Annotated in this window: 88 protein-coding genes and 7 pseudogenes; 42 read left to right on the top strand and 53 right to left on the bottom strand. The window is 60.4% G+C overall.

The window, feature by feature from the left end:
• Nucleotides 1-317: 317 nt before the first annotated feature.
• The 16 genes from A3M7_RS48655 to A3M7_RS0119010 form a co-directional block, all read right to left on the bottom strand.
• Nucleotides 318-488 carry a hypothetical protein gene (locus tag A3M7_RS48655; RefSeq protein ID WP_156936929.1) on the bottom strand — a complete coding sequence of 57 codons (171 nt, stop codon included), beginning with the start codon at nt 486-488 and terminating at the stop codon, nt 318-320.
• Nucleotides 485-766: a type II toxin-antitoxin system RelE/ParE family toxin gene (locus A3M7_RS44530; RefSeq protein WP_049823539.1), complete on the bottom strand. Its 282-nt coding sequence runs from the start codon at nt 764-766 to the stop codon at nt 485-487. Before A3M7_RS44530 ends, A3M7_RS48655 begins: the two co-directional genes overlap by 4 nt.
• Before the next feature lie 2 nt (nt 767-768).
• Nucleotides 769-3,183: a class I SAM-dependent DNA methyltransferase gene (locus A3M7_RS0118940; protein WP_027545331.1), complete on the bottom strand. Its 2,415-nt coding sequence runs from the start codon at nt 3,181-3,183 to the stop codon at nt 769-771.
• 1 nt (nt 3,184) lies between these two features.
• Nucleotides 3,185-3,895, bottom strand: a complete 711-nt coding sequence (locus A3M7_RS49710; RefSeq protein ID WP_049823540.1) for a transposase — start codon at nt 3,893-3,895, stop codon at nt 3,185-3,187.
• 370 nt (nt 3,896-4,265) lie between these two features.
• Nucleotides 4,266-4,853, bottom strand: a complete 588-nt coding sequence (locus A3M7_RS0118950; protein ID WP_027545332.1) for a primase C-terminal domain-containing protein — start codon at nt 4,851-4,853, stop codon at nt 4,266-4,268.
• Nucleotides 4,819-5,415, bottom strand: a complete 597-nt coding sequence (locus A3M7_RS0118955; RefSeq protein WP_027545333.1) for a bifunctional DNA primase/polymerase — start codon at nt 5,413-5,415, stop codon at nt 4,819-4,821. Before A3M7_RS0118955 ends, A3M7_RS0118950 begins: the two co-directional genes overlap by 35 nt.
• Before the next feature lie 3 nt (nt 5,416-5,418).
• Nucleotides 5,419-5,640, bottom strand: coding sequence for a helix-turn-helix transcriptional regulator (locus A3M7_RS0118960; RefSeq protein WP_371090196.1), 222 nt, complete (start codon nt 5,638-5,640; stop codon nt 5,419-5,421).
• A 362-nt stretch (nt 5,641-6,002) separates the two neighbouring features.
• Nucleotides 6,003-6,335 (bottom strand): hypothetical protein, encoded by a 333-nt coding sequence (locus A3M7_RS48665; RefSeq protein ID WP_156936930.1) that lies wholly within the window; start codon nt 6,333-6,335, stop codon nt 6,003-6,005.
• A gap of 545 nt (nt 6,336-6,880) precedes the next feature.
• Entirely contained in the window at nt 6,881-9,229 is a 2,349-nt protein-coding gene (locus A3M7_RS50540; protein WP_371090199.1) for an SIR2 family protein, read from the bottom strand.
• Complete coding sequence (locus A3M7_RS44540; RefSeq protein ID WP_049823541.1) at nt 9,141-10,274, bottom strand: lyase family protein; 1,134 nt, start codon at nt 10,272-10,274, stop codon at nt 9,141-9,143. Before A3M7_RS44540 ends, A3M7_RS50540 begins: the two co-directional genes overlap by 89 nt.
• Nucleotides 10,275-10,367: 93 nt before the next feature.
• Entirely contained in the window at nt 10,368-11,912 is a 1,545-nt protein-coding gene (locus tag A3M7_RS0118985) for an E2 ligase fold family C protein (protein WP_027545338.1), read from the bottom strand.
• A 2-nt stretch (nt 11,913-11,914) separates the two neighbouring features.
• Entirely contained in the window at nt 11,915-12,433 is a 519-nt protein-coding gene (locus A3M7_RS44545; protein ID WP_049823542.1) for a Mov34/MPN/PAD-1 family protein, read from the bottom strand.
• The gene (locus A3M7_RS50545) at nt 12,430-13,020 is read right to left on the bottom strand and encodes a putative metal-binding protein (RefSeq protein ID WP_027545339.1); all 591 of its coding nucleotides are present in this window, start codon (nt 13,018-13,020) and stop codon (nt 12,430-12,432) included. The genes A3M7_RS44545 and A3M7_RS50545 overlap by 4 nt, the downstream gene beginning before the upstream one ends.
• Nucleotides 13,020-13,712 carry a DUF2604 domain-containing protein gene (locus tag A3M7_RS46740; protein WP_049823543.1) on the bottom strand — a complete coding sequence of 231 codons (693 nt, stop codon included), beginning with the start codon at nt 13,710-13,712 and terminating at the stop codon, nt 13,020-13,022. Before A3M7_RS46740 ends, A3M7_RS50545 begins: the two co-directional genes overlap by 1 nt.
• The gene (locus tag A3M7_RS0119005; protein WP_371090200.1) at nt 13,709-14,023 is read right to left on the bottom strand and encodes a DUF2130 domain-containing protein; all 315 of its coding nucleotides are present in this window, start codon (nt 14,021-14,023) and stop codon (nt 13,709-13,711) included. Before A3M7_RS0119005 ends, A3M7_RS46740 begins: the two co-directional genes overlap by 4 nt.
• Nucleotides 14,024-14,240: 217 nt before the next feature.
• Entirely contained in the window at nt 14,241-14,528 is a 288-nt protein-coding gene (locus tag A3M7_RS0119010; RefSeq protein ID WP_027545342.1) for a DUF3892 domain-containing protein, read from the bottom strand.
• A gap of 1,140 nt (nt 14,529-15,668) precedes the next feature.
• Between A3M7_RS0119010 and A3M7_RS0119020 the strand changes: the two genes are divergently transcribed.
• Nucleotides 15,669-16,433 (top strand): hypothetical protein, encoded by a 765-nt coding sequence (locus tag A3M7_RS0119020; RefSeq protein WP_156936931.1) that lies wholly within the window; start codon nt 15,669-15,671, stop codon nt 16,431-16,433.
• A 582-nt stretch (nt 16,434-17,015) separates the two neighbouring features.
• On the opposite strand, the gene A3M7_RS0119025 is transcribed toward A3M7_RS0119020, so the two are convergent.
• Entirely contained in the window at nt 17,016-17,756 is a 741-nt protein-coding gene (locus tag A3M7_RS0119025) for a hypothetical protein (RefSeq protein WP_027545344.1), read from the bottom strand.
• Between the two features lie 886 nt (nt 17,757-18,642).
• Here A3M7_RS0119025 and A3M7_RS0119030 point away from each other — a divergent pair.
• Nucleotides 18,643-19,464 carry a hypothetical protein gene (locus A3M7_RS0119030; RefSeq protein WP_027545345.1) on the top strand — a complete coding sequence of 274 codons (822 nt, stop codon included), beginning with the start codon at nt 18,643-18,645 and terminating at the stop codon, nt 19,462-19,464.
• 97 nt (nt 19,465-19,561) lie between these two features.
• Here A3M7_RS0119030 and A3M7_RS0119035 read toward each other — a convergent pair whose 3' ends face one another.
• From A3M7_RS0119035 to A3M7_RS46745, 3 genes are all read right to left on the bottom strand, one after another.
• Nucleotides 19,562-19,768 carry a cold-shock protein gene (locus A3M7_RS0119035; RefSeq protein ID WP_027545346.1) on the bottom strand — a complete coding sequence of 69 codons (207 nt, stop codon included), beginning with the start codon at nt 19,766-19,768 and terminating at the stop codon, nt 19,562-19,564.
• Between the two features lie 125 nt (nt 19,769-19,893).
• Complete coding sequence (locus tag A3M7_RS0119040) at nt 19,894-20,301, bottom strand: hypothetical protein (protein WP_027545347.1); 408 nt, start codon at nt 20,299-20,301, stop codon at nt 19,894-19,896.
• Between the two features lie 363 nt (nt 20,302-20,664).
• Nucleotides 20,665-21,057 carry an avidin/streptavidin family protein gene (locus A3M7_RS46745; RefSeq protein ID WP_084302293.1) on the bottom strand — a complete coding sequence of 131 codons (393 nt, stop codon included), beginning with the start codon at nt 21,055-21,057 and terminating at the stop codon, nt 20,665-20,667.
• A gap of 1,104 nt (nt 21,058-22,161) precedes the next feature.
• Between A3M7_RS46745 and A3M7_RS0119050 the strand changes: the two genes are divergently transcribed.
• From A3M7_RS0119050 to A3M7_RS0119070, 5 genes are all read left to right on the top strand, one after another.
• Nucleotides 22,162-22,614, top strand: coding sequence for a (2Fe-2S)-binding protein (locus A3M7_RS0119050; RefSeq protein ID WP_027545348.1), 453 nt, complete (start codon nt 22,162-22,164; stop codon nt 22,612-22,614).
• A complete protein-coding gene (locus tag A3M7_RS0119055) occupies nt 22,614-24,932 on the top strand; it encodes a molybdopterin cofactor-binding domain-containing protein (RefSeq protein ID WP_027545349.1) in 2,319 nt (772 codons plus the stop codon). The genes A3M7_RS0119050 and A3M7_RS0119055 overlap by 1 nt, the downstream gene beginning before the upstream one ends.
• A gap of 90 nt (nt 24,933-25,022) precedes the next feature.
• The gene (locus tag A3M7_RS0119060) at nt 25,023-26,810 is read left to right on the top strand and encodes a PQQ-dependent dehydrogenase, methanol/ethanol family (protein ID WP_027545350.1); all 1,788 of its coding nucleotides are present in this window, start codon (nt 25,023-25,025) and stop codon (nt 26,808-26,810) included.
• A 68-nt stretch (nt 26,811-26,878) separates the two neighbouring features.
• Nucleotides 26,879-27,496 (top strand): cytochrome c, encoded by a 618-nt coding sequence (locus A3M7_RS44555; protein WP_049823544.1) that lies wholly within the window; start codon nt 26,879-26,881, stop codon nt 27,494-27,496.
• Nucleotides 27,493-28,146: a hypothetical protein gene (locus A3M7_RS0119070; protein ID WP_027545351.1), complete on the top strand. Its 654-nt coding sequence runs from the start codon at nt 27,493-27,495 to the stop codon at nt 28,144-28,146. The genes A3M7_RS44555 and A3M7_RS0119070 overlap by 4 nt, the downstream gene beginning before the upstream one ends.
• 240 nt (nt 28,147-28,386) lie before the next feature.
• Here the strand turns inward: A3M7_RS0119070 and A3M7_RS0119075 are convergent, their stop codons facing one another.
• From A3M7_RS0119075 to A3M7_RS44560, 4 genes are all read right to left on the bottom strand, one after another.
• Nucleotides 28,387-29,406, bottom strand: coding sequence for a LacI family DNA-binding transcriptional regulator (locus A3M7_RS0119075; RefSeq protein WP_049823546.1), 1,020 nt, complete (start codon nt 29,404-29,406; stop codon nt 28,387-28,389).
• Between the two features lie 169 nt (nt 29,407-29,575).
• The gene (locus A3M7_RS0119080; RefSeq protein WP_084302294.1) at nt 29,576-31,024 is read right to left on the bottom strand and encodes an aldehyde dehydrogenase family protein; all 1,449 of its coding nucleotides are present in this window, start codon (nt 31,022-31,024) and stop codon (nt 29,576-29,578) included.
• 94 nt (nt 31,025-31,118) lie between these two features.
• Nucleotides 31,119-32,048, bottom strand: a complete 930-nt coding sequence (locus A3M7_RS0119085; RefSeq protein ID WP_027545354.1) for a dihydrodipicolinate synthase family protein — start codon at nt 32,046-32,048, stop codon at nt 31,119-31,121.
• 370 nt (nt 32,049-32,418) lie between these two features.
• The gene (locus A3M7_RS44560; RefSeq protein ID WP_049823547.1) at nt 32,419-33,456 is read right to left on the bottom strand and encodes a LacI family DNA-binding transcriptional regulator; all 1,038 of its coding nucleotides are present in this window, start codon (nt 33,454-33,456) and stop codon (nt 32,419-32,421) included.
• A 545-nt stretch (nt 33,457-34,001) separates the two neighbouring features.
• On the opposite strand from A3M7_RS44560, the gene A3M7_RS0119095 reads away from it, so the two are divergent.
• The 10 genes from A3M7_RS0119095 to A3M7_RS49720 all read left to right on the top strand — a co-directional run bounded on the left by A3M7_RS0119095 (nt 34,002) and on the right by A3M7_RS49720 (nt 46,098).
• Nucleotides 34,002-35,606 carry an acyl CoA:acetate/3-ketoacid CoA transferase gene (locus tag A3M7_RS0119095; protein ID WP_063629451.1) on the top strand — a complete coding sequence of 535 codons (1,605 nt, stop codon included), beginning with the start codon at nt 34,002-34,004 and terminating at the stop codon, nt 35,604-35,606.
• A gap of 13 nt (nt 35,607-35,619) precedes the next feature.
• Nucleotides 35,620-36,384: an enoyl-CoA hydratase/isomerase family protein gene (locus tag A3M7_RS0119100; RefSeq protein WP_027545356.1), complete on the top strand. Its 765-nt coding sequence runs from the start codon at nt 35,620-35,622 to the stop codon at nt 36,382-36,384.
• 52 nt (nt 36,385-36,436) lie between these two features.
• A complete protein-coding gene (locus tag A3M7_RS0119105; RefSeq protein WP_027545357.1) occupies nt 36,437-37,222 on the top strand; it encodes an enoyl-CoA hydratase-related protein in 786 nt (261 codons plus the stop codon).
• 132 nt (nt 37,223-37,354) lie between these two features.
• Complete coding sequence (locus A3M7_RS0119110; RefSeq protein WP_084302296.1) at nt 37,355-38,677, top strand: MFS transporter; 1,323 nt, start codon at nt 37,355-37,357, stop codon at nt 38,675-38,677.
• 67 nt (nt 38,678-38,744) lie between these two features.
• Nucleotides 38,745-39,896, top strand: a complete 1,152-nt coding sequence (locus A3M7_RS0119115) for a glycoside hydrolase family 88 protein (RefSeq protein WP_027545359.1) — start codon at nt 38,745-38,747, stop codon at nt 39,894-39,896.
• A gap of 1,051 nt (nt 39,897-40,947) precedes the next feature.
• Nucleotides 40,948-42,486, top strand: a complete 1,539-nt coding sequence (locus tag A3M7_RS44565) for a hypothetical protein (protein WP_245284277.1) — start codon at nt 40,948-40,950, stop codon at nt 42,484-42,486.
• The gene (locus A3M7_RS0119135; protein ID WP_027545360.1) at nt 42,464-43,144 is read left to right on the top strand and encodes an HAD family hydrolase; all 681 of its coding nucleotides are present in this window, start codon (nt 42,464-42,466) and stop codon (nt 43,142-43,144) included. Before A3M7_RS44565 ends, A3M7_RS0119135 begins: the two co-directional genes overlap by 23 nt.
• Nucleotides 43,145-43,147: 3 nt before the next feature.
• Nucleotides 43,148-44,053 (top strand): NAD(P)-dependent oxidoreductase, encoded by a 906-nt coding sequence (locus tag A3M7_RS45890; RefSeq protein WP_063629448.1) that lies wholly within the window; start codon nt 43,148-43,150, stop codon nt 44,051-44,053.
• A gap of 679 nt (nt 44,054-44,732) precedes the next feature.
• Nucleotides 44,733-45,500 (top strand): FkbM family methyltransferase, encoded by a 768-nt coding sequence (locus tag A3M7_RS0119145; RefSeq protein ID WP_027545362.1) that lies wholly within the window; start codon nt 44,733-44,735, stop codon nt 45,498-45,500.
• A 445-nt stretch (nt 45,501-45,945) separates the two neighbouring features.
• Nucleotides 45,946-46,098, top strand: a complete 153-nt coding sequence (locus A3M7_RS49720) for a hypothetical protein (RefSeq protein ID WP_198033774.1) — start codon at nt 45,946-45,948, stop codon at nt 46,096-46,098.
• Between the two features lie 235 nt (nt 46,099-46,333).
• Here the strand turns inward: A3M7_RS49720 and A3M7_RS49725 are convergent, their stop codons facing one another.
• The 4 genes from A3M7_RS49725 to A3M7_RS48675 all read right to left on the bottom strand — a co-directional run bounded on the left by A3M7_RS49725 (nt 46,334) and on the right by A3M7_RS48675 (nt 48,142).
• Nucleotides 46,334-46,531 carry a hypothetical protein gene (locus A3M7_RS49725; protein WP_198033775.1) on the bottom strand — a complete coding sequence of 66 codons (198 nt, stop codon included), beginning with the start codon at nt 46,529-46,531 and terminating at the stop codon, nt 46,334-46,336.
• Nucleotides 46,532-46,856: 325 nt separating this feature from the next.
• Nucleotides 46,857-47,006 (bottom strand): hypothetical protein, encoded by a 150-nt coding sequence (locus A3M7_RS0119165; protein ID WP_245284278.1) that lies wholly within the window; start codon nt 47,004-47,006, stop codon nt 46,857-46,859.
• 31 nt (nt 47,007-47,037) lie between these two features.
• A complete protein-coding gene (locus A3M7_RS44580; protein WP_049823551.1) occupies nt 47,038-47,853 on the bottom strand; it encodes a ferredoxin--NADP reductase in 816 nt (271 codons plus the stop codon).
• Between the two features lie 115 nt (nt 47,854-47,968).
• Nucleotides 47,969-48,142: a hypothetical protein gene (locus A3M7_RS48675; RefSeq protein WP_156936932.1), complete on the bottom strand. Its 174-nt coding sequence runs from the start codon at nt 48,140-48,142 to the stop codon at nt 47,969-47,971.
• A 415-nt stretch (nt 48,143-48,557) separates the two neighbouring features.
• On the opposite strand from A3M7_RS48675, the gene A3M7_RS0119180 reads away from it, so the two are divergent.
• A complete protein-coding gene (locus A3M7_RS0119180; protein WP_027545364.1) occupies nt 48,558-49,034 on the top strand; it encodes an Lrp/AsnC family transcriptional regulator in 477 nt (158 codons plus the stop codon).
• 731 nt (nt 49,035-49,765) lie between these two features.
• Here the strand turns inward: A3M7_RS0119180 and groEL are convergent.
• The 7 genes from groEL to A3M7_RS0119225 all read right to left on the bottom strand — a co-directional run bounded on the left by groEL (nt 49,766) and on the right by A3M7_RS0119225 (nt 58,055).
• Nucleotides 49,766-51,403, bottom strand: coding sequence for a chaperonin GroEL (gene groEL / locus A3M7_RS0119190; protein WP_027545365.1), 1,638 nt, complete (start codon nt 51,401-51,403; stop codon nt 49,766-49,768).
• Nucleotides 51,404-51,509: 106 nt separating this feature from the next.
• A complete protein-coding gene (locus tag A3M7_RS0119195; RefSeq protein WP_027545366.1) occupies nt 51,510-51,866 on the bottom strand; it encodes an MmoB/DmpM family protein in 357 nt (118 codons plus the stop codon).
• Nucleotides 51,867-51,891: 25 nt separating this feature from the next.
• On the bottom strand, nt 51,892-53,001 hold the full coding sequence (locus A3M7_RS44585) for an aromatic/alkene monooxygenase hydroxylase subunit beta (RefSeq protein ID WP_049823552.1): 1,110 nt from the start codon (nt 52,999-53,001) through the stop codon (nt 51,892-51,894).
• A gap of 33 nt (nt 53,002-53,034) precedes the next feature.
• Nucleotides 53,035-54,093, bottom strand: coding sequence for an NADH:ubiquinone reductase (Na(+)-transporting) subunit F (locus tag A3M7_RS0119205; protein ID WP_027545367.1), 1,059 nt, complete (start codon nt 54,091-54,093; stop codon nt 53,035-53,037).
• A 75-nt stretch (nt 54,094-54,168) separates the two neighbouring features.
• Entirely contained in the window at nt 54,169-55,833 is a 1,665-nt protein-coding gene (locus A3M7_RS0119210; RefSeq protein ID WP_027545368.1) for a methane monooxygenase, read from the bottom strand.
• An 897-nt stretch (nt 55,834-56,730) separates the two neighbouring features.
• Nucleotides 56,731-57,492, bottom strand: coding sequence for a hypothetical protein (locus A3M7_RS0119220; protein WP_027545369.1), 762 nt, complete (start codon nt 57,490-57,492; stop codon nt 56,731-56,733).
• A gap of 2 nt (nt 57,493-57,494) precedes the next feature.
• The gene (locus tag A3M7_RS0119225) at nt 57,495-58,055 is read right to left on the bottom strand and encodes an RNA polymerase sigma factor (protein ID WP_027545370.1); all 561 of its coding nucleotides are present in this window, start codon (nt 58,053-58,055) and stop codon (nt 57,495-57,497) included.
• Nucleotides 58,056-58,066: 11 nt separating this feature from the next.
• On the opposite strand from A3M7_RS0119225, the gene A3M7_RS48680 reads away from it, so the two are divergent.
• The 6 genes from A3M7_RS48680 (at nt 58,067) to A3M7_RS0119265 (ending at nt 64,791) form a co-directional block, all read left to right on the top strand.
• On the top strand, nt 58,067-58,558 hold the full coding sequence (locus A3M7_RS48680) for a hypothetical protein (RefSeq protein WP_156936933.1): 492 nt from the start codon (nt 58,067-58,069) through the stop codon (nt 58,556-58,558).
• Nucleotides 58,559-59,217: 659 nt separating this feature from the next.
• Entirely contained in the window at nt 59,218-59,532 is a 315-nt protein-coding gene (locus A3M7_RS0119240) for a helix-turn-helix domain-containing protein (protein WP_027545372.1), read from the top strand.
• A complete protein-coding gene (locus A3M7_RS0119245; RefSeq protein WP_027545373.1) occupies nt 59,529-60,773 on the top strand; it encodes a type II toxin-antitoxin system HipA family toxin in 1,245 nt (414 codons plus the stop codon). Before A3M7_RS0119240 ends, A3M7_RS0119245 begins: the two co-directional genes overlap by 4 nt.
• Nucleotides 60,774-60,835: 62 nt before the next feature.
• Complete coding sequence (locus A3M7_RS51280; protein WP_084302299.1) at nt 60,836-61,225, top strand: hypothetical protein; 390 nt, start codon at nt 60,836-60,838, stop codon at nt 61,223-61,225.
• A gap of 182 nt (nt 61,226-61,407) precedes the next feature.
• The gene (locus tag A3M7_RS0119260) at nt 61,408-61,860 is read left to right on the top strand and encodes an Hsp20 family protein (protein ID WP_027545374.1); all 453 of its coding nucleotides are present in this window, start codon (nt 61,408-61,410) and stop codon (nt 61,858-61,860) included.
• A 1,146-nt stretch (nt 61,861-63,006) separates the two neighbouring features.
• A complete protein-coding gene (locus tag A3M7_RS0119265) occupies nt 63,007-64,791 on the top strand; it encodes an outer membrane beta-barrel protein (RefSeq protein ID WP_245284279.1) in 1,785 nt (594 codons plus the stop codon).
• 152 nt (nt 64,792-64,943) lie between these two features.
• Here A3M7_RS0119265 and A3M7_RS44590 read toward each other — a convergent pair whose 3' ends face one another.
• Nucleotides 64,944-65,267: a pseudoazurin gene (locus tag A3M7_RS44590; protein ID WP_049823553.1), complete on the bottom strand. Its 324-nt coding sequence runs from the start codon at nt 65,265-65,267 to the stop codon at nt 64,944-64,946.
• Between the two features lie 11 nt (nt 65,268-65,278).
• Here A3M7_RS44590 and A3M7_RS44595 point away from each other — a divergent pair.
• Nucleotides 65,279-66,160 (top strand): annotated as a pseudogene (locus tag A3M7_RS44595) (4Fe-4S dicluster domain-containing protein); the annotation flags it as partial.
• Nucleotides 66,161-66,162: 2 nt separating this feature from the next.
• Here A3M7_RS44595 and A3M7_RS51050 read toward each other — a convergent pair.
• Entirely contained in the window at nt 66,163-66,294 is a 132-nt protein-coding gene (locus tag A3M7_RS51050) for a hypothetical protein (protein WP_256374875.1), read from the bottom strand.
• Here A3M7_RS51050 and A3M7_RS0119280 point away from each other — a divergent pair.
• The 3 genes and pseudogenes from A3M7_RS0119280 to ccoS form a co-directional block, all read left to right on the top strand.
• Nucleotides 66,257-66,678, top strand: a pseudogene (locus A3M7_RS0119280) (FixH family protein). The gene A3M7_RS51050 and the pseudogene A3M7_RS0119280 overlap by 38 nt on opposite strands.
• A 12-nt stretch (nt 66,679-66,690) precedes the next feature.
• Entirely contained in the window at nt 66,691-68,880 is a 2,190-nt protein-coding gene (locus tag A3M7_RS0119285) for a heavy metal translocating P-type ATPase (RefSeq protein WP_027545376.1), read from the top strand.
• Nucleotides 68,880-69,026, top strand: a pseudogene (gene ccoS, locus A3M7_RS50565) (cbb3-type cytochrome oxidase assembly protein CcoS); the annotation flags it as partial. The gene A3M7_RS0119285 and the pseudogene ccoS, both read left to right, overlap by 1 nt.
• Nucleotides 69,027-69,640: 614 nt before the next feature.
• Here ccoS and A3M7_RS0119295 read toward each other — a convergent pair.
• Nucleotides 69,641-70,243: a hypothetical protein gene (locus A3M7_RS0119295; protein WP_027545377.1), complete on the bottom strand. Its 603-nt coding sequence runs from the start codon at nt 70,241-70,243 to the stop codon at nt 69,641-69,643.
• 79 nt (nt 70,244-70,322) lie between these two features.
• Between A3M7_RS0119295 and A3M7_RS44605 the strand changes: the two genes are divergently transcribed.
• The 4 genes and pseudogenes from A3M7_RS44605 to A3M7_RS0119315 all read left to right on the top strand — a co-directional run.
• A complete protein-coding gene (locus A3M7_RS44605) occupies nt 70,323-70,958 on the top strand; it encodes a helix-turn-helix domain-containing protein (RefSeq protein ID WP_198033776.1) in 636 nt (211 codons plus the stop codon).
• 211 nt (nt 70,959-71,169) lie between these two features.
• Nucleotides 71,170-71,352, top strand: coding sequence for a hypothetical protein (locus A3M7_RS0119305; protein WP_027545378.1), 183 nt, complete (start codon nt 71,170-71,172; stop codon nt 71,350-71,352).
• Nucleotides 71,353-71,642: 290 nt separating this feature from the next.
• A complete protein-coding gene (locus A3M7_RS0119310; RefSeq protein WP_027545379.1) occupies nt 71,643-72,617 on the top strand; it encodes an ArdC family protein in 975 nt (324 codons plus the stop codon).
• A gap of 102 nt (nt 72,618-72,719) precedes the next feature.
• Nucleotides 72,720-73,097, top strand: a pseudogene (locus tag A3M7_RS0119315) (ParB/Srx family N-terminal domain-containing protein); the annotation flags it as partial.
• 138 nt (nt 73,098-73,235) lie between these two features.
• Here the strand turns inward: A3M7_RS0119315 and A3M7_RS0119320 are convergent.
• From A3M7_RS0119320 to A3M7_RS0119330, 3 genes are all read right to left on the bottom strand, one after another.
• A complete protein-coding gene (locus tag A3M7_RS0119320; protein ID WP_245284280.1) occupies nt 73,236-73,607 on the bottom strand; it encodes a hypothetical protein in 372 nt (123 codons plus the stop codon).
• A 28-nt stretch (nt 73,608-73,635) separates the two neighbouring features.
• A complete protein-coding gene (locus A3M7_RS46765) occupies nt 73,636-74,052 on the bottom strand; it encodes a VirK family protein (RefSeq protein ID WP_371090197.1) in 417 nt (138 codons plus the stop codon).
• Nucleotides 74,053-74,285: 233 nt separating this feature from the next.
• Nucleotides 74,286-74,657, bottom strand: a complete 372-nt coding sequence (locus A3M7_RS0119330) for a hypothetical protein (RefSeq protein WP_027545383.1) — start codon at nt 74,655-74,657, stop codon at nt 74,286-74,288.
• A gap of 329 nt (nt 74,658-74,986) precedes the next feature.
• Here A3M7_RS0119330 and A3M7_RS44610 point away from each other — a divergent pair, with 329 nt between their 5' ends.
• From A3M7_RS44610 to A3M7_RS0119355, 6 genes are all read left to right on the top strand, one after another.
• The gene (locus A3M7_RS44610; protein WP_245284281.1) at nt 74,987-75,730 is read left to right on the top strand and encodes a hypothetical protein; all 744 of its coding nucleotides are present in this window, start codon (nt 74,987-74,989) and stop codon (nt 75,728-75,730) included.
• A 344-nt stretch (nt 75,731-76,074) separates the two neighbouring features.
• The gene (locus A3M7_RS0119340) at nt 76,075-78,186 is read left to right on the top strand and encodes a ParB/RepB/Spo0J family partition protein (RefSeq protein WP_027545384.1); all 2,112 of its coding nucleotides are present in this window, start codon (nt 76,075-76,077) and stop codon (nt 78,184-78,186) included.
• Nucleotides 78,187-78,446: 260 nt separating this feature from the next.
• Nucleotides 78,447-82,742 carry a bifunctional class I SAM-dependent methyltransferase/DEAD/DEAH box helicase gene (locus A3M7_RS0119345; protein ID WP_027545385.1) on the top strand — a complete coding sequence of 1,432 codons (4,296 nt, stop codon included), beginning with the start codon at nt 78,447-78,449 and terminating at the stop codon, nt 82,740-82,742.
• Nucleotides 82,743-83,040: 298 nt separating this feature from the next.
• The gene (locus A3M7_RS0119350; protein ID WP_027545386.1) at nt 83,041-84,093 is read left to right on the top strand and encodes a toprim domain-containing protein; all 1,053 of its coding nucleotides are present in this window, start codon (nt 83,041-83,043) and stop codon (nt 84,091-84,093) included.
• Complete coding sequence (locus A3M7_RS48685) at nt 84,090-84,347, top strand: hypothetical protein (RefSeq protein WP_156936934.1); 258 nt, start codon at nt 84,090-84,092, stop codon at nt 84,345-84,347. Before A3M7_RS0119350 ends, A3M7_RS48685 begins: the two co-directional genes overlap by 4 nt.
• Before the next feature lie 15 nt (nt 84,348-84,362).
• Nucleotides 84,363-84,680, top strand: coding sequence for a multidrug efflux SMR transporter (locus A3M7_RS0119355; protein WP_027545387.1), 318 nt, complete (start codon nt 84,363-84,365; stop codon nt 84,678-84,680).
• 208 nt (nt 84,681-84,888) lie between these two features.
• Here A3M7_RS0119355 and A3M7_RS46770 read toward each other — a convergent pair.
• From A3M7_RS46770 to A3M7_RS44615, 12 genes and pseudogenes are all read right to left on the bottom strand, one after another.
• Nucleotides 84,889-85,147, bottom strand: a pseudogene (locus A3M7_RS46770) (transposase); the annotation flags it as partial.
• Nucleotides 85,148-85,282: 135 nt separating this feature from the next.
• The gene (locus tag A3M7_RS0119365; RefSeq protein WP_027545388.1) at nt 85,283-86,170 is read right to left on the bottom strand and encodes a hypothetical protein; all 888 of its coding nucleotides are present in this window, start codon (nt 86,168-86,170) and stop codon (nt 85,283-85,285) included.
• Entirely contained in the window at nt 86,167-87,717 is a 1,551-nt protein-coding gene (locus tag A3M7_RS0119370; RefSeq protein ID WP_027545389.1) for a hypothetical protein, read from the bottom strand. Before A3M7_RS0119370 ends, A3M7_RS0119365 begins: the two co-directional genes overlap by 4 nt.
• A 91-nt stretch (nt 87,718-87,808) precedes the next feature.
• Nucleotides 87,809-87,972, bottom strand: a pseudogene (locus A3M7_RS51285) (polyprenyl synthetase family protein); the annotation flags it as partial.
• 152 nt (nt 87,973-88,124) lie between these two features.
• Nucleotides 88,125-89,468, bottom strand: a complete 1,344-nt coding sequence (locus tag A3M7_RS0119375) for a cytochrome P450 (RefSeq protein WP_027545390.1) — start codon at nt 89,466-89,468, stop codon at nt 88,125-88,127.
• Nucleotides 89,468-90,313 (bottom strand): SDR family oxidoreductase, encoded by an 846-nt coding sequence (locus A3M7_RS0119380; protein ID WP_027545391.1) that lies wholly within the window; start codon nt 90,311-90,313, stop codon nt 89,468-89,470. Before A3M7_RS0119380 ends, A3M7_RS0119375 begins: the two co-directional genes overlap by 1 nt.
• A complete protein-coding gene (locus tag A3M7_RS0119385; protein ID WP_027545392.1) occupies nt 90,300-90,608 on the bottom strand; it encodes a ferredoxin in 309 nt (102 codons plus the stop codon). Before A3M7_RS0119385 ends, A3M7_RS0119380 begins: the two co-directional genes overlap by 14 nt.
• A 1-nt stretch (nt 90,609) precedes the next feature.
• A complete protein-coding gene (locus A3M7_RS0119390) occupies nt 90,610-91,899 on the bottom strand; it encodes a cytochrome P450 (protein WP_027545393.1) in 1,290 nt (429 codons plus the stop codon).
• Between the two features lie 92 nt (nt 91,900-91,991).
• Nucleotides 91,992-93,194, bottom strand: a complete 1,203-nt coding sequence (locus A3M7_RS0119395; RefSeq protein WP_027545394.1) for a cytochrome P450 — start codon at nt 93,192-93,194, stop codon at nt 91,992-91,994.
• A gap of 221 nt (nt 93,195-93,415) precedes the next feature.
• Entirely contained in the window at nt 93,416-93,544 is a 129-nt protein-coding gene (locus A3M7_RS51055) for a hypothetical protein (RefSeq protein ID WP_256374872.1), read from the bottom strand.
• Nucleotides 93,545-93,881: 337 nt separating this feature from the next.
• A complete protein-coding gene (locus tag A3M7_RS51060) occupies nt 93,882-94,004 on the bottom strand; it encodes a hypothetical protein (RefSeq protein WP_256374873.1) in 123 nt (40 codons plus the stop codon).
• A gap of 688 nt (nt 94,005-94,692) precedes the next feature.
• Nucleotides 94,693-95,235, bottom strand: a pseudogene (locus A3M7_RS44615) (IS6 family transposase); the annotation flags it as partial.
• A gap of 142 nt (nt 95,236-95,377) precedes the next feature.
• Here A3M7_RS44615 and A3M7_RS0119415 point away from each other — a divergent pair.
• The 4 genes from A3M7_RS0119415 (at nt 95,378) to A3M7_RS0119430 (ending at nt 99,431) form a co-directional block, all read left to right on the top strand.
• A complete protein-coding gene (locus A3M7_RS0119415; protein ID WP_027545396.1) occupies nt 95,378-96,310 on the top strand; it encodes a polyprenyl synthetase family protein in 933 nt (310 codons plus the stop codon).
• A gap of 625 nt (nt 96,311-96,935) precedes the next feature.
• Nucleotides 96,936-97,865 carry a DUF2493 domain-containing protein gene (locus A3M7_RS0119420; protein WP_084302306.1) on the top strand — a complete coding sequence of 310 codons (930 nt, stop codon included), beginning with the start codon at nt 96,936-96,938 and terminating at the stop codon, nt 97,863-97,865.
• Nucleotides 97,866-98,099: 234 nt separating this feature from the next.
• Nucleotides 98,100-98,546, top strand: coding sequence for a hypothetical protein (locus A3M7_RS0119425; protein WP_027545398.1), 447 nt, complete (start codon nt 98,100-98,102; stop codon nt 98,544-98,546).
• 564 nt (nt 98,547-99,110) lie between these two features.
• A complete protein-coding gene (locus A3M7_RS0119430; protein WP_027545399.1) occupies nt 99,111-99,431 on the top strand; it encodes a DUF736 domain-containing protein in 321 nt (106 codons plus the stop codon).
• The last annotated feature ends 1 nt before the right edge of the window (nt 99,432 follow it).

The raw sequence follows: 99,432 nt of genomic DNA on the forward strand, positions 1-99,432 counted from the left end.
AGGCTAAGGGCTCACCTTCTTTTTCGCCTAGGAGAAGGTAGATGCCGCCGTAACCTGCTTCGGTGCGGGCAAGTGCTTGAGACAACTGAGTCCGCGGGACCAAAAGGACATGCCCAGTCCAATTGAACATCTCAGCCGTCAGCATCCCGTCGGGTTGCCCGTTGATGTAGTGCAGTTCCAAGCTACGACCGTGGGCCGGCGACGTCATGCGTAGTCTCGTGTTGAAAGTTTGCTATGAGAGTTCGATTTTAGTGGCGTCTACAATGCGTCGATATATTTGTATAATTGTCGGGAAAACGGTTTCGTCGAGCGACGTTTCAGGCGACCGACTTATCCTTTCGGTTGCGCTTGCGTTTCTCGGATTTCAGTCGCTTTTCGTACGCCTTCCAGCCCCCGGCCGGTGGCCTGACCTGCACGAGGAGTGCCACGGCATCATCAAAGTTCATAGGAATGCGTAGCGGCTTTTCGTGCCTCGCCTTGGCGCTCAACGATAGATATCCTTTCGATGACCTATGTCGAGAATGACGATCTGGTGCGGATTGCCACGAACTGAGTACAAGATTCGATAGTCTCCCTGCCGGACACGATAGACTGGGTGCTCGCCGTCTGTGACCGCATGGAGCTTCTTACATCCTGGTGGCGTTGCGTTCGACGTGAGGGCCTCTACACGTTGTTTGATCTGCACACGAATCTTTGCCGGCACCGCCGTTTCAAGAAACTTAAGCGCGGCCTCACTGTATGCATATCCGTAGAGTTCCCCCGACATTCTCATGTCTCTAGACGCGCCAGCCTCTCGATAAGAGCCGTGCCGGAGATGATTTTCTCCTCAGACAGTCTCTGTCTCGCGATCCGCGTATCAAGCTCGTCTTCCGCCGCTTCCAGTGCCAAGTTTTCGATGTTGTTTGCGGCGTCGATCAGCGTGCGAACGTCCCTCAGGAGTCCTTCACCGAGCGGAAGAGGGTAGCGCGATATGCGATCTGGCGTGGCCTTCATTCCATAGTTGAAGCGCCAGCGCTCCGATCGGATCACAGCGGCAGCAATGTAAAGATGCTCGACTGTGGCTCCGACCTTCGGAACCAATATGAGGCAATCGTCGGTCACCCCACACGGCCATTCTTGCACAAGCGCATGACCGATCGTGCCGGTGCTCGGAACCGTGACGAACGGGGGCGCCAAGAGCTTTCCAAAATCATAGAAGCCGTACCACCCGTTGTTGGTGCCCTGCGAGGAGATGATTAGAGACGAGCCGGGGCGAAGATCGCGTTTGTTGTGAAGGTCTTTTTGACCATAGACGACGTCGAAATAGCCGCCGATAGTCGCGTCGCTGATCGGCACTCGCCCAAGCCGACGGCGCTCGCGGATCGATTCGACCTCCATTTTTCCGGCGTCGATATCAGCTCGCATTTCCACGAGGCGATGCGCATAAGCAACTGTGGCAGCAGATCGGCTGCGCGTCAGATAATAGACTTCCTGAACTACTTCCTCGTCGGAAAGCTTATTGGCCGGTACATAAAGACCCGGTCCCCAATCATCCCCAAGCTCGGCCCAGCCGCACAAGCCACCTATGGTCTCTTTGTTGTGGTAAGCCTTCTCAACCGCTGGAATTTGGCTGCCAGGTACAGGCGTGCGCACCTGTTTGATGACCCGAAACCCGTCGTTCTTCACCTTGGCGAAGTAAACCTGCCTGTTCGCGCGATGCGGAACGCCCTTCGTCATCAAGAGAACGGATGCGACCGAGTCCGCATAGGGGTGCCACAGTTCGCGTTCGAAGCTGATTATGCCGTTGATGGTATGTTTGCGCTTCAGGTTATCGCGCCAAGACTGCCTGTCCTTCTTAACGAGCAGGCTCGTCGGCACCAGAACGGCGAGTCGACCGCCTTGCTGAAGGCCCTCCAGGGACCGTTCAACGAATTTCTCTGAAGGAGTGTCAGTTTTCTTGTGCGGGAACGGCGGATTGAGTAGCGCAACCGTCGCCTTTCCGATCGGAAATTCTGGCCAAGTGAAGCAATCAGCGCGATGGACGCCGGTCGTGCCGTCGCCACGTAGGATCATGTTGGCGACGCAAAGGGAAGCCGTCACGGGCTCCTTATCGATCCCGATCAATTTCTTCTTAACGAGCGCACCAAGCTGCGAGCGCGACAGCTTCTTTTGTGTCAGGATGCGGTTCATGGCGGCGATCAAGAATCCGCCGGTGCCGCAGGCGCAATCCAGCACTACGTCGGTGGGGCTAACATCGGTCATGTCAGCCATCATTTCCGCGACATGGCGGGGCGTGAAATACTGACCGATTGTATTGCCGCCAGTGTATCGGAAGAAGGTCTCGTAAAGCTGACCAAGATAGTCATGTTCAGCAGTCAGCACATGGACGTTCAACCGCTCCAAGATCACCGCAATTCGACGCGCGTGCCTCGCAAGTTGATCGTTCGCCTCATCAACGCGGAGGCTCTTGGCCAGGTCTGCTTTGCCGGCCTTGATGAAGGCATCTCGACAAGCCTCGTTGATGTCGCGAAGGATGTGGCGCGCATCACGCCGAATCTCCCCCTTAGAGAACCAAAGGGCGAGCATGATCGCAGCGACCGCCGCCGGCCGAAACTCGTCCTTGATGCCGGACTCGCGTAGGAGACGGTTGATTTCGTCGGCGCGCGCCGCAAGCACCTCTGCCGGCGGTACGCTTGGGCGCAACTCAGACGGTGCCGACGGTGGTATCAACCGCTCAATGTCGGATAGATTCGGAATCCAGGTTATAGGATCGCCGTCATACGTAACCGGCGTCCAAGCCGAGCCGGTCCACTTCAGCACACGCAGTTTGAAGTTATCTTCGTCGACGCCAGCCAGGGCTATCGCGAGAGGCGTGTACCCTGCATCAATGCTTGCGCGACCGTAGACCTCGGTAACCTCACGCACCGCCTTGTTAAGACTTTCCGCGTCTGGCTTCACCTCGATGACTGCGAGCGGTTGAAGTGTCTCGCGGTTGATCAGAAATGCCTCTGGCCGTCCATCTCCCTTGCCGGACTTGCTAACGCCGCGAAGAATTTCGGCGAGTGCCGGATAGTCCTTATACTCATGCTGGCGCAGCAGTTCCCCGGCGGGCGGGCGTCGGGTGTCCCACCCTTGCGAACGAAGAAGCTCAATCAGAAGATCTTCAGCGCGGACTTCGGCCACGCGAGCAGGTTTAGCAGCCATGTTAAGCCTGCCTGGGGTGAGCGACAGTGCGATGGGACGCACGGCGCACTTCACGACCGCGATAAGACCGCGACGCCTCTGTCACACGTTGAGCGGGCCTATGTAGTGTTTCGTCGAGCATTTCCTGCAAAGCCTTACCAGTCATCTTCTTTACGGCGCGTGAATGCACGGCACCGCCCGCATCTCCCGGAGCCGTCCTTGTGCCGCCACCACGCCTCTGAGTCGGGTCGCTCGTTGCCGGCCTGCCGTTGGTTCCACCGGCCTCGCCGTCGACACTTTCGCTGAGCCGATCGCTGAAGACCGGTTCTCGAAGCGCATACCGTATACGATTCATCATGAACCAAGCCGACCGATAGGAACCGAGGTGAAGCGTGCGCTGCATTCGGAGCGCGCTCATACCCTTATTGGTAGTGCAGAGCATCCACCAAGCCGTTAGCCACTTCCGCAGCGGGATTTTGGAGTCCTCGAAAATCGTGCCGATGGTGACCGTGAACTGGCGGCGGCAAGCACCGCACTCGTACAGCCCAGCACGGACCTTCTTGGCGGGGTTTGCCGGTATCGCGTAAATGGGCCTGTGCTCTTCGTTCGGGCAGTGCGGGCACGTCGGACCGTTGGGCCAGCGTACCCCCTCGAGATACTGGCGCGCGGCGTCGTCCGTGCCGAAGCGCGTCGTGAACGGCTTAATCGTGAGGTGCTCGGAGGCGGCGAGCATGGCGAGGGTCCATCATCCTGTGATCGAACCCTATCGATCGGTCCTGCCTTTGGCAAGTGCATAAGCGCAACAGCGCGCCCCGACCTGCCGGAGGCCGGCTACTCGTGTCGCCAGACCCCCACTGCGCTGATCAGCAAGATCACTGCAAGCAGCGGCGGCAGCAGGGGGCATGGGGCACTAACCGAAGAGCCTTGCGCCTGCGGTCAGGGGAAGTTGCCCTCCCCATATAGGGCATTTTCAATTCTTACAGCCAAAAATGCGAGAACCGCTTGTGCCACAGTCGTTTCTCGTAGGAAAATAATTCGAAATAAATCCCGGAAAATTCCATTTTCGTCATCGCCGGTGAGGATTTGTCCAGGCGAGTGTCCGATTAGCGATTGACCCTTGCATGCACGGGATCAGACCGCTGAGCATGTTCTCTGGGACAGCCTTGTGCCTGGATCATCAGAGTGGCGAGGTGAGTGCCAGCATCTTTAGGGAAGTGTACCATAGAGGATAGCCTACCAAGACCGGTAGGCGTCTCCTTCTCACCTCTGTTTGCGGGCATCACCCCAACGATATTCCACTGCCTTGCCGGCTTCGGCTTCGTGAGTGGCACGATCCAGCCGGTGCGGATTGCCTTGCGACGAACGCGCCGGAACTGCTCGCGAGGCCATCCAAATTTCTCTCTCAATCCATCCGCGACCAAGAACCTGGCATTCGGCCCGTTTTGCGCCTGCAACCAAGCTATTAGCGTGGTGAAGTAGGGGTCTTGAACCATGTCGTCGAGTGACGCCGCGCTCAGCCAAGCTCCATGGCGTCCGATGCGGTTGGTGCCTTCCATCGTGTACTTCCAGGCGGACCTCGCGACGTTGACCACCTCGTCGGCATCGAGAGGAGGAATGCAGGAGTCCTCGTTGAACGACCTCGCCACATCGAGCAGGTCATCGAACGTATCGCAACTGTGTGCATCGCGCATGCAATGTCGCCATAGCAGTTTGTTCCGTTCGCCCTCGTGTGAGCCTGCGGCGCGCATGATCTCCGGGCCACCAGGCTTTCTGCATGAACGGCAGGTTGGGCAAATCGTCCAGCGTACCCTGAACAATCTCATAGGCCATGCGCTTGCCCTCTGAGGGCGGCGCAACAACATACCCGTCACCGAGTTGGTCGATCGCAAGCTCGTTTCCCCAAGGTCGGATTTGGCGCTTCTCTCCCCCATGCCGATACCACGCTTGGAAGTTTCCTGAGCCGGTGCGGACCACAAATGGCGTCGCGCCGTGGCGCGCCAAGGCATCGCCAAGAACACGTTCGTCTTTGCAATCGACGTCCAGGATCGTCAGGCCGGTGATACGGCCGCAGGCCAATCCGAACGCGCTCGCATCGGCGAATTGCTTCACAAGCTTTTCGCTCCTCAAGCTTCCGACCTTCATATATCCGCGGATCGCAGGTCGCTTATCGTTGCCGATGACCTTGACCGGGAACGTCGGAAGCCCACGGGCGGCATATTCCGGCTGCCACTTCGCAAAGACGCCCATCGCCATAACTTACGGCTCCTGGGTGAAGCCGTTGACAACAAGCGCTTGGATTTCGTCGGCCCGCCAAGCGGTGATGCGCGGTCCCAGCTTGACGGGCTTCGGGAAGCGGCCCGACTTAACGCCGGCCCACCAGGTGGACTTGCCGACAGGGATGGGACCAGCCGGGGCGAGGACCGCCGAAAGGCGCAGGAGCCGGTCATTCGAAGGCGGCGAGTTCAAGGGGCACCTCAATGCTCTGATGAGAAGGAGGTGCCTTATCGATTAGACGCCGATCGCCTTGGACGAACTCGGATAACCGCTGTCCGATTTCGGAGAACTTGCGCGGCTCGCTAAGCCGATTTCGGATTGGTGCTGTCTGAAATCGCACAACGACCGAGAGCGTTGTGAGACAGCTTGACCTCACCATTAGAGAAGGGAGTTGGACTTGACAGAGAACTTTGATTGGACGGCTAACGATGAGCTAGTCTCAGTCCGAAAACAGAATGCGATCGCGGTTTATCTCTCCACGACCGGCACGGTCGTCGTTCGACAGCAGGGAGCGCAACCGGGTTCAGATACGTGCATCCATCTAGCCGCGCACCTTGTGCCGGACCTCATCGACCGGCTGGAGGACGTTTTCTGCTCGGCCGTTTCGCCGGGCTGACGTTTGATTGGCCGTCACCATCCTCTTCCGGTGGCGGCCAATCAAGTTCCTCCATCGCCGTTCTTAGGCATTTCAAGACAGTCTCCTGGCTGACAGTCGGAAGTCCCTTGCGCTCGAGGTCATCGACTATGTCTCTGGTGGCCACGTTTCTCAGTGCCCGCGGGTTGTAGGTATAACCTGCAACCGCCATTCCCAGGACCAGCGTTAATAGGGATTGACGTTCTTTGAAGTTTGGCGGGGGATCGTCCGCCAGCTTTTGCCGGTCTGCTTCCAGCTCGGCCACGCGAGCGAGCAGGGCCTCTCGGCTTGAAGCGAGATCAGGGCGCCGGCGGACTTTTGGATAAGACCTCGTGATGCACGCTCTCAGGGGATAGTTGATCCGCAATCCCATGCGTTTCGCCCAAGGGAGAAGAGTGGGGGAGAAATCTTGTCCGGAGAGCCGGGCAGCAATTCGGTTCCGCAGTGGCGCTCGATGAGTGTGCGCGTCCGCTGAACGACCCGCTGAGCGGAAGGTATTTCGATCGGCTCGCTCGGGTCGCACTGGTGAATCAAGGCAGATGATTCGAATGCCGTCCAGAACGGCATCTTGCACCAGACCCCGTAAATATCCTCGACCAGGTCTTCCTCTTCTTCTTCGTACCACTCTTGAGACATCTGCTTCCGGAAGGTTGCTCAACTTTCGGTGGGATAGAGCACCAGCTGCGGACGATCAACTACGGAATCGAATCAACGACACCGGCTGGGGGCTCAGATGTCTTTCCCGCTTCCGACCGCAAGCCGGACTGCGGCAGGGGACCGTTAAACCGTCCAGGTTCTCCGGCACTGACACTATCGAAGTGCTTCTCCAACCAATGCGATCTGTTGCTGCATCTCTCGGTCGCCAGCCAGCTTGTCTTCAGCCTTGGTCAAGATTTCGCGCAACCGGTTGTGTTGGTGATGAGTAAGCTCGCCTCCTGCGCTAAGGTAGTTCATCACGCCACCGAAAATAACGCCATAGGGCTGAGCAGAGATGCGATTGCGGCGCTCTTCCATAGCGATGGCTTCCGACAATCTTTCGAACGCCTCATCGAAGGAATCCTTTACAGGCTCGCTCGGTGCCATCATGCGGTTAAGCAGAATCTTGCCAAGCGTGGTCAAGGGAAAGGGGTGGTGTTCGACCGCGACTGCATGCCGGGCGTGGGTCACTGCGTCCTCCAAGTACTCTGTCCCTTCGCCAGGGTTGCTCGATCTCTGATATCTGGCAAGGTTGAGTAGTGCTACCTGCTCCCAGTATCGCGAGTTCCACTCCCATGACGGCTTTACGTCATCATAGAATTTCTCGGCGTTTGATCCCAAGAACTTGCTCACCACGGCGTCATAGTCGAAAAGTCGTCCTGAGAGACGTGGCTCCGGTGCTCGAGCGATGATCGTTTCCCGGTTCACCCAAGGGCCCAGTTCTTCGGCCAAGTTGACAAAAGTCGTGAGCATCCGGTCGGGATCTTTACTGGCGAAACGCTCCAGTATCTTGTCGGACAAGGTGGAGTTTTCCGGGATCACGAAGCGCTTGCTTTCGTCATAAAAATCTAATGGCAGAGGGCTATTGAGTTCAAATTGGGCAGTTGCTCTCGCCGAGCCGAACGCTTTGATCAGGATCTCATAACGCACGCCACCGTAGAAGCAATGCTGCGCGAGCGCCGCTCCGAGATACCTGTCGAGTGCAGGCCCGCCTGCATCGGATACGATGCTGTCAACGATGCGGTCGAGCGGTCTAAAGTCGTTGAGGATGCGACAACAGGCGACGGCGATGGGGTCGTTCTCGATCTTTTTGGCGAACTCATCTCGTCTCTTCAGGACGGAATCGTCACCGATCGCACCCGCATCTGCGTACCGGTCGATCAAGCGGCGCGCCTCCACAATCGACATCGACAGTTTGCCGGTCTGGTCGTACTTGAGTCCAGCAAGCACCTGCTTCAAGTAGGTCATGCGATAAGCGCGTTCGGCGCCAATGAAAACCACATCAGACTTTTCTAGGCGGTCCAGCAGGTCAGGCAGTGCCGTCGCTTGCTCGGCGAGGTTGTCGATGACTATGGCAACCGGCTCGTCGATTAGATCGATAACATCCGAAGTCGTGTTGGCAATCCGACTTAGAGCAGAACACATCAGCGTCCGGACGCCACGCTTCGCCAGCTCAAATGCAATACGACGCAGCACGGTCGATTTCCCGGCTCCTGATATTTCGGAGAGGATCACCAGTCGAGCAAACCGCAGAGGATCTGACAACCTCTTCTCGATGTCGACAATGATCTCGGACACGATAGTGCGAGCGATGTCTCGATTGGCCTCGAGGTCCCCCCAACTTGGGAAATGCCCATACATGAAGCGCGAGCTTGACGAGGGGGAGGTGACGCCCGGAACCAATTCAAAGTCGGAGCTGAATGACATGGCAACGGATTTGCTTACCCCCGGGGGGATAAGCTGGCGCATCGCTACAGGGATTAGCTCTGCCGGCGTGGGTGGATTTGGCAGGATAGACTTGCAGTACTCAAAGAAGTCCTTTGAGTACCCAACAAAATGCAGAAGGCCGTGCTTTTCGCAAAGCATTGTCGCAATGGGATCGTCCGCTTCAACCAGGATCGAAGGTCCGCGGTCGTCTCGTGCGCTGTCACCGGTGCGGAGGGCTAGATAGTAGTCCAGATCAACTTCGTCCAATGTGCTGCCGGCGATGATCATGGGCTCCGACAGCATGCGCTGCGTCAGAACCGTCATCCAAGCATTCACCTTCGTCGTCTGGCTTACATACTGGTCTCGCGAAAACACATAACCGCGCTCTGGAGAGCCCACAAACCCATGGAGATGGATAATAAAGAGTTCTTCGAGGCTCTGGGAATCTGTGTACACGTCATTGAAGTGCCTGACTATCGCTCGCTGGAGAGCGCGTTCGTCCCTATACAGGTTCTCCAGCACGTCATCGACGTTCCAAGTAAACACCCGTCGCCACAAGAAGGACGCCATCAGCTTGGCGGTGTCGCCCGGGGTTGAATTGACAAACCGGTCTGTAATCAATTCCTTGACCTGAGCGGGCGTAAGCAACTGATAGAGGCGTTGCAGGCTACTCTTCTTCGCCTTCGTGGCTGTAGCGAGATCGCCAAGAAGTTGATCGCCGCTTGGTAAAAGCCCTTTGGCGTTTTTCGAGTCCATGCTGAAGCCGGCGCCCAGCAGAAGGTTGTACTGTCCTGCGCGCAATGACGAGACAAAAGCAGCTTCCTGCTTTCCGGTAATGTTCTTGAATGGCATCGATAACTCCCCGGTGATGAGGGTAATTGCCCAAGCGAAAGATCAGGAATCCTAGCAATATGCAGATCGACTTAACACCCGCAATCTGGTCGAGATTGGCCCCAAGGCCTTTAAGCTTAGACCGCAAGCGGAACATACGCGAGGCCCTGCGACTGACCCATACCGGCGGGCCACCATGGTCTCTCGTCGCCGATGTGACCGGATCATTGTTCAGGTCTTCTTGCGCTTCATCGTCGATGAACTCGGTGTCCAGGCCATCCACGAAGGCATGCAGGTCGGCGAGCGTGATCTTAGCGCCGCGCGACAGCGATTTGAGCGCATCGTAAGCATTCGGATAGCCTTTGCTGCGCAGAATCGTCTGGTATGCTTCGGCCAGCACCTCCGGGTGCTCAAGGAGGGCCTGGCGGATCTTGCCGGCATCCGGTGAGACCTTCTTCATGCCGGCGCGCAGATTTTCATACCCGACCACGCAGTGGCCGAAGATCGTGCCGAACATGCGCGCGACCGTCGTGTCCGACAGGTCGCGTTGCAGGCGGGATACCGGAAGCTTCCGACAGCAGCCCTCCATGAGCCAGTTGGCGGTCTGGAGATTGCCCTCCGCGTTCTCGAAATTGACCGGGTTGACCTTGTGCGGCATCGCTGACGAGCCGACTTCGCCCGAGACGGCCTTCTGCACAATCCATTCGTCGCTGATGTAGCGCCACATGTCCTGCGTGACGTCTACGAGTATGGTGTTGATGCGCATGATGACTGCAAAGAGCTCGGCATAGGTATCATGCGGCTCGATCTGCGTGGTGAGCGGATTAAACGCGAACGAGACATGCGTGCCCTTTCGCAAGTACGTGCCGTCCTCGATGAAAGCCCGAGCGAACTGCGGCCAGCCGAGCTTGTTCTGGAGATCGATCGCCGCGACCCGCGGAGCATGATGCTGGAAGGATTTACCGAGCAACTCCCCCCTATCGCGTGCAGGGGGACGCGGCGTCCTTCCGCGCGACTGGCTCAAATCCCGACGATGAGCCCAGTCATCCGACGCAGAGTTGGGTCATGAAACCGATGAACCATACTTCGTTCGGTAGACGTCGATATAGTCCCGGTCCTGGCAGATGCACCGAACCGGTCTCGGCGCTCGCTTCAACATGGGAAAACTGATGCGGCCAGGTAAAGCGCGCATCAGGTCCACCACCGAACGCGTCACGGGCTTCGCCGTCCGAACACCCGGCGTCGACGCGACGATCTCGGCCGCGAGCATCACGCCGGCCAGCGCCGATTGGAACGCCATGGGCACCTCGAGTTCGGGACCCGCACCGTCGGCAGCCCGCATGATGGCGTTGCCGCAAATCGCCTTCTGACGAAACGCACGAAGCGGCAGATCGGCAAAAGGCAGAAGGGCCTCCGCGTTCGTACCGATGTTGGCGGCAATCTCGCGCACGAACTGTTCTCCGACAGGCATGCCCAGGTGGAGCATGGAGCGCACACGCAGGATCTGTTCCTGCGTCCGGAACCCCAACTCCTCAGCCACGATTTCGTCCTCGTTACGGCGCTTGCCGGTCGGCAGATACAAGCAGGCCAGACACGCCTCCTTGTCGTCGAACCCGTGTCGCGAAATCCCGAGGTCGCCGGCCTGCGTCCATGCATTGCAGACGCGACGCGGCAACGAACTCTGGACCTGGACGCGGTCGCGCACCGTATCGAGAGCCACCGCGACGCGATCGAAACGATGATGCCCCATGCGCTCCACGTACCCGGCCCAGGACGTCGCGAAGGTCTGCGCTTCGATGCCGCAGTCCTTGAGGACCGAAGCCGCCAGCGCGACTTTGGAGACGTCCACGTCGGTCATGGCGGTGAGCAGATAGCGCTGCAAGTTGGTCAGCTCGACCGTTTCGAGGTCGATGAGATGGAGTTCGCCCTTCACGCTGCGAAGCCGCGACATCGACCAAACGAACGCGTTTCCGATCGCGCCGACCCCGACGAGCTGAACCACACCGAGATCGAGTCCGGCATGGATGTCGTCGTTGGCGGCGAAATCCCCCATCTCGAAATTGAGCAGCGAGAACGTCACGTCGGTATCGAGGCTTGGCTTGGCGATCCACCGTGCGAAGACCGCCCGGAAGACGTTCGCCATGGCGATGCAAGCCGCCGCGCCGGCCGCAAAAGGGTTACGACTGCCGCCCGAGCAGACCGGAGCGAGGGTCGAGACCCGGGCAATCCAGCGATCGGACCCCATGTAGACCGTGGCGTCGGTCTCGAGCTTCGTACCGCCGGCGACAACGGCCACGTGGAGCTCGGCCCCGACTTCCGACACGACCTCCAGGTTAGGATTTATGGTCCGCATCAGCTCGATCAGTTCGTCCGCCAGCGCGTCGGCGCCACCGAGCGTCAGCACGCGAACGCGGGGATAAAGCCGGGCGATGAGACGCGCCGCCATGTCGAGAGACGCGAGGCCTTCCGCGGAAGTGGCTGCTTGCGAATCGAAAGCAAGCGTCACCACAATCTCGCCCAACCGGCGCTCGAAGGCGTCGGCGTCGAAATCGCGCAGGACCTGCGCGGCGCTCTGGCGCGCGCGGTCGAAGAAGGGAGCCAGACCCATCGTCAACCCTCCACTATGTTGAAGATGGCGGCGGCGGCGCGCGCGTCGACCTGCTTCCATTCGGGGCGCGTGCCGGGCTTCCACCAGGGAAGCGACGTCAACCGGTAGGTCGCGCAGCGGGCGATGGAAAAAGGATCGCGCGCGAAGTCCGGCACCACCAGCGAAAATGCGCCGAGCGCCGTCGCGATCGCATATTCGTCGTCCGTCTCGCTGTGGAAGGCGTGCGTCGGATGGCTATGGATCTGCGCCAGCAGCCGCAGCTCGCTCTTGTAGAGATGCATGTTGATGCGCTGCAGCTCGGGGCCCGGCACCGTGACGGCGAGACCGTGATCGCTTCGAATGCCCTGCTGCTGCGGAACGATCGCCTCGCGGACATGAAAGAGCTGGCCTTCCTGCACGCCTGCCCAGAGCGCCATGCCCTCGAGCCCGCGCATGCCCGTTGCGGCAAGCTGCGCGTGGGTACGGGTCACCACGAAACGCGGCAGCATCACCGAAGTGACCTCCGTCAAGGAGACTTTCATGCCGGAATCTCTGACTGCCCGAGCGCGACATTGACCATGAACTGGAGTTGGTTGAAAGGCGCGGCACCATAGCGCCACACCGTTTCCAACAAGGCGAAAAGGCGCCCCTCGCCGGTATTCCGATGAAGCTCCCATGGATCGCCCGAATGGGCGGGATGCTCGTGGTAGGCCCGCGTGCCGGGCAGACAAAGGAAGCCCGGCGCCGTCGCCATATGCGGATAGTGCTGGTACAGGTTGATCCGCTGCGGAGGCATTTGCGCGGCAACATCTGTCGGGATGGCGGGGTCGACCGGCAGCAGCCGCGGAAGATGCGTCATCATCTCCGACGCAGCCAGCTCCCGATCCTCAAAAGGGTCGACAAAGGTGATCGCCAAAGGCCGGACATCGTAGTCGGTGAAGTCCGCTTTGAGCGCGAACGGGATGACCCGAGGCCTCATCCCAACCGTCGCGAAGGCGACTTTCACGTACGGAAACTCAGCCGTCATGATCCACCAGCCGCGCGAGATCAGCGTCTGCTCGATCTCGTGGAGCTGGCCGACTTCGCGCGCGAACTTGCGCCGACTGACCTCGCTGTCGACCGCCTGCATCAGCCTGCCGCTCCGGTCTTGAGGCTCGCAAGCAGTGTCGCCCCGTCCTTGATGCCGAGCTCGGCCAGCGTCTTCGACACGTCCAGCATGTTGCCGGGTTCGTCAGTCACCTGCCAGGCGTCGACAGGCTGGCCGGTGTTCTCGCTCTCCTTGAGCGCCTTCTCAAACAGCTTGATCAGCTGCTCAGCGGGCTTGCCTTCGACCAGGGTGGGTTCGCCGTTGATCACGAACGTGACGTTCAGCTTGTTGGGCATTTGACGGTCGCGGGAATGAATGCGCTCGATCTTGGGGCCTGCCAAATCGATCGTTCCGCCACGGGGCACGACGATTTCTTCCTGACCGATCACCTCGACCACGATCTCGCGGTCGTCCGCGATCTTGCCGTAGGTGCGCACGTCCGCCTCGGCGATGGTCGGGGAACCCCACTCCCAGCCGAGATCCTCCACGGTGAACTCGAAGACCCGGTCGCTCTTCATGGCGCGGAAGTTCGGCTTGGCGTCGCCGCCCAACTTCACGGACGCCTCGAGGCCGACCGAACTTGTGTAGCCATCGTTAATCTGGATGAGGCAGTAGTCGGCTGCCGGGTTATGACCCGAATGCGAGCGGACTTCGCGGCCGCTCATCTCCTTGTTTTCGCTGTGGTAATCCACGCCCTCGACTTCGAACGCATACTTTTCCTTCAAGTCACTCATCGTCGTACCTCCCGCCAAAATCTAACGTTACTGTGCCTCAGCTCCAGGCCGTCCAGCAATGGAGTGTCTAGGCTTTCGATTTCGGGCATGGCCTTGCCCGCGATGCCTTGCAAATCTCCATACATGCCGATCGTGGACTCAATGACACTGGTCAATTGACTTTCTCGCTTTGCCCAAACTCGGGTCATGAACTTGCGCTCTTTGTCCAGCTCCTCACGCATGTCGTTGAAGCGCTCAACGATAGGGCCGACGAAAGCGGTGTAGTCATCCAGATCAACCGCCATGTTATTGAAAGAGCGAAAATTCTCGATAGCAGCAGACTTTAAGAGCGGCCCCTAACCTCAAACAATCGAAAGAAGTACAATACCATTTCATAAACCACCAAGATGGCGGGCAACCGCAGGATGGAGACCGACGCCGCCAGTGACGTTGATCGCCGCGTCAATTCGAGATCGCTGCTCGCGGTCGGTGTCCGTAGGCGCGGAAGACAATCACGTTAGTCCGAAAGGAGAAGATAAACTGGTCAATTTAGGTCGAACACTCTTTGAACGTGAGCAGATTGTCGTTCCAAATCCCATCTGCATGAGTCTGAATGAACTTCCGACCCGTCGGGCTCGTTCGCACGGCGATCCAAGCCGTCGAATGACCTTCCTGGGTGTAGAACCTGTGCTGCTTCGTCTCGATAAACCGAATGACGTTCTCTACGGTATCCTGCCATCTGCGCCCGTCAGGCTTGGGCCCACCCACATTTGTGATGTGCTCATGTGGGCTCATGCGATTCGGTTTTTGAACGCAATCAATGCGGTAGTCGGCCATTGTCTTACTTTTCCTCAGACATTTTGGAGGGCGAATGACCGCGCAAAACGGGCCGCGTGCTGCCACGAAGGTCTGGAGCGTAGCTCTATCTGCTCGCCTTCGCGGAGTTCAATCGCAGCAGGGATTATCAAGCCCGCGTAGCAGTCTTCGGTATCCTTTCATCATAGAAAATAGCCTGAACCTGACGTCATGCCGACGATCTCATCGGTTTGGGCCTGTCCAGTGCGATCAAGTCGAACGAAAACAGATGGTAGAACAATGACTCAACACCGCTGCCGCCTTGGCAGTCGTGCGACACAAGCCACTGTCAATGGAGTCGATGCTCCGCGGTCCGCCTGCTCACATTTGAATCAGTACCACGCGCAGGATGCATTTTTTCGGCGTCTTCGTGCCAGTCTCCGCTGGCATTCGTATCAAGTTCAATGCAAAACATTGATCCGGAGCATGGGATGATGCCAGATGCCGAGCCGGCACTCTATGTTGGTGCGGTCGCCACGCTTATTGCCAGCAATGACGAGGTAGTTGCAGCGTTGAATTCCATGCCGCCCCTAACCGTTTCGGCTGGCATGGGCTGGGTTTGCGCCACATAGGCTGCTGCGACGCGCGCCAGCCTCTGTGCGATTTGGTTAAGCTGCGAGTGCACCGAGCTCGAACCTAAGGGCGTGGGTTATCCGTTCAATCCTTCGCTTTACTGGGGGAGAAATCGAGCAAGCGGTACAGGTTGGCTTGCGTAAACAACCATTGGTAAATGACCGCAAGCTTGCTTACACGGCGGTGAAAGCATATGGCTCGATCCTGCATCATTTCTCTTGGTGCCATAGCCCTCATAACATTGCTTCCATCTTCGGGGCCGAGAGCGCAGCAGCAAATTCGACCGGCGCAAGTTGACGGCCAGAACCAGGCCGTACCGCAATCGACATCCCCTGAGCCACGACCGGACCCTTCGACTCAAAAGTTCGCGGCGCCTTCGACGGACGCTAGCTCTCCTGCGAGCGTTCAGACCAGGCCGAGCGATCCTCAGAAGCAATGTGTGAAACCGGGTGAGTTCATCATAGAGCTGCGATCGGATCGAAATCCGGTAGGCGCGCCTATCGTGTTGGCCACAAATTTTTGCCAACGAACCAGCGCATTGACGTCGGCGTGCGTGCACCGTTCGTCGATGGCGTCCGTTATTTCGCTGGCATCGACTACGGGGACGAAACCTATCTTTTCAAGCGACAGGACGTGGTCACGCACCGTGCGACGGACTCGGATGCACTGGTAAAGAAGCATCTGCTCGATCCCGACCAGACCATCGTCACGTTGAACATGGGTGACGATCTGGCTTGGTTCTGGAGCAAGGTCGATCTTTACCTCGACACCTGCAACAGCCCGGTCGGTCAGTCTCCTTGGCGCGTATCGTCCGTAAGTGTCCGCCTCAGTCCCTATTGGTTCAGCATTGGTGCCGCCCTTGTCAGGGTGCTGGTTCTCTACCTCTGGATAGCGTTCGCGCTTCGCAAGAAGGATCACACCTTTGGATCCTTCCTGCGCGCGTTGAACCCCAGACAGGTCTCGGCGGGTTCGGACGGAAAGGGAAGCCTGTCGACGTTCCAAGCATTGGCCTTCTCCCTGGCTCTTGCCGCTCTGGTCTCGCTGCTGCTGCTTCAGACAGCAACGTTGGTCGATCTCTCCGGATCGATCCTGACGCTCCTGGACATCAGCGGCATCGGCGCCACGATCGCCAAGGGAACGGATAGCCAGCGCAACACGCTGTCGGCGGAAAACCGGGCACGACTGCTTCGACGCAACTGGCTTCCGATGGCCAAGACGATCGTCGATCCGTCAAACGCGAGCTGGCGTGACTTTTTCTCCACGGACGGCGTTTTCGACATCGCTACCAGAGCCCCATTTTCGGGCTGGTCGTGATCGGAGGCTTGATCGCGGCAGGGGTGAATCGGCCTTCCACGTTCGTTGTCCCAGACACGATCCTGGGAATCGTAGGACTTAGCCAAGTCGTCTACATCGGCGGCAAGCTGGTGACACCAACCAACATCTCCGATCTTAATGCCGCAATCGCGGGGCTGCGTTCCGATGAACAAAAACTAAAGGCCGCCGTCGTCGGCCAAGCAGGGCCAGGTGGCGAGCCCGGCGGAAGCGATCCCTCTCGTCGGACAAAAGTACCTACGACGCGTAGCGTCAGAAGGCCAGAGACGTCGCAGCAATCTTCACGGACGCGACCGGCATTGTCGTTGCCGACGCATCGCTCGAGCCTGTGGTGATGTAATAAGAGGGACCGACATGGCTAAAGATATCCGGGTTTTCGGCGATGGTGCATGCAACGAAGGCGGCCTCCTGCCGGACGAATGTCTACAAGCTCCATCGGGCAACGCGGACTGGGCCAGAATCAATCATCGGCCCGAAGAAGCAGCTGGCGCTCTACGTCCCCCGGCATTGGCACGCCGATGCCCCGACACGACAATGGCAGCCGGGTGCGAACATGCTTTCCAACTAGGGCTTTGAAACAAAGACCTCCAGTGGGCCGACCTTAAAGCCAGCCTTTCCTTCCGTAGAAACAATGATCGGCGGGAACCCCTCGCACTTTAGTTCGAATTCAGCTACTAAATCCGGGCCCTCTGACGATTTTGTTTCTTTCCCCTCGGACTTCTTCGGCTTCACGCAGATCTGTGGCTCAACTTCACAGCTTCGATGGCGCTTTGACCCCTCGGCATCGACGTTCTTTGGGGGGTCTCGCGGTGGAGGTGGTGGCGGAGGTGGGGGCGGAGCATCTGGCGATCGCGCTACTGCAGCCTGCTGGAGCAAGCGGGTGGCAAGCTCAAAAGCCGCAGCGGACGACTCTGACTGCAAGGCCAGGTAAAGAGCGACAAATTCGTCCCTGTCGGGAAGGAGCAAGAACATCTTCCCGCCGAGCAGGTCAGCTTGTTCCTTTGTGAGAGATTGAGGTGTCTCGGCTTTCCTAACGGCGTCGAGCATGCACTTTTGCAGATTGCCTCCCATGAGGTAGCACTCGCAAACATGAACGTTGATGATGCCCTTGCCTGCGAGCTTGTCTATCTGGTTGATGGGAGCAAGGAGTCGAAAGGACTTGATCGATACCTCCGATATATCCAGAGAGCATGATGTGCCCTGGGTTAGGATTGCGTACTTCGTTGGACCGGCTGCAGGAGCGTGGCTGGGCAGCAAAGTGACCACGAAGCTCAGAACAGCGAACATGAAAGCCTTGTGGCTCATGATCTCCTCCCGTCAATGAACTTGCGTCTGAATGTGCTTGTGGCTCCTGTCCCGTGGGTCGGGCCTAATATCTCGAAGGATTATAAATCAATGTTTTAGAGGTGCGCAATCTCGGGTCGACGTTAAGTTGCATTGGTCCAAGAGTTATTGGCCTCGTGGGCGCAAACGACCTCCTACGTGAATGTGCGTGGAATCCTGGCGCCAGTATCGGAAGCGGTTCGACCAAACCGTCTGGCGAACAAGCTGGTTCTCGCGCAAGCCGAGTAACTCAAAGAACAACTGGTGGAGCTCGGTGAAGAGCCGCTGGACTTACGCGGCCCGCTGACGGGCGTGAAGGGTGCGCTCCCAGACCAATGCATGGCCCTCCGATGTTCTGCCCACTGGTTCGGAGTCGCGGATGCGCCGCGGCGTCGTAGGCCTGCCACGTCTTCAGACGCGCGATGTGCCTCTGCGTTTTCGCGACTGCGAGCCCGAACCTCCTTGCGTTCTGCTGTAGGCGAATGCTGTTGAAGTCCGCGCGGCTCCCCGCGTCGAACCGTAGACACTCTATTTTGCGGCGTTGGCTCCTGCCGTCGGTCCCTTGGCGGACCGGCCCGGCGGGCTTGTCTCGGCTCACAGGCGGCTGTCGGCGCGCCGCCTTCCTCACTTTCGGGCCGACATGCAGCTCGGGATTCCAACGCGGCCCGGGCACTCTCGGCCGGGCGGATTGGGCTGCGCTTGGGACCATGGCACGGCATGTGCGGCAGTTCTCCAACTCAGGGCGCCGGTTTGGCGAAGGATATCGGGATCGGTGACGGTCACCAATCCATGCACGAGACACTGGCCGGATTGCATAGGACCCCGGAGGGCAGCCCATCTTGCGCGGGCCAAAAAGGCCGACGGAGCAATGATCAAGATGAGCCAGTACGCTCCCAGGCTTATCGATCGGCCCACGAGCGGAGACCTGACATCTCGTCTGAGCGAAGGCATCGGTACCGAAGTCGCGGCTTGCTATCCAAGCAGGACGGAAAGCCTGGTATTGCTGAAAGGCAACTTCGGTTTCGTGAGCCTAAATCCGGGCTTCTGTTTCCTTCTCGGGGCCATCTACTGGCTGGCAGGGCTTGCAACGGTGCATCTTTGGCCGGACTCGCTCGTGCTCGTGCCGCTTCTTTTCGGCCTGGGCTTCTGGGCCTATACCAAGCGCCAAGAAGGAAACAGCAGAGTTGTACAGTTGATCTCCGCGGCCAACGGCGCCGTGCATTCGATGGTCGCGATCCTTGGGGCACTATTATTCAATTATCTGAACGGTTGGCTTCCGCCGTTCGGAGGCTGGCAGTTGCCTGGCATCGTCATCTTCCTCGCCGAGATGACGCTCGTCGGCGCGCTGGTCGGCGGCTACTGCTTTGGAATCTACCTCTATCTCACGTCCGCCCACTACAAGATGAATCATAACGACGCTTTCAGCTCCATGAGGCTCGATACCCATCGCAATTTCCTGCGGATGAGGATCACGGACGACGAGGTCAAAATTTATCCAGTCGGTCTTACGCGTGTCCCCAAGCGAAGCGAATGGCGCGTCAACACCGAGAAGAAGGGCTCGCCACCGCCGGCGTATGTCCCAGTCGACCCACTATCTCCGCATTTGATTGAGGGACCTATTGTCGTCAGAGCCCTAGGGCAGGTGATCACGGCAGCTACCGCCGATCAGAGTGGACAGGCCATCTCTTAAGGACGTCCTCCTGCGTACCGGAGCGAGAATCAGGGTTTTGCTACGCCTTTTGCGCGACGGATCGTGACCGAAGGCCGGGACCTTTTGACTGCCGGGATCACCCAATACGCAGGTTTTCTGCGGACATCTTGCCCGAGCTGTCTGTCTTGAGTTCGAAGCTGATCCGGGCCCCTTCAGCAAGCCCGGTGTAGCCGGCCTTCTCGACCGCCCTGATGTGCACGAATACGTCCGATCCGCCATCATCGGGCTTGATAAAACCGTAGCCCTTCGTCGCGTTGAACCACTTTACAATACCGGTCGCCACTACAATATCTCCAAATCAAACGACCGCGATCTACCTATTCTTTCCAGAAGGATCAAGACCATGCGCGATTGCCCGCGTGCGATCTGCGGCCGCACAAATAAAGTGCCAATCGCTTGGCGGAGGGGTTAGGCCGACCGACCTTCGCGCTCCATCGGCTGCCTGCGGCGGCAATGCCTGCGACGACCATTGCGACGTTGCGGCGCCGCGGAAAGCACTGGAAGCTTACTTGCGACAAGCTTCTCACTCTCTTCTTCGCGCGCTCGCTCCTGAGTGGCCAGTATGGCCGCCTGTTCCAGCGAATCAAGAAAGGCCCGGCCCTCTTCCATAATGATCCATTGGCCGGATTCCCGCGCAACCAGCTTCTGCCTGAAAATATCGAGGTCTGGCACCCGCTCTGCCAATCGCTTCATACGAGTCGTCCATTCCGGACCACTGGTGTAGAACACCGCTAGGTAATCCTTCAGGACAACAAGACTGGCTCGGCCCTCCGGTTGGCCGGCGAGAATTTTAAGTACCGAAAGCTGAAAACTCACATTCGTCAACCAAACGCAGCAACACGAACGCCGCATATATAGTCATGGCACCTGCCGACCTGCGCCTGGCTTCAAAACATAAACCCGAAAAGTAATTCTAATCCACGGATCGTCCGGCAATTTGGACGCAAGCTTAGACTGTCCTTTCGAATCTGGGGAGATGCCTTTCAACGCTATTCCCGGGCCGTTCCGGCAGGACATGCGGGCTGTCAAACATCCAAGGTGACTGTTCCTGGACGGCCAGTGCTTTGCAGAACGGAGGCTGCACGTCTCAAAGAGACGCAGGCCAAAACTCGCGAGAGCGAGCTTCCAATCCAAGGTCGTGACGTTGCAAGGGTCGTGACGTTACAAGAAGACCAAGAATTACCATACGCGCGTGAAGATATCCGCGCCCTTCAACTTGGCAGGCTTACCGTTCTTATCAACGTAGAACAGCGTCCATGACGTTGGCATTTGAGACCCGTTAGTTTTTCCAACCCATCGGGTGAAGGAATTGCACTGGGCAAAAGTAACAACAAAATACAAGCCGGTTGGACTAACAGCTCCCGATGCAGGATAAGGGATGCCCTGGCACGCAAATCCTTGAGCATGGTTTGTGAAAGTCCCTTGTATTGCCCCGCTATTGGCGGACCAAATAAGCAGTTCTGAACCCCGTTCATTCTTCCAGTATGAGGGAGCAGGAAGCCCCTGGGCCATGGCCTCGGCGGAAAGAAAGAAGAACTGAGCGAACAGCAAAAGCCCCAGCAATCTCTTCATATTGATGCCCCCAAAACAGTCCGGTCAAAGTTCGCAACTTAGATCAGGCAGTTTGGTACATCTCCAGGCTCCGTTCGCTGCTCTTATTTCGCGTTCAGCAACGAAATGCAGCGCTTATAGGCGAAATCGCGCTGAATCGCGGCGAAGTCTGAGAGCGTCAAGCCCGCGCCGCCTGCAATCCCCGCATCGGCTCGCCCGGGCGGCCGAGCGCCGAGCCGATGCTCGGCTATTTTGATGTGAGGCCGACTGCGCGGATCGAGGGGAGTTCGCGCCTATGGGTCCAATTTCAAGACGCCGTTGCCGCCCGGCGGGCGAAGCCATTGCCGAAGCGCGTCCTGCCCATCATCGAGCGGCTACAGCGTTTGTTTCCGTGAAACCCGGACAGGCAATCGCAATACACGCCTACCTACCCGGTTCACGAAGCCCATGAACTCGCGCAGGACATCAGTTCGGCGTTTACTTCCCGTGACCCGCCTCACCCTGTCGGCAGCAAGCGATTCCTGCGACTCGTGACAAGCATCCGGGGGGCATCCGCCTGCGCTGCGCTCCGGCGGAAACGGGCTCTAGGCGCTTCGCGCCCCGAGCCGCCTCCGGCGTCTCGGCCCTTCGGGTGACGATCGCCGTGCCCGTGCCATCGCCCATTTCTCTTTGGAGGGGATCTGCTGGCACTCAAGGTGGCGTTTGCCCTCCGCGTGATCGGGTACGCGGAGATCGTACGCCGCTCCCCTTGCGACCCAATGCGGCCGCTGCGACGAACTTCTATCGCGCTTGGATCGCTAGCTGTTTGATGGATTTCGATCAACGCGGAACGGGATTGCAACCAGCGGCTTCGCTATCACTGAAGCTTGCGATTTCGATCTTCGGAAGAACTGAAGACGAGAAGGGAGGGCGAACGACAGGCACGGAACTACGTGCGGGGCCGATAAATATCCAAGCGTCCAGTCCCGCTCCTTATTGAACCCGATTGATTGCTGCCGACAGCTGCGAGACTGCCCGTCTTGGAGCTCGGGAGTGCTGTGCGCGTCTGCCCGGGCGTGCCGCTGCCCCAATCGTCTATCGCTTGGCTCGCAAACGGCAAGGCTGAAGAGCTGGAGGACGTCGGAAATGCGTATTGAGCTTACGATAAATAAGAGATCCCGCACTGTCGACGTGCCGCCCGAGACGCCACTGCTGTGGGTCCTTCGCGATGTGATTGGTCTGACGGGTACGAAATACGGGTGCGGAATTGCCCAGTGCGGGGCCTGCACGGTGCATATCGGCAGTGACGCGGTTCGGTCGTGCATTACGGCCGTAGGTGACGTTGCCAAACCAGTCACCACAATCGAAGGCCTGGATGCGGACGGCAATCATCCCGTTCAGCGCGCGTGGCGCGAGGAGCGTGTTCCGCAATGTGGCTACTGCCAGGCCGGACAAATCATGCAGGCCGCGGCGCTCCTTGCCGAGATCAAGAACCCGTCCGATCAGCAGATCAGTGATGCGATGGCAGGGAATATTTGCCGCTGCGGTTGCTACCAGCGGATCCAGTCTGCGGTTCGCAGGGCGTCAAGGGGGGTCTAATGATGAGCAATCATGTACCGTCAACTTCGTCCAACCTAGGGGTGAGACTTGAGAACGTTAGCCGGCGTCAATTCCTTCGCTCGACGGCAGCAGCATTTGCCGTAGCTGCCGAGATTTCCGGCTTGCGGCCTGGTTTGGCGTACGAAACCGGTGGCGCGCAGATGCCGCATGGGACCGTCAGCGATCCACACGTGTTCGTATCGATTGACGCGTCGGGCATGGTTTCGATTACCGCCCACCGTTCCGAGATGGGTACGGGAATTCGCACCTCTCTTCCGATGGTGGTGGCAGACGAACTGGAAGCCGATTGGTCTAAGGTTCGCATCGTCCAGGCGCTCGCCGATGAGCCACGATACGGCAATCAAGACACGGATGGCTCCCGTAGCATGCGTCACTTCTTTCAGCCGATGAGACAAGTGGGCGCGGCGATGCGCCAGATGCTGGAGCAGGCGGCGGCCAAACAGTGGGGCGTTTCCTTATCAGAAGTTCAGGCCAGCAATCATGAGGTGATGCATAGGCCGACTGGCCGCAAGCTCGGTTACGGTGAGCTCGCGAAAGCGGCAATGGACTTGCCCACCCCGCAGGTGGAATCCCTGAAGTTCAAGCCCGACAATGCTTTTCGGTATATGGGCCACGGCAATGTCCCGATCTACGACTTGTTCGATATCACGGTCGGAAAGGCGCAATACGGATACGATGTGCGATTGCCTGGCATGAAATACGCCGTGATCGCGCGTCCTCGCGTTGTCGGTGGGAGGGTAAAATCCTTCGACGCCACGGAGGCTCTTAAAGTTCCTGGCGTCGAAAGGGTGTTGGAACTCAAGGTCGACTGGACGCCACCCGCCGCGTTCTCACCGTTGGGTGGGGTCGCGGTGGTGGCGACGAATACGTGGGCGGCCATAAAGGGTCGAGAAGCCCTGCAGATCAACTGGGAAGACGGTGAGAACAGCGGCTACGACTCCGCCGCGTATCGACGGCAGATGGCTGAAGTCGCGAACATGCCGGGTCACGTCGAGCGGGCTCAGGGAGATTTCGACAAGGCGTTCGCCGGCGCATCCAAAACTGTATCGGCCGAATATTATGTGCCGCACCTTGCTCAAGCATCCATGGAGCCGCTCGTTGCGACTGCAACCATTCGCAACGGCGAATGCGAGGTGTGGGCTCCGTTGCAGTATCCGTTCGGCGCGCGCGAAGCCTTTGCCAAACTTCTTGAGTTGCCGATTGACAAGGTGAAGGTGAACATCACTCTTCTCGGCGGCGGTTTTGGTCGAAAGTGCCAATCGGACTTCGCGCAGGAAGCAGTACTGCTCTCGAAGGCGCTTGATGGTGCGCCAGTCAAACTCGCTTGGACGCGAGAGGACGACCTCCATCATGGCTTCTATCATACGGTCACCTATTCGCGTTTAGACGCGGGCGTCGACCCGTCGGGAAAAGTGATCGCATGGCGGCATCGCTCGGTCGCGCCAACCTTGTTTGCGAACTTCAAGCCTGATCCAAAGCGCGAGCAGGCCATAGAACTGGGATTGGGACTTGCAGATCTCGCACTGGACATTCCCAACGTGCGCTTTGAAACTGGCGAAGCGGCGGCCTTGACGCGGATTGGCTGGTTCCGGTCGGTCAACAACATACCTCACGCGTTCGCCGTACAGTCCTTCATTGCAGAGATCGCGCTCGAGCTGGGCAAGGATCCCAAAGACTTCCTGCTCGAAATCATTGGGCCACCGCGAAAGCTCGAGCTCGAGAAACTAGGGCTGACAGATCCGCTCTGGAATTATGGCGATCCGTATTCGACGTATCCGATCGACACCGGACGTCTCGCAGACGTCGTCAATTTGGCGGCCTCACGTGCCAGCTGGGGAAGATCGCTCCCGAAGGGGGGCGGGCTCGGAATTGCAGCACACCGCAGCTTCCTGTCGTACGTCGCAACGGTCGTCGAAGTTGGTGTGGACTCGCGTGGAAAGCTGACCATACCGCGCGTCGAGACCGCGATTGACTGCGGTTTTGCCGTCAATCCAGAGCGGATTCGTTCCCAGATTGAGGGGGCAGCCGTCATGGGGCTCAGCAATTTCATCGGCGAGATTTCCTTCAAGAATGGCAGCGCCGAGCAGAGTAATTTTGACAGCTATCCGGTGGCTCGCATCGACAATGCACCGATAAATGTGCGTGTTCACATCGTTCCGAATGGCTCCGACGTGCCGGCGGGCGGTGTCGGAGAGCCAGGAGTGCCGCCTTTTCTGCCGGCACTTTGCAACGCGATCTTTGCCGCGACCGGCAAACGAATCCGATCGCTTCCAGCAGGCGACCAGATTCGGGTCTAGGCGACCAGGCTTCAATACGCGATCGCCTCGAACCGCGATTGAGCTCGCACACAATCACCATAAAAAATCGGCTACGAGAGGAGTGAATGGATGTCCAAGGTAAGCAAGACAAAAGTTGGTTTTTGGGGGACCGTCAGCGCGATCGCCGGGGTCGGCCTCATGGCGGGCGCCCTCGGGAGTGCGGCGGTTGCCTCTGAGGAAACGACCGAAAAGCGGCTTGTCAATGCGCCGCAGGAAACGGGCAACTGGCTGCATCATCACCGCGACTACACGGCCCAGCGCTACTCACCGCTGAACCAGATCAATCGCAGCACGGTCAAGGGGCTGCATGTCGCCTGGACGATGGCGCTGGGCGGTATCGAGGGGGGCGGCATTTGGAGCCATGGCGGTCTCGAAGGTACCCCGATTGTCGAGAACGGGTTCATTTATGTCACCGACGGGTGGGGATCTGTCTACAAAATCGATCTCCACGGCGGGAACGGAAAACTGGTCTGGAAAATGGATCCCAGGACCGACCACGACTGGGCCGGTGCCGTTGCTTGTTGCGGCGTTAACAATCGAGGCGCAGCGCTATGGGAGGATCTTGTGATCTCACATACCCTCGATGGGCGCCTGGTTGCGACCAATAAGGACGATGGCAAAGTCGCCTGGGAGCGCAAGGTGGCCGATCCCGACAAGGGCGAAGTCATCACCGGCGCGCCGCTGATCGTCAAGAACATGGCTATCACTGGCGTGGCCGGGGCCGAGTACGGCATCCGCGGCTGGATTGCGGCGACCGACTTGAAGTCTCAAAAGGAAGCTTGGCGAACCTTCACGATTCCAGCCAAGGGCGAGCCAGGCAACGAGACCTGGAAGGATGAGCGCGATTCGTGGAAGACCGGTGGGGGATCTACCTGGGTGACCGGATCGTACGATCCCCAAGCCAACTTGCTCTACTGGGGTGTCGGTAATCCTGGCCCGGATTTTGATTCCGAGTACCGTCCGGGCGACAACCTTTACACAGATAGCACCCTTGCCTTGGATCCGGACACCGGGACAATCAAATGGCACTTTCAGCACACACCGAATGATCCATTCGACTATGACAGTGTTGCGGAGAGAGTGCTGGTCGACATCCCGTTCAAGGGAAGCCAGCGCAAGGTGGTACTTGAGGCTGATCGCAACGGCTTCGGTTACGCGCTCGACCGCACCGATGGCTCTTTCCTTTGGGCAACCCCTTTCGTCAAGAAGGTGACATGGACCAAGGGCATCAACCCCGAGACCGGAAAGCCGATCGAGTATGATTCCGGCAAGTCGGTGCAGACCTATGTTCCGCAGGTGACGCTGAACCGGAAGAACTCGCATGTCACCGTTTGTCCGGGACATAACGGTGGCAAGAACTGGCCGCCTACTGCGTATAATCCGGACCTGAAGACCTGGTACATCCCCGTCATCGAGAGCTGTGACGAGTTGGATAACAAGGAGACGAAACCTTCCGATTGGAAGGCGCGCGAGTTCTTCACAGGCGGCGGTCCAGTCGTGAAGCTGCCGATAACAGGAAGCGTCACCGCCATTGATGTCACCACTGGTAAGGTCACTGGCAAGCATGAGACCATCTACCCGATGCTGGGTGGGCTGCTTGCAACGCCTGAGTTGGTGTTCGCTGGCCACCCATCCGGAGAGCTCTACGCTCTCGATGCCAAGACGCTCAACAAAGTATGGGAATTCAATACGGGTGCCGGCATCAACGCTCCCCCCATGACGTTTTCGGTGGACGGAAAGCAATATGTTGCGATCCTCGTGGGACTGGGCGGCGCCTGGGACAAGTGGAACCTCGATTCCACAAAAGGCCTGGAGAAAATCGCCCCGGGTTCCATGCTGTATGTTTTCGGGCTGTGATCCCTTGTGCGGGCAGTGGGGCGAGACTGCGCTCGCCCCACTTCGTCAAAAGAGTTCAAGAGGAAAGAATGGAATTGAAGGTCGTGCGCCCGAACCAACGGGCAAACCGCGCGATACGCGTGAGCGTCCTCAGCTTGATCCTGGGTGGTGGCTTGGCTCTTCTGGCGACACGAGACCTCGCTCGGGGCGAAGGCGGCACGCCCGTACAGGGGCAGGTCATCAACGGCGCGCACCGCGCGCTTGATGAAGGGCAGCGCATTTACGAAAAGGCAAATTGCGTAGGCTGCCACAAATGGCATGGCGATGGCGGCGGCGGCTATGGTGGCGCAGCGCTCTCGCTGCGAGCCACACAGCTCACGCGCGATCAAATTATTGAAGTCGTCCATTGCGGGCGGCCAGGAACGGGGATGCCGCATTTTGATCGCGACGCTTACAAGGACCACCGATGCTATTCCGGGGTCACGGCTCAGGATATGGGCAAAGACCTGCCGTTGGATGCGGCTACATTTCTACGACCGAAGGAAATCGAGACGGTCGTCGATTATGTTCTGGAGCACATCAAAGGCAAGGGGCAGACGAGCTATCAGGACTGCGTTGACTTCTTTGGAGAGGGCGCAAGGGCCTGTGAAGTCTATAAGAACACCTCCGCCCACTCCCGAGCAACTGGTACGGAGGAGAGGCAATGAGTCATCGACGATTGCTCTGGGCGCTGCGGCTGTTGCTTCTCTTGGTCTCTTGCGGTGATGCCAACGCGCGCGAGATCGCCGACTTGCGCGACCTCAGTCTTGGGATGTCGGTCGCCAACATCCCTCCGGAAGAGTATATCAACCTTGCTTGCGCCGACAATCAGGGCATCAAGCTGACGGGCTGGAAGGACTTTCGGACATGTCCAGCGGATGAAACGGGTTTGCACGCTATCTCGTTTCGGTTCAATGACGAAGTAAATCCTCTGGCGGCCGTGAACGACAAGTATGAGGGTACGAAGCTCGGCGGCCATCCCGTGCTCGTGAGGGGGCTCGTCGACGGGAGCGGCGCGTTGCAAGGTATTCGGATCGACACGGATCCGAACGCACGCCCCTTCTGGCGTAAGAAGGCCTTTCTCCTGGCGCTCATTGTGAAAGCCCGATACGGCGAGACGGGGTGGACGTGCCGTGAGGCCGAGCCCCATGACGGAGAAGCTCCGGTTGGCGGTGTCTTTATCAAGGAGCACTGCGAGAAGCACTCAGAGCGGCGTCACTTGGTCCTGGATCGGGAAATCTATCGTCGCGCCGACCAGGCTCTCTCGGACTTTGTCAACGCGACACACCTCCTCATCCGGCAGGCGACCGACCGCTGATTGAAGCGCATGGACCGAATCAATCGTCTCGCGCGGCACGGCGGCAGTATGGTGCGCCTGACGAAGCGTTTGCGCCGGGGGTGCTTGTCCCGGTCACGCTCCGCGACGCCGTGGTGCATCTGACGAGCGAGGCGTCCGGCACGGTTTTGCTCCGCAGCCACTTCACATCGTTGATCCCATTTGATCGAAGCTCTCCTCCACGAAGGCTCTATTTTTGAGGCGCGTCGACCGCCAGTCCGCTCAGATGCTGCGCGAAAGATTCTGCGCGGTGATGGTGAGAAACTGGACAGGGGCGCTGCTCACGTCCACATCGATCAGCCCGAGGCGATGAAGCACCGTATCAAGCGATCGGCGGGCATGGGTCTCCTGCGCCCCGTCGATGCAGATGTCCATCAAGCCGGACCGGAGACATTTTGCAGTGGTTTGAGTAAGCGCGTGTCCGATCCAGAATATCTTGACCGGATGAGCCTTCAAGGCCGACGCGATTCCCTCGCGTCCGGCGCCGACAGTGTACAACCCGATCACGCGCTCGTCGTCACGCAAAGCTTCCGTCAGCCTCTCTGCTGAAAGCAAATTGTCGTCATGTCCGAAAATGACGAGGTCGAAACTGGGATCACCGTTCGTGTGCTGGGTCAGATAATCGGAGAAGCCGCGTATGCGCTCCCGATGCGCCCGGTAGGCTCCGCTGTGGCACATGGCGAGCAAAGTACCGCGGCGTCCCTGCAGCATCCGCGACATATAGTAGGCCGCAGTTCTTCCCGCGGCGTAGTTGTCAATGCCGATATAGGGCACATCCTCGCCGGCACTTCCCGTCAGCATCTGTACGACTTCGACGCCCGACATGCGGACTTGGCGGATGCTCTCGGCAATCTTGGGATGATCTGGAGCCAGAACGATGAGACCAGCGCGGCGAAGGGGAGGTTTTGCAATATGTTGGGCGACGGCGGCGATATCGTCCTCGCGAGCGAACGTCCGGTGCACCAGAATAGTTGGGTCCAAGGAGGCCGAAATCCGCTGGAAAGTGGTGTTGAGGTCGGCATAAAAAATCTCGAGTTCCGGCTGAACCAGAAGCACCTCGATGCGAATGATGCCGCGGTGAGGTCCTGATCGCCGGTCGCGATATTTTAGTTTCTTTGCGACCTTGATGATTCTTTCGGCAAGCTCGATCCTCACACCGCCGCGGTCGTTGAGAACGCGATCTACGGTCGCGACGCCGACATTCGCCTCACGCGCAATGTCTGTGATCGTCGGCCCCCTCAAATGCCTGCCTCCGGTGTTGGCTCTGCAGGAATGCCAAACTCAGGTTGGGCCAGGCCGAGAAGGACCAATTTCACGGGGGGCTTCAACGCGTCGGACTTGCTCCTGGTCATTCCCGCCCTTGCCCGAGGTGAATAAGCGCACTTACGGCCTCGATCTGGTCTTCTGCAGGTTAAGGACCGTTGCCGTCGAAGATGTAGGCCGTCTTGACCGTGGTATAGAACTCCTGCGCGTAGTGGCCCTGCTCGCGCGGACCATAGCTGGAGCCTTTGCGGCCGCCGAATGGCACGTGGTAGTCCACGCCGGCCGTCGGCAGGTTCACCATCACCATGCCGGCTTCTGAGTTGCGCTTGAAGTGGCTGGCGTATTTCAGGCTCGCGGTGCAGATGCCCGAAGACAGACCGAATGGCGTGTCGTTGGCGAGTTCCAGCGCCTCGTCGTAGCCCTTCGCCCGGATCACGGTGGCTACAGGTCCGAAAATCTCGTCACGCGCCACACGCATCCCGTTGCTCACCTCCGTGAGCAGCGCGGGCGCGAGATAGAAGCCGGGAGCCTCGCGCTTGACGAGCTCGCCGCCGGCAACAAGCTTGGCGCCTTCGGCCTGGCCGATCTGGATATACTTCAGGTCCTGGTCGAGTTGGCTCTGGTCAACCACCGGGCCGATATGCGTGCCAGCCTTCAAGGCATCGTCAATGACGAGCGCCTGCATCCGCTCCTGCATGGCCGCCACGAATTGATCGTGGATGCCATCCGTCACGATCAGGCGCGACGAAGCCGTGCAACGCTGGCCTGTGGAGAAGAAGGCGCTGTTCACAGCGGATTCCACCGCCACCTTCAGGTCGGCATCGTCCAGGACCACCATGGGGTTCTTGCCACCCATCTCGAGTTGAACCTTCTTGATCGGATCCGCGGTTATGCACCTCTCGGCGACCTTGCGCCCTGTCGGTACCGAGCCCGTGAAGGAGATCGCGGACACCTTGGGGCTGTTCAGCATTGCCTCGCCCACCACCGAGCCCTGGCCCATGACCAGGTTGAACACGCCTGTCGGCACGCCGGCGCGGACGATGATCTCGCAGAGCGCATGCGCCGAACCCGGCACGAGCTCGGCAGGCTTGAACACCACGGTGTTGCCGTAGGCAAGCGCTGGCGCGATCTTCCAGGCAGGAATCGCGATGGGGAAGTTCCAGGGGGTGATGAGCCCGACGACGCCGACCGGCTCGCGGGTGATCTCCACATCGACGAAAGGCCGCACCGACGGCACCTTCTCGCCCGCCATGCGAAGGCACTCGCCGGCGAAGAAGTGGAAGATCTGGCCGGCGCGCGTGACCTCGCCGATGCCTTCCAGCAAGGTCTTGCCCTCCTCGCGGGAGAGCAGGCGGCCGAGCTCGTCCTTGCGGGCGTGGATCTCATCGCCAGCGGCCTTGAGAATATCGTGCCGGGTCTGGATGGTGGAGCGCGACCAAGCCGGGAAAGCATCGTGAGCAGCGTCAATCGCGCGCTCAGTCTCGGCAGCGGATGCGCGGGCATACTCGCCCACAACATCATTGGTGTTGGACGGGTTGATATTTGCGGATGCCTCCGCTGCAGGAAGCCACTCGCCAGCGATGTAATTATTCGTCATCGATAGGATCTCAAGTTGGAGTTTGGTAAGTCCACAAGCTCTCGGCGTCGCAGCGCTGCCGACCGACGATTAAATCACCTCGCGAAAGGACTATTCAGCGCCCCCAGGAGAGGGCCAAAGGATTGACTCCGCGCGCAAGCTCAACCAGTCCGGCTCTCGTTTTCGGATGAATTTGCTCCAATGGGTGCCGCACAGCCTCACATTTGATGACGTTGCCTTCTCTCATCACGCTCTTGGCAGCGCGTAAGCCACATTGACGGTTCTCGTAATTGATCAATGGCAGTACCTTTGCATATGCAGCAGCCGCTTCCGCGCTGCGCCCTGCCTTGTGATGATCGATCACTGCTCGCAACAAATCGGGACAAAGCGCGCTCGACATTGTCCCGGTCGCGCCGGCTTCGAGATCAGCCATCATGGTAATGGCTTCCTCTCCGTCGAATGGACCTGCGATGGCCTCGCCACCGGCCTCGATCAAGTTGCGCAGCTTCGCGGCCGCAAACGGCACCTCGATCTTGAAATAGCTAACGAGCGGTACTTCCCGTGCCAGGCGCACGAGAAAGGGTACCGAGAGTGTGACGCCACTGAGTGGCGCATCCTGAACCATGATCGGAATTCTTGCGGCATCGGCGACACGAGCGAAATGCTCGATCATGCTGGCCTCGTCCACCCTGAGGCCTGCGCCATGGTAAGGCGGCATCAGCATGAGAAGACTTGCGCCTCGTTCAGTCGCATAGCGCGCGCGCTCCATCGCGATACGCGTGCTGAAATGGCTGCATGTCACCATGACCGGCTTGCGCCCGCCCACATGCGACAGACAGAGGTCAACCAGCAATCTGCGTTCCTCGTCCGTCAACAGGAACTGCTCGGAATAGTTGGCCAAGATGCAAATTCCGTCGACCTCCTGATCGATCATGCAATCCAAAACGCGCCGCTGCCCCTCAAGATCGATACCTCCGGAGTCGGTAAATGGCGTTGGCGCGACGGGGAACAGGCCGCTATAGAGCGCGCTTTTTTGGATTGGCATGGCAAGGATCCCCTTTTGGTTTGACATCAGAAGCCATGTGACGAGCAGCGGATGTGAGGCGTTAAATCTTCTTGGGCTCGGTTCGGATTCCGGACATTCCAGGGCGTGAACAGAATGAGAGATCTGGTCTTAAGGCTTGGTCGCCGAGTACCCGCCAAGCACCCGCCCATGCTTTGATGTTGTCGATCCGCACCCTTGCTGCATGTTGGGCCGCCTTTCGAATATTGGTCTGCAGCGCCATCAACATCGATGACGAGCCGCAAAGCGCTCTTAGCGACCATTGTTCGACCTTTTGGGTATGGCCGGCGGATAGCGCGATTGGTGAGGAAGAGATCAGCCTCGGGCAACGACATGCGGATGCGCTGTTCGGTCATTGCCGATGTCGCGCAGGGGCAGTCGAGTCCCGAACGATCAACCGCGTTTCCAGCTCCACCCTGGAGTGGATGTCCAGCGAGGCTTGATCAGCCAGAAAATAATTGGCTGCCTGTTCGCCCATCAGACGAGCCGGGACGTCAACGGTCGTAAGCCCAGGCGTGAGATATTCGGCAATATCGAGATTATCAAAACCAATCATCGATATGTCTTGAGGTACGCTCAAGCCAAGATCCTTGCAGCCGCGTAATGCTCCGCCAGCAAGTACGTCGCTTCCGCAAAATATCGCAGTTACATTCTTGTTCTGCTTGAGGATTATTTTGGCTGCAGCTCGGCCGCGACCGAAATCGTAGGGCGATTCGACAACGACGATGCTGGAACGATCTATTCCACGGCGTTCGGCCGTGTCCAGGAACCCCTCGAGGCGGCCAGACGCTCGGTCGTTGTCGCGCGTTATTCCTGCGATGACTGCGAGATGCTTATGACCGAGGTCCGCAAGATAGTTTGCTGCCAACGCCCCGCCGGTGCGATTGTCAAAACCCATGCAAGGAACCGAAATGTCTTCCGAGAGAGCGTAGGTGACAGCAAACCTGACCTTGCGATCACGCAGCAGTTTCAGGGTCTCCTTTCGATGGCAAGAGCCCACGAGAACAATGCCGTCAACGCCCTTCTCAATAAGATTACGAACTTCCTTAAATTCTCTGTCGAGATCGTAGCCCGTCGCAGAGTGGACCAGCGACGCACCCGACGGCGCGAGTCGGCTCTCCAGGCCCTCCAGCATCCGAGTGAAGATCGCGGCGTCCAATGTCGGAACGATCAAGCCGATCAGTCGAGAGCGCGAGGATCGTAGTGCGCGCGCCGATCCGTTCGGCACGTAGTCGAGCTCCTCAACGACCTGGAGGATACGCCCCCTCAAATCGACGGCGACGCTCTCCGGTCGATTCAACACCCGCGAAACGGTAGCGATCGAACATCCCGCGCGTTTAGCGACTTCGATGATGCCGCGGTCACCGCGGGCCGTTTTGTCTGATGCCATCGGCCTTTTCTGTCTCTGTCAAACTTCGCCTTGTTGAGAGCGAGCGGCAGTGAAAACGTTACCACGACGCGTTGAGTTGCGAAAGGGTCAAATGCAGAAATTGCCCTGTCATAAGGCTCGGCTGGCATAGAGCAAGTGGCTTTGCGCGGGCCTTCATTCGCCGCCGGCACCCGTTGCTGCGACATTAGGCGAGAGTCCTGCGCCCGGCAGATTCAGGTTAAGATATTGATCTTTATAGATATTTTTCGAGACTGCGCTTTTAGGGAGGGCTCTTTCGATTGCTGATGCATGAACAGTCCTCGTCGCAGATCAAAACGTTCTGCGGTGATGCCAACAATTTCAATTCTTTTTCGAGGTCTCTTGCAACGTCCGCAAAACCAATGTAAACCTTTTCAATAATTGCCTCCCTTGGAAGGGGAGGTCGTGGCCGGCGATTGCAGTTCAGGATCATGGACGCCTAGGCGCAAACCTCTTCGCGCCTGATGGGAGGTCTTGGCTTCAAATTGGCTATGCCAGTTACCTGCGTTTCACGACAGGAGATCAGCGTGCGAGCGAAGCAACGACGAGCGGGTGCAGTACCGATTATTACGGCCAGGCAGGCGGCATCGCTGATATCTAACGGTGACTGCGTTTATTTCGGTGGCTCAAGCGCTGGCCACGCCGTTCCCGAGGCGATCATTGATGCGCTTCGCGACGTCCATTCCGAGCGGGGGGCTCCTGAAGACCTGATGGTGGTGGGCACGGTGCCAATCGGCGACTGGCTCGCGACTGGTCTCGGCTTCAACAAGCTGTCGGCTCCTGGCTTGGTGCGTCGCGTTGTGGCGAGCGGCTTGAGCAATTGTCCGGGACTTGGACAGTTGGCGCTGGCCAACAAGATCGAGGCCTATACCATTCCCCAGGGGGTCCTGGCGCAACTCGCTCGCGAAAATGCAGCGGGACGGCCTGGTGTGATCACGAAGGTTGGACTCCACACCTTCGCCGATCCCCGCATCAGCGGCTGCCGGCAGAGCGAGTGCAGCAAAGAGGATATGGTAGCGCTTGTTGATATCCAAGGAGAGGAGCATCTGCTTTACAAGACCTTTCCGATCCAGGTCGCGATCCTGCGAGGAAGCATTGCGGACGAAAAGGGAAATATCTCCCTCGAAGACGAGGCATACGTCGGTGAAAGCATGTCGATCGCTGCCGCAGCTCGGCGCTCGGGCGGAATAGTCATCGTTCAGGTCAAGCGGGTCGCTGCATCGAATACGCTAAATCAACGGGAAGTCAGAATACCTGGAGTTCTGGTCGACTACCTGGTCGTCGATCCCGATCAACGGCAGACATACGCGACGGAATATAGTCCGGCGTATGCAGGAAAAATGAGGGTGCCAGACGGGGCGATCGAGCCGTTGCCTTTGGATGTGAGAAAGATCATCGCGCGGCGCGCGGCGCTTGAGTTGACGCCCGGCGCGACCGTCAACATCGGCTACGGTATTTCGAACGGAATTGCCGTCGTGGCTGCTGAAGAAGGAATATATCGCTCAGTCACGCTAACGGCGGAGCAGGGGGTGATTGGCGGCATTCCCGCGCCAGGAATGGATGCCGGTGCCGGCACGAACTACGACATGATCGCGCCGCAACCGGATCAGTTCGATTTCTACGACGGCGGCGGGCTGGACGTTGCATTCCTGTCATCTGCCGAAGTCGATCGCCACGGCAACGTGAATGTCAGCCGCTTCGGCACCAAGATCATAGGACCCGGCGGCTTCATCAACATCAGTCAGGGCGCCCGAAAGGTCGTTTTCTCGGGCACTCTCACGGCAGACGGTCTGAGCGCGAAGCCAGATGACGGCTCCCTCGTCATTGCCAGCGAGGGAACGGTCAAGAAGTGGGTCAAGGACGTCAACCAAATTACCTTCAGCGGCGCCTATGCGAAGGAACGTCAGCAAGACGTGGTGTTCATCACCGAGCGCGCTGTATTCAAGCTTACGCCTGATGGTCTGATGCTGACCGAGGTTGCGCCCGGGATATCCGTCGAAAAGGATGTGCTGTCGAATATTGAATTCGACGTCGTCGTGTCGCCCGACCTGAAGCTGATGGATGCGAGGATTTTCAAGAATGAGCCGATGAACTTGGCAGAGCGCTTCCACGATCGCGTCGTACAGGCATAGGGGAGGGGCCGGCGTGAAGTTCGTGACAAGAGACTGCGACGGCAAGGTCGAGATTCTAACGCTGAATAGGCCGGAGCGACGCAACGCTCTCGGCGAGGACATTCTGAAAGATCTGCTGGAGTCGGTGGACAGGGCGGCCAGCGACAAAGACGTCAACGTGATATTGCTTGCAGGAAACGGCCCCGGTTTTTCAGCCGGTGCAGACCTCAAAGACTTTTCTGCAGGCGACATCGAGGGCACCTTCAACCTCAATGGTCGCCTGGGCGCATTTGTACGCTCCCTTACCCTGATCAGAAAGCCGGTCGTCTGTGCTGTCGACGGGTTTGCCTTGGGCGGCGGCCTCATGCTCGCGGCGTCGTGTGACGTCGTCGTAACGGCTCCGGCAACGCGCTGGCATTTGCCGGAGGTTTCTCTTGGCTGGCTGCCGGGCTTCGGACTGAACACACTCGCCACACGCGTTGGTCCCTTTGTGGCCCGCTCCTTAAGCTGGAGTCCGACTGCGATCGATGGCGTGGAGGCTCATAGGTTGGGGTTGGCTGACATTCTGTCGCCTCCAAATGAAACAGCACGCGAGGTTGCGCTCCACTACGCCAAGGACCTGGCGGCGATGCCGCCTCACGCTGTGCTGACCACCAAGCAGTTTTTCTCCACGTCGATCGCCGCCGGAGCTGAGGTCATGGATGACCTGGCAAACCGCTACTTTGCCCAGGATATCCTGCACGAGACGGCACGAGCAAACATGCAACGCTTCCTTCCGAAGAAGGCCGCCGGCGTCTAGCCGCATGCACAAGCTAAGGGATCTTCGCACTGGTTTTTCTCAAAGGAACGATATGAACCATCTCACCGAGTCCCTCATCATCGTCGAGCGGTCTGAACCAGGCATACTTCTGCTGCGGCTCAATCGCCCAAGCCAACGAAATGCACTGAGTGCAGCTCTGTTGTGTCAGCTTGCCGATGCACTTCGAGCGGCTCGTTCCGATGAGGCCATGCGATGCGTCGTTCTGAGTGGCGATGAACGCGCCTTCTCCGCTGGTGCTGACATCAAGGAGATGCAGCAGCGCGGCTTCGATGCGCTGAGCGATCCCACACGGCAGGATGCTTGGGATGTGATCGCCGGCTTTCCCAAGCCGCTCATTGCGGCCGTTCGAGGCGTGTGCATGGGCGGCGGCCTCGAGCTCGCGATGCTCGCTGACATTCTGCTGGTGGCAGAAGACAGCATACTGGCGCAACCGGAAATCACCATCGGTATCATACCCGGCGATGGCGCCACGCAGCGCTTAGCGCGGGTCGTTGGCAAATCTCTGACCATGCAGATGGTGTTGACAGGCGAGCCGATCAGCGCGCAACAGGCCGTGGCTGCGGGACTTGCATCCGAAATGTTGCCGGCGTCCGAGGTGCTCGGGCGCGCGCTCGCGATAGCGCGCGTCATCTCGAATCGTGCGCCGGTCGCCGCTCGGTTAGCCAAGGAATCGATTCAGGCTGCCTACGAAACGTCACTGTCGGCCGGCTTGATGATTGAGCGGCGTGCAATCCGATACGCCTTCACCACCGACGATCAAAAGGAGGGCATGGCTGCCTTCGTCGAGAAGCGGCCGCCAGCATTCACCGGACGTTGACGCCCGACACTCGAACTCGCATCGCTCGATGATTTACCTGGAGTGCGCATGCAGCAACGATGCCGTTCGTCCCGAAATGAAAACGTTTTCATAGAAGTCTGCCAAGTCCATAACGAGAACCGGAGGAAATGAATGACCACTGTGATTGAATCCATGACCGTAGCCATCCCGCATGAAAGACATGTTGCCAATAAGCGCATGACGATGGGTTTGGGCGGTGGCGTAGCGTTGGAGTGGTACGACTGGACCGTCTATGGAATGATGGCTTCGTTTCTGTCGCCGCTTTTCTTTCCCTCCGATGATCCCACGACGTCGCTGCTCGCCGCACTTGCGGTGTACGGCGCGGGCTTTTTCGCGCGGCCGGTGGGAGCAGCGATACTCGGTCCAATCGCCGATCGTATTAGCCACAAGCGGGTCATGATGATCTCGGTCACCGCAATGGCGTTGTGCTCGCTGCTGATTGCCATTTTGCCAGGTTACAAAGACCTTGGCGTCGCGGCGGCGGTGATATTGCTGCTTGTCCGGATCATCCAGGGCCTCGCCACGGGCGCCGAGGCGGGGGTCGCCAACGCCATTGCGATCGAACTTGCACCGCCGGGCGAGGAGGGGCGATATCTTGGTCTGATCAGTGGCACGTTTATCCAGCTCGGTGTCTTCGGATCCAGTTTGGTCGCCTTTTTGGTAAGTGCCTCGGTGGCTTCCGAGACATTGCACGAATGGGCTTGGCGGCTGCCCTTTGCAGTCGGCGGCGCGCTTGGCCTCGTGGTCATCTATTTGCGCAGCACTCTGCCGGAGACCTTGATCCAGGACGTCATGCATGGTGACGAGCTGTCGCGCATTCAAAAGACCACCGGCGATGTGTGGAAGACACTCTGGAGCGTACGGCTTTCGCTACTGGCGGTCGTCCTCGTCGTCGGCGCGGTGCAGATTGCGAACTACGCCTGGAATGCCGGTTTGCCCAACCTGGCCAACGGCGTGTTCAAGGAGAACAGCACCTGGGTGTACGGGATCACCACCCTGATGGGCGTGATCTGGATCGTGACAGCGCCCTTTGTGGGCACTTTCGCGGACAGGATCCGCCCCTCGCGGGCGTTCACCCTGCTGCGGCTGCTGCTCGTCGGGTGCTTCTTCCTGACGTTGCTCTACTCCGAGAAGAGCATTTCCACATTCTTCTTCGTCATGGTGTTCGGCGGCGCCATCGTCGGTTGCAACATGGCTCTCTACAACTTCATCGCAACCACGCTAATGCCGCGTGCGGTGCGCACGACCGGCATCGCTTTCGGCTACGCGCTCGGGGTCTCACTGTTCGGCGGGACCTCACCCTATTTGCTGGTGTGGTTGCAGCACGCGAATATGGCCTGGATGTTCCCGGTCTATGGATCGGTGATCGCGGTGCTGAGTGTGATCGTTTATCACATCGCGAAGAAACGCGGCCATGTCTATATCGGCGACTGATACTGAAGCCTTCGTGACCAACGGTTGGGCTCTGCCTGGAGCCCGAGAGATTATCTTGGGAGACAATATGTCGAGAAGCAACTTTATCGCGGCGCGCGAGCGCATGCTGGCGCGCATTGCGCAAACGCGCGATGCCGTCGCAGTGGGCCTGCCGCACTGGGCCAGCACAGAGGATGGAAAATGGACGTCCACGCCCGATGGTGACTGGACCGGCGGCGCCTTCGTCGGCGAACTCTGGCTCGCGCATCTGGTCGATTCAGGGCGCTTCCCGCGCTCTGACGCACATGCCGCCCTGGCCCGGATGCTGCCTCGCACCCAGCGCCGGACGGCATTCAAGGGTTTTGGATTCTACCATGGTGCGGCGCTTGGAAACATCCTCTTCGCCGACGAAGCGGCACGCGATGCCGCGCTCTCGGCAGCCAGGTCTCTTGAGCAGATGTTCGATCCGAAACTGGGCTTGATCCCGCTAGGTCAGGATGCCGAGGAGGCCAGCGCCGTCGGTTCAGCCGAAAGCAGCATCGACTCCCTCCAGGCCACGGGCCTGCTTTACTGGGCCGCGGACCAGCTCGGTGGCTCGCACATGGAAGAGGTCGCCAACGCCCACATGCGGAAGGTTTTAAAAATCCATGTGCGACCCGATAACTCGGTGATCCAATCATCCACGCTCGACCCGAAGACGGGGAAGGTGCTGAGAACGCATACCCACAAGGGATACAGCGATGTTAGCACCTGGGGTCGTGCGCAGGGTTGGGCGATGCTCTATACCGCTCATGCGGCCATGGTTCGTCCCGAGGAGCCCTTGTGGCGCGAATATGCCGCGCGCGTGCTGGACTGGTGGATCGACCACGTTCCCACGGACCTGGTCGCGTACTGGGACTTTGATGATCCAGCAATTCCGAGTGCCAGCAGGGATACTGCGGCCACCGCTATCGCCGCGGCAGCCTCCTTACGACTGGCGTCCGCACTCGGCCCCACCGGGGGTGCCAAGTACCGAGACTTCGCAGAACGTACTGTGACCCAGCTGATCTCGGGATACCTGACGCCCATCGGCTCTGGCGACCCGCGCCCGCCTGGAATGCTCACCGGCGGATGCTTCACCCGAAAAGCCGTGGCGCGCGACATCGACGCAGCGCAAGACGCAGAACTGATATTCGGGAGCTACTTCCTGTTTGAGTCTCTTATGATCCTCACTGGCCTCGTCACGGAAGGTCGCATCTAGGACTGCTGGACCAGGTCAAGCGAGACCGGCGTCACAAATACGGTCGACGCCTTTGCCATCCGACGCGCGACGAACGTCTCCCTGATCCCGCCGGCTGTCATCTACAACCTCCAAGCGCCTCGGACCGCGCGTGCTTTTGCTCAGGCTGACATTGATCAAATTCACGGCCAAGGCCAAAGGGCGATTGATTAGCGGATGCCGCTGGTGCAGCCGTTGCCGTCCGAACGACCTTGGTCGGTCCTATCTTCAAATCAATATTGTCCGGATGAGATGCGCCAGGCGGGAGAGCCGTTCTGACCTGGGCAAATCATGTGGACCTTCGATCCCTGGCAGTGAAGCCTTGCGCTGCGCAAAGACCGCACCGGCGACGAAGGATCAACAGTATTCCGCAATACCGCACTTGAGCTTCGCGAGGCCATCCCGCTCGGCGAAAAGGCGTAGCGATTCCCAGGACGTCGATCCGACAATTGGCATGACTGCGAATGCCCGATTGGCGTGTGAAGGCCTTTTGCGCCAGAACTCTCGTGGGTAGCAAGGCTCAAAAAGATGTCGCTTCGGTGAAGACTGCCTTGTTCAGGTTTGAGGAGCGGCCAACTGCGAGCACGCAGAGCGCTAGCTAGCCCGCCGCCGAACTGGTGGTTGGGCTGGCCACAGGACGCGTGACGGCGTCACCGCCGCGAATGAATGGCGGCCGTAGGGCCGGAAGGACCAATGTGCAGAGCTTGGCCCCCTCCGTACGAACGCGTCGCGCTTCTGACAATTTGTCGGAAGTCGGACGTGACGAGATCGTCGTTCGCCAACCAAATGGCTAAATCTTCTGGGTCATCGCGGGGGGGCGCACGCGAAGTGATCGAGCAAAATGGTATGTCGCTTGCTTAAAGGAGAGCAAAACCACGTATTCGCTCCCTTGCCGATTAAATAGATTCGCTCGCAACGGACCGGGTACATCGCTTCTTTGGCGACAGGAGCCCAGGATATGTCCGGCGTAGCTGCTGCGTTTCTATGCTCTTCAAGTACGTCACGGGCGACGGTGTACGATCGGATCAGGCACATGGTTCCGAAACTTGCACTGCGTGGACAGGCGGGGGTCAGCGTTGCAGCTTTCATGCACGACAAAGGTCTCCGATACGTGAGAGCGCTTCAGTCATCATGTGATGCATTGCGCATTGATTGCAATGAACAGGAGTTTAGGCCCCACGTCGCCATCGCCCATATTCGCAATCGATACCGTGGCACCGGCGATGGCGGCGTCGTGCATCCAATTCACCAGAATGCGGATGCCGGTCGCAGTTTGGCCATTTCTCTGGATGGAGCTTTGGTCAATGCCCATGAACTTAGAGAAGAACTGCTCTACGAGGGCTATAGGTTAGGCGACAACACAGATGATGAGCTATTGCTTAAGTGGATTGAACGCTCTTGTGAAAGAGATTATTGGCGTCACGGTCTGGCCGTCAGTTATGAAAGGATCTTTCGCGACATTGATGATCGTATTGATGGGGCTATTAGCGCGCTTTTCCTGAACGGAGAAGGAAGTCTAATTGCCTACCGTAATCGATCGGGTTTGCGTCCATTGGAAACCATGCAAACAGACGACGGCTTCTTGCTCTTTGCTTCGGAGAATTGCGCCTTTGCCGGCCTGGAGGGCAAGATACGGCAAATGTTACCGGGCCACATCAAATGCGTAGACGGAACAAAGCGGACCTGCGTTGATCGTAAGGTGAGCCGCAAGCAGCACAAAGCGAAACTGTGCGCTTACGAAACCCTCTACCTGGGAAGCCCGAAGACATCGATCCTTGGCCAATCACATTTCGAAACGCGTTACAACATCGGGGCCGCTCTTGGTGACCTTGTTGCGAAGCGAGTGGAATCAGAACCAGGTTCCGCGCCGATCATCGTTTCGTCAATGCCGCATACTGGGCGGCCGTACGCTGATGGTCTGTTTGAAACTCTCGCCGAATACGGCGTGATCGCCCAGCGTCAGGAAGTCGTCGAAACTCAATTTTCTCAGCGAACCCTCATTGGTGCACCGGGCGAGCGGAAGTCTTGTATTGCCCGAAAGTACCGGGTGTCGGGATCTAGCCTTGCTCAAGCTACAATCATAATGGTCGACGAGGCCCTCATTCGTGGCGATACCAGCCGGGCTGTCACAAGTATGCTGCTTGGTGCTGGGGCCAAAGCCGTACATTGGGCGATTGGTTCGCCGCCTGTCGTGGCTCCGAACTACTATGGCATGGGTATCAACACGCTGGATGAGTTGGCATTCTGGCAGATATGGAAGCGATTATCCCCCGAACACCGTACCGAAAGCCTTCGATTTCACAGAATGCAGATCGAAGTTCTCGAAACCATTGAACATAATATCGCGGCATCCATTCATGCCGCCACGATGGCATACCTGCCGTTCCCGCTTCTCGTATCGTCGCTGCCCTGCAGGCCAGACAATATCGATTTGTCACCGTTTACATTCGAGATGCCAACCCCTGCGGGACAGAAGCGCGCGAATAGAAGCTTGCGCCAATTGCTCGCCGGTCTTCCCATTCGGAATCGACTCGCGCTCGAGGTACATCATGAAACCGACCCTCGTCTTTGATTGGAATGGGACGCTGCTCGATGACGCGACTGCACTGCTCGAAACGACCAATTCCATACTAGATCGCTTTGGGCATGCAGCGATTGACATGAACACCTTTCGGGAACATTGTGACGTTCCACTATCTCTTCTTTATCGCAGTCTCGGAATGTCGCGAGACGAGGTTGCGGCGGTAGATCGGGATGGGAGTGCAATCTTTCACGACAAATACGAATCTCTTGCGAGTAAAGCCGAGTTGCGCGAGGGCGCGCGCAGAATGTTGGAGTTGGCACGCCAACAAGCAGCTTCCTCCATCATCGTTAGTAACCATATAGTCGATCCTCTGCGCTTCCAATTGAGACGACTGGGAATCGACGACTACATCGACGCTGTGATCGCCTTTGAAAGTCGCGCCACTCAATATCAATCGATGAGCAAGGGCGAGCGGCTTCGTCTATACATGAAGAATAATAACCTCGAGCCGGCGTCAACCTTCATCATCGGTGATATGCCGGTCGAAATAGATATTGCACGCGATCTCGGCCTCACAAGCATATCCATTACTGGAGGATTTGTTTCGGAGGCGCGCTTGCGGGCAGCGCGTCCAGACTACACAGTTACCAATCATTATGAGCTGTTGCCAATTTTGCAACGGCATGGCTTTTTGCGGGATGCTTAGATCATGATTGGCGAGGAATCGTCACCCAACGTCCTTCCCGAGACCTCGAGGCTGAGAATAGGCCTCATCGGAGTTGGACGCATGGGAAGCGGTATCGGCATCAGCCTGTTGCGTCGTCAAATTGAGCTGCATATCAAAGCCAACAAGAATCGCTTCGGTGCGGATCGCTTGACTCGTGCAGGTGCCCTCGAACATCCTTCGATCGCGGAGCTGGCGCAGCATGTAAGTGCCGTCGTGTTGTCCTTGCCGTCCAGTCGGGAAGTTGAGGCAGTGTGCCTTGGTGAAGATGGATTGTTCGTCCATATGCCCCGAGGAGGATTGATAATTGATTGTTCGACGTCCTATCCTGCCTCGACAGTCGCGCTGGCGGAGGAGGCTCATGAACGTGGCCTGAGCCTGTTAGATGCACCAGTAACGCGGAGCCCCGAACAAGCAGAGCTAGGCCTTCTCAATGCTATCGTTGGATCGAGTGAAGAGCTGTTTCCTGCGGCGAAACGCATTCTCTCTGCATTTTGTGAGACGGTTCTTCATGTGGGAGATGTCGGACAAGGCCACAAGCTCAAGCTTGTTTACAACAGTATGACTATGGGGATAGCTGCTGTAGCCGCAGAGGTGTGCCAATTTGCGCGCGGACTTGACGTTGATCTCATAACGCTCCGCTCTCTGGTTGATCGCGGCTCCACTAACAGCGGAATATTTCAAGCCTTTGTGGCCTTCACGTTGGGCGAGAAACCCGATGTTCTGGCGATCTCGATCGCGAATTCGGCAAAGGATATTGCGTGCGCTGTGCGCCTGGCGGGGGAGAGCGCGGTACCGGTGCCAGTGTTGGCTGCCGCCGCGCACAAATTTAATGTCTCTGTCGTTGAGGGCAGGGGCGAACTCACGCTGCCTCATCTTGCCCTCTCATAAGTCTCTCTCTCTCTCTCTCTCTCTCTCTCTCTCTTTTGTGCATGGCGATCGTGAATTGGCTCGAGCCGCGGACCCAGTGCAGACTGTTCTGATGGAGAGGCGACGTTGGCGCGTCCGCGACCTCTCAACCGACGCATGTCATTATTCTAGAGAAATCGTTGGATCGCTCCTCCGACGGTGGGCATGTGATAGCAATAGTGGTTAATGGCGAAGCTCCCGCCACACTGCACCGGCCCGCAGCGTGGCGAAAATTGGAGCATCTGAGCATCTGGTCTCGGCGCAAGGTCTTGCGCAGTCGAGGGGAGCGCCGAGGTAGGGCGATGGCCTGAGCCGTACGGCAGCCGGCGCGTTTCCTCCGAGCTTTCAAGCCTCACGCCAAATTGGCGGCGGCGCAACGATATGCGGTCGCGATCGCTTTGCTGCTCCTGCAGCGTGAGCTGCTTCGCTCTGAGAAGGATGCTTTGCTCGCTTCACAATAGTGATAAGCGGCGAGAATGAGGCGTCGTTCGCCCTAAGATCGCTTATGAAGGCCAATGAGAGACCTGCTTAGCAACATGCAGAGGGCCGCATCGGCATAGTTCGCTGGCGAGTCAGGGAGGCGCTTGGTCGTGAACCGGGGAGCGGCTGCGGCAGGCGTTGTCAACTATCGCGATCACCAGTTGCGTCCCCAGATCCGCACATGCGACAGCTATTTCAACAGCTGACATTGGAGCGCGAGCGTATGTTTTCCGAGTTTGAAAACCAATGCATCAACCAGGAAATCGATAGGCTCGATCTTCCCAACTCTCGGATCAAGCACTTCGCCCCGGTTAGCTACGCACAAGCCGGAGAGGACGTTATTTTGGAAGGAATCTTGGCTGCAAGACTCTACAAAAGCCAGAGATCCTGGGACAGTGTGTTCTATGTCGAGATCGGCGCCAATCACCCCATCTCTACCTCGAATACCTATCTTCTGTATCAACGAGGCGCGAACGGCGTCCTAGTTGAACCCAATCCTGAATTGGGATCGCTAATCCGGACGGTGCGCCCGAGAGACGTTCTCGTGCCGTCAGTTGTCTTGCCGGCTCCGAAGGCGTCTGCTACGCTCTTCATCGGGAACGCCCATGAGTTGTCTTCTTTGGATGTAGCACATATCAAAAGCTTCGGAGATTTCGACGGCATTGGAGGGGTCCGAGAGCATATCGAGGTAAGCGCGGTCGGTATCAACGAGCTATTGATCCCTTATGCCAACAAGGTCGATTTCTTGTCGATCGATTGCGAAGGGCTCGATCACGATCTCATTAACGCCATTGACTGTGAGCGCATCAAACCTGCTGTCATCCAATGCGAGCCAAGTGAGCATTTTCTAAAGGGCAATACGGCTCGAATCATCAAGCTAATGGAATGCAGATCATACCGGCTTGCTGCAAAGACTGACATCAACGTTATCTTCGAGCGCTTAGCCTAATGATGCCGCCCGCTTTCGCCATCTATGAAACGTCGCGTCACGTAGTCTTCCCTAAATCTCAGTACTGGAACCTTGGCGCAAAACGCGAGTCCCGCTGGCATTATGGCCCATGAGTGAGATCCGCAGTGCAAGAGCCCGGAAGTACAGCTGAATGGAAGTCCCTCACATCGCGTCGTCGGACCCGGCACGAGAAACAAACATGAAGTAGCTGAATTGCCCGCTGACGGATGGGAAGCCCCAGCTCTCGATAATCGCCCGGCTCGGGGGCCAATCGTCGGATGAGGTTTCCACCCATTGCGACGAGGAACATGACGTAAACGACGTCGATGCGCTTCTCGTAGTCGCGCGCGAGCCGTAAGCGTCGAGCTGAGGCCGTTTGGGGATAGCGATCGTTTGCCCACGGGGGAGCGAATGGCGTGGATCTCGAGTCAACCGAGCCCTCCCGATGTCTATCGAATCCCGGTTGCGCGAGAAGTTGTGGAAAGCCCTTTTTGCGGGCGCTGGAATGGCCGGCGAGCGGCTCGCGGCGGAAGCTGCGCAGGAACGTGTGCGGGAGCATTTGACGGAACTTGGTCGGCAAATCCGTTTAATTTATTGAGATGCAATTCTCATGGCGGATCGATGGTCGCACCATCCGTTTCTCGCATTGTCGATGAACTCCCGCGCTCGTTCGCGCACCGCAATTTCAATCGGATCGCACCAATCGTCGAAAAGCTGGGAACCGTCTCCCCTTCACCCTGCGGAGAATGTGTCTTCGTGATATTGCTGCTCATGGCGTGGTCTCCGATCCGGCGCTCCAACGCCGGATGATTCGAGGTTGATCACCTCGGAAACTACGCCACCTTCAATTCCAACCAATCTCGCGACAGGACCGCGCGTTCCAGGTACAGGTTGGCGCCGTCGATAAAGAACGCGATTGTGTCAGATGGCGCATTGGCGTTCGACCGCTGCCGCCACTCATTCGGCCGCATGCAATCCATCCAAAAAAAGATACCCGATGCTCGCTCATCCGAGTTTAAGAGATAGTTCAAGAGTGTCCCCTGTTAGAAGTTGACCAATGCCGTACAACACAGACAACGCAACAATCACAGCGTAGATATAGGCTGCAAGTTGAGACCAGAATTCACCGTCGCGGCTGAACATGAGCGCGCCACTGAAGCTCAGAAGCAATTGTTGCCATCGCCTACAACAAGGCGCGTTTGCTCTGTCCAGCCCGTCATCAATGTGTCTCCTGACCTATCCGGCGCTTCCGACTAAAAATTAGGAGCCCGCCTCCTGGAGCACAAGGGCGGGGCCGCTTCCCATGCCCCCAAGACGGGAAGCCGCGCTGCTGGGAAACAGCTCACCTCTTCAGGGTCATTCAGAGACCCACGGGCGTGCCGATTGTCGCCCCTCGTCGCTCTCTACGACGTTGCGCAAGGCAATTTCAGAAAGCTGCACAACCAGCTGTCTGAGACGCGCAATCTCTTGCTTGCAGCGCTCCAGCTCGCGCTGTTCGTCTGTCATCGCCGGTGCTTCACGGCGATTCCTCCTTGCATCATGATACATGTAGAACCATTGTCCGCGAAGGGTTCAAGCTATTGCGTTCGGCAGACGCCTTTTCGACCACGAATTGCGCGGGCTCGCCGTGAGTGCCTTCGACAAAGCCCCTCGCCACCAACAGCTCGCGGGCATCGCGCATCAGTGCAGGGCTGCCGCAAATCATGACGCGGTCATGCTGCGGCTCGAGTTCCGGCAGCTCGATGTCCGCAAACAACTTGCCTGACGCGATCAGATCGGTGATCCTACCGCGGTTGTGGAAGGGATCGCGCGTCACGGTCGGATAATAGATCAGCTGGTACCGCACGAAGTCGCCAACCAGTTCATCGCTCGGCAGTGTTTCCGTGATCATCTCGCCATAGGCGAGCTCGGCGATCCGGCGGCAGCCATGCAGCAGCACGACATTCTTGAATCGCAGATAGGTTTCGGGATTCTTGATCACGCTCAGGAACGGCGCAAGCCCGGAGCCCGTGCCGATCAGATAGAGATTGCGCCCGTCCTCGAGATTATCGATGACCAGCGTCCCCGTCGCCTTGCGGCTGACGATGATCTCGTCACCCTCTTTCAGATGCTGCAGACGCGAGGTTAAGGGACCATCCGGCACCTTAGTCGAGAAGAATTCGAGCCGGTCCTCGTAATGGGCGCTGGCGAGGCTGTAGGCACGTAACAACGGCTTCTCGTCGACCTTGAGCCCGACCATCGTGAATTCGCCGCTGCGGAAGCAGAATGATGGATTCCGCGTGGTGGTGAAGCTGAAGAGATTGTCGGTCCAGTGATGAACGCTCAGCACGCTTTCCTGGTTGAAATTACTCATTGTGACCGGTCGCGAAAAAAAATTAGAGCACAATCATCGTTCCGAGTTGCCGAGCATCTCATCCTCAAACGGAACCTTGAATGACAAGAGCGCGAAACGCACCAACTCGTTCTCCTTAGGTAAAGGCAAAGGCGAGCAGGCTTGAGCTGAGCAGCACGAGACCGACTCCGGTCACTGCCAGGAAGCTGTCGGAGACAAGGTCATGATTGCCCATGAAATACCCTCGACAAGGCGTCGCCGCTGGAGGGTTACGTAAGTCGCGCTCGGGTCGCCGCGGAAACAGGATCATGACCGCGCCTCCGTCACGCTGAGATGAAGCCTCTGCCCACCCTCCAGCAAGAGAGATAGCAGTGGGCAGTCGCTGGTTGGTTTGCTGATAGAAATCGCGACCTTGCGCCGCCCAGAATAGTATCTCAGAAGGGCTTCCTTCACGTCCTCTGCAAGGATTTCTCGAGGATCTGAAAGCACGGTGGTTGTCATGGCTTTTGGTTTCCCGGTTTGCTGTGGGGTCGAATCTGCGGACCGCCGGGTGGTTGGGTTGATGTCCTAATTGCCATCATTCAGCAGCAGAGGTGTCGCAAAACTGTCATTCAGCATACCGGTGTCGTATAACTATTTTCGTTGCATTTTCCTGTCATTCGGAGGACTTTCTGCATCGCGTGGGCATCTGACGACGGAATCCACCTCAAAGGGAGGAGCCGATTGTGCGATACGACCGAACGGACGCCCGCATCCTCGAGATCGTGCAAAAGAACAACCGTCTAACTTCCGAGGCGATCGGCGAATTGGCCGGGCTTTCTGCGACCGCATGTCAACGACGACTGAAGAGGCTCCGCTCGGAAGGCATCATCCAAGCCGATATCTCAATCGTTTCGCCGAAGGCGGTAGGAAGACCTATTCAAGTGCTTGCGTTAGTGAGCCTGGAGCGGGAAAGTTCGGGTATCATTGATAGGTTTAAAAAGGCCATCAAATCGTCGGTTGAAGTCGTCAATGGATTCTACGTCACGGGCGACGCTGATTTTGTCCTCTACATTACCGCGTGTACCATGGATGATTATGAGCAGTTCACCCGGCGATTCTTCTATCAGAACCCGGACATTAAGGGCTTCAAGACTATGGTCATAATGGATCGCGTAAAGGCGGGCTTTGCCGTTCCAGTTGAGGTCCCGTCCGAGGATTGACGAAACTCGGATGCAGATGTCTCATCCCCCGGGTCCTCTCGGCGCAGGGATTTAAAAGGCACCGAAGCTGACAACAAAACCGGCTTGAAGAACGTTCATACGCGCACGTGCGCGAGTGCACGATTACATTCCAAATCGTTCGATAGCCGGGGTGGTAGCTCATCGGCGATCCTCGGCGGGCTTCGGTTCGCGGACGACCAGGCGGCCGTTGAGCGGCATCGCAGTCAGCAGGATATTGAAACCCTTGCCGTCCTCGTGCAGTCACGCGGCGCCGATCTTGGTCCAAAAGGCGTTGTCGCCTTCGCCGTCCACCACGAAGACCCCGTGAGGACGAAGGTCTTTCTGTTTGCGTTTCATGTTTTAGTCTCCCATTGGTTTTTCCGGCCACGTCCATCGCGGCCGGTCGAGAGTTTTCAGAGGCCGGCAGAGACGAGCGGAGGCGCAACGGAGGGTCCTGCCGAGGGCCCCTTCGGGGAGACGGTTGGATGCCTTGCGCGTTCGCGCTGCGGGACTAACTCACGACAAGAACGGCCGTGTGGAGGGTGGCGGGCGACGGGAGACGAGATGAAAGCGAACACGGGTTCGTTCTCAACGAGCCAAAGGGTCCGGGCAGACGTCATATCCTGTCCCGGCCCCATAGCAGCCAAACACAACGGGGTGCTTTCCGTGCCGCTCTCGGAAAGCTCCCTCGGAGCGGAACGAACGCGATGGCGATCGTCGGTCCGCGCCGATCAGCTCCGGCCGTAAACTTCGGCACCGCCGCCGCGCGCAGGGCCGGCGGTAGGATCGACGCCTTCAGGAAGATCGACGACGAGCGAATGGGTCGTCAGGATCAGCTTGGCTACCGACACCGCATTCTCGAGAGCGGCGCAGGTAACCTTGACGGGATCAATCACGCCGGCTTCGAACATGTCGGTAAATCTGCCGCTCCCGGCATCGAAGCCCGTGCCGGGTTGTTCGGCGACGACCCGTGTCACGATCAGAGCGCCATCCTGTCCGGCATTGCCGGCGATGATCGCCAATGGGCGCTTGATCGCGTCGCGGACCAGCATCGCACCAGCTTGTGCGCCATCAACCTCCTGATCCACCAATGGATCGAGCCGCGCTGCGACCTGCGCGAGGGCAGTACCGCCACCGGCCACCACACCTTCGCCACGGGCAGCCCGGGCTGCGTTAAGGCCATCTTCGAGGAGTTGCGCCGTGCGTTTCTGCTCGACCGGCGTGGCGCCGCCTGCGAGCAGGAGTGCGGTCCCGCGGGTGAGCTTTGCAAGGCGATCGGCCAGCTTGTCGCGCTGGATATTCTGCGGTGCCTCGTCCCACAGCTTCTGGACCAGTTGCCGCCGCCCGTCGATGGCCGCCTTGTCGCCATTGCCGCCCAGGATCACGGTCGCGGATGCGGATACCCTCGCGCGCGTCGCATTGCCCAGATCGGCGATCGTCACCTCCTCGATCCGGGCACCCAGGTCGCGCGCGATCACCCGGCCACCCGTCATGATCGCGAGATCCTCCATCATCGCCTTGCGCCAATGGCCGAATTCCGGCGGATTGATCGCGACGACGGTGCCTCGTCCCTGAAGCCGAGCCTGCATCACCGCCGCGATGACCTCAGGCGCGATCTCGTCCGCTACCAGCAGCAGCTGACGCCCGCTTTCCTTGAGCTGGTCGAGGATACGCAGGATCGGCTCGGCCGATGGCACTTTGTGGTCGGTCAGCAGGATCGCCGGATTGTCGAGTTCGGCGACCAGGCTTGAACTGTCGGTCGCCATATGGTGCGATACGAATCCGCGATCGAGCACGAGCCCTTCGTCGACCTCCAGCCGCGTCGGTGAGCCCGGCAACGCATATTCGACATGGACGACGCCTTCGACACCGACCCGCTCGAGCGCTTCCGCTATAAGCTCTCCCAGTGACGTCTCGGTGGCCGCGACGCTTGCAACCATGCGCAATTCGCCCTGACGCAGCGGCCGAGAGCCCTCTCGCAGTGCTTTGATGACCAGATCGCGGGCGTGGTCCATGCCGGCGACAACGTCGACCGCCTTGTGCTCCTGCTCGACCAGTTTCACGCCGTCCTGCACCAGCGCATTGGCGAGCGCTATCGCGGTCGTGGTGCCGTCACCGGCGATCTCATTGGTCTGGGCGGACACCTCGCGAACAACCTGCGCGCCCAGATTCTCGAACCGGCAGGGTAACTCGATCTCGGCCGCGATGCTGACACCATCGCGCGACACCAACGGCGTCCCGATCGGGCGATCCATGATGACGTTGGTTCCCTTGGGGCCGAGCGTACCGACGACAGCGCGGGCAAGCTGGTCCACGCCGCGCGCAAGAGCCGCCCTAGCTTCAGCATCGTAAAGCATGATCTTGGCCATCTATCGTCTCCTGAGCGCGCCGCCAGCCGTTGGGCGGAGCCTTGTCATTCCGGTCTGGCTAGGGGGATGGCACGCGCCGGCGGCGCGGCCGCCGGCGCTGATCGTGTCATTCGTATTGGAGCGCCTCGTCCATGTCCCCGAAGAGGATCACGGTGTTCTCGTCGATCATCACCATCCGGCCGTAATGGGTGGCGGTGGAAATCTCGAAGATGTGCGGTGTCATCTCGCGGCCGAGCGCCTCGCTGATCTCGGCCATGTCGAAGACGATCTTACCCTCGCCGTCCACACGGATCATCGCCGGCAGGTAGGTGACCTTGATTCCGGGACGCTGTTCCATGATCTCGGCGATGCAGCGTGCCTCGACGCTGTCGTTCATCGTTACCCCGCATTGATGCGAGATGGTGCGTTCCTGGGTGATGTCCTTGAGCGGCGTGAAGAGCTGCTGCTCGGTGGTAACGGCCATGTTGCGGGTTCCTTTCGGGGCGCGATTATTCGACGGGCTCGGCGACCTGCAGCTCCGGCATCGGAATTTGCGTCGAGAAGACGCCGATCTCCGACACGATCGCCTGCAGGCGGTTGATCGCCGACGCATAAGATTCGGCGAACTGCGCCGATTTCACCCGCGGCTGTGACCAGATGGGTTGCAGATCGAGCGCCGCCTGGGTCGCGATCGGCGAATATTTGTCGAACCAGTCCTGCAGCAGGCGCCGATTGTCCTCACCATGCGCGGGATCGCGCACGAGGGTCGCAAACAGCTCAACCGTATTGGCAAGGTTGCGCTCGTAATCCGCTTCCGCCGCTGAGATGACGAGGGGCGACGAATAGTCGCTCTGTGTCGCCGCGACCTGCATGACGAAACCAGAGCGGAACAACTCGCCGACCAGTGGCTCGAATAGCACGTTGACGATGAAATACTGCTCCAGGAAATCCTCGGCGCCGCGTGCAGATTCCACGAGTTCGCGAGCCTTCTGCCAGATCGAGTTCTCCAGCCAATTGCGCTTGCCGGCGTCGACGTCGAAGCCTTCGATGTCGAGCGCGATCTCGCCGAGATAGAGCGTTAGATCCTGCGCCAGCCGCAGCTTGTAGGACGAGTTGGTCAGGATCGCGTTGTTGACCATTTGGGTATAGCCGTAGCGCTGCGCGCGCATCAGCGTGGTGCCCAGGCCATATTCGGCATGCTTGAAGGCACCCAGATGATCTTGCAGTATTGTCACCCACGCCTTGTCGAAGCGCCTCGGTGCGCCGGCGCGCCGCGCGTTGTCGATTACGTTCTTGATCATGCCGCAGATGGTCGACTGGCGTTGATAGTGCGTCCGTTCCCATTCCTGGTCGGGCGCGCGATAGAAGTGCCAGTCGCTGCTCTTCAGCGCGGTCCACTCCTTCGAGTATGTCGGTGTGCCGTCCCCGAAGGAAATGATCCAATTCTGGAGGAGGTAGCGTTCGGGGTCCGGCTGGACGTCAACGGTGACGTCCTCGTAATGCGTCGCCCGACGCCCCTTTGGCTCGAAATAATTATAGGCTCGGCTATCCGATCCCGGAAAGGTCTTGGCGCCCGCCGCTGCGGACCTCTGCTCCTGCTCCATCACTCGTCCAGACATCGTCTTCTCCCTCTCTCTCTTAGGCATTCGGCCTCATGCTTGGCTGGCGGGCGTGAACTTGTCGGAATACATCCTGGCCGGGTCGATATCGGCCATTTGCAGGATCGGCAGCGCGGCATCGATCATCGGCGGTGGACCGCAGCTATAGGCGTCCGCCTCCTCGATATTCTCCATGTCGAGCAGGTGGCGGCGCAGCACGTCGTGGATGAATCCGGTTTCGCCGTTCCACTCCGAATCCGCTTCGACATGTGACAAGGCGGGAATGAACTTGAAGTCGGGCATCCGCGCTTCAAGGTCGGCGAAGACGTCGAGCGCGAACAGATCCTGCGTTGTCCGGGCGCCGTAGAAGAAGCGAACCGGGCGCGTCTCGCCGCTTGCCGCCTGGTCGAGCAGGATCGACAGCAACGGTGCCATGCCCGATCCGCTGCCGACCAGGATCATCGGCCCGTCGCGCTGCTCGCGACGGAAGCAAGAGCCATAAGGCCCCTTCACCGTGATCGGATCACCGATCTTCGCCTCGCCGATCGCGGTCGAGAAGGCACCGCCGGGATAACGCTTGATGATGAACTCCAGGCGATCGGGCTCACTCGGTGGATTGCCCATCGAATAGGAGCGCGTGATCTCCGCGCCATGAAGCGTCAGGTCCGCAAACTGTCCGGCCCGGAACTTCATCGGCTCGTCTAGGTCGATCGCGATGCGAACGATGTCGTGCGTCAGCGGCTCGACGCTCGCCAGCTTTCCGTTGAACGCCTTGACTGCGATCGAGCGCGACAGCAGGTCCTCGTCATAGTTGAGCAGCTCGACCTCGACGTCGCTATAGACGAGCGTCCGGCACAGCAGGACCTGACCGCTTTCCTTCTCCGGGTCGGAGAGCGCGAAGGTCGAATATTTGAGCATCTCGACATCCCCTTCGTTGAGGATGCATTTGCACGCGGAGCACTGCCCTTCCTTGCAGCCGTGCGGCAGGGTGACGCCCTGGCGGAAGGCTGCGTCGAGGACGGTCTCACCTTCCTCCACTTCCATCTCGACCCCGACCGGCTCGAGGCGCACCTTGTGCACCGCCGGCCTGCGCTGAGGCATTTCCTGTCCCATGATCATTCTCCGTGAGGCAGTCGCAGCGGATGCCGGGGGAGGCGGCGACACCACCTCCCCGGCCGCCGGTGGGGGTCAGATTCGGCGGATCTTGAAACCCTTGCGATAGTCCTCGACATGTTTGGCCCGCGCCTCGGGCTTCAGTTCGCGCAGCGCGAGCAGCGGGCTGCGGATGGTGTGGCCTCGGACATGGTCAAGGGTCCACATGTCCTTCTCCTCGAACGACATGTGCGGCTGAGCAATCAGCGTCTTGCCGTCAGGACGCACGAAGCCCATGTCAACGATGGCGTCGGCGAGATCCCAGCCGTCATAGATTTCTTCCCACTGGCGGCGGCCCGAGAAGCGGCCCATCGCTGGGGTCGGACGGCCCTGATATTCGGCGGCGAACGCTTCCTTGTGGGTCCAACGGTCGACCTCGCTGGCATAGGTGAACAGCTCGCCGTCCACCTCGTCGACGCAGAAGTCCTCGCGGACGACGCATGGCACCAGGCTCGACCAGCAGCGATGCGGATAAACGTAGCCGGTGTCGGCGAAGGTGATGATCTCGCTGCCGGGTTTGGAGAGTTTCTCGTAATTCTCCCACCAGGCGCCGAACTCGTCGTACCAGCCCGGATACTTGGCCTCGAACCATTCGAAATCGCGCTCGGTCTGCGCCTCGATCCGCCAGAAATTCGCCCACCAGCCGGCCGAGATGGCCTGCGCGACCTTGTGGACATAGCCCTTCTTGACGATCGAATCGAACGCCTCATGGACGTCGTCGTGGTGGATCTTGATGCCGTATTTTTCGAGCGGCAGCATATAAGTGCGATAATAGTCCTCGAAGATCCAGCGGTGCCACAGCTCCGCGTAGCTCTCCTTATTCTTGTCGCGATTCTTGGTGCCATATTCGATGATCGTACCGATCATCGCGTCAACGAACATGTGGTTCTGCCAGAAGGAATAACGAATATCGCGTTCCAACAGCAGATGATTATCTGGCTCCTTCAGTACCGACATCAGCATCGAATGGCCGTTGCCGATATGGCGGCTTTCGTCGCTCTGGACCGAGAGGAACACGGTCGGCAACGCGTAGTCGCCGTTGCGTGCGGCCTCCGACGGCATCGCCACAAACAGCGTGTTGGTGAACGCCGTCTCGGCGGCGACTTGGAGATAGATATTCGATGCGGTGATCGCATCACCGGTCAGGAAGGCCTCGCCAAACTGCCGCCCGATCGTCGTCGCAGCGCATTTGCCGAACGCCTTCTCAGTGATGTCGAACCCGGCCGGATCGATATAATTCTCCATGTACCATTTCTTGAGGTTCATCTGGATGGTCGAGTGCCGGAACTCGTCCACCATCTGCATCGTGAAGCCGGTGCGCAGATGATCGCCGGGGGCGAGCTGCCCGAGCGGCGCCATTGCTCGGGCGGCCGAGATCTCGGGGAAGGGGATGATCGCCAGGAACAGCTTCATCCATTCAATCCAGCGCGGCTCGACGTTGCGGAACATGTCGCCGCGCAAGGCTGCGTCGAGCGCGCCATAGACGCGATTGTCCTTCTCTTCCTGCATGGGGAAATAGGAACGCAGCACCTGCTTCATCGGGTCGCGCGGCGCCTTGCTGATCTTGTAGTCGGTCGGGAACGCCATCGCGTCCTGCACATAGGACGGGGTCCAGCCCAGATCGGCGATGAGGCGCGTCGCCTCCCCGATACTGATGCCCTTCTGGCTTGTAATCTTGTTGAGTGTGAGTGCCTCAGTCATCGCTCATCTCCTTTCCCTGGCGCGGCGGGGCTTTTTGCGGTTTGGCTGTGACGACATGGCCCGATCATCAGGCACGGCCACCGCTTGAGTCCGCTCAGCAACATACGTGCCAAGGGGAGAAGTGCTGGATTTCTTGGAATAGGCGGAGCGGGGCGCGTCATCGATGCGACACGCTGCGCAACACTATTGTCCCGTCGGTGACGCAGATCTGTTCCGTCGACGCGCGATGCGGGTCCGCCGATCGTCTTCGGCTCTGCACAGAAACGACCTGTTTCCGTCACCCAAGCGCCTCACCTTCCTGCCTGGCATCAAGCATGGCATTTGCCATCGCTTCACCTCCTCCCATCAGCTCATGCCAGCCTGCATCCCAAGCGAACCGCGCGATGACGAGGTGGCGGCCTCATGTCGGTTACGGTGGTTTTGGGAAATTGGCGAAGCATGAGGTGAACTAAAATCGACTCAAGATGGGAATCTCGCGCCAGTCGGGAGCCGCGGTGCGAACATCTCATTTGAAATTGCAATTTGCTTTCCTTGAGCAATCGCGCGTCGCGCGATCCGAAATCCTGAACCTGGCTCGCCTTACTGAGTAACGACAGGCTTTGATGGAGGCGTTTTGGATGCTTGAGGCGCAAGGATATATCGCAATTTCGGTCATCTATTTGGTCGTCGCCTGGGTTCATTGGCGGTTTTCAAACAAAGCTCACGTTGCGACCGGCCAATCGGCGGCGAACGAATCGAATGAGCAAGGAGCCAGAGAATGAACAAGGAGACCCTGATCATCTGCGCGAGTTACGCTGCCATCGCACTGATCTACTTCGCGATGGCGATTGCTCATGCGGTGGGCATTTAGAAGAAGCGGGCGAGTGAGAGTGCACTCGCCGGCTTGATTGCTAGCTCTCAGGGCTGGATTTTGTCGGTATTGGTTGGCAATGGCGAGCACCGAACGCTGCTCATATATCCGAGTTTCTCGAGGTCGATGGACGAGTTAACGTCGCGATTCAATCTTGGCATCTCGATGACCTTCGATGTGGATGGCATGGCATGAGCCAAAGACAATGTCCGATCCTTCATTCCAGAGGCTTGAGTTTCTTGGATTGCCAGAGGGGAGAACATGATCTGTCCTTCCCGATTGGCAAAGGAAGCCCGCGCGGTCTTGATCTGTAAGGCGATCTCGGAAATCTCATTTTGCCTGTTCTTGAGCTCTGCTGTGACGTCCCTTTGCTGCCTCACAAACGAGGCGACGGCATCTGCTAGTGATTCCGAGCGCGCAGGCTTAAGGGACTGGTTGATCCAGTGCATCTCGGCAACTTCTGCTCGCAACTGGAGCGAGAATTCGATCATCGTAATCGTGCTTACAACGAGCGCGACGCCAGCTATTCCAAACCCTAGACGCAAGCACCATCGCGTCGTGAATAAGCGCGCAATCGAGTCTGCAGCAGCGCCGAACCGCCCATGTGGGTGGAATTCTCCCCGAGGCTTCGGATCGCCCTGAGACTTTCCCGTCAGCTCGCGCAAGGCCTGCGGCATTTCGGGGCGCAGTCCCGCGGCTCGCAGTTCCTCTCGAATGACGGCGTCCGGATAATCGAGAACATCCGTATGATCTTCCGGCGGGTTCGCGTCGAGGCGAGCCAAGATCGTTTCGATCAGCGATTTATTCATGTTTACTCCTCCAGATCAGCGATCTTGGTGCCAGACGGCGGCTTACGGTTGACGCGCAAGTCGTTCGCTCCAAGCTCCAGAATGATGCGGCGCAAGTTCTTCTTGAGCGCGTCCACCTTTTGAGGAGAAACACTCATGGCCTCGGCTATTTCACGCGAGGTTCTGAGGCCTGTGAGCATATGCATCGCCACTTGGTTGGCCCCCGGGTCCTGTTGTTCGATGAGTTGCGAAAGACTCGTGATCGACAGCGCGTCGTCTTGAGTGGGACGCGCGGGGAAGCGGATCACCGCTTCATCATCGAAATCGAACAACCTTGCGCCTGGTGACCTCATCTGATCGCTGCGAATGCTTCGCATGATGCCGACGAGATAGACGAAGAGCTCATACTTCTTTAAATCAACCGTTCTGGTTGTGAAGCTCCGCGTGATAGCTTCTTGCGCAAGTTGTTCGGCTTCGTGCCGCCTGTTCGCTCGACCGACACTCATCCGATAGGCGACAGCGAGGACTCTTGGATAGAGGTCGTCCCAATCGATGTCGTCCACCCACTCCGGTCGTTTTTGCATTCTTCACCGCCTTGATCGAGGCATTCCAATGCCCGCGCCCCCATCGGGTTGGCGAACAGCTGAATCTCATTCGGGTAGGCGAGCCTGCGGCACGTTTTCATCCCACTCGATCAAATAAATTCAACAACATAAAAAATTTTGCAAAATCAGCGACTTGTTCTTGCAAGACACTGTCGGCGCAACGGGCCGGCGATCTGCAAGCTCGGCTTCAAGGTGTTCAGCTATGGGCTCTTCACGAAGGGCACCGTCAAGGAGACGCTCGGGACGATCAATCAGCCGATGGTCATTGGCGTGTTGCCGTCCAGCCGGGCGACATCGTCAGTGCGGATGATGACGGCGTGATGGTCGTGCCGAAGGCGACCAGCGCCGCGGTCGTGAAAATCGCAGCCGCACGTGACGGGAAGGAAGCGGGAGCCATGAAGGCACTCCTGGACGGTGGCGATATTCTCGAGCTTTCCGGGATGAAACGGGTGCTGTCCGCCAAGAATTGCACTCGGGACTGAGGCCGGGCGCCGCTTTTCGCGCCGACGGCACCGGCAAGCGAGAATTGGCGGTGATGAAGGCGGTCACACGGTTTCCTCCGGTGCAAGAGCATCGCGCATATCCTGCATCACCTGATCGGCTTCGTTTCGCAAAAATCGCCGGCCACGTCATCCTGTTGGATGGCGAGCGTGCTGTCGAAAGCGAGCGAGACGGAAAGCCGTCCCCGCTCTCCTACCGAGCGGGCGCAGGAACTGTCTGGATCAGATCATCCAGCAGACCAGGTTCACTGCGGAAGACCAAACTTGATGCATGGGATCGGAGGCATCGAAGGGCGCTTCAATTCCATCAGTTGCGGTCTTGGAAATGCAGGCCGCTACGGGCGCAGCCGGAAAGATCGACCGAGCGCCAGGGCCTAGTAACCTGGCCAATTGCCAAAGGGTGAATGGCGCTTCGGGTTCCCATCAGCCCCGTGGGTAGCGCCGTGAAGGGGCTCAGAAGCCATCATCACCCTTCCTGGGGCGGGAGAACCACCAGGGAACTGAGAGCATCGGCTCTTCCTGCAAAAGACTCGTTTAGGGATCATTGACGATCCAGAAGATACGTAGACATATCAAATTGACGAAAGTTCCTGTGAACTGTATACGTATCATTTAACTCTTGAATGAATCGAGAACATATCATGTCGCGCGCGCCGGATCCGCTCCTCAAGGACCTTGGCCTGCGCTTTCGCAAGGCGCGCTTGGCCGCTCGCTTGTCGCAGCAGCAAATCGCCCAGCGGGCCAATATCAGCAGGCCTCGCTATCGGGACATCGAAACGGGGGCTGCCGCCGCCCGTGCAACCACACTTGTCAACGTCGCACGCGCACTTGGCATGGAGGTGATGCTGATCCCGCAGGCGATGGTGCCCGCTGTTCAGTCGATGCTCCAGCCTGCGGATAGTGATGATGATCGCCCTGCGTTCACGTCGGATGTCGAAGACGAGGAAGGATCATGAGCGCGACACCCCACGCCGCCGAGCGTATCCAGTCGCTCGATATCTCGTTGAACAATCTTCCGGTCGGCACCCTCGTCCGGACGCCGGGCGACTACAACGCGTTCAACCTCTTGCCTTCTTATCGGAGCTTGAACAACCCGCCGATCTTCAGCCTGTCGCTTCGATCGATCGATGGCGGCCTTCGCAGGGACCCGAAACCGATCCGCGGAGCACTTCCACCGTTCTTTGCAAACCTGCTGCCCGAAGAGAAGCTGCGCGAGGCGATGGAAAAGCACCACGCGGCGTCAGTCAGGCCGGGCAACGATTTCGATCTGCTCGCAGCTCTGGGAACCAATCTGCCCGGCGCGGTGCGCGCGCTGCCAAGTGACGGCATCCCCGTTCCCATTGGTTCGGAAGCGGAGGGCAACAAGAAGGCGCGCTTTTCGCTCGCCGGCGTGCAGATGAAACTGTCGGTCATGAAAAACACGGGAAAGGAAGGCGGGATCACGCTCGCCGTGGACGACGAGCAAGGGCAGTACATCGCGAAATTTCCCTCGCTCACGCACATCGGCCTATCGGAGAACGAATTCGCAATCCTCGCCCTTGCGGAAGCGCTGGGGATGGACGTGCCCGCCCGCGAACTCGTCGACAGATCAGAGTTTGCCGGCATCCCGGAAGAATTCAACACCATGTCCACGGGCAAGGTCCTGCTTGTCCGCCGTTTCGACCGCGAGGCTAGCGGCGCGCGCGTGCACATGGAGGATTTCGCGCAAGTGTTTGGCCGATATCCGTCCGAGAAATACACCGGCGCAGCCTATCACAACATCGCGGCAGCGCTGAACAGCGGCGTCTCCTTCGATGCAGCTATCGAATTTGTGCGACGCCTCGCCCTGACAGCGCTCACCGGCAACGGTGACATGCACCTCAAGAATTGGTCGCTGCTGTATCCCGGAGATGGCCGGACACCAACACTGTCGCCTGTCTATGACGTGCTTTCAACGATTCCCTACATCCCAAAGGACGGCATGGCGCTCAGCCTTGCCGGCGAAAAGTCGTTCAAGGCGCTGACCCAGGAGCGCTGGCGCAATTTTGCAAACCGCAGCCGTCTTCCGGAAGGGGCCGTGGTGACAGCAGTAGCGGAGACTGCGGCGGTGGCGCGCGACAAGTGGTCGGCTCTTCCGGAACGCGATGTTGTGCCTGCGCAGGTCCTCGAGCGGATCGATGCGCATGTCGATGAAATGGCAGCCATCCTCGCGCCTTAAGGTTGGCAGGTCTTGGAAACGCACATCCCCCGATCTTGCCATCGCATAAGGGATGTTGCCGAATGCACTCGCTCACAGATTTTCCGGCCAGGCTTCCGGGCGTCATGCCAATCAAGAGGCGACGGTTCGTTCTCGAAGGCGATCTTCTTTCTGCGGCTGAAGGCGCCGACATTCGCCGGCGCATCACCTCTTGCCCGATCTCCTCATCGAGGTCGGCCCCGGGTTCGATTTTCACCAGCGCCGGCTCGAACACCATTTTGCCGCCGTCTGAACCTTTGTTCAGCATCTTGACCTCGATTACGGCCGCAGCGGCGAAGCTCGTCATGATCTGCATCGCTGCGGCATCCAGAAGCAGCGCCTTGTGCATTGTGATCTCTTGTCATCTCGCGTTGACGGCGTTCGACGATATCCGAGATGTCAAAGCGACCGAGGAGAACGGATGGAGGGGCTAATCAACGCGAGTCCTTGTCGGGAAAAATTCGCGCCGCCCCTTGAAACCTTTTCCGGCCTTCTTAATCTTTTCGGCGTCGCGACCGCGGCGATCGGGATGCTCACGGGGTCCCGCGAATGAGTCCGGCGCCGGACGGTGTCCAGAGCCTGCTCGTACCCATCTTGCTCCAGGGAGGATTTGGCTATGAGGTATGATTGGACTCCCCTCGGGAGGTCCGCCATCGGCTTCGACCGCCTTTTCGACGTTCTCGACGAGGTCCAGCGCACCGCCGAAGAGAGCTATCCCCCTTACAACATCGAACGTCTCGACGAGAACCGTTTCCAGATCGCGGTGGCCCTCGCCGGATTCACGCCGGACGAGGTCGCGCTGACGGTCGAGCAGAACGTCCTGACCCTCGAGGGCCGCAAGAGCGAGAAGGAAGAGAAGACCTACCTGCATCGCGGCATCTCGGCGCGCAATGTCAAGCGCCAGTTCACGCTCGCCGAGCATGTCGAGGTCAAGGGCGCCCGCTTCGAAAACGGTCTGCTCATCATCGAGCTGCAGCGGGAGATCCCCGAGGCGATGAAGCCGCGCCGCATCGCGATCGACGGCATCGCTGCGAGCAACGTCACACAGATCGAATCCCGGTTCGCCTGATCGGTCCCGAAATCGGAAAAATCTGAAATTGCCGCCGCGAGGACCCGCGCGGCGGATGCTGCAACTCGTCCTGGATCGGGAGGCGACCATGCGGCCGACGACCGCGCCCGACGACAACATTGTCGATTTCAACTCTTTCCCTCATCCCGGCGTCGCATTCGAGCACCCGCGGGGTGTAGTCTCACACCCGAGAAGTGCGCCATCCGGGCCTCATGGGCGTCGGATGCGACCGGGATCGGGTCGTGCCCGTCGCTCAGGGCTCCCGAAGGGCTCAAGGCGCCGGTGACCATCGACGAGATCCTGGAAGCGCTCTGCGCGCTGGACGGCCGGCCCGCGGCTATTGCATGCCGGCGTCGCTACCACTGGCCCGGGTGCGGCTGCCTTGTTCTATGATCGATCGAAGCTGCCGTCTGATCCTCGCCGGCAAGACGCCGCCGGTGACATCTATCGGCATGGCGCAGGATAATGATCGACCCACATCGCCGGCGCCCTGATCAGACATTCCCGCTCGCCGAAGCCAGACGGATCTTGCGGCGGCTCGGACGTCCCATACACCTCCAAGGGTGCGAGCTGGCTCAACATGATTGAGATCGAGATCGAGCGTCTTGTGAGGAAAATGCCTCTATCGCTGGATCGATGATCTAACCCATTGCGCCGCGCGATCACCGCTTGGGAACGGCCGAGGGATGCCGGGACGCTCCCGCATCAAATGGATGTTCGCTACAGACAAGGGCCGCGCGAAAATGGGTCGAAGCGCTCCCGGGTCTTCCAAAGAGTCATGGTCACTGTGCAGAGGCACTCCTGCGGTCGGAGACGGGTAGCGGCGTCTCTAGCCGCTTATGTCCGAAAGCAAACGCACGGCTTGTCCGAAGCTCGCCAAGCTATCGCGAACGTGACATTGCGCGCGACAAACCAGAGGCAATCAAGGCCGCTTGGTGCTGGCCTCAATCCTGCAATCGCAAACGCTGCGTGTAAGGCGGCGTAACAGCAACAGGAACACAACGATTTTGGACTGCGATGAGACCCGCTGCCCGTCGCAGGCGGTGAGCTTCGACGCATGTCCATCTCGGTGTGTCGCTGATGCGTGCGCTGTGGCGACATGCCTGAAGCAGATGTCGCACTCGGTCCACGGAAGGACGGGTGCAAATGGCTGTGTGTCATCAGCCTTCGTTCGATGATGACGCACATGATGAGGTGATGATGCGATTTGAAGTTTTTACCTGGGGGGCCGCAACAGCTGCGCTCGTTGCAAGCGGAGCGGTCAATTCAACAGATCTTCAGCCGGCAGCAAAAGTCCCGCCGAAACTGTGGAGCTGGACCGGAGGATATATCGGCGGACACGTTGCCGGCGGCTACGGCCGGACGTCGTTCAGTGATCCCTATGGCCCGTCAATTTACGGCGACGTCGTTGATACGCCTGTATTCCTGGCTGGCGGACAGTTCGGCTACAACTGGCAGCGGGACCGCTGGGTGTTCGGCGTCGAACTGGAGGCGAGCCGTGCCGTCTCGGACGGCACAAACACCTGTCTTGCCTTCTCCAGCGTTGCAGTGATCGCAACCTGCAACGCAGGTCCAAGCGTCCTTGCCACGGGAACCGGTCGTGTGGGTTACGCTTTTGGCCCGCAGGGCCACACGCTGGCCTACGTCAAAGGAGGCGCCGCTTGGCAAAACAATCGCGGTGCGATCGCCAATCACAACGAATTCCGAGACGGGACCTTTGCCGGCTTCCCGCGGCATACGACGCAGTTCGATTATGGTCGTTTCGGCGGGACCGTCGGCATCGGCATTGAGCAGCAGCTCACGCCCGCTTGGTCCGTCAAATTCGAGTACGACTATATGGGGTTTGGCGGCCCTCGTGTGGCGACCCCTCCAACCGTGCAGCGTCCGCCCCTTGCTATCATCCCCGCCAGCACGAGCAGCCTATCCAGCGATTATCACGTTGGTAAGGTCGGCTTGAACTATCATTTTGGCGTCGATCCGACGGCGGAATGGACCGATGCGCCGCTGCACCCGGCAACAGCGACCGCCGTAGCCAAGCCTGTTCTATCGACAGGCGACTGGTCGCTCGAAGGCGGCTCACGGGTCTGGCTCAGCCGGGGAGCTTTCCAATGGGACCACATACATCCGCCCCGGTTTCCAGGAGATGAGAGCGTTCCCACTTCAAGGCTCACCTATCAGGGACTGGACGGAGTGTCCGGCGAGTTGTTCGGACGCCTTGACAGCCCCTGGGGGATATTCCTGAAGGGCAATATCGGCCTCGGGCGCTTCAACAAAGGAAAGCGGAACGACGAAGATTCGAGCATCTTGAACTTAGCCTATGTCAACGCGTTATCAAGTCAGGCGAATGGACGGTTCACGTACTTCACGGTGGACACCGGCTACGATTTTCTGCGCGGCAGCACCTACAAGCTGGGCACATTCGTCGGATGGACCTCCTACGGCCAGAAGTCGGATTCGATAGGTTGCGTGCAGACCGCTTCGACCTCGCCGGCCTGGCCATGCACGGGGCCGTACCAGTGGCAGGGGCAGCTCATCGGCAGTCAAGACACCAATTGGAATGCGCCGCGCATCGGCCTCAGCGCCGAGGCTTTGGTGCTTGAACGCTGGCGCGTGAGCGCCGACGTTGCTTACCTGCCATGGACCGATTTCAGTGGTCGCGACAACCATCTCCTCCGCCCACAGACAACTTTCTACGATCAGCGCGGAGAGGGTGGTGGAGGCCTTCAGGTGGAAGGCGCGCTCTCCTACTTTCTCACCAAGAATGTCAGCATCGGAGTTGGTGGCAGATATTGGTCAATGTGGACCAAGAAGGACAGCGATGCAACCTACAACGCCAATTTGCACGATACCCGAGTTCAGAGCCCTGCGCTTGCGAAATACCGCATGGAGCGATGGGGCACGTTTGTCCAGGCTTCCTACAAATTTGACTGAAAGCCCAGTGGCTCTGCACGGTCATTTTGACCGGTTGCGTGCGGCGGCGATCAGATGTCGTGCGCGACAAGTGGCCGCCCTTCCGGAACGCGATGTCGCGCTGCGGGACCCTGATAGTTGCGAAGGCGCGCGACCGACATACGGGACTTCTCCTACTTGGAGAGGGTCTTGGCGGCTTCCAGTTTCTCGAACAGCGTCGCAAACATCTGCTTGGCCTTGCCGACCTGCGGCACCGCCTTGGCCTGCTCGATGTTGGTCGGCGTGCCGACCACGATCATCGCCACCATGCCCATGGCGTAATGCGGCACGCACTTCACGCCATAGACGCCGGCCTGATCGAATTTCACGCTCGTGTCTTCGCCATTCTTGCCGACGAAGGGAGCCGCACCGTCCGGCAGCATGCCCTTGATGCTCGCGGCATTGTGTCCCTTGTCGGCGGCAACGAATTTGACGGTGTCGCCGGGTTCGATTTTCACCAGCGCCGGCTCAGGCGCCGGCGATCGCCTACATCTGGATCGGCATTCTGACGGCTTCGACCTATCTCCTGGCCGGCCACGCGCGGGAGCAGGTCTGTCTCTACATGTGCCCATGGCCGCGCATCCAGGCCGCGCTCACCGATGAGTGGGCGCTCAACGTCATCTACAAATACGACCGCGGCGAGCCGCGTTGTTCGATGAAGAAGGGAAGAGACCTGCGCGCGCTGGGCGGCGAGAAGATCGGTGAGTGCATCGATTGCAAGCAGTGCGTCGCGGTCTGCCCGACCGGCATCGATGTCCGCAACGGCGCGCAGCTCGGCTGCATCCAGTGCGGCCTCTGCATCGATGCCTGCGATAACGTGATGCAGAGGATCGGCAGGCCGATGCGGCTGATCGGCTACGACAACGACATCAATGTGCAGCGCCGGACATCCGGCAAGACGGAGATCTTCAAGCCGATCCGTGCCCGGACGGTGGTCTATGCGTCGCTGATCACCCTGGTTTGCGCGGTGATGCTGCGTGCACTGCTGACGCGGTCGCTGCTGGACGTCAACGTGCTGCACGACCGCAACCCCGTGGCGGTCAAGCTCAGCGATGGCGCGATCCGCAACGGCTATACGCTGCGCTTCCTCAACAAGCGCGGCTTTGATCGCGTGATTGCCGTCGATGTCGACGGGCCCGCCAATGCGCAAATCTACATCGTCGGCGTCGATTCCGTCACGCCGGACCGGCCGATGATTATCCTCGCACGCGATACCACCACCGAGCTGCGCGTGCTGGTGACTGCACCCTTCGGCGAGAAGGCCGAGAAGACGGCGACGGTGAAATTCCGCATCACCGACATCGGGCTCGGCGAGGTTACCTCCGCCACCGATCATTTTGTCACGCCCTGAGATCAGAGGAAACCGGACATGACAATTTCTTCATCCGCCATACGGCCGATAACCGGGCGCTTCGTCCTGATCGCCGTGGTCTGCTTCTTTGCCGTCGTGATCGGCGTCAACACGGTGATGATGCGTTTTGCCATCGCCACGCTGCCGGGGACCGACGTCGATAGCGCCTATAGTGCGAGCCTGGCTATCAGAAGGAAATCCAGGCCGCGCATCAGCAGAACGGGCGCGATTGGAAGGTCGCTGCGCATATCGAGCGCCAGGCCGACGGGACGGCCCGGCTGATCCTGGATGCAAAGGCGCAGGACGGCGCGCCGCTTGCCGGATTGTCGGTCTTCGGCCGGCTCGAGCGTCCCACTGCTCGCAGAGCCGACCAGCTGCTCGAGATGATCGAGGGCGGCGGCGGCAGCTACCGCGGCATCGCGCATGGCGTTGCAGCGGGACAGTGGGAGCTGGTGATCGAGGCCAACCGGGACGGAAAGCGCCTGTTCCTATCGCGCAATCGTGTGGTCCTGAACTGACGGAGCGCTGCAATGCAGTCGACGATCGATTTTTCGCACTTCCTGAAGAAGTCCGGCTCGAATCTCCTGCGCCTCGATCTCGCAGTCGACGGCATCCGTTGCGCCGCCTGCATGGCCAAGATCGAGCGCAACTTATCGCAGATCCCGGATGTCACCTTGGCGCGAGTCAATCTGACCGATCGGCGCCTGGCGCTGGAGTGGAAGGCGGGCGCGGTGGATCCCGCGCTCTTCGTCGTTCGTCTCGCCGAGCTCGGCTATAAGGCCTATCCGTTCGAGCCGGCGGACGCAGAGACACGCGAAGCCGATCTCGCAAGTGCGCTGCTGCGGCGCCTGGGTGTTGCCGCCTTCGCGGCGATGAATGTGATGATGCTGTCGGTGCCGGTCTGGTCCGGCCATCTCAGTGACATGCTGCGCGAGCAGCGCGACTTCTTTCATTGGCTCTCCGCGCTGATCGTGCTGCCGGCGGCAGCCTATTCGGCCCAGCCGTTCTTTGCGTCGGCCTGGGCGGCGCTGCGTGCGCGCGGTGTCAACATGGATGTGCCGATTTCGATCGGCATCGTCCTGGCACTGGCGATGTCGTTGTTCGAAACGGCGACGCATGCCGAGCACGCCTATTTCGACGCGGCGATCATGCTGATCGCGTTCCTGCTGGCAGGCCGCTATCTCGACCAGAACGTGCGGCGACGCACCCGCGCCTTTGCCGGCAATCTTGCCACGCTGAAGGCGGAGACCGCGACCAAGTTCGTCAACGAGGAAGAGATCCGCACCGTTCCCGTCGCCGCGATCCGCCCCGGTGACATCGTCCTGCTCCGTCCCGGCGAGCGGTCGGCCGTCGACGGCGCTGTCCTCAGCGGCCGCTCCGAGATAGATCAGAGCCTGATCACCGGCGAGACACAGCCAACGACGGCAATCGCCGGAAGTGCGGTCTACGCCGGGGCGCTGGTGCGGTCCGGCGCGCTGCGCGTGCGCGTCTCGGCGGCCTCTGAGGCAACGCTGCTGTCTGAAATATCGCGGCTGCTGGAGAATGCCCTGCAATCGCGTTCGCGCTATCTGCGCCTTGCCGAACGTGCCTCACGACTTTATGCCCCTCTCGTTCACGCCACGGCACTGCTGACGATGATCGGCTGGCTTATCGCAGGCGCCACGCTCCACGATTCAATCGTGATTGCAATCGCTGTCCTCATCATCACCTGTCCCTGCGCGCTTGGCCTCGCCATCCCAGCCGTTCAGACGGTGGCCTCCGGCGCCCTGTTCGGCTCGGGCGTGTTGCTCAATGCAGGTGACGCGATCGAGCGGATCGCTGAGGTCGATCGGGTGATCTTCGATAAGACCGGCACGCTGACTCTGCCTGAACTCGACGTCGCAAATGCCGGTTCAATCCCTGCCGATGTGTTCGATTTGGCCGGCCGCCTGGCGCTCTCGAGCCGGCACCCGGTCGCCGCCGCGGTTGCGCGCGCGGCAGGCGCAAAAGCGCCGCTGCCGGGCATCGCGGAGGTACCGGGGCAGGGCGTTTCCGGCGTGGTCGATGGTGTCGACATCAGGCTGGGGCGGCCGTCCTGGTGCGGCGCCGATGAGGCGGCTAACCAGATTCTCCAGAACGATCCCGAGGCATCCGTCGTCGCGTTTCGACATGGTTTGATGCGCCATGTCTTTGCAGTCCGGCAGCGGATCCGTCCTGATGCGGCGAACACCGTCTCTGCGCTGCAGCGGGTCGGCTTGACTGTCGAGATGCTGTCCGGCGACCGGGAGCCGGCCGTCAGGGCCGCTGCCGAGACGCTCGGCATTTATCATTGGCGTGCCGAGGTGACCCCGGTCGACAAGATCGCCCGCATCGACGAGCTCGCGCGCCATGGCCACAAGGTGCTGATGGTCGGAGACGGTCTGAACGATGCGCCGGCGCTGGCCGGCGCTCACGCCTCGATGTCGCCGGTCACCGCAACGCACCTCAGTCAGTCGGTGGCGCATGCGGTGTTTCTCGGCGAGCGGCTTGCACCCGTGCAAGCCGCAATCGCCATTTCACGCCAGGCGCTGCGGCTGATGCGACAGAACCTCTGGCTCGCGGTGATCTACAACGCGCTCGCCGTTCCGGTCGCCATGGCCGGCCTGGTGACCCCGCTGATCGCCGCGGCCGCGATGTCCACCTCATCGCTGCTCGTCATGCTCAATGCCCTGCGCGCGCGCCGGGAGAGGGAAGCCATCTGATGGAAGTCCTGGTCTATCTGGTTCCGCTTGCGATCATGCTTGGCGGGCTCGGCCTTGCGGCCTTTCTCTGGTCGCTCAAGAACGGCCAGTATGACGATCTCGATGGCGCCGCCTGGCGGGCGATCGCCGACGATGAGCCGGCTGAGACATCCTCCACCTTTGTGGACCCAGCGATGGTCCAGCATCAGCAACGCGGTCGCAATCCCGGCGAAGGCAATCAGCAGGGCCCACCAGGAGGCCTTCGCGGCGAACCGAGCGGGGTTCGGTAAACCGGACGGTCGCCACCGCTCAGCGATTGCCGCCCACCTATCAACAGCAGCTGGAGAAATTGGTCAGCTTATGGGAGGCGCAAGAAGATGTCGGCTTCAGCTGTGAACATGCGGTAGATCGTGAATTTGTCAGATCGATGATGCGTAACACCGTAATCAAAACGACCCGCGAACCCGACTTAAACTACAACCTCACCCCCCTTTTCGCAGAGAAAGATATTCTCATGGCCTCAAGAGCATGGCCTAGCCTCTCCACAATCGTTTCCGAAGTTTCTCGATTAGTTGTGCTCGTCGTAAGACGCGAGCGTCGCCACTACGAACTAATTCGACGAGCTTGGATAACGATTTTAAACCCCAGTCCAATCTTGTTTGCACAAATGCTTGCGTATCGATGAAGACGTAAGGTGTCTCCTCTAAGTCGTTGTCTGCTCCCATCATGGAACTAAGGTCACCTGACACCGCCAGTTCAGAAACGTTAGGATCTCACGAAGCTATAACGTTCCCTTCTCGCGTGAACGCTTCGATGCCTCAAAGTCTCGCCGAAAGATTTTGTTCTCGTAGATCAAGCGCCACGTTGCGGTGGAGCTATCACTGGCCGTGAGACCGAGTTGAATGAAAAGGTTGGAGGTATCGAAATTCGTAAACCACCTCGATTGACCGCCGCGTATACCTGCAACGAAGTAGCCTGATTGAGCGTATATCGATTCACCAAGCCTGTGAACTTGAGCGCCTTTTCCGTATTTGTCTGACAGTAGACTAGCTAGCTCGTCGTAGCGAGCCACCGCCGCACTACCTGCCGGATCTTCGCTGAACGGACGGCTGGTTATAAGGACACGCCAAAGCTTGTCGTTGAACCCAAATGACAGTAAGGCTGCGCTTTGGTCGGCCAGCGCCTTTTCCATCTTCGATGCGAGATAGCTCTTTCCGAAGTCCGTTCCTTCAATTTCTTTGAGTTCGACCCCTTTGGCTTGAACCTCAGCGGAGGAACTTCCCCAAACAAGGCCGATCGGACCATCTGTTGCGGGCGACTGTGCGTGCGTAGGCAAGGCGAGGCACGATGCTGCGAATGCAATCAGGCCAAGAGCATACTTCATAACGCGTCACGATCCTTTACGACTTTGCCAGGTGGTTGAGTAGGCTTGCTCGAATTCTCGGTGAGAGTCGGAAACGGCAGTGGAATTCGCTGCGGTTCGGTCAAAATCCCTGCCCGAAGGCCCGCTGGGCTTGATCGGCGCTTCGACGCGCTTTGCGCGCAATGCTGAAATTTACAGCGAAGACGATCCGGCTGAATACCTCTACCAGGTCATCTCCGGCGCGGTGCGAACCTGTCGCACGCTGGATGACGGCCGTCGCCAGATCGGCAGCTTCTATCTGCCCGGCGATATCTTCGACGTCGAAGCCACCGAGGTGCATCTTGCCTCGGCGGAAGCGATCAGGGAGGCGCATGTCGTGGTCGCCAAACGCAGCGCCGTGATGGCCCGGGCCGAGTACGAAAAGGGTCTTGCCAAACAGCTCTGGACGCTTGCGGTTCGCGAGCTGCAGCGAATGCATGAGCACTCAATGGTGCTGATGAAGAGCGCGGAAGAAAGGGTGGCCGGGTTTCTGCTGGAAATGGCGGGCCGCAATGCCGCCGCTCAGTCGATCGAACTGCCGATGACGCGTCAGGACATCGCCGACTATCTCGGCTTGACGATCGAAACGGTGTCGCGGACCTTCGGCCAACTGGCGCAGTCCGGAACCATCGCCCTGGAAACCTCGCGCCGCATCGTCCTCCGCAACCGCGTGGCGCTGAGCCGGATCAATGCCTGACAATCGAATCTCATTTCGCGAACCCGGCGGGTTGGTTTGTAATTTTGCAGGTTTATAAAATTTGGATTGATTTCAAAGGATATTTTCAAACTGGCAGCGAATCGAAGTTCTGCAGTTTAGGAGCAAATCAAGATCTAAGTGAGCTGGCGCGATTTGCGCGACTCGCGGTATGCCGTTGTCGTCAATCTCCTCACTGCGCAAAAGGAATAAGATGGTTGCAGCTGCCCGTGAATTGCCAGCTTCAGGATATGCGCTCGAAGTAGATGGCCGACTCAAGGCCGAATTTGCGACCAGGGACGGAGCCAAGACGGGTGCCGAAGAGCTGAAGAAGCGTTTTCCCATGCTCCGGATCAGAATCTATGACGCGCAGACAAAGATTCGAGAAGAGGTCTAGGTCCAGGCGCCTGGTCGTTCCATCCGCATTGGATTTGCCGTGCGTCTCCCAGCGGGACCGGGCTGTCGGCTGCGCTGAAACCCCGGCTTGGCCGGGTTTTCACCCATTCGGGCTTCCATCCCTGACGCGAAGGCCGGCGCTCATCTGGGGATCTGGCACCGCCACGTTGCTCCTGCAACAGACTTAACGCGCCTGCAACAAGCATTGAGAGTGAGAGGGCTGGCCGGGTTCGGCAGCGACGGGTTGGAGCTGCGAGAGAGGCTTGCAACGCCCGTCGCGAAAGACCCGCGATGTCCAGACATCCTCGCGCGCGCACCGGCCAGGACCGGGCCACCCTTTATGACGAAATCACCGACAAGATCATCGCCGAGCTTGAGGCCGGCCGCGTGCCCTGGGTTCAACCCTGGGGGACGGAGGCAGCAAAGGCGCCGCTGTCGATGCCAAGGAACGCCGCGTCTGCCCGGCCCTACAGCGGCATCAACGTTCTCATCCTTTGGGGGGCGGTGATCGAGCGCGGTTTTGCCGGGCAAAGCTGGCTGACCTTCCGCCAGGCGCTCGCGCTCGGCGGTCACGTCCGCAAGGGCGAGCGCGGCATAACCGTGGTCTATGCCGACCGCTTCGTGCCGGCAGACGAACGGCGCCGCGCGCGTGAGACGGGCGAGGAGGCGCAGGCCGTTCCATTCCTGAAGCGGTTCACCGTCTTCAACACCGATCAATGCGACGGATTGTCCGCCGACGTCGCGGCCACCGCGCCAATGCCGCCGCCGGGCATGATCGAGCCGCAGGTCGAGGCGCTGATCAAGGCAACCGGCATCGACTTCCGCATCGGCGGCAATCGCGCCTTCTATATGCCGGCAGAAGATTATGTGCAGGTGCCGCCGCCGGCGGCCTATTTCGAACCGATCAATTGGCACCGGACCGCGTTGCATGAGCTCGGCCACGCCAGCGGTCATCCTTCGCGCCTCAACCGCGATCTCGGCGGTTCGTACGGCACACAAAAATACGCGTTCGAGGAATTGATCGCCGAATTGTGCGCAGCGTTTTCCTGCGCTTCACTCGGCATCGTGCCGACCGTGCGGCACGCCGACTATATCGGTTCCTGGCTGGAAGTTTTGCGTGAAGACAACCGCGCGATCGTGCGGGCGGCCTCACAGGCGAGTAAAGCCGCGGATTATCTGCTTGGCTTCCTGCCAGCAGATAGTCCAACCGCTTCGGCCGATTGTGCCGAGGCAGATCGTGCCGAGGCAGATCAGGAGGCGGCGTGAGCGGAGTTGAGCCGCCAGACAGAGGAAGAGGGCGGCGCCGAGCGCCATGACGGGTTGCAGGTCGAGAGAGAGGCTTTCGGCCGCCCGTCGTGGAGAAGAAAAATGACAAAGGCAGTCCAAAAGATCACGCTGTCGCCCTCGCGTGACATTCTCTTCAACAAGCTGGTGCTGAGCCAGTCCAACGTTCGGCGCGTCAAGGCGGGCGTCTCGATCGAGCAGCTTGCCGAGAGCATCGCCCAGCGCACGCTGCTGCAAAGTCTCAATGTCCGCGCCATCGTGGATGCCGCGGGCAACGAGACAGGCATGTTCGAGGTGCCGGCCGGCGGCAGGCGTTACCGTGCTCTCGAGCTCCTGGTCCGGCAGAAGCGCATGTCGTTCTCGGTGAACGGCGATCACGCGCGCCTGGAGCAGGTGTGGGACAATATCGGCCGGTCCGGCTCTGATGAGCCGTACCAAATCCGCCGCACGCTGACCGAGAATCTTCCAATTATCCACCCAGCGCGATATCGGTGAGGCGTGACAACCCGCACCACAGCCCGCCGCGCCCGCGCGCACGCGTCAATCAGGCAGTCTTCGTCGTATGCGTACCTGGGGTCTGAGCAAAGAGCTGAACGCGTCTCAGAAAATTATCGCAGCTAGCGTGCCAAGCGCGCCGAACACCAGCCCGATCAGCGAACCGGCTGTCGGCACGTCTCGAAAGAGCAGAAGCGCCAGAATCGGTTCCACAACTAGAATTGCTCCCACCGATATTGCGACAATGATCCAGATATTCTTGAGATACATGTAGCCGAGTGCGTATCCGCAGACGAGCAGGATACCGCCCACCGATATCAACAGGAACATCGGCAGAAGCGTTGTGAAATGCCCGCCAGCTTTCCCAAACTGCTTTGAGGCAATCAACTCGGCGACTACCGAAAGGGTTTCTCCAAAGAAAATCGCCCCCACCGCCACAATTTTCAATATTGAGCTCATCGCCTGATGCAAAAGCAAGGTGAAAGGTACCTTCTAATATTGGAATTTATCTGGCGCTGCCTTTTACAACTGGAGTCATTATCATTGCGAAGCCATCGCATTGCTCTCGATGTACTCCAACCAGAATTGGAAGGTGCTCGAAGTTGCAATCTCCATCCAATGGTCGACGCTTAAGAGCGCAATTTTGGGCGTTAGGCAGCGCATGATCCGGGCATCCGTGCTCGAGAACTTCATCGCCATGCCGCGGCTCCCGACGCTTGCCGCGGGTGGTTTGATGCGCATTGACGAAGCTGATGCCGTTTTGGCCGGTCACCCTGAAGGCATTGACAACCAGACCGGCCTGCGTTGCCGGACCGGGGTTGCCACCCTCGGCGGTGGTACAGCGGTTCATGTCCAGCATGAGCTTCACATTTTTGCCGCCTGCAGCGATTGAGCACCTCGGCGTATTTCGGCGAGGGCTCATCCGCTCTGGCCATCGAGCTCACGCTCGCCGCCGAAAGCAAGGACAACAGGATCGACAGGCATTTGCCAGCAACCTTCATACACTCTTCTCCGTCGATAAGAATTGCAGATCGCATAACCGCAAGGTTGCAAGACGTCGTGCTCGAAAGCAATTTGGCGGATTCCAGACATCAAGCGCGGTCGCGCTGGCGACAACAACAGCCTGTCGCAAGCGAGCGCAAGTGGTTGTGAAGGCTATTCCGACGTCACAACCTCGTAGGTGGGGTTTGCTAAGGTAGCCGGCCGCATGGGTTCAGCGCGCGATTCATGATCTCTATATGAACCACACCAGAACCAAAAAAGGCAGCTGCGGCTGGAATCGTCATGATGGCGATCGGACCTCTTGAGATGCGCGACGAATAGCCTGCTGGTGACCTTAGTAGTAGGCCGCTCGAAGGTCCTGACCGGCTTGGCATCGCTGGGCTCGACGCCTTTGATCGCGAAGCCCCACACCTGGCCGTTATCGGACTGGGTGACGTAGAGCCCGGTTGGAGCACAGATCCACGCCATTGGTGAGGCACCCATGGTACGCGGCGCGATCATGACCTCGCCATGTCCCGTCAGCATGCGTGCGATTCCGAGTGTGATCAACCCGCCCCATAGAAATGGTCCACGACCTGAGGCCTGTTCAGACAGCCTGAGCTTATGAAGCCATCCCCAAAACGTCCCGGAATCGCGAGCATTGTTGGCTCGGCGGTGCGCCCCGGAAGATTCCGCCCTGGACCGTTCAAGGCAACAGGTCAGGCCAAGCCGAAAGGTGCAGCGTCCGGAATTGTACCCCACCAAAACAGAGAGGCGACGGCATGTTTTGTGTGTGGCAAACTTCTTTGCCAACGTTTGAAAGGACAATTCGTCCACCAGAGCCGCTCGCAGCGCTCACGCTCAGGAGCAGTCGGATGATTACGCCGGTTCGACGAAACTGGAGTCCAAAAGAAATGTTCAATGCTCTGACGCCGGCGATGTTCAGCGCCGAACCGTCGGTTGTGCGCGCACGTTGGAATAAATTGTGGCCTGACCTGTGCACGGAATATGACGCCAGGCATTTGAAAACCGAGCTATCCGTCCGCAATCTGATCGCCACCGATGAAGCTCGGGCGTTCTTTACTGTCTGGGCCGCAGACGAAGAGCGTCACACCGATGGTTTTATCCGCATCATTGAACTTGTCGCCAATGGATCCGAGAGGAATCTCCGAGAGAGGTTGGAGGCTCGACCGCATGATTTCGGTGCGATCAATGACCACCTCGCCGACGAATTCTCTGTGATGGTTATGATCGCATTTGATGAGATGTGCACTTGCCACGCCTATGCCGCAGAGAAGCCGTTCTATACCGAACTTCGCAACGACATCTTCCATCATTGGCTGCGAGAGGTGATTGCCGACGAGGCGGTTCACTCGATGAACGCCGTTAACGTGATCCGCGAACGCTATCGCGACCGCGTTGGAGAAATTGGTGCAATGCTCGATAGGATAATCAGCGGCATTGACGATCTGAGCTATGCTGGCACCTTCCTGCTGGACTATTTCGGCGTCGTATACACGAAGGAATTGCTCGACAAATGCCGCGTCGCGATCCTGAGAAATGTCGAAAAGCCTCTCCCGGCCGTAGAGCGAGACAGATGGAGCCATCGCCCAAATTGAGGTCGACGCCGTGACCCCGTTGCGGAGTAATTCCGGCAATTTAGAACCCGCTCCGATTCCATCGGAATGGAAAAGGCTCTAGACGCTCCTCCTGGCATAGCAGTGCGGATCAGGTCGACCGCCGTGAGTTCGCCACGCTGAAGGCCGCCGAGTGGGACAGAAACTGACAGCAGCTCACACCTTGGTTCCTGCCAGGCGCTGCGGCCGTTTCGGCCAATGCACGCCCGGTGCCGCAGCAGCGGGAGTCAAACCGCAAGAGAGAGAGGAAGAGGGCAGCGTGGAGTGCCCACGACGGGTTGGAAGTCGAGAGAGAGGCTTTCGGCTGCCCGTTGTGGAGAACCGAAATGACGAAGCCAGTCCAAAAGATCACGCTGTCGCCTTCGCGTGACATTCCCTTCAACAAGCTGGTGCTGAGCCAGTCCAACGTTCGGCGCGTCAAGGCGGGTGTCTCGATTGAGCAGCTTGCGGAGAGCATCGCCCAGCGGACGCTTCTACAAAGTCTCAATGTCCGCGCCATCGTCGATTCCGAGGGCAACGAGACAGGCATGTTCGAGGTGCCGGCCGGCGGCAGGCGCTACCGTGCTCTCGAGCTCCTGGTCAAGCAGAAGCGTATGTCCAAGACGCAAGCCGTGCCCTGCGTTGTTCGCGAGGGAGGCATTGCGGAAGACGATTCGATCGCAGAGAACGATGAGCGCGTCGGCCTGCATCCGCTCGATCAGTTTCGCGCATTCCGGACGCTCCGCGACCTCGGCATGAGCGAAGAGGACATTGCCGCGCGGCATTTCGTGGCGGTGGCAATCGTCAAGCAGCGCCTGCGCCTGGCGTCGGTCTCGCCGAAGCTGCATGAGGTCTATGCCGACGACGGCATGACGCTGGAGCAGCTCATGGCGTTCTCGGTGATCGGCGATCATGCGCGCCAGGAGCAGGTCTGGGACAATGTCAGCCGGTCCGGCTATGATGAGCCGTATCAGATCCGCCGCATGCTGACCGAGAACACCGTGCGTGGGTCCGATCGCCGTGCGCAATATGTCGGCATCGACGCCTACGAGCGCGCCGGAGGTCCGGTCCTGCACGATCTGTTCGAGCATGACGACGGAGGCTGGCTCCAGGACGTTGCACTGCTCGATCGTCTTGTCACGGAGAAGCTCAAGCAAGACGCCGAGGCGATCGCCGCAGAGGGGTGGAAGTGGATTGCGGTGGCAGTCGATTTTCCATTCGGCCACACCAGCGGCTTGCGGGAATTGGAGGGAGCGCCGTCGTCGCTCAGCATCGAGGAGCAGGGCACGATCGATGCACTCAATGCCGAGCGTGACAGGCTCGAAGCCGAGTACCAGGATGCTGACGAACTCCCAGAGGAGATCGACCTCCGCCTTGGAGAGATCGAGGCGGCATTGCTCGCGTTCGAGGAGCGGCCAATGATCTACGATCCGGCCGACATCGCCCGCGGCGGAGTCTTCATCAGCATCGATTCCGAGGGACGGCTCTCGGTGGATCGCGGCTACGTCCGGCCGGAGGATGAACAGGCGGTCGTCGATACTGAGCCCGGACAGGGCAGCACAACGATTGAGGGCGAGAATGCCGTTGGTCCGGTGCAGCGTACCGCCATCACCGTCGGTGGCGCGCCAACCGAGCCGGCCGAAGAGAATGAGGACGATGCTGCAAGACCGCTGCCGGACCGTCTGATCACCGAGCTGGCGGCCTATCGAACGCTGGCGTTGCGCGACGCGCTTGCCGAGCATCCCTCGATCACGTTCCTGGCGGTGCTGCACAGTTTCGTGCTCGCAACCTTCTACAGGTTTGCATCATCCGTCAGTTGCCTCGAGATCGCGGTTCACACGCCGACATTTCCGGCCCAGGCTCCGGGATTGAAGGACAGCGCGCCGGCCAAGGCCATCGATACCAGGCACGAAGCCTGGAAAGCGCGGCTCCCGAACGATGCGAAGGAGCTTTGGGATAGGCTCTGCGCATTGGACGGCCATGCGCAAGCAGCCCTGTTCGCCCATTGTGCGTCGTTCTCGGTCAATGCCCTCTATGAACCCGTGAATCGCTACGCCCAGGGGCGGGTATCGGTTGATGGGCTCGCGCGCAGGCTCGGCCAGGCCGACGTGCTGGCGCGGGCGGTCGGGCTCGACATTGTGCAGGCCGGCTGGAGGCCGACCGTCGATAATTATCTCGGCCGCGTCACCAAGCCACGTATTCTGGAGGCGGTGAGGCAAGCCAAGGGCGAAGCCTCCGCAGAACTGATCGACCGTCTGAAGAAGCCCGATATGGCCAGCGAAGCCGAACGCCTTCTCGCGGGCACGGGATGGCTGCCGGAGCCACTGCGCCTCACTGACGCTATCCAATCGCCAGACCACGACGCAGACGCGGGTCCGCTTCCCGAGTTCCTCGCTTGCGGTGAGGAGGGGCGCGGCACCGCAGACGACGTTCAGCCACACGGCATTGCCGCTGAATGAATGTCCGGGCGTAGCGCGGCTATCCCGCCGTGCGCTTCATTCAAACTTGCTTCCGAAGCCCGGCATCGCGCCGGGCTTCTCATTTTGGAATGCGGCTGCGGAGCACAAAGCCTTGCGCGCGGCGTGGCCGCGTCCTCCTCCTGCGATGGAGGCGAGCGTGAGCAGAGTGAGAGATCGGCCGGGACAGGTTTGAGCCGGTCGGGCCGAGAGAGCGCCCGTCGGCCCGCTCCATTCCCGCTCTCCTCGAAAGCTCAACTCCCATGATCAATCTGTCCTGCTCCGCGACCGCCGCGGCTGCGTCCTCCATCGCCCAAGCCGCGCGGCTTCTCCTCTCTGACCTCGAACATGGGCGGCGCATCGATGCAGCAAGTGTTCTGCGTTCCGCGATGGAAAGCGCAGTCGGCGGCTCGGATGCCGCCGGCGCCTGGCATTGGAAAGCCGCCTATGAGGCCTGTGAGGCGGCAACCGTTCTTTTCCTTCGCAAGCATGGCGCCGCCATGCGGACCAAGGCGGGATCGCCGGCAGCGCAGCTCTCGATGCTGGCCAAGGTCGCAGGCCTGCTTCCAACCCATACGCGCAGGTCCGAAGAAAGCGAGGCGTTTCAGCAATTCTCGACGCCGATCCCGCTCGGCTTCGTCGCCTGCACCGCCGCCGGCATCACCAACACAGACCTCGTGCTGGAGCCCTCGGCAGGTACCGGACTTCTCGCCATCCTCGCTGAAGTCTCCGGCGGCACACTTGCCCTGAACGAGCTCGCCGAAACCCGTGCCGGGCTGCTCGATCTTCTGTTTCCCAACGTGACCGTCACGCGCTACGACGCGGCGCAGATCGACGATCATCTCGAGGCGGCTGTTGCCCCGAGCGTCGTGCTGATGAATCCGCCATTTTCGGCTCTGCCCCATGTGGATCGGCGGATGGCGGACGCAGCACTGCGCCATCTCGCCTCGGCATTGGCCAGGCTTCGCGACGGCGGTCGCCTCGTCGCGGTGACCGGCGCAAGTCTCGCCCCCGACAATCCAAGCTGGACCGACGCCTTCATCCGTCTCCAGGAGCACGGCCGCGTGGTATTTTCGGCTGCGATCGCAGGGGCGGCTTTTGCCAGGCACGGGACGGCGATCGATACCCGGCTCACCGTCATCGACAAGCAGCCCGCGCCGGACAGAAACGTCTTTCCAGCATCTCCGGGCGTGGCGCCGGACGCAGCCACGCTGCTGGCATGGGTCCTCGAACATGTGCCGCCGCGGCTTCCGATCACTTCACCTGTTCTCGCTCCGGTCAGCTCGACCGTGCCGGTTCGGCGATCCGCTCCCGCCTTCACGATGCGCCCCTCGTCCGGTCAGCGGCTCGGCGATCCGCAAAGCGTAGAGCTCACCTACCAGACGGTCGACTGGACGCCTCCGGACGGAGCTCATCTGACCGATGCCCTCTATGAGGACTACACCCTGCAATCGATCCGCATTCACGGATCGCAGCCGCATCCGACCAGACTGGTGCAGTCGGCCGCGATGGCCTCGGTTGCTCCGCCGAAGCCGTCGTACCGGCCCCATCTTCCGGTCAACCTCGCTATGGACGGCCTGTTGTCGGACGCCCAGCTTGAAAGCGTGGTCTACGCCGGCGAAGCACACGCGGCCTTCCTTGCAGGCGGCTGGACGGTCGATGCGACCTTTGACCTTGTGACAGCTGCGCGCGACGACGCTTCAGATGCCGTCCGCTTCCGCCGCGGCTGGTTTCTGGGCGACGGCACCGGTGCGGGCAAGGGACGGCAGGTCGCCGGCATCCTGCTGGATAACTGGCTGAAGGGCCGGCGCCGGGCGGTTTGGATCTCCAAGAGCGACAAGCTGATCGAGGACGCACAGCGCGACTGGTCGGCGCTCGGCATGGAGCGGCTCCTGGTCACGCCGCTCTCTCGCTTCCGCCAGGGCACCCCGATCCGGCTGTCGGAAGGCATCCTGTTTACCACCTACGCTACGCTGCGCACCGATGAGCGCGGCGAAAAGCTTTCGCGTGTCCGGCAGATCGTCGAATGGTTGGGCTCCGATTTCGACGGAGTGGTTGTTTTCGACGAGAGCCACGCCATGCAGAACGCCGTGGGCGGCAAGGGCGAGCGCGGTGAGCAGGCCGCCTCGCAGCAGGGACGTGCAGGTCTGCGGCTGCAGCACGCCCTGCCTAATGCGCGGGTGGTCTACGTTTCCGCGACCGGTGCCACGACCGTTCACAACCTCGCTTATACCCAGCGGCTCGGCTTGTGGGGCGGCGAGGACTTTCCGTTCGCGACGCGCGCCGAGTTCGTCGAAGCGATCGAGGCGGGCGGTGTCGCGGCGATGGAGGTGCTGGCACGCGATCTCAAGGCGCTCGGTCTGTATGCGGCGCGTTCCCTTTCCTATGAAGGCGTCGAATATGAACTGATCGAGTATGAGCTCACCCCCGAACAGATCCGCATCTACGATGCCTATGCAGCCGCGTTCAGCATCATTCACAACAATCTCGACGCCGCAATGCGGGCGGCCAACATCACGGGCGAGACCGGGACCTTGAACGCCCAGGCGAAGTCGGCAGCCCGGTCGGCCTTCGAGTCCGCCAAGCAGCGCTTCTTCGGCCATCTGCTGACATCGATGAAGACGCCTTCCTTGATCTGCGCCATCGAGCGCGATCTCGAGCAGGGACATGCCGCCGTCATCCAGATCGTGTCGACGGGCGAAGCGCTGATGGAGCGCCGGCTCGCGGAAGTCCCGACCGAGGAATGGGGGGATGTCCAGGTCGACATCACACCGCGCGAATACGTGCTCGACTACCTCGCTCATTCCTTCCCGGTCCAGCTCTATGAGCCTTTCACCGACTCCGAAGGCAGCCTCTCCTCCCGGCCGGTGTACCGTGATGGTCAGCTCGTCGAGAGCCGGGAGGCGGTTGCGCGTCGCGACCGGCTGATCGAGAAGCTTGCCTCGCTCGCGCCCGTGCCCGGCGCCCTCGACCAGATCGTCCAGCGCTTCGGGACCGACAGGGTCGCCGAAGTCACCGGGCGCTCACGCCGGATCATCCGGAAACACGACCGCCTGATGGTCGAGAACCGCGCCGGTTCGGCAAACCTCGCCGAAACCGCAGCCTTCATGGACGATCTCAAGCGCATCCTCGTCTTCTCGGATGCCGGCGGCACGGGGCGCAGTTACCACGCCGAGCTGTCGGCGCGGAATCGCCGTCTGCGGGTGCACTACCTGCTCGAACCCGGTTGGAAGGCCGATGCAGCAATCCAGGGGCTCGGCCGGACCAACCGGACCAATCAGGCGCAGCCGCCGCTATTTCGTCCGATTGCGACCGACGTGAAGGCCGAGAAGCGCTTTCTCAGCACGATTGCGCGCCGCCTCGATACGCTCGGCGCCATCACCCGCGGTCAGCGTCAGACCGGGGGGCAGGGGCTGTTTCGGCCCGAGGATAATCTCGAAAGCATCTATGGCCGTGATGCTCTGCGCCAACTCTACCTGCTCCTGGTTCGGGGCAAGGTGGATGGTTGCTCTCTTGAGATGTTCGAGAATGCGACCGGGCTGAAGCTCGTCGACTCCAATGGCATCAGGGATGACCTGCCGCCGATCACGACTTTCCTCAACCGTCTGCTGGCGCTGACCATCGGGCTGCAAAACGTGCTGTTCACCGCCTTCGAGCAGTTGCTGACGGCGCGGATCGAAGGCGCAATCGCCTCCGGAATCTATGATACAGGCCTCGAGACCCTTCGCGCCGAAAGCTTCGTCGTCACGCATCGGCGCACCATCTACACCCATCCCGCGACCAGCGCCGAGACACGGCTGCTCACGATCATCCAGCGCGAACGCAACCGGCCGCTCACTCTGGATGATGCCCTCGGCCTTCTGTCGGATCGCCGCGCAGGCCTGTTGGTGAACGAACGTTCCGGCCGCGCGGCGGTGCAAGTCCCGGCTCCGAGCCTGATGCTGGACGACGGCGAAATCGAGCACCGCGTCAAATTGGTCCGGCCCATGGAAAGCCACAATGTCCCATCCAAGGCCATGGCCGAAAGTCATTGGATCGAGACCGATCGCGAGCAATTCAGTGCAGCCTGGACAGCTGAGCTTGCAGACGTGCCGGCGTTCACCGAGAGCACGATCCACGTCGTGGCCGGGCTGCTCCTGCCGATCTGGAAACGGCTGCCGAAGGAATCGGCCCGCGTCTACCGCCTCCAGACCGACGCCGGCGAGCGGATCATTGGGCGGAAGGTCTCGTCCACCTGGGTCGCCGACGCGCTTTCGGGTGAGCGGCCGACACTCAAACCCGAAGACGTCTTCGCCGCCTTGCGCGAAGGTCGCGCGTTCGTCGAGCTCGCCGAGGGCCTGACACTGCGGCGCGTCCGCGTCATGGGTGCGCATCGCATCGAGCTCGCGGACTTCAACGACACCATGCGCGACCGCTTGCGGACCTATGGACTGTTCAGTGAGATCATCTCCTGGAAGCTGCGCATGTTCGTGCCTACCGATGCAAGCGGGGCCGTCGTGCTTGGCAAGGTGCTCGAATGCTACCCGGTCGAGCGCATCTGCGAACGCGAGGCCGCCTGATGCGGCGCGATGCTTTCGAACTGGCATGCCGCCTCGCGCGTGAGGCCGAGGCTGTGTGCCGCCACTCTTTCTCCAGCCGCAAGGGCGAGGGAGGCTGCTGGCTGCCGGGCCATGTCCACAACCGGCCTGGCCGCTTCTTGTTTGTGCGGCTCCACAACTCGTCCAAAGGATCCGCCGGCAAGTGGGCCGAACAGCGCGCGCGGCGGATCAGCTTGCGCGTTTGCGCTTGGGTGCTGCCTCACAGACGGTTGACAGCTCTTGCGCAACCAACTGCCAGCGCAGTGCGGGAGGTTGCGTGATGACCCGCGACGCTTCTGAGCTGGCGCGCCGCCTCGCCCGTGATGCCGAGGCGGTCTGCCGCCATTACCTGTCCAATGGACGGCGCCAGGGCCGCTATTGGAGCGTGGGCGACGTCCGCAATACGCCCGGCCGCTCGATGTTCGTCCGGCTCAGTGGACCGGACTTCGGTCCCGGCGCCGCTGGGCATTGGCGAGATGCTGCCTCGGGCGAACATGGCGATCTCCTCGACGTGATCCGCGAGAGCTGCGGTTTCGTCGATTTTCGCGATGTCGCCGGGGAGGCACGACGCTTTCTGAGTCTGCCGCCCGCCGAACCGCGCCGCGGCCCAAAGCCGGTTCGCACACCCGTCCCCGCCGGATCGCCGGAAGCGGCACAGCGGCTCTTCGCCATGTCGCAGCCGATCCGCGGCACGCTTGTCGAGACCTACCTCGGCAATCGCGGCATCAAGGCTGTCCACGATGCGGGCGCGCTGCGGTTTCATCCGCGCAGCTACTATCGCCCGGACGACGGTTCGCCGACTGAGACCTGGCCGGCGATGATCGCCGCCGTGACCGATTTTGCCGGTCGCATCACCGGCGCACATCGCACCTGGCTTGCGCCGGACGGCTCTCACAAGGCGCCGGTCGACACGCCCCGACGGGCCATGGGCGGTCTCCTCGGCCATGCCGTCCGCTTTGGCGCCGCCGCCGACGTCCTCGCTGCCGGCGAAGGCATCGAGACGATGCTGTCGCTGCGCTGTGCGCTGCCTGCCATGCCGATGGCCGCCGCGCTCTCGGCCAACCATCTTGCCGCCCTTCTGCTTCCGCCGACGCTGCGTCGGCTCTACGTCGCCCGCGACGCCGATGCCGCGGGTGACACGGCGGTCGCGGCATTGACCCAATGCGCCGAAGCCGCGGGCATTGAGGCGCTTGTCCTGTCTCCGCGGACGGGCGACTTCAACGAGGACCTGCATGCATTCGGCCTCGGCGCCCTACGGGCGGCGCTGTGCATCCAACTCGCGCCGCAGGACGTCGCTCGGTTTATGCTGTTCGCCGATGCCGGGACCGCTTGACCGACCAATCTGCGGTGCCGCCGGCAATTGAAGAGATGATGTCTGTTGTCGGTAATGTTGCGGACCGCAGTCGAGTTTGGAAGAACGCTACAGCCGGCCTTGCCCAATCTCTGCCGAGATCCGCGGCGCAATCACTCGGCAGCGATCTGAGCGACAGCGACCGTGGCGCTACCGAATTTGGTAGGTCAGCTTTGACCAAAGCAGAACAGTTGATGATCGTAATCGACCTGCGGTTTGTGCTACGCGACGCCTGACGAAAGGGATATCTGATGGCATGGCTATACATACTTCTGGCGGACGTGTTCGAGGTCGCTTGGCCTTTCATGTTGAAGCGCTCGGTCGGGCTTCCGAAATGGACAACAGTGTTTTCGGCGGTGGTCTTCGCTCTTCCGATTTTTCTTCTGTTGGGTGAATCTGTAAAGTGCTTGCCCGCTTCGACGGTTTACGCGGGCTTCGCCGGAATTGCGACCGTGGGGACAGCAATTGTGGGCATTGCGTTTTTCGGCGAGAGCGCAAATCCTGCTCGCCTCTGTTCGGTCATGTTGGTTGTTGTCGGTCTGGTCGGCGTCAAGTTGTTTTCGGAATAGTCTGTATTTGCACTTCGTGGACGGATCATCGGCCATGGAGAACCGAGGCGGTCGTATGCTACCGAAGCGAGCACATTGCGGGAATTGACGCGCTATGGAAAAACGCATTCCGGATGACAAGAGTTGAAATGTCGCAGCCCGCAGACATCCCGGAAAAGATCCGCTTCCAGCCGGATCTCATGTTGCTGGCTTTAGAAGGGTGGATCCAACTCTGATTTGCAACGCTGTTGATGAGTTCCTCTAAGAAAACGTCAAGCGGCGTTCTGAATCCGAGTCTCTTGCGTCGTCGCTCGCAGAGGCGTTGCTCGATCCATCGCAGGCGCTCTTCGGTGATGGTGCTGAAGTCGGTGTGCCCTGGCAAGTGACTTGCGTGTCAGTCCATTTGCGTTTTCGTTGCTGCCGCGTTGCCAAGCAGCGTATGGATCGGCAAAGTAGAGATCGGCCTGCAGGGCTGTGGCAATGAGCCGCCGTCCTTGCGCCGGCTCAGGGCGGTATCGCTCATGCTCGCTCCATTCGTCGCATCGGGCGACGGCGTTGCGTCGGATCGGACCGACAGCAACGCGCGCACGCTGCCACCTCCCGCGCGTTCAGGCCGGCGCACGTTAGCCTCCCCCCGCAGCGTCGCTGCGGTAGCGGCCGGTCGAGGTCTGGTAGTACTGCGCGCGCATGGCCGCCATGGCCTCGATCAACGGTCCCCACGGCGCGGGAAAGCGTTCTTCCGCCATCACCCGCTGCAGCATGCGCGTATGGCCGGCCAGCTCGTCGTTGAGGAACTCCACCACAGGCATAGCCGGATAGCGCTGCAGCAGCAGGATCGCCGCGTTGTCGGCCTCGCCGGCCGACCTGTCCTTGTCGCGTCCATGCAGATCGTTCTGCAGGCGCCCTATCGCGGAGATGAGCCGCAGGACCTGGCGAAACGCCGGACGCGCGCGCAAGGTCGCCATGTCCAGCCCCCACAGCAACGACAGGCAACAGAACACGTTCGAGTAGGCGATCGAATCGATGCCGTTGTGCAGGTACTCGGCGTAGGACCAGCGTTCCGCCCCTGCCGCCTGCGCGTGTCCGGCGCGCAGCGCCGCGCAGTAGCACAGGGTATCGTCGAGAAGCTGAGCATAGTCGCGACGATCGTAGGCGAGCGCGGCCAGCGAAGCGCGCAGCATAGCGCAGCCCTCGAATCCGGGGAGCGCGCACGGCACGCCCTGCGTCAGCGCCTGCTCCACCGCGGCGAGCTGCTCCGGCGCAATCAGGCCAAGGTCGTTGCAATCGTCGAGCCAGAACAGCAGCGCCAGTTCGCGATAGAACGCCACGATCAGCGTTTCGTCCTGCGGATCGCGGCCGGTGCGGGCGCTGGTGTCGCGCAGGCTCGGGTGGATGCGCTGCAGGATGTACTGGCCGCCCCTGACCGCTTCCACGGCATGCTCGTCGGCGAACCCGGTCAGGGAACGCCCCCACTCCAGCACCTGCTGCAGCGCGCGTTCGGTCTGGATCATGGCGCCGCTCCTGCTCCCTCGGCCAGGACGCGCCGCCCCCAACGAAGCGCCAGCCACAACCCGGCGAGTTCGGCCACACGCACGACCCGGGTGGGGCAAAACAGTTCCTTACCGATCCACAGCGGCGTCTGCGGCGATGCATGCGCCGCATGGCGGGCGAGCATCCACGCCAGCGCTCCCGCCGCCGCCTGCGCGATGCGCCGGCGCCCTGTCGGCTCTTCGCTCCCGTCCATCACGTGCAACGCGAACAGCGCATAGGCGGTTTCCTCGAATGTGGACGCGCGACCGGCGCCCCAGCCTCCGTCGTCGCGCTGCGCCTGCAGCAGCGCCGCCAGCGCGCGCTCGTCGCGCCGCTGGGGCTTGCCTTGCGCCAGCGCAGCGACCGCATGCGCGGTGGGATACAGCCACGAAGCGTGCCATTTTTCGTTGTCCCATAGACCGTGCGGGTTGCGATGGGCCTCGACGTAGGCGCTGGTGCCGGCGGCGGGCTTTCCCATCAGTCGCAACGCATGCAGGGCATGGATGTTGGTCGACACCGAGGCATTGCGCTCGCCGGGGAAGGTGACGAACAGCTCGCCGATTTCGAATTGGCGCAACGCATCGACCGCCGGGTCGCGGCCTGCAAGGCGCAGGACGCACAACGCAATTGCGGTGTCGTCCGCATCGGCCGCGAAGTGCAAGGCCGGGCCCAGACCGCGCACGCCCAGGCGGGCGTCGAGCTGCGCGACGATCACGCGCACCGCCTCGGCGAGCGCGGGATGCGCGAACAGCCCGGCCAGATGCAGGGTGTACAGCGACCAGCATGGCTCGAACACATTGATCGGCCAGACGTTGGGAACGACACCTTCGATGCCGCTGCGCGTCGCCCGCGATGCCGCCTGCAGATATGCGTCGGCGCGCTCGATCTGCGGCGTGCTCCCCTGTGTCACGGCGTGCGCACGCCACGCGGCGGTGGCCGCCGGACTAATGCCGATGCTGCCGTCGTCATCCGGGCATGCGGTGGTCGGCGACGTCCCCCAGGCTTCCCAGGAATGCAGCAACGGATGGCCGCTCGGCAACGTCGCCACGGCCCCCAGCTTGACCAGGCACGCATGCCGCAACGGCAACAGCGCCGGGTGGCGCGGAAACGCCACGCCGCCCGGCAAGGATGCGGCCTCGCCGCAAAACTGCGGCAGGATCAGCTCCGCGCCGATCGGCGCGTCGTCCGGCACCGCATGCGCGTAGGGATCGGGCTGGCGCTGGAGGAACCGGGTTGCAGCCTGGACTGCGTCGGCAGCGCCGGGAAAAGGATCGGCACGCTGCAATGCCAGCAACGCCGCCCACGTGGGCGCATGGCGGAACAGCGGGAAGACTGCGCTTCCCCATCCGCCATCGGCCTGTTGCTGCGCGATGAGCCACGCGTATGCGTCCTGCCGATCGGTGACGTTGCCGTGGAACTGCAGAGCTCGCGCCGTGTCGTAGACGGACGGACCGACGCTGCCGCCATCGCTCATCTCGCTCAGCAGGTGGCGCAATTCGGAAAGGATCTGTTCGGACAGCGCGTTCACGCGGGATGTTCCTTCTGCAGACGGTTGACGAGAACCAGGATCGGGCAGATGCCGCGCACGTCGCCGCAGGCCCGTCGCGGCCCGGCGTATGTTCGGCGCAGAGAAGACGCGCCAGCGCCTGTTCGACCCGTTTTGCGCCGTGCTCATCCAGATCTCCGGCAGCAGCCCGCTGGATGCGCCGCGCGCCTGTGCGCGCAATCCGCCGAGCGCGGAAACGCCAGTTCGGTCGTCGTGTAGCGTCGAACCGGTCTGCATGTTGTTCATGTCCTCGTGCCTGACAGGAGACGGCCACGGCGAGCGGCGAGCGGCGAGCCTGTTGCCGGCGTCGCACCGAGCGCGCGCCGAGTGCAGCAATGCCGCGCGTCGCTGGTACCGCTGCCTCGCCACACGGGGCATGCGATGTCGGCTCATGAGAATCCGATGCGGATTGCCATGGACGGATGTGCGGTCGGGTAATAGCGCTGGCCCTTTTCGACGCCGCTCAGCAACCGCGGCCGTACCCCGGCCTTGTGCATGGTCAGCGCCAAGGCGATGCAGAACTGCACCAGTTCTAGCCATACCAGGTGGTAGCCGATGCAGACGTGTGGGCCGGTACCGAACTGCAGCATGTCCACCGGCCGGATCGGCTCCGTGCGTTGCAGCCACCGCTCCAGGCGGAACTGATCAGGCGCCTCGTGCAGCAGCGCCGAGGTCGAGAAATGCAGCAGCGGGATGCACAGATCGGTGCCCGCGGGAATGCGCCGTTGGCCGAGTTGCAAGTCCTGCAGGGCGCGACGCGGCAGGACCGTGGTCGCCGGATGCAGGCGCAGCGTCTCGCGGAACAGCGCCTCGGCGACCGGACACTGCGCCAGGTCCGCGTGCCGGGTCGGCACCGCGCCCACACGTTGCGCCTCCTCGACCAGGGCGTCCCACAGCATAGGCTGCCGCGCCAACTCGATCACCATCCAGGCCATCGTCGAGGCGGTGGTGTCGTGACCGCCAAGCAGCAGCAAGCGGATATTGGCGACCAGGACGTCATCGGAGAGCGCATCGTCGCTGCGATCGAAGGCGCTCACCATGTCGTTGATCAACCCGGTGCGCGCGGCATGCGCGCGCGCGTCGCGGACGTACTGGCGCAACTGCGTGTCGATCCAGTCGCGGGCGGCGCGGCCGCGCCGCAAGGGCAGTCCGGGCAGGTCGACCGGGGGCGCGACGATCAACTGCAGCAGTTGCCGGTACTTGCGATGCCATCCCGGCAGATCCTGCGCGGGGATTCCCATGAGGCTGAAGATGAGCTTGAGCATCAGGTCGCCGGTTTCGCGCAGGATGATGACGTCGCCGCGGTCGCGCCACGCCTGCACCCGCGCCCGGATGACGGGCGCAAACAGATCGCCGATGCCGGCCTGGGTCAGCCCCTTGGGCAGGAACGCCGCCTTGATCGCATCGCGCGCCTGCCGGTGCGCGCCGCCGTCCTGTGTGACCAACGTTCCGCTAAACAATTCGGGCGCGATCTCTTCGATCAGCGCGGAGGACACGTCCTTGTGCCGGAGCAGTGCGAACGCATCCGGATCCACGCAGGTCATCAGGTGTCCGGCAGGGCCGAAATCCAGCCAGAAGTGGCTGCCCAGCGTCCGTTCCGCGCGCCGCAGCAGGCGCGGCAGGTCGCAGACGATGGCGGGAAGATGCCCGACCAGGGGGTAAGCGCCGGGCACGACCGGGATGTCGCACCGCAGCCGGTGCCGACGGTCCAGCGGGTTGAGCAGCATGTCCATCAGAGCCGCGCCGCCGCGGCGGCTTCGGCGGTGTCGCCGGCAGGCCGCGCGGCGGGGCTGTTGCCACCGTCGGCGCACGTCGGCACATGCGCCAGCATGCCGCCGTCGATGCACACCACCTGGCCGGTGATGAACGCAGCATCGTCGGAGAGCAGGAACGTCACCAGCGCGGCCACGTCCTCGGGGCGGCCGACGCGCGGCAGGAGCTGGTGCCGGCGCAGATGCCGTTGCATGCGCTCGTCCAGCTTGGCGAGGAGACGCTCGGTCATGATGAGACCCGGCGCAACCGCGTTGCAGCGGATCTGCGCATGACCGTACTGGGTGGCGAGCGAGGCCGACAGCATGTTCATCGCCGCCTTCGACGCGGCGTAGGACGTCAGCGCGGTGTCACCGCTGAGCCCCTGGCACGACGACATGTTGACGATCACGCCACCGCCGCGGGCGATCATCCGTGGGATGGCCTGCCGGCAGCAGAGCAGCGTGCCGCGCAGATTGGTCGCCATGGTCTGATCCCAGACCGCCAGGTCCAGGTCGAGGATCGCGCGGTCGCGCGGGGTCAGATGCATGGCGCTCGCGTTGTTCACCAGCAGGTCGACCGCGCCGAAGTGCCGCTCCGCCGTCTCGAACAGCGTTGCCACCGCCTGCGCATCGGCGATGTCCATGGCCAGAGCCAGCGCGTGGCCCGCTTCGGCCGCGATCTGCGCGGTGCAGGCGATGGCCGCCGAGCCATCAATGTCGGCCACCACCACTCTGCCGCCCTCGCGCGCGATGGCGAGGGCGCATGCCTTGCCGATGCCGGCGCCGGCGCCGGTCACCACGGCCACCTTGCCTTCAAACCGTCCCATCGTGTCCTCCTGGATTGCGTTGGTCTTTCGCGGCATGCCGCTCGGCCTCCGCCGGAGAAGGCGCAGGGTCGGCGCTGGCGCTCTCGTCATCGCCAGCGTCGCTTTCGATGACCCGAATGGCGGCGACCGGGCACTGGCTGGCCGCGAGCCGCACGGCGGCGTGCAGCGCCTGCGGGACCGTCGCCACGCACACTTCGGCCACGCCGTCCGGCTCGCGCTGGCGAAAGGTGCCCGGCAGCGTCAGCACGCACTGCCCGGTGGTTCCGCACAGATCCTGGTCGACCACGACGTGCATCTCAGCCACCCCGCGCATGCAGCCGCACCGGCAGCGCGCGGAACGTCCTAAGGAACGCGGAGGGCTCCCGGGTCGGCTGCTCGGCTAATGCCAGTGCGGGGAAGCGCGCCTGGATCCGCGGCAGGCTCTCGGCCAACTGCACCCGGGCCAGTTGCGCACCGAGGCAGAAGTGGATGCCGTGGCCGAAGCTCAGCATGATCTTCCCGTCGGTCGACATGCCGGGACTGGTGCCGTAGAACCGCGCGGGATCGAAGCGGTCGGGATCGGCGAAGGCGTCCGGGTCGCGATTGCCGGCCGCGATCAGCACGCGCACGTCCGCGTTCTTCGGGATCACCACGCCGCCCAGTTCGATGTCGCGCTGGGCGATACGCGGAATGGAGCTGAACATGGCGGGCGCGTCGCAGCGCAGGACTTCTTCGACGAATGCCTTCACCCTCACGGCGTCTCCCTGCAGCCAGTGCCGCTGTTCGGGATACGCCAGCATCGCCAGGACCGCATGGTCGATGGTCGCAGCCGTGGTGGCGAAGCCGCCCAGCAGCATGCCCCACAGCATGCTGATCAACTCCGCATCCGACAGCGTGTCGGCATCGTCGTCGTGTGCGCCGACCAGCATCGACACGATGTCGTGGCGGGGATCGGTGCGCTTGCGCTGTATGAGATCGCCGAAATAGGCCTTTACCCTGGCGCTCGCCGCGTCCGCCGCGGCGAGCTGGGGATCGCTGGCGTGCGGGCTCAGGCCTTCCAGAATGGCGCCGATGCCGGCGGCGAGCCCGAACATGTCGTCCTGGGGCATGCCGAACAGTTCGGCGAAGACCAGCATGGGCAAGGCCAGCGCGAATTCCCGATGCAGGTCCACCGCCTCCCCGCGCTCCAGCGCGGGCGCCATGCCGTCCAGGCGCGCTGCGACGATGCGCGCGATGCTCGGCCGCAGGTTGTCGATCTGGCGTATGGTGAAATCGCGCGAGATCAACCGGCGCAGACGCGTATGCGTCGGTGGGTCCTTCATCCCCAGCGTGGACGCCAGCAGATTGAGCGACAGGCTGGTCGCCGCGCGCGGGAAATAGCGCGCCAGTTCGCCCGGCGCCGGTCCCCGAAACGCATCGCCCGTGGCCTCGAGCGCCCAGTAGATGTCGGCGTGGCGGCTCAACAGAAAGCGGCCCGACGCCGCGCGATGCACCGGATCATGCTCGCGCAACCACCGCATGAACGGATACGGGTCGTGGATGCACGCTGGCGACGCCAGTTCGGCGAAGGCGTCCCGGCATGCTGCCGTGGTGTCTGGCACGTCCATCTCTTACCTGTTGGCTGGCTGATCTGACCGGCGCGCGCCAGGCGTGCCGGCAAATTGCGGAGACGATCGCGATCCCCGGCGGCGTCCGCGCATCACCAGAGCACCGGGAACTCCTCGAATCCGCCAGTGATGATCTCCTTGCGCAACTTCAGTTCTTCGGGCGCCACAGCCAGGCGCAGCGCGGGAAAGCGCTGGAAGATCGAACCGAACACCAATTTGAGTTCGAGCCTCGCCAGCGCCACGCCGATGCACTGGTGCGGCCCGTGGGAGAACGCCAGGTGTGGCTTCCCGTCGCGTCCGATGTCGAAGATTTCCGGGTCGTCGAAATGGCGCGGATCGAACGACGTCGCCGGCAGGCCGACCAGCACCTTGCTTTCCGCGGGAATATGCACGCCCGCGATGGTCACGTCGGTCCTCGGATAGCGCATGATGCCGTCCCAGCCCGCGCCCGGCGGGTACATGCGCAGGATTTCCTCCACCGCCTTATCCAGCAGGGATGGATCGGCGACCAGGCGTTCGCGCTGTTGCGGATGGCGGAGCATGGCCAGCAGGCCGAATTCGATCTGCGCGACGGTGCTCTCGTGCCCCGCCACCAGCATGCCCGCCGCCAGGCCAATCGCCTCTTCCTCGGTCGCCCTGCCCTGGTCGACCGCCGCGAGCAGATCCGTCAGCAGGTTGTCGCCCGGATCCTGGCGCTTGTCCCGCATCTTGCCGCGAATGTAGGCGCGCAGTTCGTCCCAGGCCAGGCGCGACGCGCTGCGCGGGCCGCTTTCATGCTGGTGCGTCATCACCTCGTCGGACAGCCCGGCGAAAAAGACGTGATCCTCGTAGAGCACGCCCATCAGCGCGCTGATGACCATGGCCGGAAGCGGAAAGGAGAGGTGGCGCCGCAGGTCGGCGGGCTGGGGCTGGGCCGCCAGCGTCTCGAACAAGTGCGCGGCGATCGCTTCGGCCTGCTCCGCTAGCAGCTTCATCCTGCGGTTGCCGAAGGCCGGCGCCACGATCGTGCGTAACCGGGCATGCTCGCCCCCCTCGTGCGAGACCAGCCATCCCGGCGAACCGAGAATCACCGAATCCGGGGTGAATGCCGCCGGCGGCATTCCCGCGGGCCGGAACGCCGCGTCGGACAGCACCGCCTTGGCCTCGTCGTAGCCTGTCACCCACCAGCCTTCGTGCCCGGACGGGAAACGCACGCGGTGGACCGGACCGTTGGCGCTTAGCGCCAACATCTCGGGCGAGGGCTCGATGTGATCGACGCGCCACATCGGCAGCGTCGGCAAGGGTTGTTCGGACATCAAGGGTTGTTCGGACATGGTGGCACTTCACTCTCTCAGCGATGGAAGGGCGGAAGGTGACCGGCAGGCGCTGCGGGCAGTGAATGACGTAAGACGGCATGTCGACGACGTCCTCCACGGCGATGGTCAGCGCCAGATCCTCCAGCCGCACGAACAGGGCGGGAAAGGCGCATCGCAATTCCAGGCGTGCTAGCCGCGGCGCCCAGGCAGACATGCGGCCCCTAGCCGAACGACAAATGCGGGTTGTGCCGGCGGGTGACATCGAACCTGTCGGCATCGCCATAGATCGACTGGCCGTAGGGATTGGTGAAGGAGGTTCGACCGCACCCGCCCACCGATATGTCCGCCAATATAGCCTCCGGACCAGTCCCAAACCGCCGGTGGCAGTTTCAATCCTGGCTCAAGGTCTGCCGCTTTGGTCGCATCGCTCGCGACGGGCGCAATTGTTGTGGCTCCCAAAAGAAGAACTCCAGATCGCATCCAACACTTCCCTGCATTTTCTCGGTCCACAACCGAGCGCCAAATCATTGCCACAGCAAACCGTCGGAACGGACCAGACGCGAACAGCGACGCGCGCCGTGTCCGTCCCGAAGACCATCGCACTGCGATTGGTGATGATGCCGGCAACAGAGCAAATCGCGTGCCGAAGTGAATTCGCAGGCCGAGCGGGCACTTCGTAGCGGCGCGTCATGTCAGGTTTCCGGCATTGAGTCTCAATGCCGACAACCGGCGCAGCAAGTGCCCGACAAAGCCCTGCTCTTGCGGAATATGCGCGAGCATGTCGTCGAATACTTTCAAGGCGGCGGTCATGCGTCAGATCGATGGTCTGTAGAGACTGCCGAGAACAGAGCAACTGTCATGCCGGGGCGAAAATGCTGATACTCCAAGGATGAGCATCAGGGATGAGCATCGAATCGACGGCAATGGACGCAAAGCTGACAATCGTGTGCGATTGCGCACATTCTCAGGCTAGTTCGATCAGTTGGGATGACTTGGAGGCAGCACACCGCGGGCTGCTTGTAGGTCCTGGAAACGGCATGACGCGAGCGCTGTGTGCTGCATTTGAAAGGCGCTCGACCCGATTAACTCGCATATTGCTGGGTTGTCCTTCAGACTGGTCGCTCAGAGATTTGACGGTGTTCATCCGTATCTGGCCGGTGACACAATGTCCGCAACTCAACCCTGAACCTCGGGGCTCGCACCGGCAAGGCGCACCCGTCGTCGCCATTGAAGCATTCACTGCACAAATGCTCTGGTGGCATACCAATTGCTAATTAGGTCCCAGATCCCTGACCGGTCAGTCGTTCCGGTCCAAGCTCCAGTCGCTACTATCAACCATGACCAATAGCTTTAGATGTCAGCCCATCTGCGCAAGCTCTTTCGCACAAAGGGTAAGGCGAACAGGCATTGTCAACTTCATCGACCGCTGAGCTGAAGGAGTCGATTATCAAAGGTTCGAGATTCGGCCGTCCCATCAGGCTCAACGGTTTCTCGATTAGAAAAGCTTCATGATCCGCTGGCGTCGTCGCGTCGGCTGATGAGAATTCTCGGCCCGATTGTTGAGAGATTTGTGCCAGCGATGTTCGAAGTGAACGCCCATCGCCCTCGTCGCGCCGTACGAACGGAGCTTGTCAGCGATCATCACGCGCGGCGGCGTGCCGGCGGATTTAAGGAGCTTCGTCATGAGCCGCTGCGCAGCGCGCGAGTCTCTTCGGCATTGGATCAAGACGTCGAGAACGACGCCATTCTGGTCGACTGCGCGCCAGCGCCAATGTTGTTCGCGCGATCGAGATAACGAATTCGTCCAGATGCCACGTCGCCGTGAGTGGGAGTGCGCCGGGGCATCCAGATGGGAGAACGCCTTGCCGAATTTACGTCCCCACTGGCGCACGGTTTCATAGGTCATCCAATGCCACGCGCCGCCAGCGGTTCCTCGACCATGCGAAAGCTTAAGGAAAGCCGGAAATACAACCAAACGGCATAGCTGATGACTTCCGATGGGAAGCGATGCGCCGATAAAGAGGGCCCGTGCGGTCGGCATGCCGGTCGTCTACCCCTTGGCCGTTCCAATTCGTTAACTTGACGGTGCCCCAGAACCTGAAGAGACGCAAAATTGGCCTTTCATTCGGCACCGGTTGAACCACGCCCAATTCCGGTTTTTGTCTCAAAAGTGGAGATGCGATATGATTTCGAGTCACCCAGTCGATGTGGTTGGCGATAGCGACGAACTCATCGAGCAGGCGCTGCGAGCCGCGATGGATAGTGCTCTGAGGCCGGAGTCGCCGACTCACCTGCGGGAAGCGCTGGAAGCGGCAGTGTTTCCAGGTGGCGCCCGGATGCGCCCCAAGCTCTGCTTGAAAGTCTTCATTGCATCCGGCGCAAGCCATCCGGAGCTGGCTGCAAGAGCTGCGGCAGCAATCGAATTGCTGCACTGTGCCTCGTTGGTCCATGACGACCTGCCTTGCTTCGATAATGCCGCGCTGCGCCGCGGCAAACCGACGGTGCACCGGCTATTCGGAGAGCCGACCGCCGTTCTGGCCGGCGATGCCTTGATCGTGACGGCTTTCAAACACCTAAGCCGGCAGGCTGCGCGGGCACCTGAGTTGGTCGCGCGCATGATCGAGGTGGTCGCGGAGGCGGTCGGCCCCAGTCATGGGCTGATCGCCGGACAGTCGATGGAGGCCGTGACGCTCGTCCCAATCGACCGCTATCACCATTACAAGACCGGCTCCCTCTTCGTGGCGGCGGCCACGTGCGGCGCCCTGACAGGTGGTGCTGACCCGGACCCCTGGGCGAAGGTGGGGGAACTGCTCGGGCATGCGTACCAGATCGCCGACGACATCGCAGACACGGTCGGCCGCGCCGAGGTGCTTGGCAAATTGGGTGCCGTGGACACGCAACTGAATCGACCCAATATCGTTCGCAGCCAAGGGTTGGATAGCGCAGCCGCCAAATTTTACGCGTATCTCGAACAGATAAGTGACACCATTCCTGCCAGCCCTCACAAAGGGGCCCTCGTTGACTGGCTGAACCAGGCGCTTTGCAAGGGCGTCGCGGGCCCGGGAAAAGCCGGACTGATCCAACAAGCGGCGCTGGAATGCGTCCAACCTTTATGAGAAATGAATTACAGCAACGAAATCTGGTCGTTGGTTCCGTTATGGCTGGATACGATCGACATCGAGGCTGGATCTTTCGGATCGCCGTGCTGAAGTCTCACCGGAAAAGCTAGAGGACAGGCGCTCATTGCTCGTGCAGAAGCGCGGCTTGCGACATTCGGCTGCATCAAAGTCAATCTCCAAGTGGTCGAATCCAACTCAGCCTTGCGCGCACAACTCGTGCCCGAGGATATCGCCCGCTTTCTGCCGCGTCCAAGGGTCGCTACGGGATAGCGCCAAGCAATTTGAACTCGATATCGTCATGACCGGTCATTGCGGGGGCAGCCTTTGCCGGGCGGGGCCGCGTCCAGGGCCTTCTAGCGGGCGATCGGACGGCAAGCGGCCCGGCCCGGCAATGGCAGAGGTGCGGCTATTTTCCGCCGGCGCTCACGCGCCTTTGCATCGCGAAACAAAATAGCCGCACCTCTGCCATCCTCCGCTTCGCTGCGGCCCTGCGCGTCCACCTGCGCCCTGCGGGCTTCGGCGGATTGATCGCTCCGGGTTCTGGTCCGTTCCGCCCGCCGTCTGGTGATCGCCACGAAGGCCGCGATGGGCGCGGCCGAACGGCAAAGGACCCTAAGCCATGATGACCGAACACGACGACAGCCAGTTCGAACCGCCGCACGGCTCATCACCGACCGATCATATCCTCAACGAGCTTCAGCTCTATGGCCATCGTCCCTTTCACGACGAGCCTGACCCAAGGCCGCTCCCGGAAGCCAAGGCCATCACAGGCGCGATCGCCGACATCTTTGATGCGCTCGTGGCGACCCTGAGCGACACACGGCTTGAACCCGACCTCGAAGATCTCCTCTGGTCGACCGTCAATCTCTTCCATCGCGCCACGGGCCGCATCGAGCGCGAACTCGACGACAACGAAAAAGCCCAGCAAAAGAGCCAGCGCGAGCAGAATGGATCGGAGGTGCGATCGGTCGAACTGGAGCGGCTCACGGCCGAAGGCGTCACGTTGATCGAACGTCGCAATGCCATGGAGCTGTTCCGCGATCTGGCGACTGAGCAATTCGAGCTTCATACCGGCTCGCCCTGGCGCCCCCGGTCCGGATCACTCGTCAATCATCGCACGCTCACCTCTGCGATGATCGACAGCCGCGATTTCCTGGCTGCCAAACGTCGCGCGGACACCGAGGCGTTGCTGCCGTCGGGACCCAAGATCGCGCTCACCGGTGGACTCGATTTTGACGACGTCGCCCTGATCTGGGACCGCCTCGACAAGGCCCATGCCAAGCACCCGGACATGGTGCTGCTGCATGGTGGCTCGCCGAAGGGCGCCGAGCTGATCGCCGCCAAATGGGCGACCAACCGCAAGGTTCCCCAGGTCGCCTTCAAGCCGGACTGGACGAAGCACGGCAAGGCAGCTCCGTTCAAGCGCAACGATGCCATGCTTGCAGTGCTGCCGATCGGTCTGATGCACTTTCCGGGCACCGGGATACAGGACAACCTTGCCGACAAGGCCAGGAAGCTCGGCATTTCCGTTTGGAAGTTCGGCGGCGCGTAAGCGCCGTCGCCCATCGGCGCTTCTTCATCGAGGGCCAAGTTCGACAACGCAGATCAGTGCAAATTCTCTGATCGCGACCGATATAGCGCTCGAGCAGAAAGCTTCGGTTGTTGTCCGATCCGACGAACGAGGCCACGCACTCGCACAGCGGCGCATTCTGCGCTATTATTCTCGTCGCGCCGTGGTGGTGGTGGAAGGCGCGAGCGTCATGTCTTTTGTCGCGGAGTCACCACCATGCTTATCATCGCACTCGCCCTCAATATGCTTGGCATCGGCCTGTTCTGCTGGCTGGGTCTCACTCTTGCTGTCTACGCGCTGCCATATTTCGTTGCGCTTTCCGCAGGATTGGCGGCTGTTCACGCTGGGGCAAGCATTGCCTCCGCTACTCTGGTCGCAATTCTTGCCGGCGCCGTGGCCGTTCTGATCGGTCAAACCGCCTTGATCTGGGCTCGATCCAGCTTCGTGCGCGCGGTGATTGCCGCAGCTTTCACCGTCCCGGCGGCTGTCGCGGGCTATCACCTCGCCCATGGCCTGTCGCAAATCGCGATGCCATCCTCACTTTGGCAGGATATCTTCAGCTGGACCGGCGCTTTTGCCATCGCCGGCATGGCTTGGAGACGGATAACCAGCTTTGCCGAGCCTCCGGCATTGGGCGAGGCTTTGTTGGAGGAACATCAGTAGCGCCTCTCGGCCGAGACGCGAAAGGAATGTGCCTCGGGTCTCGACGGCTGAGGCGCCTCGGGTCCAAGCGTTGGTTGGGTCGACGGGCTTGAGCGAGAGATAGTCGCGGCGTTCTCGAAGGCTTTGCCACCCGGCACCTGACCTCTCGGCGGAAGGCAGGCCAGCCAGGGGCATCTCATCGCGGCTGGTTCACGGCAGTCGCGTTCGCCCTTTTCCTCGCTTTTGCTTCCAACTCTACGCCTGAGCGCAGCGACATCTTGTGCAGCCCAACCGAGCGGCGCCACAACTTCTTCCGGGGTTGCTGTTCAGCGCACGGACCACCTGGCCTCTTGATGGCTCGATCTGGCCGAAGAGCGGCTGCGCCTCGATCGCCTGAACGCAACGCCAGCGGCTCGACTTTCTTCCCCTGGGCTACGCCCATTCCTCGCGAGGCAAGAAAGTCGCCCCGCTGGCGTCCTCCGCTGCGCTGCGGCCCGCGGGCGGGTGCGTCGTCGATCGTCTTCGGCCTGTAGATCGCCATCGAGGCCGCGGTGGTCGCGGCTCGAAACAGCAAGGAGAAGTAACATGGCTAACATCGGTTCTTTCAAGAAGATCGGCAGCGACTTCCAGGGCGAGATCGTCACCCTCAGCCTCCAGACCAAGGGCGTCCGCATCGTGCCCGAGGCCAACCGCACCAACGAGAACGCCCCGAGCCACCGCGTCTTCGTCGGCCGGGCCGAGATCGGGGCCGCCTGGTCGAAGCGCTCCGAGGAGGGCCGCGACTATCTCTCGCTCAAGCTCGANGACCCCTCGTTCAACGCACCGATCTACGCCAACCTGTTCAACGACGAGGACGGCGACGGCTTCAGCCTGATCTGGTCGCGGCCCCGTAAGAACGGCGACTGAG

It is taken from the genome of Bradyrhizobium sp. WSM2254 (genome assembly GCF_000472645.1).
Lineage (GTDB): Bacteria > Pseudomonadota > Alphaproteobacteria > Rhizobiales > Xanthobacteraceae > Bradyrhizobium > Bradyrhizobium niftali.

What these genes read in the sequence shown, in the direction of transcription:
- A3M7_RS44530 (WP_049823539.1), bottom strand. Translation starts at nt 766, where the DNA reads ATGTCGGGGGAACTCTACGGATATGCATACAGTGAGGCCGCGCTTAAG.
- A3M7_RS0118940 (WP_027545331.1), bottom strand. Translation starts at nt 3,183, where the DNA reads ATGGCTGCTAAACCTGCTCGCGTGGCCGAAGTCCGCGCTGAAGATCTT.
- A3M7_RS49710 (WP_049823540.1), bottom strand. Translation starts at nt 3,895, where the DNA reads ATGCTCGCCGCCTCCGAGCACCTCACGATTAAGCCGTTCACGACGCGC.
- A3M7_RS0118950 (WP_027545332.1), bottom strand. Translation starts at nt 4,853, where the DNA reads ATGCGCGATGCACACAGTTGCGATACGTTCGATGACCTGCTCGATGTG.
- A3M7_RS0118955 (WP_027545333.1), bottom strand. Translation starts at nt 5,415, where the DNA reads ATGGCGATGGGCGTCTTTGCGAAGTGGCAGCCGGAATATGCCGCCCGT.
- A3M7_RS50540 (WP_371090199.1), bottom strand. Translation starts at nt 9,229, where the DNA reads ATGGACTCGAAAAACGCCAAAGGGCTTTTACCAAGCGGCGATCAACTT.
- A3M7_RS0118985 (WP_027545338.1), bottom strand. Translation starts at nt 11,912, where the DNA reads ATGGGTCTGGCTCCCTTCTTCGACCGCGCGCGCCAGAGCGCCGCGCAG.
- A3M7_RS44545 (WP_049823542.1), bottom strand. Translation starts at nt 12,433, where the DNA reads ATGAAAGTCTCCTTGACGGAGGTCACTTCGGTGATGCTGCCGCGTTTC.
- A3M7_RS50545 (WP_027545339.1), bottom strand. Translation starts at nt 13,020, where the DNA reads ATGCAGGCGGTCGACAGCGAGGTCAGTCGGCGCAAGTTCGCGCGCGAA.
- A3M7_RS46740 (WP_049823543.1), bottom strand. Translation starts at nt 13,712, where the DNA reads ATGAGTGACTTGAAGGAAAAGTATGCGTTCGAAGTCGAGGGCGTGGAT.
- A3M7_RS0119010 (WP_027545342.1), bottom strand. Translation starts at nt 14,528, where the DNA reads ATGGCCGACTACCGCATTGATTGCGTTCAAAAACCGAATCGCATGAGC.
- A3M7_RS0119025 (WP_027545344.1), bottom strand. Translation starts at nt 17,756, where the DNA reads ATGAGCCACAAGGCTTTCATGTTCGCTGTTCTGAGCTTCGTGGTCACT.
- A3M7_RS0119030 (WP_027545345.1), top strand. Translation starts at nt 18,643, where the DNA reads ATGATCAAGATGAGCCAGTACGCTCCCAGGCTTATCGATCGGCCCACG.
- A3M7_RS46745 (WP_084302293.1), bottom strand. Translation starts at nt 21,057, where the DNA reads ATGAAGAGATTGCTGGGGCTTTTGCTGTTCGCTCAGTTCTTCTTTCTT.
- A3M7_RS0119050 (WP_027545348.1), top strand. Translation starts at nt 22,162, where the DNA reads ATGCGTATTGAGCTTACGATAAATAAGAGATCCCGCACTGTCGACGTG.
- A3M7_RS0119055 (WP_027545349.1), top strand. Translation starts at nt 22,614, where the DNA reads ATGATGAGCAATCATGTACCGTCAACTTCGTCCAACCTAGGGGTGAGA.
- A3M7_RS0119060 (WP_027545350.1), top strand. Translation starts at nt 25,023, where the DNA reads ATGTCCAAGGTAAGCAAGACAAAAGTTGGTTTTTGGGGGACCGTCAGC.
- A3M7_RS44555 (WP_049823544.1), top strand. Translation starts at nt 26,879, where the DNA reads ATGGAATTGAAGGTCGTGCGCCCGAACCAACGGGCAAACCGCGCGATA.
- A3M7_RS0119070 (WP_027545351.1), top strand. Translation starts at nt 27,493, where the DNA reads ATGAGTCATCGACGATTGCTCTGGGCGCTGCGGCTGTTGCTTCTCTTG.
- A3M7_RS0119080 (WP_084302294.1), bottom strand. Translation starts at nt 31,024, where the DNA reads ATGACGAATAATTACATCGCTGGCGAGTGGCTTCCTGCAGCGGAGGCA.
- A3M7_RS0119085 (WP_027545354.1), bottom strand. Translation starts at nt 32,048, where the DNA reads ATGCCAATCCAAAAAAGCGCGCTCTATAGCGGCCTGTTCCCCGTCGCG.
- A3M7_RS44560 (WP_049823547.1), bottom strand. Translation starts at nt 33,456, where the DNA reads ATGGCATCAGACAAAACGGCCCGCGGTGACCGCGGCATCATCGAAGTC.
- A3M7_RS0119105 (WP_027545357.1), top strand. Translation starts at nt 36,437, where the DNA reads ATGAACCATCTCACCGAGTCCCTCATCATCGTCGAGCGGTCTGAACCA.
- A3M7_RS0119110 (WP_084302296.1), top strand. Translation starts at nt 37,355, where the DNA reads ATGACCACTGTGATTGAATCCATGACCGTAGCCATCCCGCATGAAAGA.
- A3M7_RS0119115 (WP_027545359.1), top strand. Translation starts at nt 38,745, where the DNA reads ATGTCGAGAAGCAACTTTATCGCGGCGCGCGAGCGCATGCTGGCGCGC.
- A3M7_RS44565 (WP_245284277.1), top strand. Translation starts at nt 40,948, where the DNA reads ATGGTTCCGAAACTTGCACTGCGTGGACAGGCGGGGGTCAGCGTTGCA.
- A3M7_RS0119135 (WP_027545360.1), top strand. Translation starts at nt 42,464, where the DNA reads ATGAAACCGACCCTCGTCTTTGATTGGAATGGGACGCTGCTCGATGAC.
- A3M7_RS45890 (WP_063629448.1), top strand. Translation starts at nt 43,148, where the DNA reads ATGATTGGCGAGGAATCGTCACCCAACGTCCTTCCCGAGACCTCGAGG.
- A3M7_RS0119145 (WP_027545362.1), top strand. Translation starts at nt 44,733, where the DNA reads ATGCGACAGCTATTTCAACAGCTGACATTGGAGCGCGAGCGTATGTTT.
- A3M7_RS49720 (WP_198033774.1), top strand. Translation starts at nt 45,946, where the DNA reads ATGTCTATCGAATCCCGGTTGCGCGAGAAGTTGTGGAAAGCCCTTTTT.
- A3M7_RS0119165 (WP_245284278.1), bottom strand. Translation starts at nt 47,006, where the DNA reads ATGACAGACGAACAGCGCGAGCTGGAGCGCTGCAAGCAAGAGATTGCG.
- A3M7_RS44580 (WP_049823551.1), bottom strand. Translation starts at nt 47,853, where the DNA reads ATGAGTAATTTCAACCAGGAAAGCGTGCTGAGCGTTCATCACTGGACC.
- A3M7_RS48675 (WP_156936932.1), bottom strand. Translation starts at nt 48,142, where the DNA reads ATGATCCTGTTTCCGCGGCGACCCGAGCGCGACTTACGTAACCCTCCA.
- groEL (WP_027545365.1), bottom strand. Translation starts at nt 51,403, where the DNA reads ATGGCCAAGATCATGCTTTACGATGCTGAAGCTAGGGCGGCTCTTGCG.
- A3M7_RS0119195 (WP_027545366.1), bottom strand. Translation starts at nt 51,866, where the DNA reads ATGGCCGTTACCACCGAGCAGCAGCTCTTCACGCCGCTCAAGGACATC.
- A3M7_RS44585 (WP_049823552.1), bottom strand. Translation starts at nt 53,001, where the DNA reads ATGTCTGGACGAGTGATGGAGCAGGAGCAGAGGTCCGCAGCGGCGGGC.
- A3M7_RS0119205 (WP_027545367.1), bottom strand. Translation starts at nt 54,093, where the DNA reads ATGGGACAGGAAATGCCTCAGCGCAGGCCGGCGGTGCACAAGGTGCGC.
- A3M7_RS0119210 (WP_027545368.1), bottom strand. Translation starts at nt 55,833, where the DNA reads ATGACTGAGGCACTCACACTCAACAAGATTACAAGCCAGAAGGGCATC.
- A3M7_RS0119220 (WP_027545369.1), bottom strand. Translation starts at nt 57,492, where the DNA reads ATGAATAAATCGCTGATCGAAACGATCTTGGCTCGCCTCGACGCGAAC.
- A3M7_RS0119225 (WP_027545370.1), bottom strand. Translation starts at nt 58,055, where the DNA reads ATGCAAAAACGACCGGAGTGGGTGGACGACATCGATTGGGACGACCTC.
- A3M7_RS0119240 (WP_027545372.1), top strand. Translation starts at nt 59,218, where the DNA reads ATGTCGCGCGCGCCGGATCCGCTCCTCAAGGACCTTGGCCTGCGCTTT.
- A3M7_RS0119245 (WP_027545373.1), top strand. Translation starts at nt 59,529, where the DNA reads ATGAGCGCGACACCCCACGCCGCCGAGCGTATCCAGTCGCTCGATATC.
- A3M7_RS51280 (WP_084302299.1), top strand. Translation starts at nt 60,836, where the DNA reads ATGCACTCGCTCACAGATTTTCCGGCCAGGCTTCCGGGCGTCATGCCA.
- A3M7_RS0119260 (WP_027545374.1), top strand. Translation starts at nt 61,408, where the DNA reads ATGAGGTATGATTGGACTCCCCTCGGGAGGTCCGCCATCGGCTTCGAC.
- A3M7_RS0119265 (WP_245284279.1), top strand. Translation starts at nt 63,007, where the DNA reads ATGGCTGTGTGTCATCAGCCTTCGTTCGATGATGACGCACATGATGAG.
- A3M7_RS51050 (WP_256374875.1), bottom strand. Translation starts at nt 66,294, where the DNA reads ATGGCAAAACGCATCATCACCGTGTTGACGCCGATCACGACGGCAAAG.
- A3M7_RS0119285 (WP_027545376.1), top strand. Translation starts at nt 66,691, where the DNA reads ATGCAGTCGACGATCGATTTTTCGCACTTCCTGAAGAAGTCCGGCTCG.
- A3M7_RS0119295 (WP_027545377.1), bottom strand. Translation starts at nt 70,243, where the DNA reads ATGAAGTATGCTCTTGGCCTGATTGCATTCGCAGCATCGTGCCTCGCC.
- A3M7_RS0119305 (WP_027545378.1), top strand. Translation starts at nt 71,170, where the DNA reads ATGGTTGCAGCTGCCCGTGAATTGCCAGCTTCAGGATATGCGCTCGAA.
- A3M7_RS0119310 (WP_027545379.1), top strand. Translation starts at nt 71,643, where the DNA reads ATGTCCAGACATCCTCGCGCGCGCACCGGCCAGGACCGGGCCACCCTT.
- A3M7_RS46765 (WP_371090197.1), bottom strand. Translation starts at nt 74,052, where the DNA reads ATGAGCCCTCGCCGAAATACGCCGAGGTGCTCAATCGCTGCAGGCGGC.
- A3M7_RS0119330 (WP_027545383.1), bottom strand. Translation starts at nt 74,657, where the DNA reads ATGCTGACGGGACATGGCGAGGTCATGATCGCGCCGCGTACCATGGGT.
- A3M7_RS44610 (WP_245284281.1), top strand. Translation starts at nt 74,987, where the DNA reads ATGATTACGCCGGTTCGACGAAACTGGAGTCCAAAAGAAATGTTCAAT.
- A3M7_RS0119340 (WP_027545384.1), top strand. Translation starts at nt 76,075, where the DNA reads ATGACGAAGCCAGTCCAAAAGATCACGCTGTCGCCTTCGCGTGACATT.
- A3M7_RS0119345 (WP_027545385.1), top strand. Translation starts at nt 78,447, where the DNA reads ATGATCAATCTGTCCTGCTCCGCGACCGCCGCGGCTGCGTCCTCCATC.
- A3M7_RS0119350 (WP_027545386.1), top strand. Translation starts at nt 83,041, where the DNA reads ATGACCCGCGACGCTTCTGAGCTGGCGCGCCGCCTCGCCCGTGATGCC.
- A3M7_RS0119355 (WP_027545387.1), top strand. Translation starts at nt 84,363, where the DNA reads ATGGCATGGCTATACATACTTCTGGCGGACGTGTTCGAGGTCGCTTGG.
- A3M7_RS0119365 (WP_027545388.1), bottom strand. Translation starts at nt 86,170, where the DNA reads ATGATCCAGACCGAACGCGCGCTGCAGCAGGTGCTGGAGTGGGGGCGT.
- A3M7_RS0119375 (WP_027545390.1), bottom strand. Translation starts at nt 89,468, where the DNA reads ATGGACATGCTGCTCAACCCGCTGGACCGTCGGCACCGGCTGCGGTGC.
- A3M7_RS0119380 (WP_027545391.1), bottom strand. Translation starts at nt 90,313, where the DNA reads ATGGGACGGTTTGAAGGCAAGGTGGCCGTGGTGACCGGCGCCGGCGCC.
- A3M7_RS0119385 (WP_027545392.1), bottom strand. Translation starts at nt 90,608, where the DNA reads ATGCACGTCGTGGTCGACCAGGATCTGTGCGGAACCACCGGGCAGTGC.
- A3M7_RS0119390 (WP_027545393.1), bottom strand. Translation starts at nt 91,899, where the DNA reads ATGGACGTGCCAGACACCACGGCAGCATGCCGGGACGCCTTCGCCGAA.
- A3M7_RS0119395 (WP_027545394.1), bottom strand. Translation starts at nt 93,194, where the DNA reads ATGTCCGAACAACCCTTGCCGACGCTGCCGATGTGGCGCGTCGATCAC.
- A3M7_RS51060 (WP_256374873.1), bottom strand. Translation starts at nt 94,004, where the DNA reads ATGACCGCCGCCTTGAAAGTATTCGACGACATGCTCGCGCATATTCCG.
- A3M7_RS0119415 (WP_027545396.1), top strand. Translation starts at nt 95,378, where the DNA reads ATGATTTCGAGTCACCCAGTCGATGTGGTTGGCGATAGCGACGAACTC.
- A3M7_RS0119420 (WP_084302306.1), top strand. Translation starts at nt 96,936, where the DNA reads ATGACCGAACACGACGACAGCCAGTTCGAACCGCCGCACGGCTCATCA.
- A3M7_RS0119425 (WP_027545398.1), top strand. Translation starts at nt 98,100, where the DNA reads ATGCTTATCATCGCACTCGCCCTCAATATGCTTGGCATCGGCCTGTTC.